This window comes from Mycolicibacter acidiphilus (assembly GCF_018455725.1).
GTDB lineage: Bacteria > Actinomycetota > Actinomycetes > Mycobacteriales > Mycobacteriaceae > Mycobacterium > Mycobacterium acidiphilum.
Map to the genome: position 1 here is coordinate 1 of NZ_JAHCLR010000008.1, position 112,827 is coordinate 112,827.

107 protein-coding genes and 5 pseudogenes (1 of these 112 only partly in view) are annotated in these 112,827 nt (G+C 70.0%); 54 read left to right on the top strand and 58 right to left on the bottom strand.

What is annotated here, in order from left to right; translation table 11 throughout:
- Positions 1-35: 35 nt before the first annotated feature.
- From KIH27_RS06465 to KIH27_RS06490, 6 genes and pseudogenes are all read right to left on the bottom strand, one after another.
- Positions 36-995: pseudogene (locus tag KIH27_RS06465) on the bottom strand (MCE family protein); the annotation flags it as partial.
- Positions 992-2,056 carry an MCE family protein gene (locus KIH27_RS06470; RefSeq protein ID WP_214092122.1) on the bottom strand — a complete coding sequence of 355 codons (1,065 nt, stop codon included), beginning with the start codon at positions 2,054-2,056 and terminating at the stop codon, positions 992-994. The gene KIH27_RS06470 and the pseudogene KIH27_RS06465, both read right to left, overlap by 4 nt.
- Positions 2,049-3,128 (bottom strand): MCE family protein, encoded by a 1,080-nt coding sequence (locus KIH27_RS06475; RefSeq protein WP_214092123.1) that lies wholly within the window; start codon positions 3,126-3,128, stop codon positions 2,049-2,051. Before KIH27_RS06475 ends, KIH27_RS06470 begins: the two co-directional genes overlap by 8 nt.
- The gene (locus KIH27_RS06480; protein WP_214092124.1) at positions 3,125-4,744 is read right to left on the bottom strand and encodes an MlaD family protein; all 1,620 of its coding nucleotides are present in this window, start codon (positions 4,742-4,744) and stop codon (positions 3,125-3,127) included. The genes KIH27_RS06475 and KIH27_RS06480 overlap by 4 nt, the downstream gene beginning before the upstream one ends.
- A gap of 1 nt (position 4,745) precedes the next feature.
- Positions 4,746-5,603 carry an ABC transporter permease gene (locus KIH27_RS06485; protein ID WP_214092125.1) on the bottom strand — a complete coding sequence of 286 codons (858 nt, stop codon included), beginning with the start codon at positions 5,601-5,603 and terminating at the stop codon, positions 4,746-4,748.
- 2 nt (positions 5,604-5,605) lie between these two features.
- On the bottom strand, positions 5,606-6,475 hold the full coding sequence (locus KIH27_RS06490) for an MlaE family ABC transporter permease (protein WP_214092126.1): 870 nt from the start codon (positions 6,473-6,475) through the stop codon (positions 5,606-5,608).
- 245 nt (positions 6,476-6,720) lie between these two features.
- Between KIH27_RS06490 and KIH27_RS06495 the strand changes: the two genes are divergently transcribed.
- A complete protein-coding gene (locus KIH27_RS06495; protein ID WP_250149705.1) occupies positions 6,721-7,314 on the top strand; it encodes a hypothetical protein in 594 nt (197 codons plus the stop codon).
- 342 nt (positions 7,315-7,656) lie between these two features.
- Positions 7,657-8,310, top strand: a complete 654-nt coding sequence (locus KIH27_RS06500) for an Rv1363c family protein (RefSeq protein WP_372451314.1) — start codon at positions 7,657-7,659, stop codon at positions 8,308-8,310.
- A 13-nt stretch (positions 8,311-8,323) separates the two neighbouring features.
- Here KIH27_RS06500 and KIH27_RS06505 read toward each other — a convergent pair whose 3' ends face one another.
- The 7 genes and pseudogenes from KIH27_RS06505 to KIH27_RS06535 all read right to left on the bottom strand — a co-directional run bounded on the left by KIH27_RS06505 (position 8,324) and on the right by KIH27_RS06535 (position 14,206).
- A complete protein-coding gene (locus KIH27_RS06505) occupies positions 8,324-9,421 on the bottom strand; it encodes a phosphodiester glycosidase family protein (protein WP_214092240.1) in 1,098 nt (365 codons plus the stop codon).
- A gap of 91 nt (positions 9,422-9,512) precedes the next feature.
- A pseudogene (locus tag KIH27_RS06510) lies at positions 9,513-9,647 on the bottom strand (type II toxin-antitoxin system ParD family antitoxin); the annotation flags it as partial.
- A gap of 145 nt (positions 9,648-9,792) precedes the next feature.
- Positions 9,793-9,906, bottom strand: coding sequence for a type II toxin-antitoxin system YafQ family toxin (locus tag KIH27_RS06515; protein ID WP_214092241.1), 114 nt, complete (start codon positions 9,904-9,906; stop codon positions 9,793-9,795).
- Positions 9,907-9,936: 30 nt separating this feature from the next.
- Positions 9,937-11,427 (bottom strand): PecA family PE domain-processing aspartic protease, encoded by a 1,491-nt coding sequence (locus KIH27_RS06520; RefSeq protein ID WP_214092128.1) that lies wholly within the window; start codon positions 11,425-11,427, stop codon positions 9,937-9,939.
- A 94-nt stretch (positions 11,428-11,521) separates the two neighbouring features.
- Entirely contained in the window at positions 11,522-12,241 is a 720-nt protein-coding gene (locus KIH27_RS06525; RefSeq protein ID WP_214092129.1) for a pirin family protein, read from the bottom strand.
- A gap of 17 nt (positions 12,242-12,258) precedes the next feature.
- Positions 12,259-13,383 carry an NDMA-dependent alcohol dehydrogenase gene (locus KIH27_RS06530; protein ID WP_214092130.1) on the bottom strand — a complete coding sequence of 375 codons (1,125 nt, stop codon included), beginning with the start codon at positions 13,381-13,383 and terminating at the stop codon, positions 12,259-12,261.
- An 82-nt stretch (positions 13,384-13,465) separates the two neighbouring features.
- A complete protein-coding gene (locus KIH27_RS06535) occupies positions 13,466-14,206 on the bottom strand; it encodes a glucose 1-dehydrogenase (protein WP_214092131.1) in 741 nt (246 codons plus the stop codon).
- 47 nt (positions 14,207-14,253) lie between these two features.
- Between KIH27_RS06535 and KIH27_RS06540 the strand changes: the two genes are divergently transcribed.
- The 3 genes from KIH27_RS06540 to KIH27_RS06550 are packed head-to-tail and all read left to right on the top strand — an operon-like array spanning position 14,254 to position 16,408.
- Positions 14,254-15,105 carry an alpha/beta hydrolase gene (locus KIH27_RS06540; RefSeq protein ID WP_214092132.1) on the top strand — a complete coding sequence of 284 codons (852 nt, stop codon included), beginning with the start codon at positions 14,254-14,256 and terminating at the stop codon, positions 15,103-15,105.
- A gap of 44 nt (positions 15,106-15,149) precedes the next feature.
- Positions 15,150-15,908, top strand: a complete 759-nt coding sequence (locus KIH27_RS06545) for a DUF2786 domain-containing protein (RefSeq protein WP_214092133.1) — start codon at positions 15,150-15,152, stop codon at positions 15,906-15,908.
- Positions 15,905-16,408, top strand: a complete 504-nt coding sequence (locus tag KIH27_RS06550) for a TIGR04338 family metallohydrolase (protein WP_214092134.1) — start codon at positions 15,905-15,907, stop codon at positions 16,406-16,408. The genes KIH27_RS06545 and KIH27_RS06550 overlap by 4 nt, the downstream gene beginning before the upstream one ends.
- A 49-nt stretch (positions 16,409-16,457) precedes the next feature.
- Here the strand turns inward: KIH27_RS06550 and mymT are convergent, their stop codons facing one another.
- Entirely contained in the window at positions 16,458-16,604 is a 147-nt protein-coding gene (gene mymT / locus KIH27_RS06555) for a copper-binding metallothionein MymT (protein ID WP_214092135.1), read from the bottom strand.
- A gap of 109 nt (positions 16,605-16,713) precedes the next feature.
- On the opposite strand from mymT, the gene KIH27_RS06560 reads away from it, so the two are divergent.
- Positions 16,714-17,370 (top strand): O-methyltransferase, encoded by a 657-nt coding sequence (locus KIH27_RS06560; protein WP_214092136.1) that lies wholly within the window; start codon positions 16,714-16,716, stop codon positions 17,368-17,370.
- An 80-nt stretch (positions 17,371-17,450) separates the two neighbouring features.
- Here the strand turns inward: KIH27_RS06560 and ilvD are convergent, their stop codons facing one another.
- Positions 17,451-19,169 (bottom strand): dihydroxy-acid dehydratase, encoded by a 1,719-nt coding sequence (ilvD, locus tag KIH27_RS06565; protein ID WP_214092137.1) that lies wholly within the window; start codon positions 19,167-19,169, stop codon positions 17,451-17,453.
- A gap of 78 nt (positions 19,170-19,247) precedes the next feature.
- On the opposite strand from ilvD, the gene KIH27_RS06570 reads away from it, so the two are divergent.
- The 4 genes from KIH27_RS06570 to KIH27_RS06585 all read left to right on the top strand — a co-directional run bounded on the left by KIH27_RS06570 (position 19,248) and on the right by KIH27_RS06585 (position 22,691).
- Positions 19,248-19,844 (top strand): DUF305 domain-containing protein, encoded by a 597-nt coding sequence (locus KIH27_RS06570; RefSeq protein WP_214092138.1) that lies wholly within the window; start codon positions 19,248-19,250, stop codon positions 19,842-19,844.
- Positions 19,841-20,140 (top strand): metal-sensitive transcriptional regulator, encoded by a 300-nt coding sequence (locus KIH27_RS06575; RefSeq protein ID WP_214092139.1) that lies wholly within the window; start codon positions 19,841-19,843, stop codon positions 20,138-20,140. Before KIH27_RS06570 ends, KIH27_RS06575 begins: the two co-directional genes overlap by 4 nt.
- Positions 20,141-20,217: 77 nt before the next feature.
- A complete protein-coding gene (locus KIH27_RS06580) occupies positions 20,218-21,495 on the top strand; it encodes an MFS transporter (RefSeq protein WP_214092140.1) in 1,278 nt (425 codons plus the stop codon).
- Between the two features lie 119 nt (positions 21,496-21,614).
- The gene (locus KIH27_RS06585; RefSeq protein ID WP_214092141.1) at positions 21,615-22,691 is read left to right on the top strand and encodes a L,D-transpeptidase; all 1,077 of its coding nucleotides are present in this window, start codon (positions 21,615-21,617) and stop codon (positions 22,689-22,691) included.
- A gap of 108 nt (positions 22,692-22,799) precedes the next feature.
- Here KIH27_RS06585 and KIH27_RS06590 read toward each other — a convergent pair whose 3' ends face one another.
- Positions 22,800-23,324, bottom strand: coding sequence for an MTB12 C-terminal domain-containing protein (locus KIH27_RS06590; RefSeq protein ID WP_214092142.1), 525 nt, complete (start codon positions 23,322-23,324; stop codon positions 22,800-22,802).
- A 190-nt stretch (positions 23,325-23,514) separates the two neighbouring features.
- Positions 23,515-25,497 (bottom strand): M13 family metallopeptidase, encoded by a 1,983-nt coding sequence (locus KIH27_RS06595; RefSeq protein ID WP_214092143.1) that lies wholly within the window; start codon positions 25,495-25,497, stop codon positions 23,515-23,517.
- 52 nt (positions 25,498-25,549) lie between these two features.
- Here KIH27_RS06595 and KIH27_RS06600 point away from each other — a divergent pair, with 52 nt between their 5' ends.
- Positions 25,550-26,299, top strand: coding sequence for an Rv1363c family protein (locus KIH27_RS06600; protein ID WP_250149706.1), 750 nt, complete (start codon positions 25,550-25,552; stop codon positions 26,297-26,299).
- Positions 26,296-27,009 carry a hypothetical protein gene (locus KIH27_RS06605; protein ID WP_214092144.1) on the top strand — a complete coding sequence of 238 codons (714 nt, stop codon included), beginning with the start codon at positions 26,296-26,298 and terminating at the stop codon, positions 27,007-27,009. The genes KIH27_RS06600 and KIH27_RS06605 overlap by 4 nt, the downstream gene beginning before the upstream one ends.
- A gap of 24 nt (positions 27,010-27,033) precedes the next feature.
- Here the strand turns inward: KIH27_RS06605 and KIH27_RS06610 are convergent, their stop codons facing one another.
- Together KIH27_RS06610 and KIH27_RS06615 are read right to left on the bottom strand one after the other, a co-directional pair.
- Entirely contained in the window at positions 27,034-27,549 is a 516-nt protein-coding gene (locus KIH27_RS06610; RefSeq protein WP_214092145.1) for a helix-turn-helix domain-containing protein, read from the bottom strand.
- Positions 27,546-30,506 carry an MMPL family transporter gene (locus KIH27_RS06615; protein ID WP_214092146.1) on the bottom strand — a complete coding sequence of 987 codons (2,961 nt, stop codon included), beginning with the start codon at positions 30,504-30,506 and terminating at the stop codon, positions 27,546-27,548. Before KIH27_RS06615 ends, KIH27_RS06610 begins: the two co-directional genes overlap by 4 nt.
- 103 nt (positions 30,507-30,609) lie before the next feature.
- Between KIH27_RS06615 and KIH27_RS06620 the strand changes: the two genes are divergently transcribed.
- Together KIH27_RS06620 and KIH27_RS06625 are read left to right on the top strand one after the other, a co-directional pair.
- Positions 30,610-30,777: a hypothetical protein gene (locus tag KIH27_RS06620; RefSeq protein ID WP_214092255.1), complete on the top strand. Its 168-nt coding sequence runs from the start codon at positions 30,610-30,612 to the stop codon at positions 30,775-30,777.
- A gap of 34 nt (positions 30,778-30,811) precedes the next feature.
- Positions 30,812-31,330, top strand: a complete 519-nt coding sequence (locus tag KIH27_RS06625) for a hemophore (protein ID WP_307856803.1) — start codon at positions 30,812-30,814, stop codon at positions 31,328-31,330.
- 29 nt (positions 31,331-31,359) lie between these two features.
- Here KIH27_RS06625 and KIH27_RS06630 read toward each other — a convergent pair.
- Positions 31,360-32,349: pseudogene (locus tag KIH27_RS06630) on the bottom strand (lysylphosphatidylglycerol synthase transmembrane domain-containing protein); the annotation flags it as partial.
- Between the two features lie 77 nt (positions 32,350-32,426).
- Here KIH27_RS06630 and KIH27_RS06635 point away from each other — a divergent pair.
- Positions 32,427-33,524 (top strand): AI-2E family transporter, encoded by a 1,098-nt coding sequence (locus tag KIH27_RS06635; RefSeq protein WP_214092148.1) that lies wholly within the window; start codon positions 32,427-32,429, stop codon positions 33,522-33,524.
- On the opposite strand, the gene mmpL3 is transcribed toward KIH27_RS06635, so the two are convergent.
- From mmpL3 to trmB, 3 genes are all read right to left on the bottom strand, one after another.
- On the bottom strand, positions 33,484-36,309 hold the full coding sequence (mmpL3, locus tag KIH27_RS06640) for a trehalose monomycolate exporter MmpL3 (RefSeq protein WP_214092149.1): 2,826 nt from the start codon (positions 36,307-36,309) through the stop codon (positions 33,484-33,486). The genes KIH27_RS06635 and mmpL3 overlap by 41 nt on opposite strands.
- 87 nt (positions 36,310-36,396) lie before the next feature.
- Positions 36,397-37,074, bottom strand: a complete 678-nt coding sequence (locus KIH27_RS06645; protein WP_214092150.1) for an NYN domain-containing protein — start codon at positions 37,072-37,074, stop codon at positions 36,397-36,399.
- Positions 37,071-37,814: a tRNA (guanosine(46)-N7)-methyltransferase TrmB gene (gene trmB, locus KIH27_RS06650; RefSeq protein WP_214092151.1), complete on the bottom strand. Its 744-nt coding sequence runs from the start codon at positions 37,812-37,814 to the stop codon at positions 37,071-37,073. The genes KIH27_RS06645 and trmB overlap by 4 nt, the downstream gene beginning before the upstream one ends.
- Positions 37,815-37,939: 125 nt before the next feature.
- Between trmB and KIH27_RS06655 the strand changes: the two genes are divergently transcribed.
- The 3 genes from KIH27_RS06655 to KIH27_RS06665 all read left to right on the top strand — a co-directional run bounded on the left by KIH27_RS06655 (position 37,940) and on the right by KIH27_RS06665 (position 42,057).
- Positions 37,940-38,662 carry a hypothetical protein gene (locus KIH27_RS06655; protein WP_214092152.1) on the top strand — a complete coding sequence of 241 codons (723 nt, stop codon included), beginning with the start codon at positions 37,940-37,942 and terminating at the stop codon, positions 38,660-38,662.
- Complete coding sequence (locus KIH27_RS06660) at positions 38,659-40,110, top strand: hypothetical protein (protein ID WP_214092153.1); 1,452 nt, start codon at positions 38,659-38,661, stop codon at positions 40,108-40,110. The genes KIH27_RS06655 and KIH27_RS06660 overlap by 4 nt, the downstream gene beginning before the upstream one ends.
- Positions 40,111-40,236: 126 nt before the next feature.
- A complete protein-coding gene (locus KIH27_RS06665) occupies positions 40,237-42,057 on the top strand; it encodes a phosphoenolpyruvate carboxykinase (GTP) (protein WP_214092154.1) in 1,821 nt (606 codons plus the stop codon).
- Between the two features lie 135 nt (positions 42,058-42,192).
- Here the strand turns inward: KIH27_RS06665 and KIH27_RS06670 are convergent, their stop codons facing one another.
- A complete protein-coding gene (locus tag KIH27_RS06670) occupies positions 42,193-43,515 on the bottom strand; it encodes an FAD-dependent oxidoreductase (RefSeq protein ID WP_214092155.1) in 1,323 nt (440 codons plus the stop codon).
- Between the two features lie 87 nt (positions 43,516-43,602).
- Between KIH27_RS06670 and KIH27_RS06675 the strand changes: the two genes are divergently transcribed.
- Positions 43,603-44,217: a TetR/AcrR family transcriptional regulator gene (locus tag KIH27_RS06675; RefSeq protein ID WP_214092156.1), complete on the top strand. Its 615-nt coding sequence runs from the start codon at positions 43,603-43,605 to the stop codon at positions 44,215-44,217.
- Between the two features lie 100 nt (positions 44,218-44,317).
- Here KIH27_RS06675 and KIH27_RS06680 read toward each other — a convergent pair whose 3' ends face one another.
- Together KIH27_RS06680 and KIH27_RS06685 are read right to left on the bottom strand one after the other, a co-directional pair.
- The gene (locus KIH27_RS06680; protein WP_214092157.1) at positions 44,318-45,889 is read right to left on the bottom strand and encodes a winged helix-turn-helix domain-containing protein; all 1,572 of its coding nucleotides are present in this window, start codon (positions 45,887-45,889) and stop codon (positions 44,318-44,320) included.
- Positions 45,890-45,955: 66 nt separating this feature from the next.
- Complete coding sequence (locus tag KIH27_RS06685) at positions 45,956-47,113, bottom strand: acyl-CoA dehydrogenase family protein (protein ID WP_214092158.1); 1,158 nt, start codon at positions 47,111-47,113, stop codon at positions 45,956-45,958.
- Positions 47,114-47,203: 90 nt separating this feature from the next.
- On the opposite strand from KIH27_RS06685, the gene KIH27_RS06690 reads away from it, so the two are divergent.
- Entirely contained in the window at positions 47,204-48,112 is a 909-nt protein-coding gene (locus KIH27_RS06690; protein WP_372451315.1) for a hotdog family protein, read from the top strand.
- Between the two features lie 6 nt (positions 48,113-48,118).
- Here the strand turns inward: KIH27_RS06690 and KIH27_RS06695 are convergent, their stop codons facing one another.
- From KIH27_RS06695 to KIH27_RS06705, 3 genes are read right to left on the bottom strand one after another with little or no spacing between them, the layout of a single operon-like run.
- Positions 48,119-49,267, bottom strand: a complete 1,149-nt coding sequence (locus KIH27_RS06695) for an acyl-CoA dehydrogenase family protein (protein WP_214092160.1) — start codon at positions 49,265-49,267, stop codon at positions 48,119-48,121.
- Positions 49,268-49,270: 3 nt separating this feature from the next.
- Positions 49,271-50,371 carry an acyl-CoA dehydrogenase family protein gene (locus KIH27_RS06700; RefSeq protein ID WP_214092161.1) on the bottom strand — a complete coding sequence of 367 codons (1,101 nt, stop codon included), beginning with the start codon at positions 50,369-50,371 and terminating at the stop codon, positions 49,271-49,273.
- Positions 50,371-51,234 carry an alpha/beta hydrolase gene (locus tag KIH27_RS06705; RefSeq protein WP_214092162.1) on the bottom strand — a complete coding sequence of 288 codons (864 nt, stop codon included), beginning with the start codon at positions 51,232-51,234 and terminating at the stop codon, positions 50,371-50,373. The genes KIH27_RS06700 and KIH27_RS06705 overlap by 1 nt, the downstream gene beginning before the upstream one ends.
- Before the next feature lie 105 nt (positions 51,235-51,339).
- On the opposite strand from KIH27_RS06705, the gene KIH27_RS06710 reads away from it, so the two are divergent.
- Both KIH27_RS06710 and KIH27_RS06715 read left to right on the top strand, forming a co-directional pair.
- Complete coding sequence (locus KIH27_RS06710) at positions 51,340-52,572, top strand: alpha/beta hydrolase (protein ID WP_214092163.1); 1,233 nt, start codon at positions 51,340-51,342, stop codon at positions 52,570-52,572.
- A gap of 43 nt (positions 52,573-52,615) precedes the next feature.
- Complete coding sequence (locus tag KIH27_RS06715) at positions 52,616-54,031, top strand: WS/DGAT/MGAT family O-acyltransferase (protein ID WP_214092164.1); 1,416 nt, start codon at positions 52,616-52,618, stop codon at positions 54,029-54,031.
- Positions 54,032-54,037: 6 nt separating this feature from the next.
- On the opposite strand, the gene KIH27_RS06720 is transcribed toward KIH27_RS06715, so the two are convergent.
- Entirely contained in the window at positions 54,038-54,256 is a 219-nt protein-coding gene (locus tag KIH27_RS06720; protein WP_214092165.1) for a hypothetical protein, read from the bottom strand.
- Between the two features lie 54 nt (positions 54,257-54,310).
- On the opposite strand from KIH27_RS06720, the gene KIH27_RS06725 reads away from it, so the two are divergent.
- Complete coding sequence (locus KIH27_RS06725; RefSeq protein ID WP_214092166.1) at positions 54,311-54,823, top strand: MTB12 C-terminal domain-containing protein; 513 nt, start codon at positions 54,311-54,313, stop codon at positions 54,821-54,823.
- Positions 54,824-54,977: 154 nt separating this feature from the next.
- Here KIH27_RS06725 and KIH27_RS06730 read toward each other — a convergent pair whose 3' ends face one another.
- Complete coding sequence (locus KIH27_RS06730; RefSeq protein WP_214092167.1) at positions 54,978-55,733, bottom strand: MBL fold metallo-hydrolase; 756 nt, start codon at positions 55,731-55,733, stop codon at positions 54,978-54,980.
- A 39-nt stretch (positions 55,734-55,772) separates the two neighbouring features.
- Positions 55,773-56,243 (bottom strand): annotated as a pseudogene (gene cynS, locus KIH27_RS06735) (cyanase).
- A gap of 144 nt (positions 56,244-56,387) precedes the next feature.
- Between cynS and cynR the strand changes: the two are divergent.
- A complete protein-coding gene (cynR, locus tag KIH27_RS06740) occupies positions 56,388-57,278 on the top strand; it encodes a transcriptional regulator CynR (RefSeq protein ID WP_214092243.1) in 891 nt (296 codons plus the stop codon).
- 10 nt (positions 57,279-57,288) lie between these two features.
- On the opposite strand, the gene fadD12 is transcribed toward cynR, so the two are convergent.
- Positions 57,289-58,884: an acyl-CoA ligase FadD12 gene (gene fadD12 / locus KIH27_RS06745; RefSeq protein ID WP_214092244.1), complete on the bottom strand. Its 1,596-nt coding sequence runs from the start codon at positions 58,882-58,884 to the stop codon at positions 57,289-57,291.
- Positions 58,885-58,927: 43 nt separating this feature from the next.
- Entirely contained in the window at positions 58,928-59,668 is a 741-nt protein-coding gene (locus tag KIH27_RS06750; protein WP_214092245.1) for a 1-acyl-sn-glycerol-3-phosphate acyltransferase, read from the bottom strand.
- Positions 59,669-59,828: 160 nt separating this feature from the next.
- Here KIH27_RS06750 and KIH27_RS06755 point away from each other — a divergent pair, with 160 nt between their 5' ends.
- The 7 genes and pseudogenes from KIH27_RS06755 (at position 59,829) to KIH27_RS06785 (ending at position 65,755) form a co-directional block, all read left to right on the top strand.
- On the top strand, positions 59,829-60,620 hold the full coding sequence (locus tag KIH27_RS06755; protein WP_214092168.1) for a crotonase/enoyl-CoA hydratase family protein: 792 nt from the start codon (positions 59,829-59,831) through the stop codon (positions 60,618-60,620).
- Positions 60,605-61,464 (top strand): annotated as a pseudogene (locus KIH27_RS06760) (arylamine N-acetyltransferase family protein). Before KIH27_RS06755 ends, KIH27_RS06760 begins: the two are co-directional and overlap by 16 nt.
- Entirely contained in the window at positions 61,461-62,084 is a 624-nt protein-coding gene (locus KIH27_RS06765) for a S1 family peptidase (RefSeq protein WP_214092169.1), read from the top strand. Before KIH27_RS06760 ends, KIH27_RS06765 begins: the two are co-directional and overlap by 4 nt.
- A 52-nt stretch (positions 62,085-62,136) precedes the next feature.
- Positions 62,137-63,966, top strand: coding sequence for an acyl-CoA dehydrogenase (locus KIH27_RS06770; RefSeq protein ID WP_214092170.1), 1,830 nt, complete (start codon positions 62,137-62,139; stop codon positions 63,964-63,966).
- 32 nt (positions 63,967-63,998) lie between these two features.
- Positions 63,999-64,628: a hypothetical protein gene (locus tag KIH27_RS06775; RefSeq protein WP_214092171.1), complete on the top strand. Its 630-nt coding sequence runs from the start codon at positions 63,999-64,001 to the stop codon at positions 64,626-64,628.
- Complete coding sequence (locus KIH27_RS06780) at positions 64,625-65,227, top strand: RES family NAD+ phosphorylase (protein WP_214092172.1); 603 nt, start codon at positions 64,625-64,627, stop codon at positions 65,225-65,227. Before KIH27_RS06775 ends, KIH27_RS06780 begins: the two co-directional genes overlap by 4 nt.
- Before the next feature lie 27 nt (positions 65,228-65,254).
- Entirely contained in the window at positions 65,255-65,755 is a 501-nt protein-coding gene (locus tag KIH27_RS06785; RefSeq protein ID WP_214092173.1) for a hypothetical protein, read from the top strand.
- Positions 65,756-65,777: 22 nt separating this feature from the next.
- On the opposite strand, the gene KIH27_RS06790 is transcribed toward KIH27_RS06785, so the two are convergent.
- The gene (locus tag KIH27_RS06790) at positions 65,778-67,247 is read right to left on the bottom strand and encodes an aldehyde dehydrogenase (protein WP_214092174.1); all 1,470 of its coding nucleotides are present in this window, start codon (positions 67,245-67,247) and stop codon (positions 65,778-65,780) included.
- A gap of 54 nt (positions 67,248-67,301) precedes the next feature.
- The gene (locus KIH27_RS06795; protein WP_214092175.1) at positions 67,302-68,069 is read right to left on the bottom strand and encodes a class I SAM-dependent methyltransferase; all 768 of its coding nucleotides are present in this window, start codon (positions 68,067-68,069) and stop codon (positions 67,302-67,304) included.
- Positions 68,070-68,120: 51 nt separating this feature from the next.
- Between KIH27_RS06795 and KIH27_RS06800 the strand changes: the two genes are divergently transcribed.
- The 3 genes from KIH27_RS06800 to KIH27_RS06810 are packed head-to-tail and all read left to right on the top strand — an operon-like array spanning position 68,121 to position 70,034.
- Complete coding sequence (locus KIH27_RS06800; protein WP_214092176.1) at positions 68,121-68,510, top strand: hypothetical protein; 390 nt, start codon at positions 68,121-68,123, stop codon at positions 68,508-68,510.
- Entirely contained in the window at positions 68,507-68,866 is a 360-nt protein-coding gene (locus KIH27_RS06805; RefSeq protein WP_214092177.1) for a DUF5615 family PIN-like protein, read from the top strand. The genes KIH27_RS06800 and KIH27_RS06805 overlap by 4 nt, the downstream gene beginning before the upstream one ends.
- 13 nt (positions 68,867-68,879) lie before the next feature.
- Positions 68,880-70,034, top strand: a complete 1,155-nt coding sequence (locus KIH27_RS06810) for a glycosyltransferase family 4 protein (RefSeq protein ID WP_214092246.1) — start codon at positions 68,880-68,882, stop codon at positions 70,032-70,034.
- Positions 70,035-70,116: 82 nt separating this feature from the next.
- Here KIH27_RS06810 and KIH27_RS06815 read toward each other — a convergent pair whose 3' ends face one another.
- The 3 genes from KIH27_RS06815 to pgfA all read right to left on the bottom strand — a co-directional run bounded on the left by KIH27_RS06815 (position 70,117) and on the right by pgfA (position 73,738).
- Complete coding sequence (locus KIH27_RS06815) at positions 70,117-70,710, bottom strand: NYN domain-containing protein (protein ID WP_214092178.1); 594 nt, start codon at positions 70,708-70,710, stop codon at positions 70,117-70,119.
- Between the two features lie 189 nt (positions 70,711-70,899).
- Entirely contained in the window at positions 70,900-72,504 is a 1,605-nt protein-coding gene (locus KIH27_RS06820; RefSeq protein ID WP_307856804.1) for an MmpA family trehalose lipid delivery protein, read from the bottom strand.
- A 1-nt stretch (position 72,505) separates the two neighbouring features.
- The gene (pgfA, locus tag KIH27_RS06825; protein ID WP_214092179.1) at positions 72,506-73,738 is read right to left on the bottom strand and encodes a cell envelope lipid trafficking protein PgfA; all 1,233 of its coding nucleotides are present in this window, start codon (positions 73,736-73,738) and stop codon (positions 72,506-72,508) included.
- A 115-nt stretch (positions 73,739-73,853) separates the two neighbouring features.
- Between pgfA and KIH27_RS06830 the strand changes: the two genes are divergently transcribed.
- Entirely contained in the window at positions 73,854-75,011 is a 1,158-nt protein-coding gene (locus tag KIH27_RS06830; RefSeq protein WP_214092248.1) for an acyltransferase family protein, read from the top strand.
- On the opposite strand, the gene KIH27_RS06835 is transcribed toward KIH27_RS06830, so the two are convergent.
- A complete protein-coding gene (locus KIH27_RS06835) occupies positions 74,945-76,054 on the bottom strand; it encodes an LLM class flavin-dependent oxidoreductase (protein ID WP_214092180.1) in 1,110 nt (369 codons plus the stop codon). The two genes, KIH27_RS06830 and KIH27_RS06835, sit on opposite strands and share 67 nt — an antisense overlap.
- A gap of 82 nt (positions 76,055-76,136) precedes the next feature.
- On the opposite strand from KIH27_RS06835, the gene KIH27_RS06840 reads away from it, so the two are divergent.
- Complete coding sequence (locus tag KIH27_RS06840; protein WP_250149709.1) at positions 76,137-76,586, top strand: MarR family winged helix-turn-helix transcriptional regulator; 450 nt, start codon at positions 76,137-76,139, stop codon at positions 76,584-76,586.
- Positions 76,583-77,584 (top strand): pirin family protein, encoded by a 1,002-nt coding sequence (locus KIH27_RS06845; RefSeq protein WP_214092182.1) that lies wholly within the window; start codon positions 76,583-76,585, stop codon positions 77,582-77,584. Before KIH27_RS06840 ends, KIH27_RS06845 begins: the two co-directional genes overlap by 4 nt.
- Here KIH27_RS06845 and KIH27_RS06850 read toward each other — a convergent pair.
- On the bottom strand, positions 77,578-78,555 hold the full coding sequence (locus KIH27_RS06850) for a phosphotriesterase family protein (protein ID WP_214092183.1): 978 nt from the start codon (positions 78,553-78,555) through the stop codon (positions 77,578-77,580). The genes KIH27_RS06845 and KIH27_RS06850 overlap by 7 nt on opposite strands.
- 68 nt (positions 78,556-78,623) lie before the next feature.
- On the opposite strand from KIH27_RS06850, the gene KIH27_RS06855 reads away from it, so the two are divergent.
- From KIH27_RS06855 to KIH27_RS06865, 3 genes are all read left to right on the top strand, one after another.
- Positions 78,624-79,544, top strand: coding sequence for an acyl-CoA thioesterase (locus KIH27_RS06855; protein ID WP_214092184.1), 921 nt, complete (start codon positions 78,624-78,626; stop codon positions 79,542-79,544).
- Between the two features lie 79 nt (positions 79,545-79,623).
- Positions 79,624-79,905, top strand: a complete 282-nt coding sequence (locus tag KIH27_RS06860) for a type II toxin-antitoxin system TacA family antitoxin (RefSeq protein ID WP_214092185.1) — start codon at positions 79,624-79,626, stop codon at positions 79,903-79,905.
- A gap of 5 nt (positions 79,906-79,910) precedes the next feature.
- Positions 79,911-80,414 (top strand): GNAT family N-acetyltransferase, encoded by a 504-nt coding sequence (locus KIH27_RS06865; RefSeq protein WP_214092186.1) that lies wholly within the window; start codon positions 79,911-79,913, stop codon positions 80,412-80,414.
- Positions 80,415-80,421: 7 nt separating this feature from the next.
- On the opposite strand, the gene KIH27_RS06870 is transcribed toward KIH27_RS06865, so the two are convergent.
- Positions 80,422-81,186, bottom strand: coding sequence for an SDR family oxidoreductase (locus tag KIH27_RS06870; RefSeq protein WP_214092187.1), 765 nt, complete (start codon positions 81,184-81,186; stop codon positions 80,422-80,424).
- Between the two features lie 42 nt (positions 81,187-81,228).
- Between KIH27_RS06870 and KIH27_RS06875 the strand changes: the two genes are divergently transcribed.
- The 3 genes from KIH27_RS06875 to KIH27_RS06885 all read left to right on the top strand — a co-directional run bounded on the left by KIH27_RS06875 (position 81,229) and on the right by KIH27_RS06885 (position 83,137).
- On the top strand, positions 81,229-81,429 hold the full coding sequence (locus KIH27_RS06875; protein ID WP_214092188.1) for a hypothetical protein: 201 nt from the start codon (positions 81,229-81,231) through the stop codon (positions 81,427-81,429).
- An 83-nt stretch (positions 81,430-81,512) separates the two neighbouring features.
- Entirely contained in the window at positions 81,513-82,196 is a 684-nt protein-coding gene (locus KIH27_RS06880) for a TetR/AcrR family transcriptional regulator (RefSeq protein ID WP_214092189.1), read from the top strand.
- Complete coding sequence (locus tag KIH27_RS06885) at positions 82,193-83,137, top strand: R2-like ligand-binding oxidase (RefSeq protein WP_214092190.1); 945 nt, start codon at positions 82,193-82,195, stop codon at positions 83,135-83,137. Before KIH27_RS06880 ends, KIH27_RS06885 begins: the two co-directional genes overlap by 4 nt.
- 101 nt (positions 83,138-83,238) lie before the next feature.
- On the opposite strand, the gene KIH27_RS06890 is transcribed toward KIH27_RS06885, so the two are convergent.
- Positions 83,239-84,633, bottom strand: coding sequence for an NADP-dependent succinic semialdehyde dehydrogenase (locus tag KIH27_RS06890; RefSeq protein WP_214092191.1), 1,395 nt, complete (start codon positions 84,631-84,633; stop codon positions 83,239-83,241).
- Between the two features lie 96 nt (positions 84,634-84,729).
- On the opposite strand from KIH27_RS06890, the gene KIH27_RS06895 reads away from it, so the two are divergent.
- Positions 84,730-85,641 (top strand): hypothetical protein, encoded by a 912-nt coding sequence (locus KIH27_RS06895; RefSeq protein ID WP_214092192.1) that lies wholly within the window; start codon positions 84,730-84,732, stop codon positions 85,639-85,641.
- Here KIH27_RS06895 and KIH27_RS06900 read toward each other — a convergent pair.
- Together KIH27_RS06900 and KIH27_RS06905 are read right to left on the bottom strand one after the other, a co-directional pair.
- Complete coding sequence (locus tag KIH27_RS06900; protein WP_214092249.1) at positions 85,604-89,833, bottom strand: alpha-(1->3)-arabinofuranosyltransferase; 4,230 nt, start codon at positions 89,831-89,833, stop codon at positions 85,604-85,606. The two genes, KIH27_RS06895 and KIH27_RS06900, sit on opposite strands and share 38 nt — an antisense overlap.
- Positions 89,834-89,888: 55 nt before the next feature.
- On the bottom strand, positions 89,889-90,062 hold the full coding sequence (locus KIH27_RS06905) for a DUF2613 domain-containing protein (protein WP_013827163.1): 174 nt from the start codon (positions 90,060-90,062) through the stop codon (positions 89,889-89,891).
- Between the two features lie 122 nt (positions 90,063-90,184).
- Here KIH27_RS06905 and KIH27_RS06910 point away from each other — a divergent pair, with 122 nt between their 5' ends.
- Together KIH27_RS06910 and KIH27_RS06915 are read left to right on the top strand one after the other, a co-directional pair.
- Positions 90,185-91,354, top strand: coding sequence for a glycoside hydrolase family 3 N-terminal domain-containing protein (locus tag KIH27_RS06910; RefSeq protein WP_214092193.1), 1,170 nt, complete (start codon positions 90,185-90,187; stop codon positions 91,352-91,354).
- A 130-nt stretch (positions 91,355-91,484) separates the two neighbouring features.
- The gene (locus KIH27_RS06915) at positions 91,485-92,087 is read left to right on the top strand and encodes a TetR/AcrR family transcriptional regulator (RefSeq protein WP_284144694.1); all 603 of its coding nucleotides are present in this window, start codon (positions 91,485-91,487) and stop codon (positions 92,085-92,087) included.
- A 16-nt stretch (positions 92,088-92,103) separates the two neighbouring features.
- Here KIH27_RS06915 and KIH27_RS06920 read toward each other — a convergent pair whose 3' ends face one another.
- The 4 genes from KIH27_RS06920 to KIH27_RS06935 are packed head-to-tail and all read right to left on the bottom strand — an operon-like array spanning position 92,104 to position 95,093.
- Positions 92,104-92,559, bottom strand: coding sequence for a type II toxin-antitoxin system VapC family toxin (locus KIH27_RS06920; protein ID WP_214092194.1), 456 nt, complete (start codon positions 92,557-92,559; stop codon positions 92,104-92,106).
- A complete protein-coding gene (locus tag KIH27_RS06925) occupies positions 92,556-92,849 on the bottom strand; it encodes a hypothetical protein (protein ID WP_214092195.1) in 294 nt (97 codons plus the stop codon). The genes KIH27_RS06920 and KIH27_RS06925 overlap by 4 nt, the downstream gene beginning before the upstream one ends.
- A 43-nt stretch (positions 92,850-92,892) precedes the next feature.
- Positions 92,893-93,735 carry a MaoC/PaaZ C-terminal domain-containing protein gene (locus tag KIH27_RS06930; protein ID WP_214092251.1) on the bottom strand — a complete coding sequence of 281 codons (843 nt, stop codon included), beginning with the start codon at positions 93,733-93,735 and terminating at the stop codon, positions 92,893-92,895.
- 2 nt (positions 93,736-93,737) lie between these two features.
- Positions 93,738-95,093, bottom strand: coding sequence for a 3-oxoacyl-ACP reductase (locus tag KIH27_RS06935; RefSeq protein WP_214092196.1), 1,356 nt, complete (start codon positions 95,091-95,093; stop codon positions 93,738-93,740).
- Between the two features lie 266 nt (positions 95,094-95,359).
- Here KIH27_RS06935 and KIH27_RS06940 point away from each other — a divergent pair, with 266 nt between their 5' ends.
- Positions 95,360-96,619, top strand: a complete 1,260-nt coding sequence (locus KIH27_RS06940; RefSeq protein WP_307856806.1) for an acetyl-CoA C-acetyltransferase — start codon at positions 95,360-95,362, stop codon at positions 96,617-96,619.
- Positions 96,620-96,687: 68 nt separating this feature from the next.
- On the opposite strand, the gene KIH27_RS06945 is transcribed toward KIH27_RS06940, so the two are convergent.
- Complete coding sequence (locus KIH27_RS06945) at positions 96,688-97,251, bottom strand: hypothetical protein (RefSeq protein WP_214092198.1); 564 nt, start codon at positions 97,249-97,251, stop codon at positions 96,688-96,690.
- 200 nt (positions 97,252-97,451) lie between these two features.
- On the opposite strand from KIH27_RS06945, the gene KIH27_RS06950 reads away from it, so the two are divergent.
- Positions 97,452-98,369 (top strand): TIGR03564 family F420-dependent LLM class oxidoreductase, encoded by a 918-nt coding sequence (locus KIH27_RS06950; RefSeq protein ID WP_214092199.1) that lies wholly within the window; start codon positions 97,452-97,454, stop codon positions 98,367-98,369.
- A 57-nt stretch (positions 98,370-98,426) separates the two neighbouring features.
- On the opposite strand, the gene KIH27_RS06955 is transcribed toward KIH27_RS06950, so the two are convergent.
- Entirely contained in the window at positions 98,427-100,262 is a 1,836-nt protein-coding gene (locus tag KIH27_RS06955; protein ID WP_214092200.1) for an acyl-CoA dehydrogenase, read from the bottom strand.
- Between the two features lie 247 nt (positions 100,263-100,509).
- Between KIH27_RS06955 and KIH27_RS06960 the strand changes: the two genes are divergently transcribed.
- The 3 genes from KIH27_RS06960 (at position 100,510) to KIH27_RS06970 (ending at position 103,046) form a co-directional block, all read left to right on the top strand.
- On the top strand, positions 100,510-100,995 hold the full coding sequence (locus KIH27_RS06960) for a flavin reductase family protein (protein WP_214092201.1): 486 nt from the start codon (positions 100,510-100,512) through the stop codon (positions 100,993-100,995).
- Between the two features lie 64 nt (positions 100,996-101,059).
- Positions 101,060-101,932, top strand: coding sequence for an inositol monophosphatase family protein (locus KIH27_RS06965; protein ID WP_214092202.1), 873 nt, complete (start codon positions 101,060-101,062; stop codon positions 101,930-101,932).
- A 250-nt stretch (positions 101,933-102,182) separates the two neighbouring features.
- Positions 102,183-103,046: an aldo/keto reductase gene (locus KIH27_RS06970; RefSeq protein ID WP_214092252.1), complete on the top strand. Its 864-nt coding sequence runs from the start codon at positions 102,183-102,185 to the stop codon at positions 103,044-103,046.
- Here the strand turns inward: KIH27_RS06970 and KIH27_RS06975 are convergent.
- The 5 genes from KIH27_RS06975 to KIH27_RS06995 all read right to left on the bottom strand — a co-directional run bounded on the left by KIH27_RS06975 (position 103,043) and on the right by KIH27_RS06995 (position 107,969).
- Complete coding sequence (locus tag KIH27_RS06975; RefSeq protein WP_214092203.1) at positions 103,043-104,050, bottom strand: aldo/keto reductase; 1,008 nt, start codon at positions 104,048-104,050, stop codon at positions 103,043-103,045. The genes KIH27_RS06970 and KIH27_RS06975 overlap by 4 nt on opposite strands.
- Before the next feature lie 35 nt (positions 104,051-104,085).
- The gene (locus KIH27_RS06980; RefSeq protein ID WP_214092204.1) at positions 104,086-104,835 is read right to left on the bottom strand and encodes a succinate dehydrogenase/fumarate reductase iron-sulfur subunit; all 750 of its coding nucleotides are present in this window, start codon (positions 104,833-104,835) and stop codon (positions 104,086-104,088) included.
- Positions 104,835-106,748, bottom strand: coding sequence for a fumarate reductase/succinate dehydrogenase flavoprotein subunit (locus KIH27_RS06985; protein ID WP_214092205.1), 1,914 nt, complete (start codon positions 106,746-106,748; stop codon positions 104,835-104,837). The genes KIH27_RS06980 and KIH27_RS06985 overlap by 1 nt, the downstream gene beginning before the upstream one ends.
- 34 nt (positions 106,749-106,782) lie before the next feature.
- Positions 106,783-107,607, bottom strand: coding sequence for a succinate dehydrogenase subunit SdhC (gene sdhC, locus KIH27_RS06990; RefSeq protein WP_214092206.1), 825 nt, complete (start codon positions 107,605-107,607; stop codon positions 106,783-106,785).
- Between the two features lie 65 nt (positions 107,608-107,672).
- Positions 107,673-107,969: an Rv0250c family protein gene (locus KIH27_RS06995; protein WP_214092207.1), complete on the bottom strand. Its 297-nt coding sequence runs from the start codon at positions 107,967-107,969 to the stop codon at positions 107,673-107,675.
- Positions 107,970-108,357: 388 nt separating this feature from the next.
- Here KIH27_RS06995 and nirB point away from each other — a divergent pair, with 388 nt between their 5' ends.
- The 3 genes from nirB to KIH27_RS07010 all read left to right on the top strand — a co-directional run bounded on the left by nirB (position 108,358) and on the right by KIH27_RS07010 (position 111,778).
- A complete protein-coding gene (nirB, locus tag KIH27_RS07000; protein ID WP_214092208.1) occupies positions 108,358-110,928 on the top strand; it encodes a nitrite reductase large subunit NirB in 2,571 nt (856 codons plus the stop codon).
- Positions 110,928-111,302: a nitrite reductase small subunit NirD gene (gene nirD, locus KIH27_RS07005; RefSeq protein WP_214092209.1), complete on the top strand. Its 375-nt coding sequence runs from the start codon at positions 110,928-110,930 to the stop codon at positions 111,300-111,302. Before nirB ends, nirD begins: the two co-directional genes overlap by 1 nt.
- Positions 111,303-111,442: 140 nt before the next feature.
- Positions 111,443-111,778: a cupin domain-containing protein gene (locus KIH27_RS07010; protein WP_214092210.1), complete on the top strand. Its 336-nt coding sequence runs from the start codon at positions 111,443-111,445 to the stop codon at positions 111,776-111,778.
- Here the strand turns inward: KIH27_RS07010 and KIH27_RS07015 are convergent.
- Positions 111,695-112,468, bottom strand: coding sequence for a sirohydrochlorin chelatase (locus tag KIH27_RS07015; protein ID WP_214092211.1), 774 nt, complete (start codon positions 112,466-112,468; stop codon positions 111,695-111,697). The two genes, KIH27_RS07010 and KIH27_RS07015, sit on opposite strands and share 84 nt — an antisense overlap.
- Positions 112,469-112,619: 151 nt before the next feature.
- Positions 112,620-112,827: the 3' end of a nitrate/nitrite transporter gene (locus KIH27_RS07020; protein ID WP_214092212.1), read on the bottom strand. Its footprint extends 1,184 nt past the window's final position; the window shows 208 of its 1,392 coding nt (coding positions 1,185-1,392); its start codon lies beyond the right edge, outside the window — the gene reads right to left on this strand; its stop codon occupies positions 112,620-112,622.

Here is a 112,827-nt window from a genome sequence, read left to right on the forward strand (position 1 = left end):
AAAAACTCACTGTCCGAATTTTGTCAGGCTCCTCAGAGCTCCGACAGCTCGCGCTGCTTGTCGACGAGGGTGGTGAAGGCGGTGTCGCCGTTCTTCACGGCCGACTTGAGGTGGTCCCGGTTGGCGTCGATCAGCGCCCCCGCCTGCGTCACCAACTCGTTGAGTTTGCGGCCGGTGCGGCCGGTGCCCAGGTCCTCATCGGCGAGCATCTTGCTGAGCTGCCGGGTGGTGTGCCCGAACTGGCGCAGCTTGTCGTCGTTGCGGGCCGCCGCGTCCATCAGCGAGCTCAGGTTGGTGATGATCGTGGTCAACTGGTTGCGGGTCGTCTCGCCGCGCTCCGCGCTGAGTTTGAGCGCCCGGGACAGTTCGCCGAGCGCGGACTTGATGGTCTCCCCGTTGCCGTCGGCGATGCCGGCGCCGGCGTTGATGACGTCGGCGACCGGCCCGTTGCCCTTGCCGTCACCGCCGAGCGACTTCGACACCTTGTCGAGCATGTCGAGCACCCGGTCGAACGCCACCGGGGTCCTGGTCCGGTTCAGCCCGATCGTGGTGTGGTTCTTGATCGTCTCGCCGCCCCGGTAGGGCGGGGTGAGCTCGATCTGGCGGGCGGTGAGGATCGAGGTGTTGATCGTGACCGCGTGCACGTCGGCGGGGATCTTCACGCCGCGGTCGACGGTGAACTCCGCCTCGACGTACTCGCCCTTCGGGGTGATCTTGGTGATCCTGCCGACCGGCATCCCCACCACCGCGACCACGTTGTCCTCGTACAGCCCTGCGGCGCTGTCGAATTGCGCGGTCAGTGTGAGCGAGCCGCCGAACGGCTGCAGGTAGTAGGCGCCGGCCGCGACCACCACCAGCGCCCCGGCGATCAGCGCGGCGACCAGCGCCCGGACCCGGCGACGGCCACGGTCGCTGCCCGAGGTGCGCAGCGTGACGGTCGGGGTGTCGTCCGGTTCCTCGACGTGCTCTTCGAGCAGGGTCGGCGGCGCGCTCATTTGCAGTCCTTGAAGTACTCGATCATGTTGAACTGCTTGGCGCGTCCGCTGATCGCGCACATCCACGAGTCGATCGCGATGCCGTTGCCCACGTAGAACTCGACGGCCGGCCCGTACCCGGTGGAGTTGGTCAGGCCGCGCAGCACCGGCGGGGCGGACTGCAGCAGGCTGCGCAGCAGATCGTCATGCTGACCCAGCATGTCGGAGAGCTCCCGCAGGTTCGCGAGCATGTCGTCGAGCATGCCGCGGTCGTTGACGACGAGGTTGTTCAGGTTGGCCACCAGGTTGGTCAGCGCCGCCAGCATCGCGTGAAAGGTGTTCTGCCGCACCACCAGTTCGCCGATGAAGTCCTGGCTCTGGTCGACCAGGTTGCCCAGGTCGGTCTGCTGGTTGCGTAGCGTGTTCGCCACCCGCTCGGTGCTGGCCAGCAGGGTGCCGAGCTGGTCGCGCCGGTCCCCGGTGATCTTCGCCAGCGTGCGCAGGTTCGTCATCGCCTGCGGGATGATCGGCGGCAGGCCGGACAGCTGCCGGCCCAGCACGGCCAGCGACTGCCCGAACTGGTCGGAGTCGACCTGGTCGAAGGTGGTGGTCGCGTCCTCCAGCAGGCTCTGTAGGTCGTAGGGCACCTGGGTGTGCGCCAGGTCGATCCGCTTCCCGGGCACCTTGCCGGGACCGTCGGGCTCCAGCTGCAGGTAGCGCGAGCCCAGGATCGTCATGACCTGGATGACCGCGCGGGTGTCGCGGCCCATCGGGATGTCGTTGCGCACGCTCAGGCCCGCCTCGACGTGGTCCCCGACGAGTTTCATGCTGGTCACGTGCCCGACCTCGATGCCGGCGACCGTGATCGGGTTGCCGGCGGCCAGCGCGGCCGCCTGGGCGAATTCCGCGGTGTAGCGGGTGTAGCCGAAGCCGATCACCTTCACGAACAGCGATGCGGCGACGACGACGGCCACCACCACCAGCGCCAGGAACCCCAGCAGGGTGGTGTTGTAGGACTCCAGCGGGCCGGAGAAGTGCCGCCGCCGCTGCTCGGCCAGCCGGGTCAACAGTGCGCTAGCCATTGGTGGTGTTCCTGCATCTCGGGGTGTGCCAGGCCAGGTTCTTCGAGGTGATCGGGGCGGCGTTGCCGGGGGTGGCGGCGTTGACGATGATCGTGGTCATGTCGTTGAGGCCCGGCCAGAACCCGGCGAGGTTGAGGTCGCAGACGTAGGCCGAGCCGTAGGAGCCCTCCCCGAACACCCGGCCCAGCCCCTTGAGCAGCAGCGGCAGGTTGGCGCCGGTGAACGCCAGCTGCGGCTCGATCTGCGCCATGTGCTTGGTGAAGCCGGGCTGCCGGTTGACCATCTCCTCCAGCGACGGGAACACCTCGTCGGCGATCGTCGACAGTTGCCGGGTCACCTGGGCCAGCGAGCCGACCGAGGACTGCAGCGCCGGGCGCCGCGAGTCGAAGTCGGCGATCGCGCGGCGGGCCTGGGTCAGTGTGTGGTCCAGCTGGTCGTTCTGGCCGGCGATGGTGCCGGTGACCTTGTTCAGGCTGGTGATCAGATCGCCGAGCACCTCGTCGCGGCCGGCCAGCGTCTGGGTCAGCGTCGAGGACTGATCCACCAGTTCCGCCATCGACGCCCGGTCGCCCTGCAGCGACTGCAGCACACCCTTGGTGAGATCGTCGGCCTGCTTCGGATTCAGCAGCGACATCAGCGGTTTGAACCCGTTGAGCAGCACACCGACGTCGAACGACGGCTCGGTGCGCTCCAGCGGGATGACGCTGCCGCGGGGCAGCCGCTCGTTGTTGCCGAGCGTGCCGAGCGACAGGCCGAGGTAGCGCTGCCCGATGATGTTCTGATAGGTCACCGACGCGACCGTGTTGCCGTACAGCGGCTGGTTGCTCTGCACGATGAACGAGACCTTCGCGAGCTTGCCGTCGAGCGCGACCTTCTCCACCCGGCCCACCCGGACCCCGGCCATCCGCACGTCGTCGCCGTCGCGCAGCCCGTACACGTCGCTGAACACCGCCGCGTACGGCGTCGTCGCCCCGGCCACGTCGCGGCGCAGCGTGGCGTAGACCAGCCAGGTCAGCACGGTGGCGACGACCATGAAGATCGAGACGCCGATCAGCGGCCCGCGCAGTTTCACTTGTGCCCCTCCGCTTTCGAGACCCCTGCCTTCGAGACCACCGTGCCGCGGGCGACCGGGCCGAGCAGCACCTGGGTCGCCACCGACGCGGGCTCATGCTGCCCAGTGATGAGGCCGAGCTGGTTGCGCTCCGCCTGACTGCCGACCGGACCCACGTTGCCGCCGTAGGCGGCGGGCGCGGTACCGCCGCCGTAGGACGCCGGTGCCACCGGTGCGGCGGGTGAGAACTCCGGCGCGTGCGGCTGCGACGGGATCGGCGGTGCCGGCGGTGGCGGGGGTCCCGGGTCGAGCGGGTCGCCGGAGGTGGGCATCCGGGGCGCCGGACCGGTCCACCACGGCAGCGGCGGGTTGTTGTCGGTCAGGTCGGGGTGCGGGTTGATCAGCGGCGGCCCGACCGCCCGCAGGTTGCCGTCCGGGCCGATCTCGGTGCCCGGCGGCGGTTCCAGGCCGGCCGGGAAGTGGTAGTTCTGCGGCAGCATGTTCTCCGGCAGCTCCGAGCGGACCTCGATCAGCGGCGCGTTGAAGCAGCTTGGGCCCTTCATCTCCCCGTACTGCGGGCAGTCCGCCCGGGTGTAGGTGTGCATCGGGGTCCAGGACAGGTTGACCCGCATGTTGTTGGTGATCAGGTCGTCGTTGTAGAGCTCTTTGAAGAACTTGTCCGACAGCGTGTTCACCCGGGTGAAGATCGGCACGAACTTGTCGTGGTTGTTGGCGAACACCCCGATCACCGGGGTCAGATCGTGGGTGATCTGGATCAGCTGGTCGATGTGGTTGTCGAGGGACTCCCGGGTGACGCCGACGGTGTGCTGGGCGCCGCCGATCAGCGACGCCAGCTGGGCGCGCTTCTCGGCGAACACCCGCATCGGCTCGACCGCCTGGTGCAGTGCGTCGACCAGGTCGGGTGCGGTGGCGGCCAGGCCCTGGGTGGCGCTGAGCAGCGCGGAGACCGTCGACGGCCCCGGCTCGGTGGCGACGATCCCGTTCAGCTGGTCCAGCAGCCGGGTCATGTGCGCACCGGCGTTGAGCAGCTTCACCCGGCGGTTGTCGGTGGCCGCGCCGACGGCGGCCAGGATGCCCAGGCTGTGGTCCTCGCGCCCGCGGCCGGTGGCGGCCAGGATGTCGCGGAGTTTGGACACCGTGGTCTGAAACAGCACCGTCGACAGGTCGCCGTCCTCGGGGATGTGGGTGCCCGGGTCGATGGCGGCGGCCGAACTCTCCACGCCGCCGGGGTCGACCAGCTGGATCGACGACACCGCGAACACGTTCGACGGCACCACCCGCGCGGTCACCGTCTTGGGGATGTCGCGGGCGAACTCCGGTTTGAGCTCGATGTGCACGTAGTTCGGCTTGCCGTAGGCGGCCGGGATCACGTCGGTGACGTCGCCGACCAGCAGTCCGTGGTAGCGCACGTCGGACTTGGCCGGCAGCCCGTCGCCGACGTTGACCAGGTCGGCGATCACCCGCACGTAGGCGTTGAGCATGCCGGTGGACTTCGCCAGCAGAGTCGCGGTGACCAGCACGATCACCGTCAGCACCACGGCCCCGGCGCCGAGCAGTTGGCGCTCCGAGGGGCCGCGGCCGTCGGTGTCGAGGGAGTTGCCGGTGCCGATACCCATGTCAGCCGCCGAACCTGGCGCCGGCGTCGACGCTCCACAGCGCCATCGTCAGCAGCATGTTGACCATGATCACGATCGTGATCGACGCCCGCATCGCGTGACCGGCGGCGACGCCGACGCCCTCCGGGCCGCCGGAGGCGTAGAAGCCGTAGTAGCACTGCACGGTCGACGCCAGCCAGACGAAGACCACGCACTTGAGGATCGAGTAGACGATGTCCTTGCCGGCCAGCATCATCGTGAAGTAGTGCAGGTACGGGCCGATCGACCCGCCGCTGATGACCCCGGTGACGACCTGGCAGGTCAGGTAGGTGATGGCCAGGCAGGCCACGTACAGCGGGATGACCGCGATCGTCGACGCCAGCAGCCGGGTGGTGACCAGGAACGGGATCGGCCGGATCGCGATCGAGTCCAGGGCGTCGATCTCCTCGGCGATCCGCATCGCGCCGAGCTGCGCGGTGAACCGGCAGCCGGCCTGCATGGCGAACGCCATCGCCGCCATGATCGGCGCCAGCTCGCGGGTGTTGACCAGGGAGGAGATGAAACCGGTGGCCGGCCCCAGGCCCAATAGGTTCAGGAAGTTATAGCCCTCGATCGCCACCAGGGCGCCGGCGGTGAAGCCCAGCACGATCGCCACCCCGGCGGTGCCGCCGCCGACCACGATCGAGCCGTTGCCCCAGGCGATGTCGGAGAGCAGCCGCAGGAACTCCTTGCGGTAGTGCCGGAACACCGTCGGCACGCCGGCGGCGGCCCGGCCGAAGAACACCAGCATGTGGCCGAGCTTGATGGTCGGCTTGGACAGCAGCCGGTAGCCGGCGACCAGCGGCCGCGCGATCGTCGGGACGTACGTTGAGACGGCCACGCCTACAGCCCCGTTCGCGGGAACAGCACGTTGTAGAGCTGGCTGATCCCGACGTTGACGATCATCAGCACCAGGATCGCCTCCACCACCGAGGCGTTCACCGAGTTGGCGACGCCGGCCGGCCCGCCCTTGGTGGACAGCCCCTTCTGGCAGGACACCACCGCGACGATCGCGCCGTAGACGATCGCCTTGAGCAGCGCGACGATCATGTCGCCGGTGGTGGCGAACGACGAGAACGACGCCACGAAGCTGCCCGGGGTGCCCTTCTGGAAGTAGACGTTGAACAGGTAGCTGGCCAGGAAGCCGACGAAGCAGGTGATCCCGGTCAGAGCCAGGCCGATCATGATCGCCGCACCGAACCGGGGCACGACCAGTCGCCGGATCACCGAGACCCCCATGACCTCCATCGCGTCGGTCTCCTCGCGCATGGTGCGCGAACCCAGGTCGGCGGTGATCGCCGAGCCGACGGCGGCGGCCATCAGCATCGCCGCCACCAGGGAGGCGGCCTGTCGGATCACCGCGAGCCCGGCGGCGGCGCCGGCCATCGAGGTGGCGCCGACCTGGTTGGCCAGCAGCGCGAACTGGATCGACAGCGTCACCCCGATCGGCAGCGCCACCAGGACCGTCGGCAGCACCGCGGTGGTCGCCATGAACGCGCTCTGCCGGACGAACTCGCCCCACTGGAACTGGCCGCTGAACAGGTCGGCGAAGAAGTACTGGATGGTGCGGACCGCGAGGATGCACTGCTCGCCGACCGTGGTCAGTGAAGCCATCGGGTGCCGTTTGACGTAGCCGACGGCCCAATCCTCTATTGCGGCAACCCCATCCAGCGGCGGTTCGCCGACCAGGTCGCGCTCGTCCTGCGCGGTCATGGTCGCCGGCTCCGGATATCCGGTCCGCATGACGACCGCAACTGCGGACGAAGGGGACGAAGCATGGCCGACATGCTAACCACCCTTCTTACTCCGCGGTAGGGTTCGCTCGATGTGAGAGGAAATTCATGTGACGATAACGGCACTGTTGATCGCGTAATGATGTCGGACACAATGTACTGACGTTGCGGGCCGGGGCAACATGACTTGAGTTATGGCTGGTGACGACGGTGGGGAGGATGCCGATGGCGGGAAAAACGGCGCGTGCGGTCGCGGTGTGGGCGGCCTGCGCGGTGAGCGTCGCGGGGTTGGGGCTGCCCGGTGCGGCTGCCGATCCGGGGCAGCCGCCACCGGCGCTGCCGGTGTTCACCCCCGTGCCCACGGACTGGTCGCCGCATTCGGATTTCTGGCCGTACAACACGTTCACCTACCAGCTGACGCCGGAGATGATCAGCGGCATGTCGGACTCCTGCCAGTGGTTCGGAGCGCAGTTCGACCCGCTGCTGGGGCAGATCAACGACGTCAACCACGCCCTGGACACAAGGCACGACGTCTATCCCGGGCTGCAGGGGCAGGTCGACGCCGTCGTCGCCAACATCGACCGGTCGACCGGCTTCCTGGGCCCGCGACTGGCGCCGCTGACGATCCGCAACAACCCGGACAACTACGGGCCGTACTCACCGATCTACGGCGGCGAACAGCTCACCGGCGTGCTGTTCCAGCTGTCCCGCATCGCCGACGGCATGCGCAAGCGGCAGCCGTCGGGGTTCACCCGCCCGCACATCGACGCCGCCGCGGGGTGGGGCGCCGCGCTGCGCAACTCCGGGGCCTGCACGTAATCCTCTGCCGCGGGCGTGCACAGATCACCGGTAAAAGTCCAGGTGGGGGTGGTGAGTTCTGCACGCTGGCGACGGGGGCGGGGGCTCTCCGGTACCGTCGGCGCGGTCGACCCGCCCCCGGGGCGACCCCGAAGGAGAAGGTGACGCGTAATGGCCCGGCGTGAGTGGATCGACAGGGATTTCTATGTCGATCTGGGCCTGACCCCCGATGCCTCCGCCGACGAGATCAAGACCGCCTACCGAGCGCTGGTGCGCGGCGGCGCGCGGTCCACCGAGGTGTTCGAGGCCTTCGGCGTGCTCTCCGATCCCGAACTGCGCCGGGAGTACGACGACGTCCGGCGGCTGTTCGACGACGACCGGCCCGAACCGGAGCCGGCTGCGACGGAGGCCCCGGAAGACGACGCCGAGGGTGTCGGCGGAACCCCCGAAACCCCCGAAACCCCCGAGGCCCCCGAACCCCCCGAAACCCCCGAGGCCGCCGAGGCCCCCGAACCCCTCGACGTGCCGGCGGTAGTCGCGCCTCCCGCGTCGCGGCGGTCGTGGCTCGCGGTGGCTGTGCTCGCGCTCGGGGTGATCGTCGCGTCGTACGAGGGTTGGCTGCTGTACGCCCAGCACGAGCGGGCGGTGGCCGCCGCGCAGGCGCTCGAAGCCGCCGAACGCTACACGCTGACGCTGACCGGGGTGAACCCCGACGACATCGACAAGAATTTCGCCGAGGTGCTCGACGGCGCCACCGGTGAGTTCAAGGAGATGTACGCCAAATCCAGTGAACAGCTTCGTCGCCTGCTGATCGAGAACAGGGCGACCGCGCACGGCACCGTCGTCGATGCCGCCGTCTCGTCTGCCACCAAGAAGCGGGTCGAGGTGCTGCTGTTCGTGGATCAGGCGGTGAGCAACAAGGCCAGCCCGGAGCCGCAGATCGACCGCAGCCGCATCGTGATGACGATGGAGAAGGTCGGCGGCCGCTGGCTGGCCGCCAAAGTCGACATGCCCTGAGTGACGGCGGCGGCTAGTTGAACCCGAGCCAGCCCGGCAGCGCACGCTCGTGCGCGTCGCACAGCACCAGGGCGTTGTCGCACGATCCGCGCGGCGTGCCAGCCCCCGCCCAGATGCCGCCGACGTCGCGGCGCAGCACGATCGCCGACGACGTCCCACCGTCGAGCAGGATCGCGGTGTCAGAACCCAAGCCGCGGAACAGATCCTGCATGTTGTCCGGGGTGTAGTTGCCGCCCTGGAAGATGTACATCTCGTCTTTCGGCCGGGAGTAGGCGAGCGCGGTGCGGGCCGCGCTCGGCCCACCGTCGTTGAGCTGGCCGCTGACACCGGGGGCGAGCAGACCCAGCCCGCTGATCGCCACGAACCGCTCGCCCCGGTTGACCAGGTCGGTGACAGTCGGCCCGGCCGCGTCATAGTCCCCGCCGTCGCGGCCGCCGTTGGGCCAGATCACCTGTGGCACACCGTGGGTCGGCAGGATCATCGTCGCCAGTGTGGACCAGTGCTCGTTGCCGCCGGAGAGGCCCTGCTTGCCCGCGTAGGGGATGGTGCCGGTCACCGCCTGGTTGGCCCGGCCCTGTCCGCGGGTGTTGTCGACGTAGACGCCCAGCGGTGAACTGCAACCGGTGGACCGCCACGAGCCGCCCTGCTGGCCGCGGATGTCGAAGAAGTTCGCGTTGATCGCCACCGTCGGCCGCCCCAGCGCCTGCCAGGCCTGCAGCGGGGTGTAGATCTCCGAGGCCTGATGCAGTCCCTCGCCGGTGCGGGCCCGCGGATTGCGCTCGCACCGGGACTGCTGCCCGGAGTGACTGTCCACCAGCAGATGTGGCTCCAGTTGCCGGGACGCCGACTTGATGACGGTCAGGTGCCCGCCGTTGGGCATCTCATACCAGTTGCCGGCCGCGTTGAGCATCGGCGTCGGGTGACCGCCGCCGAAGTTGTAGACCAGGTAGGAGCCGCGGCTGCGGGCGATCGCGGCGGCCAACTGGTCGCGTCCGTCGACCGCCCGTGCCACCGGCGGCCCGGCCGTGCACAGCAGCAGCATCGCCGCGCAGCAGGCGGCCGCGCGCCGGGCGATCGCGGCGAGTGTCGGCAATGTTCGGCCCTTCGGCATACGACTGGGAGACAACAACTTTCCACGTTAACGGCGATCAGCGCACTGTCAACGGGTGTGATCGGGTTGTGCCGGTACGGTTTTGAAGTGGTTATCCGGTGGCGGCTTCGGAGGCCCGTTTGCCGTCCAGGAACGCGTCGAAGTCGAACGGTGTCGATTCACCGCTGCGCTCACCGGTTTCAAGGGCGTCGCGTAACGCGCGCAGTGGAGTCTCGTGGGGGTCGAGCGCGAACGGGGTGTCCTTGCCCATGAAATGCACGATACCGATTATCGATATCGAGGGCAGCACCTTCCGGAGCCGAAGATTTGCGGGCGATCAGAACGTATCCCGGGCCGAGTCCCGGTCGAAGCTACGTGGTGATGTTGGGGCGCTACAGGCTTAGTTCACTGTGTGAACCCAATCTGGCGAGCGCCAACGTCCCGTCTTCGGGCTTCGTGTAGATCAGCGCCGGGTCGGGGCGGAGATGGCAGTCGCGAAACCCGATCTAATTGCCTGTGAGGCCGTGGTCACGTAGCTACAGCTTGGGCGTCACGGTGCCCGGCAACTCGTCGAAGATCGTCTGCCCGCTGCCGCTCGGGCTGTTCGCGATGTACACCGGCTGCCCCAGGAACGGCGCGTTGCCGGTGTTCGGGAAGAAGTAGAGGTCCTTCAATTGGGCGTCGGGCAGGACGAGCGGCGAACCGGTCTGCGCGTCCGGGGTGTAGGAGTACACCAGCGTCGGATCGCCGCTGCCGGTGTCGGAGTAGACCGAGTAGGCCAACCCGCCACTCGATCCGGACAGCGCGCCATCGAACACCGACGACGGCAACATCCCCACCTTGCCGCCGGAGTCGATCGCCACCACCTGGTTGAACGGCACCAGCGGGCCGTCGCCGATCTGCAGGCTCAGGTGATCGACCAGCGGCGAGCCGTCCAGCGCCACGCGCTCGGGCAGCGGGTTGGCGCCGAACTGCAGCAGGCTCTGCGGCTCGTCGATCAGCACACCCTGGTTCAGGTCGCCAGGCAGCGCCGCCACCGGGCTGACGGCCGGGCCCAGCGCGCCGGGGCCGACGCCGACGATGCCGTCGATTCCGGGCGTCATGATCGAGTTGAAGCCGTGTGGGAAGCCGAAGACCGGCACGTCGTCGACGACCGCCTGGGTGCCGGTGTCGCCGCCGAACGAGATCGTCGTCGGGACCTTCAGGTAGACGATCTGCTCATCGCCGCCGAACTTGGCGAACCCGATGCCGGTGGGGAACCCGATGTGCTGCACCCCGACATCCGACAGCGGAACCATCAGGCCGGCCGAACCGGTGTCGACCAGCATCGGCACCGCGGGACCGCCGCCGATCGAGACGTTGATGACCGGTTCGTTGTTGTGCACGGTCAGCGGCACCGCACCGTGGATCGCGGCCCCGGTGCCGTCGGCGCCGGTCACCCCGGCCGTCGCGCCGCCCCAGCCGCCGAGCCCGCCGATCGCGCCCGCCCCGCCGTTGCCGCCGGCGCCGCCGTTGCCGATGTCGGTGGCGATACCGCCGGCCCCGCCGTGGGCGTCGGCCCCGCCGGCCCCGCCCGTGCCGCCGTTGCCGATCAGCCCGATCGCGTCGCCGCCGGCCACCCCGGCCTCGGTGCTGGTCCAGCCGGCGCCGCCGTCGCCGAACAGCAGGCCGCCGTTGCCGCCGTCGGGATGCGCCTCGGTGCCCGGGGCGCCGTTGCAGATCAGGCCGCAACTGTCGTCGAAGAACTGAAACGCGACATTCGAATCGAGTGCTTTGCCGGCCGGGGTGTCGAGGAAGTTCTCGACCGCGGCGTGCAGTGGCAGCACCAGGTCCTGCTGCAGGGTCTGCGCCCAGAAATCCGACGGGTCGACGGCCGCACTGCCGGCCCAGTCGGCGGGGTTGACCAGGTCGGTGATCAGGTCATCGACGTCGGCACCCGCCACCGGGGCGGCCAGCAGCGCCAGGAACGCGCAGACCGGCGCTCCCGCCGCAGTCGTGCGTCCGATTCTCCGGCGGTGACGAGGCATCGAGAGAGACCTTTCGGTAAGCAGATCATGTGAAAAGCAGGATCAGCATGCCCGAAAATACTGTGCGTCCACTGGATGTGAGCTGACGGCGAACTCAGCCGCCGAGTCGTGACCGCATCGCCCAGATCAGCACCTCCGCCGGTGCGGTGGCCGTCACCCGCTGCCCGCCGCCCCCAGCGAACCGGACCGCGTCGCCGGTTGCCAGCGGACACGCCCCTTCCAGCTCCACCGAGCCGCTCGGCACGAACAGGTGCGCATAGGGCGCATCGGGCAGTTCGACACTGTCGCCCGGCTGCAACCGGGCGGCGTACAGGGTGGCGTTGGCGTTGCCGATGGTGATGGCGGCGTCGGGGTCGCTGCCGGACGCGACGGTCACCAACCCGCCGCCGTCGAGTGCGGCACCGACCTCCCGCTGCTGGTATCCCGGGGTGCGCCCGGGGGTGTCCGGCATGATCCACATCTGCACGAAATGCACCGGCTCATCGGCGGATTCATTGCGCTCCGAGTGTAGGATGCCGCTGCCCGCCGACATCCGCTGCGCCAGTCCGGGGACGACGACACCGGAGTTGCCGATCGAATCACGATGGCTCAGCGCGCCGGAGAGCACCCAGGTGACGATCTCGGCGTCCCGGTGCGGGTGGGTGTCGAAGCCCGAATCCGGTGCGACCACGTCGTCGTTGTTGACCAGCAGCAGCCCGTGGTGGGTGTTGTCCGGGTCGTAGTAGTCCCCGAACGAGAACGAATGCCGGGACTCAAGCCACGACGTCCGGGACACCGCGCGGTCGGCGGCGGCCCGGACGTCGAAGGTGGTCATCGCTTCAGGTTAATGGGTCACCAGTCGCTCTCGTCGAACGTGATGACGCCGCGGATGTTCTTGGCGTCGAGCATGTCCTGGTAGCCCTGATTGATGTCCTCGAGCTTGTAGGTCTGCGTGATCATCTCGTCGATCTTGAGCAGCCCGGACTTGTACAGCCCCACCAGCCGCGGCGTCTCGATGTGCGAGCTGCCGCCGCCGAAGATGTTGCCCTTCAACGTCTTCTGCAACATGGTGAACAGGAACAGGTTCAGCTTGACGTCGGCGTCGACCATGCTGCCCATCCCGGTCACCACGCAGGTGCCGGTCTTGGCGGTCAGGATCATCGCCTCTTCGAGGTATTCACCCTTCATCTCGCCGACGGCGATGATGGTCTTGTCGGCCATCAGGCCCCAGGTCTCCTCCATCACCGGCATGATCGCCTCGGCCATCGACGGGTAGACGTGCGTGGCGCCGAACTTGATCGCCTGCTCGCGCTTGAACTCCGACGGGTCGATCGCGATCACCCGGCGCGCCCCGGAGAGCACCGCGCCCTGCAGGGCGCTCATCCCGATGCCGCCGACGCCGATGATGATGACGGTCTCGCCCGGTTGCACCTCGGCGACGTTGGTGGCCGACCCGAACCCGGTCGGGACTGCGCAGCCCATGATCGCCGCCGACTCGAACGGCACGTCCTTGTCGATCTTGACGACGGAATCCTTGTGCACGGTCATGTACGGCGCGAACGTGCCGAGCAGGTTCATCGGCGACACCTCGTGGCTGCCGGCGTGGATCCAGGACCGGCCGTCGGCGATCGCCTTGCCGCCCAGCAGCACCGCGCCGCGGTCACACAGCGACCGGAAGCCCTTCATGCACGGCGGGCAGACGCCGCAGGCCGGGATGAAGGCCAGGATGACGTGGTCGCCCTCCTCGATGCCGGTCACGTTCTTGCCGACCTTGGTGACCACGCCGGCGCCCTCATGGCCGCCGAGCGCCGGCAGGCCCATCGGGGTGGCGCCGGTGGTCAGGTGATAGTCGGAATGGCACATGCCCGCGGCATGCATCCGGATCTGAACCTCGTCGGCAACCGGGTCGTCCAGTTCGATCTCGTCGACCCGCCACGGCGAGTTGACCTCCCACAGCAGTGCACCCTTGGTCTTCATGCGAGAGATATTAGTCACACCGTGAGAACGTGTTACAACTCAGCTGCCTGTGAGTTCTCTGAAGTGCGGAAACGGCGTATTACTAACCTTTGTGTGGAATCCCGGCGGTCAGGCCGCCGTCGACGACGAAATCGGCCCCGGTCGAGTACGACGACTCATCGGAGGCCAGGTAGAGCACGCAGGCGGCCACCTCGGCGGGCTTGGCGCCGCGGCCCAGCGGGATCTGCAGGAAATCGTCCGGGATCGCGATCGTCATCCGGGTCCGCACCAGCCCGGGCAGCACCGAATTCACCCGGATGTTGTGCTCGGCCAGTTCCAGTGCGGCGGCTTTCGCCAGTCCGCGCACCCCGAACTTGGAGGCCACGTAGCCGTACAGTCCGGGGCTGCCGCGCAGGCCCTCGATCGAGGCGACGTTGATGATCGACCCGCCGCCGGCGGCCTTCATCGGCGCGACCGCGGCCTGCATGCCCAGGAACGTCCCGGTCAGGTTGATGTCGATGATCTTCTGCCACTGCTCCAGGGAGAAGTTCTCCAGCGTGTTGACGTTGGCGATCCCGGCGTTGTTGACCAGCACGTCGAGCTTGCCGAACGCCTCGACGCAGGTGTCGACGGCCGCCTGCCACTGATCGGGCTGGGTGACGTCGAGGTGCACGAAGCGGGCGTTGTCGTCCCCGAGTTCGAGCGCGATTTTGGCGCCCTCCTCGTCGAGGACGTCGCCGATCACCACCCGGGCCCCCTCGGCGACCAGTGCGCGGGCGTCGGCCGCACCCATGCCCCGCGCGCCGCCGCTGATCAGTGCCACTTTGCCGTCGACTCGTCCCATGCCCGGTCACGCTACCGGGGTGCGCGGGCCCCGGTTAGGCTGCCCTGATGGCAGCCACCGACCCCGCAACCCGCACTGAACATGCCTTCGACGGGCAGCGCGGGGTGCGGATCGTCTACGACACCTGGGCGCCGGCGGCGGCGCCGCGTGCGGTGGTGGTGCTGTCCCACGGCTTCGGCGAGCACGCCGGGCGCTACCACCACGTCGCGCAGCGGTTCGGCGCCGCCGGCTTGGCGACGTACGCGCTGGACCACCGCGGGCACGGCCGGTCCGGTGGCAAACGGGTTCTGCTGCACGACCTTTCGGAGTACACCGGTGACTTTCACACGCTGGTCGGCATCGCCGCCCGGGAGCATCCAGGGCTGCCGGTGGTGGTGCTCGGCCACAGCATGGGCGGGGCGATCGTGTTCAGCTACGGCGTCGACCGGCCCGACGACTACCGGCTGATGGTGCTGTCCGGGCCTGCGGTGGACATGACCGATGCGGTCTCGCCGGTGCTGGCGTTCGTCGCGAAGGCGCTCGGCGCGATCGCCCCCGGACTGCCGGTGGAGAAACTCGACTCGAGCCTGGTCTCCCGCGATCCCGCGGTGGTCGCCGCCTACGACAGCGACCTGCTGGTGCACCACGGCCGGGTGCCGGCGGGCGTGGCCCGGGCGCTGATCCAGGTGGGGGAGACGATGCCACAGCGGGCGGCGGCGCTGTCGGCACCCCTGCTGGTGATCCACGGCGAGGACGACGGCCTGGTGCCGGCCGCCGGCAGCCGTCGGCTGGCCGAGTGCGCCGGCTCCGCCGACGTGCAGCTGACCGTCTACCCGGGCCTCTACCACGAGGTGTTCAACGAGCCCGAGCGTGAGCAGGTCCTCGCCGACGTCGTCGGGTGGATCGACGCGCACCTGTGAATGACGGTCGGCGCGGTGTCGGCCGAGTCGGTTAGCGTGCGTCCATGACCGCCGCAACAGAGGACAAGATGCTGGCGCGGATCGCCGCGCTGCTGCGCCAGGCCGAAGGCACCGACAACGCCCACGAGGCCGAGGCGTTCATGGCGGCGGCCCAGCGGCTGGCGACGGCGACCTCCATCGACCTGGCGGTGGCCCGCTCGCATTCCGCAGCGCGGACGGCGGCGACCGCCCCGGTGCAGCGCACGATCACGATCGGCGAGGCCGGCACCCGGGGGCTGCGCACCTACGTGCAGCTGTTCGTGGGGATCGCATCCGCCAACGAGGTGCGCTGCGACGTCGCGTCGAACTCGACGTTCGTCTACGCCTACGGGTTCGCCGAGGACATCGACGCCGCGCACGCGCTCTACGCCGGACTCGTCGTGCAGATGGTGCGCGCCTCCGACGCCTACATCGCCTCCGGGGAGCACCGGCCCACCCCGACGATCACCGCCCGGCTGAACTTCCAGCTGGCGTTCGGCGCCCGGGTCGGCGCCCGGCTGGCCGAGGCCCGCGACGAGACCCGCCGGGAGGCCGAGCAGGACCGCGGCCGGGCACCGGGGACCGCACTGGCGTTGCGCAACAAGGAGATCGAGCTGCACGACTACTACCGCAGCACCTCGCGGGCCCGCGGTCGCTGGCAGGCGAGCCGGGCCTCGGCGGGGTATTCGTCGGCCGCCCGGCGTGCCGGTGACCGGGCCGGCCAACGGGCCCGGCTCGGGGCCAGCCCTGAACTGCCCGGCGCCCGGACCAGACTGGAGCGGTGAGCGCGGGGCAGCGCGACACGCAGCGCGCCAGGGTCTACGCCGCGGAGGGTTTCGTGCGGACCCTGTTCGACCGTGCGGCGCAGCGCGGGTCGGGCACTGTCGACTTCTTCGGCACCCCGCTGACGCTGCCGCCGGAGGCGCGGTTCGGCTCGGTGGCGGCGGTGCAGCGCTACGTCGACGACGTGCTGGCCCTGCCCGCGGTGCGCGCGACGTGGCCGGCGGCCGGGGCGCTGGCGGTTAGGGCGCGCCGCGGTGCGACCGCCGCGCACTACGAAAACGCCGACGGGACAGCGATTGTCGCGGTTCCCGATCGGCGCAGCGGTGATTGGGCGATGCGGGAACTGGTGGTGCTGCACGAGATCGCGCACCACCTGTGCGGTGCGAACCCGCCGCACGGGCCTTCGTTCACCGCGACACTGGCCGAACTGGCCGGGATCGTGATGGGCCCGGAACTCGGCTACGTGCTGCGGGTGGTGTACGCGCACGAGGGCGTGCGCTGACCGGTCGGCACGTCGAGACCGGTGGCGCCCCCGGCCCCGACGGCGCGACTCAGCTGACGGCGACCAGGTCGGCCCCGCAGCCGCACCGGTAGGCGTCGGAAGCGCCGTCGCATCCGCATGGCACCTCGATCCGCACCCGGCAGCCGCAGTCGGCGTGGGTGCAGGTGAGCAGGGTGCCGGATTCGTTGATTCCCATGGGTCTCACTCCTTTCGGGTTCGTCACCGACCGGTTGACCGGCAACACCTTCTGTATACCCGGTAGGGGTATGGGGTATCAAGGGGGATCGTCGGATAATCTGATGACCATGACCGCAGAGACCACGCCCGCCGCCGTCGACGACTTCCTGGATCACGCCATCGGCGGCGACGATCCCGACACGGCCGCCGCCCTGACCGCCAGTGCCGACGCCGGACTGCCGGCGATCGCCGTCTCCGCGCAGCAGGGCCGGTTCCTGAATCTGCTGGCCACCGCCGTCGGCGCGAAGCGGATCCTGGAGATCGGCACGCTGGGCGGCTACAGCACGATCTGGCTGGCGCGGGCGGTCGGCGCCGACGGTTCGGTGGTGACCTGCGAATACGACCCGAAACACGCCGCGGTGGCGCAGGCCAACCTGGACCAGGCCGGGGTGGGCGCCCGGGTGCGGGTGCTGGTGGGGCCGGCGCTGAAATCGCTGCCGCTGCTGACCGGCAGCGCCCCATTCGACCTGGTGTTCATCGACGCCGACAAGGAGAACAACGCCGCCTACGTGGAGTGGGCGCTGCAGTTGACCCGGCCGGGTTCGGTGATCGTGGTGGACAACGTGATTCGCGACGGGAAGATCCTGGAACCGCACGACGACGGCACCCGCGGCACCCGGCGGTCACTGGAACTGCTCGGGGAGCACCCGAAGCTGGAGGCCGCCGCCATCCAGACCGTCGGGGTGAAGGGCTGGGACGGCTTCGCGCTCGCCCTGGTGAAATAGCCCAAGCAACCCGCGACCGTGCATAGTTCACCGGGCCCACCTGGGGAAATGCCGGTCAACTATGCACGGTCGCGCAGAGGCTACCCGCAGACCGCGCCGGTGGCCGCCGAGTGCACCAGCTTGCGGTACTTGGCCAGCACGCCGCGGGTGTAGCGCGGCGCCGGCGGGGTGAAGTCCTCGGCCCGCACCGCCAGCACGTCGGCGTCGACGAGCAGGTCGAGTTTCGCGTTGGCCACGTCGAGTCGGATCCGGTCGCCGTCGCGGATGAACGCGATCGGTCCGCCGTCCACCGCCTCCGGTGCGATGTGCCCGACGCACAGCCCCGTCGTCCCGCCGGAGAACCGGCCGTCGGTCATCAGCAGCACGTCCTTGCCGAGACCGGCGCCCTTGATCGCGCCGGTGATCGCCAGCATCTCGCGCATGCCCGGGCCGCCCTTGGGGCCCTCATAGCGGATGACGACCACGTCGCCGGCGGTGATGGTGCCGTCCTCGAGCGCGTCGAGCGCAGCCCGCTCACCGTCGAAAACCCGTGCGGTGCCCTCGAACACGTCGGTGTCGAAGCCCGCGGACTTCACCACCGCGCCCTCCGGCGCCAGTGAGCCGTGCAGGATCGTGATGCCGCCGGTCGGGTGGATCGGGTTGGTCAGCGCGTGCAGCACCTTGCCGTCGACGACCGGGGGATTGAGGTCGGCGATGTTCTCCGCCATCGTCTTTCCGGTCACCGTCATGCAGTCGCCGTGCAGCAGACCGGCCTCCAGCAGCGTCTTCATCATGACCGGCACGCCGCCGATCTTGTCGATGTCGTACATGACGTGCGCGCCGAACGGTTTCACGTCGGCCAGGTGCGGCACCTTCGCGCCGACCCGGGAGAAGTCGGCCAGGGTCAGGTCGACGTCGGCCTCGTGGGCGATCGCCAGCAGGTGCAGCACCGCGTTGGTCGATCCGCCGAACGCCATCACCACCGCGATCGCGTTCTCGAACGCCTCCTTGGTCAGGATGTCGCGGGCGGTGATGCCGCGGCGCAGCAACTCCACCGCGGCCGCGCCGCTGGCCTTGGCGTAGCCGTCGCGGCGCCGGTCGACCGCCGGCGGGGAGGCGCTGCCCGGCAGCGACATGCCCAGTGCCTCAGCCGCACTGGCCATGGTGTTGGCGGTGTACATCCCGCCGCAGGCGCCCTCGCCCGGGCAGATCGAGCGTTCGATGATCTCCACGTCCTCGCGCTTCATCAGCCCGCGTGAGCACGCCCCGACCGCCTCGAACGCGTCGATGATCGTCACCTCGCGCTCGGTGCCGTCGGTGAGGTGGGCGTAGCCGGGCATGGTGGAACCGGCGTAGAGGAAGACCGAGGACAGGTTCAGCCGGGCCGCGGCCATCAGCATGCCGGGCAGGCTCTTGTCGCAGCCGGCCAGCAGCACCGAGCCGTCCAGGCGCTCGGCGCACATCACGGTCTCGACGCTGTCGGCGATCACCTCGCGGCTCACCAGCGAGAAGTGCATGCCCTCGTGCCCCATCGAGATGCCGTCGGAGACGCTGATGGTCCCGAACTCCAGCGGGTAGCCGCCGGCCTCGTGCACACCCTCCTTGGCCGCCTTGGCCAGCCGGTCCAGCGACAGGTTGCACGGGGTGATCTCGTTCCATGACGACGCCACCCCGATCTGGGACTTGGCGAAGTCGTCGTCGCCCATGCCGACCGCACGCAGCATGCCGCGGGCGGCGGTCTTCTCCAGGCCGTCGGTGACGTCGCGGCTGCGCGGTTTGATGTCGACGGTGCCGGGGGCGTTTTCGGGCTTGGAAGTCACCGTGACAGTATGCCCGTCCCGGTTTACCGGACCAAACGAATAAAAATACCCCGAGGGGGTATGCGTTACAGTGGCGGGATGAGATCGGTCGCCGCTCGCCGCTTCGCACCCGTTCTGACCCCGGTGCTGGTCGTCGGGCTGACGCTCGGCGCCGGTGCGACCGTCAGTTCCTGCCGGTCCACCGCGGCGCCGTCGGCGAAGCACTCCAGCACGTCGACCGCGACCACGCACAGCGCCGAGGACGTCCGGTTCCTGCAGGACATGATCGAACACCACCAGCAGTCGATCCAGTTGGCGATGCTGGTGCCGTCGCACACGTCCAACACCGCGCTGGATCAGCTGGCGCAGCAGATGGTGATGACGCAGATGTCCGAGAAGCAGGCATTCCAGGCGCAGCTGCTGCAGTGGGAGCAGGAACTGCGGTCCGGCGACGACGCCCCGGTCGCCGGGGTGGCGGATCAGGCCACCGTGAACCGGCTCGACACGCTGCACGGCCCGGCGTTCGACACACTGTGGCTGCAGACCATGATCGCCAACCACCGCGGGGGGATCACGCTGACGCGCAACGAGATCGAACACGGGCAGAGCACCGACATCATCGGCGTCGCGCACACCGTCGAAGCGACCCAGCAGGCCGGCCTGGACCGGATGACCGCGATGCAGGCGGCGTCATGACCACCCCGGCCTACTCCCCGAACAAGGACAACTACGCCAAACGCCTGCGCCGCATCGAGGGCCAGGTGCGCGGGATCGCCAAGATGATCGACGAGGACAAGTACTGCATCGACGTCCTCACCCAGATCAGCGCGGTGAGCAGTGCGCTGCGGTCGGTGGCGCTGAACCTGCTCGACGAGCACCTCGGGCACTGCGTGCACGGGGCCGCCGGCGACGAGGGCGCCGGCGCCGAGGCGAACCGCGCCGCCAAGCTGGCCGAAGCCTCCGCCGCTATCGCGCGGCTGGTGCGATCCTGAGCACAGCGCCGTTACCATGTGATCCAGCAGTTCCGGGGAGCGCCCTGCGCCCACACCACTCGACGCTGCCCCACACCATGACTGCCGAAACTCGAAATACCTCGCAAGGGCCGCGGCAAACCCGGTCACCCTGGACGCCGCGGGTCGCGGTGCAGTTGACCGTGCTCGCAGCGGCCGCGTTCATCTACGTCACCGCCGAGACCGTGCCGGTGGGTGCGCTGACCGCGATCGCGCTCGGGTTGGACGTCAGCGAAGCGCTGGTCGGGACCCTGCTGGCCTGGTACGCGGTGATCGCGGCGGTGACGACGATCCCGTTGGTGCGCTGGACGGCGCGCTGGCCGCGGCGCGAGACGCTGCTGTTGACGCTGCTGTGCCTGACCGTCTCGCAGGTGATCTCGGCGGTGGCGCCGAACTTCTGGGTGCTGGCCGGCGCCCGGGTGCTCTGCGCGATCACCCACGGGCTGATGTGGTCGGTGATCGCCCCGATCGCCGCGCGGCTGGTGCCGGCCAGTCATGCCGGGCGGGCGACGACGGTGATCTACCTGGGCACCAGCCTGGCGCTGGTGCTGGGCAACCCGCTGGTCACGGCGATGAGCCTGATGTGGGGGTGGCGGGTGGCGGTGGCCGTCGTCGCGGTCGCGTCCGCGGCCGTCACCGCGGCGGCCTGGTCGGTGCTGCCCCGGCTGACGCTGAGCGCCGAACAGTTGGCCGGCGTCGGCCGCCAGGCCAAGCACCACCGCAACGGCCGGCTGCTGAGCCTGAGCGGGTTGACGCTGACCGCCGTGGCCGGCCACTTCATCTCCTACACCTTCATCCTGGTGATCATCCGCGACGTCGTCGGGGTCGACGGCCCGGACCAGGCGTGGTTCCTGGCGGCGTTCGGGATCGCCGGGCTGGTCGCGGTGCCACTGGTCGCCCGGCCGCTGGACCGCCGGCCGAAGCTGGCGGTGCTGACCTGCATGGCGCTGCTGACGGCGGCGTTCCTGCTGTTGACCGGGCTGGCGCTGAACGGCCGCCCGAGCGTCGCGACGACGGTGGCCGGCACCGTGGCGATCGTGCTGTGGGGTGCGATGTCGATGGCGGTGTCGCCGGTGCTGCAGTCGGCGGCGATGCGCAGTGCGCCCGAGGACCCCGACGGCGCGTCCGGGCTGTACGTGGCCGCGTTCCAGGTCGGCATCATGGCCGGGTCGCTGCTCGGCGGACTGCTCTACGACCGGGCCGGGGTGCCGGCGATGCTGGCCGCGTCGGCGGTGCTGATCAGCGGGGTGCTGGCCGGGATGGCGGCCACCCGCGGCGTTTTCGTTGTTTCCTCGCCGGTCGACGATCGTAACGTTCGCCACTCCGACGACGGCTGAAATCCCAGGTAGAACGGGTGTCGATCCGGGGTGCCCGGCGTTTTCCGGGTGCTGTGAAAGTTAGCTGACCTCCGTGTTATGCAACACTTGTTTGAAGAATGTGACCGGAGGTACATGCAATGTCGCCATGGAGGCGGGAAACGCCCGCTGTGGTCGGGGCCTGGTTCAGTGCGGCCGGACTGGCCGCAGCACTCACACTTGGTTGCGGGACGGCGCTGGCCGACCCGCAGCAGCCGCCGGCCGACCCGGCCGCGGTGAACACCGGCCCGGTGGACGTTCCGCCGCCCGCCGAGGTCGCACCGCCGCCGCCCGCGCCGGAGCTGCCCCCGCCTCCTCCGCCGCCGCCCCCGCCGCCGCCGGCACCGGAACCGGTGGCTGAGCCGGTACCGGTGCCACCGGCCGGTGTGCCGGGTGCCGTGACCCCGGCCAGCGCACCGGTCACGTCGGGCCCAGTCGTCGGGCAGAACCCGGAGCCGTTCACCGGCGCCGCGCCGTTCCTGCCGCCGACGTTCAACCCGGTGAACGGGTCGATGGTGGGCGTCGCCAAGCCGATCATCATCAACTTCCAGCGCCCGATCGCCGACAAGGCGATGGCCGAGCAGGCGATCCACATCTCCTCGAACCCGCCGGTGTCCGGCAAGTTCTACTGGATGACGCCCAGCCAGCTGCGGTGGCGGCCGTTCAACCTCTGGCCCGCCAACACCACGGTCAACATCGACGCGGCCGGCACCCTGTCGAGCTTCCGCACCGGGGAGTCGCTGATCGCCACCGCCGACGACAAGACGCACCAGATGACGATCACCCGGGACGGGGTGGTGGAGAAGACGTTCCCGATGTCGATGGGGATGTCCGCGGGCGGCCACGAGACGCCCAACGGCACCTACTACGTGCTGGAGAAGATGCCGACGGTGGTGATGGACTCCTCCACCTACGGAGTGCCGGTCAACTCCAGCTGGGGTTACAAGCTGACCGTGCAGGACGCCGTGCGCATCGACAACTCGGGCGGCTTCGTGCACAGCGCGCCGTGGTCGGTGAACGACCAGGGCAAGCGCAACGTCAGCCACGGCTGCATCAACCTGAGCCCGGCCAACGCGAAGTGGTTCTACGACAACTTCGGCAGCGGTGACCCGGTCGTGGTGAAGAACTCCGTCGGCACTTACACCAAGAACGACGGGTCCAACGACTGGCAGATGTAGCCGGTCCGAACCCGACGAACGACCCCCGCACGCGCTCCTTGCGTGCGGGGGTCGTTTCGTTCGGCGGGCGTCCGGGCATCCCGGCTGTACAGGGCGTAGTCGGGCGTCTCAGGGGATCACAACGGGGACGGGACGGTAGCTCGCGGCGCGGTAGAACACGTCCAGCATTGATATTGCGCTGTCGTGGGTGATCAGCCAGTGCTCGCCCTGGTCGGCCAGCACGATTGGTCTGGGGTATGTGTGCAGGTACAGCGGTATTGGTCCGGTTGCGGCAAGGGTGGCGCCGGCCAGGTTGTCGGGTGCGGGCTGGATGTCCGTCACGACGAAGTTCAGTGGCAGATAGTGCGCGGCCATCCGATTCAGATGATCGTCGACCGTCTGGGCTTCCTCCGGGGTGAACCCGGGGGTGACGATGTCGGTTTTGTTCGCGGCGGGGATGTTCGGGTCGGTCAACTCGGCCATGATGGCGACCACCCGGTCGACGGTGGGAACCGGACCGGTGCAGGCAGGTTGGCCGGGGTCGCCGCAGTCAGCCTGGGCTGGGACGGTGGCCGTGACCGGCGCTGCGGCGACAACCAGCGCGGCCATCATCACCTGCGTTGCGATGCGACGGAGCGTGGCGGTCCGGATCATCTGTGCGCCGGCCTTCCCGAACCAACTTGGTGTTGCCGATCCTAGCCTGTCATCGCCGTGTAGGTGGCTCGATCACGCCTACGTCAGCCCACGCAGCCATTGGCAGCCGGGGCCAATTCGGCAGTGCGGTTTCATACGCCCCAAGCGGCGTGTCGCGTATGACACCGCACGGTCGGCGAAAAGCGATGGGCTAGCTCCAGATGTGAACGCGCGCAGCCGGTTCCAGGTACAGCGCGTCGTCCGGCGTGACCGCGAACGCGTCGTAGAACGCGTCGATGTTGCGGATCACCCCGTTGCAGCGGAACTCCGGCGGTGAGTGCGGGTCGGTGGCCAGTCGGCGGATCGCCTCGGCGTCCCGGGACTTGGTGCGCCACACCTGCGCCCAGCCGTAGAAGACGCGCTGCACCCCGGTCAATTCGTCGATCACCGGGGCGTCGGCGCCGCCCAGCGACAGCCGGTAGGCGAGCAGTGCGATCGACAGTCCGCCCAGGTCGCCGATGTTCTCCCCGACCGTGAACGCCCCGTTCACGTGCTGGTCGCCGGTCAGGGCGCGCGGCGTGAACGCCTCGTACTGGGCGATCAGCTCCGTTGTGCGGGAACCGAACTCGGCACGGTCGTCGTCGGTCCACCAGTCGACGAGGTTGCCGTCACCGTCGTACTTGGCGCCCTGGTCGTCGAAGCCGTGACCGATCTCATGGCCGATCACCGCACCGATGCCGCCGTAGTTGGCGGCGTCGTCGGCGCCCGCGTCGAAGAACGGCGGCTGCAGGATCGCCGCGGGGAAGACGATCTCGTTCATCCCCGGGTTGTAGTAGGCATTCACCGTCTGCGGGGTCATGAACCACTCGTCGCGATCCACCGGGCCGCCCAGCTTCGCCAGCTCGTGGTCGTAGTTGACCGCGTAGCCGCGCCGGTAGTTGCCGTAGAGGTCGTCGCGCTCGACGGTCAGCGCCGAGTAGTCCCGCCACCGCACCGGGTAGCCGACCTTGGCGACGAACTTGTCCAGCTTGGCCAGCGCGCGCTCGCGGGTCACCGGGGTCATCCAGTCCAGGCCGGTGATGCTCACCCGGTAGGCCTCCCGCAGGTTCGCCACCAGCTCATCGATCCGGGCCTTGGCGTCCGGCGGGAAGTGCCGGTCGACGTACAGCCGCCCGACCGCGTCACCCATCAGGCCCTCGACCAGGGAAACCCCGCGCTTCCAGCGGTCCCGGATCTGCTCGGTGCCCGACAGTCGGCGCCCGTAGAACGCGAAGTCCTCGGCGACCAGCGCGTCGGTGAGGATCCCGGCGCGAGCGTGGATCAGCCGCCAGCGCGCCCAGTCCTGCCAGTCGGCCAGTTCCGCCTCCGCCCACAGCGCGGCGAACGCCGACAGGTAATCCGGCTGGCGCACCACCACCTCGGCGGCCGCCGCCGGCGAACTGCCCAGCGCGGTGATCCAGCCGGCCCAGTCGAAGCCGGGCGCCTGTGCGGACACCTCGGCGAACGTCCGCAGGTTGTAGGTCAGGTCCGCGTCGCGGCGCTTCACCACGTCCCAGTGCGCGGCCGCCAGCTTCGTCTCCAGCGCGACGATGCGCGCCGCAGTAGCGGCGTGCGCCGCGGAGTCGCCGTACACCAGGGCGAACATCGCCGCGATGTGCGCCGGGTAGGCGGCGAGGATCTCGGCGTGCTGCGGATCCCGGTAGTAGGACTCGTCGGGCAGCCCCAGGCCGGACTGGTTCAGGTGCACCAGGTAGCGGGCCGAGTTCTTGGAGTCGGTGTCCACGTACACGCCGACGCCGCCGCCGACCCCGGTGCGCTGCAGCGCGCCCAGCGCCGCGGCCAGCGCCGCCCGGTCACCGGCCGCGTCGATCGCGGCCGCCTCGCTCAGCAGTGGCGCCACCCCCCGCGCCTGCACGGCCGGCTCGTCGAGGAAGCCGCCGTACAGGTCGCCGATCCGCCGCTCGTCGGTGCCCGGCGCCGCACCCGACTCCGCGGCCTCGGTGATCAGGTCGCGGACCTGCGCCTCGGCCCGGTCGAACAGCGCGCGGAACGCCCCGTCGGTGGCGCGGTCGGCCGGCATCTCGTAGTCGGTGAGCCAGCGGCCGTTGACATGGCCGAACAGATCGTCCTGCGGCCGGATCGCGGCGTCGAGATGGCTGAGGTCCAGGCCGGAACGTGCGGTGGTGGCGGTCATCGCGCCCATCCTCGCACGGTGCGCCGATGTGCGGTCCTGTAGCGTTCCCGCCATGCCTGACGAGCAGCAACCCGACGCATCCGCCGAGGTGGACGAGGCGGTCACCGAAGCGGTCGAGCGGGAGCAGCCGGCCGCCGAGACGGTCCCCGCCCCGCACAAGACCGTCGCCAAGAAAGCCCCCGCGAAGAAGGCCCCCGCGAAGAAGCCGGCCGCCAAGAAACCGGCCAAGGACGCCAAGGAGTCGGCGCCGGAGGCCGCCAGCGGCCCGGTGCTGTCCGCCTACGGGGTCGGTTCCGCCGTCCTGGGTCTGGTGGCGGTCGCCGCGGTGGCGTTCGGCTACATCACCTGGTCGGCGCACCACAGCGACCTGCAGGAGCGCAGCTACCGCAGCAAGGTGCTGCAGACCGCGGCCAGCTGGACCAACGTGCTCATCAACCTCAACGCGGAGAACGTCGAGAAGGGCATGCAGCGGCTGCGCGACAAGAGCGTCGGCGACCTGAACAACGAGTTCGAGGCCGCCGTCGCCCCCTACCGGGACGTCGTGCAGCGCATCCAGTCGCGCAGCAGCGGCCGCATCGAGGCGGTCGCCATCGAGACCGTCAGCCACGACCCGGACAACCCCGACGCCGCCGCGCCAAACCCGTCGTCCACGCTCGGGCGCACCGACCCGGTGCTGGTCGTCGCGACCTCGGTCGCCGAGAACGTGGAGGGCCGGCCGCAGACCGTGCACTGGACGCTGCATCTGGACGTCACCGATGTCGACGGCAAGATGATGATTTCCAAGCTGAGGTCGATCCGATGAGCAAGGTGGGGCAGTTGACGTCGCGGAACGTGTGGCGGATGGTGGCGTTCGACGTCATCGCGCCGCTGGCGGGCATTGCCGGTCTGCTGATGGTCGGCCTGGTCCTGGACTGGCCGCTGTGGTGGGTGTCGGTCTGCTCGGTGCTGATCCTGCTGATCGTCGAGGGCGTGCTGCTGAACTTCTGGCTGCTGCGCCGCGACTCGGTGACCGTCGGCACCGACGACGAGCGCCCCGCGCTGCGGCTCGGGGTGGTCGCGGTGGCGGCGACGGCACTGGTGGCCGGCGCGGTGCTGGGGTACACGCGCTGGACGGTGCCGGACCACGACATGGAGCTGGACTCGGTCGCCGCGGTGCAGACCGCCGTGAACATGGCCGAGGCGGCGGCGACGGTGGTTCCGAACAACCCGGAGGCGTCGATCGACAAGGCCGCGGCCTTCATGGTCCCCGACCGGGTGAACTCGTTCAAGGAGACCATCGGCCGCACCGCGACCGAGATGGCCGGCCGGCAGATCGCGGTCGACGCCAAGGCGCTCAGCGCGGGCGTCGAGGCGCTCGGGCCGTTCGCGGCCCGCGTCGCGGTGGTGCTGCGCAGCACCCAGACCGTGGCCGACCAGCAGGTCAAGCAGGCCGTGGTGCCGGTGCGGATCACGCTGACCAAGCGCAACGGGCAGTGGCTGGTGCTGGAGATGGCCCCGATCCACGCCCGCTGACCCCGGGAGTCCCCGGCCGCGCGATCAGTTCGCGGTCGGGGACTGCTTGGTGTGCAGCTTCACGAAGCGGTCGGACAGCCGGCGCATCCGGATCATCAGCGACGCCGGCGGGCTGACCGTGCCGTCCAGGTACTCCTGCAGGTCGGCGTCGGGCACCCCGATGCGCGACGAGAACTCCGCCTGACTCAGACCGGAACGCTCGATCAGCAACCGCATGTGCCGGGCGACCTCGGCGCGCTCGTTGGCCTCCAGATGCGCCCGGGTGCGGGTGAGCACCTCCGACAGCGCCTTGGAGATCCCGTAGGGACCGGTGCCCTCCAGCACCTCCTCGACCTGGCGGGCGGTGCGTCCGTACGGGTCGCGTTTGAGCGCCACCACGATCTGCTGCCAGGTGGCGATGTTGCCGCTCTGCAGCGCCGACCGGATCGCCGACGTCGACCAGAACTCCACCGGCCGATCCGTGGGGCCGGGGCGACGGTCGGGCCGGCCCGGGTTCGCGCGGGGCGCGGACCCGGGGCGTCGGTTCGGGGCCAAGGTCACCTCGCCTCCTCCAACATCGCCACCGCCACCGCCAAACAGCGTTCCCGCACATGCTCCCAGTCGGCGCCGTCGTCGGACTCGTCGGCCGCGGCGGCAGGGCCGTCGGGTTCCGGGTCGGCGAGCCGGCGGACCAGTTGGCTGGCCAGCCATAGACGCTCGGCTGGTTGACCAGAGTAGTACCTGTCGATGTCGCGCAGGGCGACCGCGACCGTTACCGCGTCGAGCACGTCGACCAGCTCGGCGAACTCCACGTAGTCCCGGGGACTGTTGCGCGCCATCAGCAGGTAGCCCTTGAGCCGGAGCGTCTCGGCGCCGGTCGGGATCTGCAACCGGTCGCCGGTGGGCAACTGCACGGCCGCGGTCTCCAGCGGCCGGCAGCGGCTGAATCGCGGCCCCGCCCGCCCGGCGCCGTCGGTCGCCGACTGCGACTCCAGCGCGTCGAGCGCCACCGACAGCCGTCGGCGCCACACGGTGACCGGGTGCACCGGACGCACCGCCCGGGGCATTGCCCGGGCGGCGGGCCAGCCGCCGGCCAGTTTCCGGGTCAGCGGACGGCCCGCGGAGGTGGCCGACACGTCGCCCGCCGCGGCCGACGCGGTCGGCAGGGCCACCGTGGCGACCTCCGCCGGCCCGCAGCCGCGCAGCGCCAGCGGGTCGGCCACGCAGCGGGCGTCCGGCGCCAGATCCTTCAGCCGGGCCGCCGACTTCATCACCACCCGCAGGTCGGCGCTGGGGGTGATCAGCGCGGAGATGTCGTCCGGGATCACCACCACGTCGCCGAGGTCCACGCTGGGCAACGGCTTCTCGAAGTCCACCGACGGCAACACCCGTTCCAGCCAGCGCGGCAACCACCAGTTCCACTGGTCGAACATCGCCATCAGCGCCGGCACCAGCACCAGCCGCACCACGGTGGCGTCGACCGCGATCGCGACCGCGCAGGCGACGCCGAGCTCGGCGACCAGCGGCATCCCGGCGAACGCGAACCCGATGAACACCGCGATCATGATCAGCGCGGCGCTGGTGATCGTGCGCGCACTGGTGCTCACCCCGTAGGCGACGGCGTCCTGGGTGTCACCGGACTGCAGGAACCGCTCCCGGATCCGGGTCAGCAGGAAGATCTCGTAGTCCATCGACAGGCCGAACGTCATCGCCAGCACGATCGGCGGGATGAAGCTGTCGATCGACCCGGTCGGGGTCAGCCCGAGCCGTTCCAGCCACCCCCACTGGAAGACCAGCACCAGGCTGCCGTAGGCGGCGGCCACCGACAGCACCGTCATCACGACGCCCTTGAACGCCAGGAACACCGACTGGATCGAGAGCAGCAGCATCACGAACGCGATCAGCGCGACGAACACCAGCACCAGCGGCTCGGTCGCCGCCACCCGGTCGTCGAAGTCCTTGATCAGCGCCGTCGGCCCGCCGACGTCGACCTGCACCGCCGGGGCGCCGGCCACCCCCGGCAGGTGTGCCCGCATCCAGTCGATCGTCTCCCGGGCCGTCATGTCCTCCGGGTCGACCGAGAGCACCGCGGACAGCAGGCCGCTGTGCTTGTCGTTGCCGAACACCGGCGGGGAGACCGAGGCGATGTTCGGTGCGTGCGTCATCTCGTCGCGGATCGCCGTGAACAGTTCGGCGTGCGCCGGCGCCGACGCATCCGAGCCGGGCATGGTGACCAGCACCCGGATCGGCCCGAGCGCGCCCGGGCCGAGCGCCTGGGAGGCCGCCGCCACCCCGCCGCGGATCTCATGCGACGAGTCGAACTGGTGCAGCATGCTGTTGCCCAGGTTCAGCGACATCGCCGGCGCCGCCAGCACCAGCAGGAAGCCGGAGGCCACCACCGCCGACACCCAGGGCCGGCGCATCACCGACGCCGTCCAGCGGCTCCAGAACCGGGATTCGGTGGTCTGCGGCCGCCGTGACCAGTGCAGCAGCGCCGACCGCTTGGCGACCGACCGGCCGAACATCGCCAGCACCGCCGGGGTCAGGCTGACCGCGGTCAGCACCGCCACCGCCACCGCAAGGATCGCGCCGGTGGCCATCGAGATCAGCACCGGGGTGTTGATCAGGTAGATGCCGGTCAGCGACGCGATGACGGTCAGCCCGGACAGCACCACCGCCAGCCCGGACGTCGCCATCGCGGCGTCGACCGCCTCGGCCGGCTGCCGGCCGGCCCGCAGTTCCTCGCGGTAGCGCATCAGCACGAACAGCGAGTAGTCGATGGCCAGCGCGATGCCGAACATCGACACCGTCGACGTCACGAAGACCGACATCGCGGTGAACATCGACAGCAGGTAGACCAGGCCCATCGTGACGATCACGGTGACGATGCCCAGTGCCAGTGGGATCGCCGCGGCCGCCAGCGAACCGAACACCGCCAGCAGCACGATCAGCACGATCGGCAGATTCCACTGCTCGGCGGCGGCGATGTCGGCCTTGGTCTTGGCCGACGCCGCGGCGCCGAGCGCACCCTGCCCGATCACGTACAGCCGCACCGATCCGTTCTCGATGTGCCCGGGCTGCTCGCCCTGCACGCCCAGCGCGGTGCGCAACCTCTTGGCGACGTCGACCGCGCCGGTGTTGTTGAAGTCCAGCCGCAGCGACACCACGTAGGGCCGGTCCGGGCGCGGCGGCGGCTGGGCCGGGTTCGGCACCACCGTCACACTGGACACCCCGCCGGCGGCCTTCTCCAGCAGCGCGACGGCGTTGCGCATGTCCTGATAGGTGGCGTCCGCCCGGGGCGCGGCGACCAGCGCGAGCGGCGACGCGCCCTGCTCGGGGAAGTGGTCCTCGAGCTGATACTGCACGTGCAGCGACTGCGAGCCGTCGACCTCGAAACCGCCGCCGGTCAGGTGGCCGGACTGGGTCGCGGCGAGGTACAGCGCCGGTATCAACGCCAGTAACCAACCTGTGAAGACCACCCAGCGGAATCTGCGCAGGTTGCTGCTGAAGCGCATCATGAACTGCTGGATTTCGGTTCTCTCCGCTCTGGCCGGACCCGCGGACCGGGTGCTGCGAGCCTACCGCAGCAGCTTGGGCCAACCGCCGTCCTGAGCTGGTCCGATGCGGTTCGGCGACCGAACCGACGGCCGAACTGTGACCAGGTCGGCGTTCGGGCGGGTGGCGCGGTTCGACCCCAACTGTCAGGATGGCAGCACAGTGGTCTCGGATCTGCCGCAGGCGTCCGGAGACATCCCGGGGGAGAGCACCGCCGCCCGCAGTGCCGCGTGAGCCGGTTCGGGTGCCAAATCGTGAGGAGTTATCGGTGAAGAAGACTATCGTCACCCTGCGCCGCAGCCTGTTCGGCACGCTGACCGTCACCGCCGTGGGCGGAGTCGCCGCAGCCGTGCTCCTGGCGACACCGCAGGCGACCGCCGCCAAGGACCCGTGCGTGGCCAGCGAGATCGCCCGCACCGTCGGCAAGGCCGTCACCTCCACCGGCGACTACCTGGACGCGCACCCGGACACCAACCAGGTGCTGACCGGCGCCCTGCAGCAGCAGCCGGGGCCGCAGACCCTGGCCAACCTGAAGGCCCACTTCGACGCCAACCCCAAGGTGCAGGACGATCTGCAGAAGATCGTGGCGCCGGTGGCCGAGATCAACGACCAGTGCAAGCTGGCCGTCAGCCTGCCGCAGGTGCTCGGGCTGCTGCAGGCGGCGCAGGCGCAGGGCGGCCTGCAGGGCGGTCTCCCCGGCGGCCTGCCGGGTGGGCTCCCCGGCGGCGGACTGCCGGTCAGCGGGCCGGTCGCCCCGGCCGTCACCCAGCCGGTGGCGGTCCGCTAGCCGACGGCGGCGAACTCGGGTTCGGTCCGGCTCTCGGCGCGGAAGACGAAGAAGAACACCACCCAGCCGACGGCGGCGATCAGCAGCCAGCTGATCAACCGGTAGATCAGCATCGCGGTGATCGCGGTCGGCAGCGTCAGGCCGGCCGACACCAGGCCGGGCACCAGCACCGCCTCCACGATCAGCAGTCCGCCCGGCATCAGCGGGATGCTGGCGGCGACCCGCGCGGCGGCGTAGGCGACGGTCAGCCCGGCCACCGAGGCCCGGCCACCGGCGGCGTAGGCCGCGCAGGCCAGGCAGGCGACGTCGGCGATCCAGTTGAACAGCGACCAGCCGAACGCCACCGACAGGTCGCGCCGGCCCAGGCTGACCGACTCCAACTGGCCGAGCAGCGTCCGCCACGCCGCCAGCCCGGTGTCGGCGGGCCTGTCGCGCGCCGCGTTCACCCGGGCCAGCACCCGCACCCCGATCCCGTCGAGCAGTTCCGGGCGGGCGGCGACGGTCTGGGTGGCGAGCAGCAGCGCCAGGAAACCACCGAGCGTGAGCAGCAGCGCGAACGGGTTGTCACGCGCACCGAGCAGGACGGCGCCACCCAGCCCGAGCACCGCCAGCCCGACCGCCTGCAGCACCCCTGACATCACCAGCTGCCAGGACGCCACCACCGGTGACGCGCCCCAGCGCCGCTGCTGCCGGTACAGGAACGTCATCGACAGCACCGGACCGCCCGGCAGCGTGGTGCTCAGCGAGTTGGCGGCGTAGAACGCGGCCTCGGATCGCACCTGGTCGACGTGCACGCCCGCCGAGCCGAGCAGGGTGCGCTGAATCTGCGCGAAGCTGTGCATAGACGCCATGGCCGCGACGACCGCCAGCAGCAACCACCGGCCGTCGGCGCCGAACAGGCTCCGCCAGCCGGTGAGCAGCTGGCCGCGGGCCAGCACCAGCTCGACGGTGAGCACGATGGCGACGACGCCCAGGACTGCCCAGCGCATCCGGCGCTGCCGGGATCCGGCGTCATACACCCGCTTCACGTTAGCGGCGCGAAACCGGTTCACCCGCTGTCGATGTGCGGTTGCCGTGACATCGTTACGCTACCGGGATGTCCATCAGCGCAGATGAATCCGTGTCTCCGACGGTGCAGCGGGCCGCGGCCTGGGCCTGGCGGGTGCTGGTGCTGATCGCGGCGGTGGTCGCCGTGCTGCTGATCGTGCGGCGGCTGCAGGTGATCGTGGTCCCGGTGGCGATCGCGCTGCTGCTGTCCGCGCTGCTGATGCCATGGGTCGACCGGCTGAACCGCCACCGGGTGCCGCGCGGCCTGGCGGTGTTCCTGCTGCTGGTCAGCAGCATCGCGGTGCTCGCCACCATGCTGACGTTCGTGATCAACGCGTTCGTCGACGGTGTACCCGGGCTGGTCGAGCAGGTCACCGCGCTGGTCAACTCGTCGCAGCAGTGGCTCGTCGAGGGCCCGCTGCACCTGAGCAGCGACCAGATCAACAACATCGGCAACACCGTCGTCACGACGCTGCGCGACAACCAGGCCAAGCTGACCAGCGGTGCGCTATCGACCGCCGAGACCATCACCGAGATCGTCACCGGCGTGTTCGTCACGCTGTTCACGCTGATCTTCTTCCTGCAGGGCGGCCGCGACATCTGGGCGTTCCTGGTGAAGATGTTCCCCGCCCCGGTGCGGGAGAAGGTGCACGCCGCCGGGGTGGCCGGTTTCCGGTCGCTCACCGGTTACGTGCGGGCGACGTTCCTGGTCGCGCTCGTCGACGCGCTCGGCGTCGGCATCGGGCTGGCGATCCTGGCCGTGCCGTTGGCGCTGCCGCTGGCCTCGCTGGTGTTCCTCGGTGCGTTCATCCCGCTGGTCGGTGCGGTGCTGACCGGGCTGCTGGCCGTGCTGGTCGCGCTGATCGCCAAGGGCTGGCTCTACGCGCTGATCGTGCTGGGCCTGGTCATCGCCGTGAACCAGTTGGAGTCGCACATCCTGCAGCCGGTGGTGATGGGCCGGGCGGTCTCCATCCACCCGCTGGCCGTGGTGCTGGCCATCGCCACCGGCGCCGTCCTGGCGGGCATCGTCGGGGCGCTGCTGGCGGTGCCGACGCTCGCCTTCATCGACCGGGCGATGCGGGTGCTGCTCGCACCGGACCCGTCGGTCAGTACCGACCTTCCCGACGCAGCAGCTCCGCAGCACTGACCCCGCCGGACGCGCCGCGCCGCTGGGCGTCGGACTGGCCGTCGATCTTCTCGGTGGCGGTGTTGTCCCGGTTCTCCTGAGCCGGGAACGCGGTGGTGGCGTCGGCATCAGGACCGGGGGGACCGGCCGGCGGCGGGGCCGGACGCTCGGACTCCGGCTCCCGGCGGATGGTGGCGCCGCGTCGCTCACGCGGCCGGCCGCCGGTGTCACCGCGCAGTTCGCCCAGCCAGGACTCGATCTCGCGTTCCGGTGCCGGCTTGGCGGCCTCGATCCGCTCGGTCGCCGGCGCGGCGAACCGTGTGGTGGCCGCCTCCGGGCCGGCCGGCATGCGGGTGGTGCGGGCGCTGGACGATCGGTCGCTGACCGGCCGGGTCGGCGCCGAGTCGACGGGCTGCGGCCGACGTTCGGCGTGCGGCGCCGGGTGGGTGGGGTCGTGCGGCTGGCGTGCCGATGCACCGGCAGTCGCGCCGGCCGGCACCGGCGTCGGCGCCGGGATACCGCGGGTCACCCGCCGCTTGCGCTCGTCGGGCAGCCGGATCTCGCCGAGCCCGATCCGGTTCTGCAGCTTCTTCATCCAGCGCGGTGCCCACCAGCAGTCGTCGCCGAGCAGCTTCATCACCGCCGGCACCAGGAACATCCGGATCACGGTGGCGTCCAGCAGCAGCGCCGCCATCAGGCCGAACGCCAGGTACTTCATCATCACCAGGTCGGAGAAGACGAACGAGGCGGCGACGACGGCCAGGATCAGCGCGGCGGCGGTGATCAGCCGGCCGGTGGTGGCCGTCCCGATCCGGATCGCCTCGGTGGTGGACATCCCGGATTCGCGGGCCTCCACCATGCGGGAGACCAGGAACACCTCGTAGTCGGTGGCCAGGCCGTAGCCGACCGCGACCACCAGCGCGATGATCACCACCATCAGCGGGGTCGGGGTGAAGTTCAGCAGACCGGAGCCGTGTCCGTCGACGAACATCCAGGTCAGGATGCCCATCGTCGAGCCGAGCGTCAGCGCGCTCATCACCGCGGCCTTCAGTGGCAGCACCAGTGAGCCGAACGCCAGGAACATCAGCAGGGTGGTGGCCGTCAGCAGGATCACCAGCATCAGCGGCGCCTTGGCGACCAGGCTGTGGATGGAGTCCTGTTCCAGTGCCGGGGTTCCGCCGACCATGACGTCGAGGCCCTTGGGTGCCGGGATCTGCCGGAGCTCGGCGATCTTCTTCGCTGCGTCGTCCTTGCTGATCAGGCCGTTCTGGATCACCCGGACGGTGGGCTCCTTCGACGCCCCCGGCAGGTAGGGCCGTTCCTTCCACATGTCGGCCGGGTCGTCGTCGGGTTCGACGAAGCCACTGATCGCCATCGCCTTGCTGCGCACCTCGGCGATCTGCTGATCGGTGACGTCCTTGCCGGTGGTGGACTCGATCACCAGCGTCAGTTTCTCGGTGCGATAGCCCGGGAAGATCTTGTCGAACGCCTCCTGGGCCACCCGGGTCGAGTTGTCCGGCGGCAGGTACTTCTCGCTCATCGCGCCGAACGTCAGCTTCCCGAGCGGGATGATCAGCAGGATCATCGCGATCACGATCGGGATCGCGAACGTCAGCGGCCGCTTCATCACGAAGTTGACCAGCTTGCCCCAGAACCCGGCCTCGACCTCTTCGCGGGTCTTGGTCTTCTGGGTCTTCTCGGCGAACCAGCCGATGATCCGGTTGGAGAACTCCCAGTTGCGCAGGAACGGCACCCGGTACAGCGTCCGCACACCGAGAGCGTCGATGTTGGTGCCCAGCACGCCCAGGCAGGCGGGCAGCAGCGTGATCGACAGCAGCGCCGCCAGCCCCACCGAGGCGAAGATCGCGTACGTCAGCGCCCGCACGAAGCCCTGCGGCAGCACCAGCAGGCTGGCGCTGGAGGCGATGATCAGCACCGCCGAGAACACCACCGTGCGGCCCGCGGTCATCACCGACCGGCGTACCGCGGCCTCGGTGTCGTAGCCTTCGGCGATCTCCTCGCGGAACCGGCTCACCACGAACAGGCCGTAGTCGATCGCGATGCCCAGACCGATCAGCGAGACCACCGGCTGGGCGAAGAAGTGCACCGGGCCGAAGATCGCGACGACCCGCAGGATCCCCATCGAGCCGGCGATGCTCAGCCCGCCGACGATCACCGGCAGCGCGGCGGCGATCACGCCGCCGAAGACGAAGAACAGCACGATCGCCACCAGCGGCAGCGCGAGTATCTCCATGCGCTTCTGGTCGGTGGCGATGGTGCCGGTCAGGGCGTCGGCGATCGGCTCCATGCCGGCCAGCTTCACCGTGCCGCCGTCGAGCTTCTGCAGCGCCGGTTCGACCTTCTGGTAGTTCTTCAGGATGGTGTCGTCGTCGTCGCCCTTGAGCTGGATCGAGACGAACGCGTGCTTCTTGTCCGAGTCGGCCATGTTGTGCAGCTGCTCGGGGTTGGTGAAGTACCCCACCCAGTTGAGCACCTGATCCGGGTTGTCCTTCTTGACCGCGTCCAGGCCGTCCTTGACCTGGTCGAACCAGTGCTGGTCGTCGACGGTCTCGCCCTTGGGGGCGGTGAAGACGGCGACGATGTGGCTGGTCCGGTCCCGGCCGTACACGTCGTCACCGAGGATCGAGGCCTTCACCGATTGGCTGCCCTCGTCGTAGAACCCGCTCTGGGTGACGTGGTCGCCCAGGCTCATGCCGAACAAGCCGCCGCCGAGACAGAGCGCGACCATGACGCCGATCACGATGAATCGGTAGCGATATACCGTTCGACCCCACCAGGCGAACACCTATCCGCACCTCACTTAAGTTTCCTTAGATATCTACTGCGCGCTGCGCTCTGCGCCCTGCGGCCCGCGCCCTTACGTCTCCAGTTGTCACTCGCGTGAAGTCAGCAGCGAGCTCAGCGGTCGGAACGGCTGCAACCAAGCGCCCTGCTCCGGCAGTGAATCCAGGCTGATTCGCGGCAGCCGCTCCCGGAACACACCGGGGATGTCTTCCAGGTCGACGAAGTCTAAGGTATCCGAGGCTAGCGCCCAGCTGGCATGTTCGCGAAATCCGAGCACTTGAACCGCTATGCCGGCCCCGCAGAGCTCCTCCAGCGGCTCACGGAACGCCTGCCCGTCGGCCGACGCCACCGCCACCGCCGCCAGCCCCTCACCGGCGCGGCGCGCGATGTGCTCGAGCATGTCGGAGTCGACGTCGCTGTCGTCGTCGATCTTCGGTTTGGCGAACACCGCGAAACCGACGTTGCGCAGCGCCTCCACCCAGGGCCGGACGACGTCCGCGCTGCCCGGCGCGATGTTGGTGAAGACGGTGGCCTCGGGCTCGATCACCAGGTCGGGGTGCTGCGCGGAGATCTCGGCGGTGCGGTTCAGCAGCCACCGGCCCAGCGCGTCGAACCGGGGCCGCTCGACGCCGGTGGGCCGCCGGCCCAGGATCGCGCCCAGGCCCATGTCCAGGTTCGGGGCGTCCCACACCAGCAGCACGCGCCGCGCCTGCTCCGGGTTCGCCGTCCGGGCGGCCGGATCGGTCGGCAACTCGGTCGCGGTCATCGCCGCACCCAGACGAATTCGTTGATCGCGCTGCCGGCGTCGCGGCCCTTCGCCTCGTATTTGGTGGTGGGCCGCGCCACTGAGATCGGCAGGTCTTCGCCGTGCTCGACGCGGCGCAGCAGCGGCTCGGCATCGCCGACCTCGGCGATCTGCTCGGCGTAGTCGGCATGGTCGGTTGCGGCGTGCAGCACCCCGCCCGGCCGCAGCCGGTCGGCGATCATCGCCAGGGTGACCGGTTGCAGGAAGCGCCGCTTGTGGTGGCGTGCCTTCGGCCACGGGTCCGGGAAGAACACCCGCACCCCGGTCAGCGACGCCGGCCCGAACAGCTGGTCGAGCACGTCGTAGGCGTCACCGCGCACCAGCCGGATGTTGTCGACGCCGTCGCGCTCGATCGCGCAGAGCAGTTGCACCAGCCCGCGCTGGTACACCTCCACCGCCACCACGTCGAGGTCCGGCTCGTCCTTGGCCATCGCCAGCGTCGAGGTGCCCGAGCCGCAGCCGATCTCCAGCACCACCGGGGCGTCCCGGTGAAACCAGGCCCGGGTGTCCAGCGGTGCGAGCCGCTTGGTCGGATCGATCCGGGTGATGTCCATCCCCAGAACCGGCCAGAGCCGCTCCCAGCTGCGCTGCTGCCCGTCCGACAGCGCGGAGTGCCGATAGCGGACGCTGAAGTTGCGGGTGTGCAGCGGTCCGAGGACACCCGGATTCGACGGTGCATCGGCACCGTGCTGCGCATGCATGTCGTCCATGGTGGCCCATGAACGGCCCGACACCCACCTCGCGGTCGACATTGATACCCAACAGTTGCCTTCGGGCCTGGCGGGTGACTCGCATCGGACCGGTGCAACTGACACCATGACTCCCGATGTACGGACCTGATCGAGGCGTCCCGAGCGAGCCTTTCGTCGCCGACCTGCTCCGGCTGGCCGATGCGACGTCGGACCCGCGGCTGGCCGCGCTGGCGGCGAGGATCGCCGCCCCGGTGCGGGTGGCCGTCGGCGGGCGGCCCGGGGTGGGGCGGCGCACGGTGGCGGCCGCGTTGCAGCGCGCCGGTGTGGCGGTCGCGGACGCGGACGCGGGTGTCGCCGTTCATGTCGTCGCCGAGGTCTGCAAGCCGGAGGACGTCGCGGCGGTGGCTGCCGCCACCCGGCCGACGCTGGTGGTGCTGAACAAGGCGGACCTGCCCGGTGGGGCGGACGCCGACGAGATCGCCCGTCGCCTCGGCACGCCGGTCCAGCCGATGTCGGGCCTGGTGGGCAGTGGAGTCGGCCGCGTCGTCGAACGGCTGACGGACCTGGGCGCCGGGCTGCGGTATCGCCGGCTGACCGAGACGATGACGCGGCTGGCGGCGCTGGCCGTCGAGAACCCCCGGCTCGCGGAGCTGCTGCACGGTGATGCGGCGGTGACGGCGTGCGCGGCCGCCGCCGCGGCGGTGGTGGACGCGCCCGGCCCGGCCGGCGATCTGGCCCGGGCGCGGCACTGGGACCGCCACCGCGTCGCGCCGCTGTCCGTGCTGCACCGCAGCTGCGCCGCCGACCTCGCCCGCGGGTCGCTGCGCCGCTGGGCGCGCACCCGGGAGTCGGCATGACCGACCCGGCCGCCGAAGTCGATGCGCTGATCACCGAGCTCGCCCCGGGCGCACGGTCGCCGGCGGTGCGCCGCTGCGACGTGATCCTGGTGACCGGGCCCTGGCTGGCCGGGGTCAGCGCGATGGCGGCGACGCTGCGTGAACGGCTGCCCGAGCGACTGGTGGCCGAGGCGACCGACCTGGCACCCGGCGAGGTGCCGGTCGCGGTGGTGTTCGTGGTGTCGGCCGCCGCGACGCTGACCGAATCAGACTGCGCGCTGCTGGTCGCCGCGGCCGCCCACACCGACCCGGTGATCGGGGTGCTGTCCAAGATCGACCTGCACCCGCAATGGGAGCAGCTGCTGCAGACCGACCGGGACATCCTCGCGGACTACGCGCCGCGGTACCGCGACATCGCGTGGGTGGGGGCCGCCGCAGCGCCCGAACACGCCGAACCCCTGGTGGACGACCTGGTTGCCGAGCTGACCAAGCTGCTCGACGACGCCGGCCTGGCACGCCGGAACCGCTTGCGGGCGTGGGAATTCCAGCTGACCACGGACGTCGACCGGATCGACCGCGACGCCCGCGGCGCCGGCCGGCAGGCCCGGGTGACGCTGCTGCAGGAGCAGCGCGAGTCGGTGGTCCGGCAGCGCCGGCTGGCGAAATCCGAGCAGACCGTGGCACTGCGCAGCCGGATCTCCCAGGCGCGGGTGCAGTTGGCGCACTTCGCCCGCAAGCGCTGCAGCTCGGTGCGCGGCGAACTGGCCGAGGACGCCGCCGGCATGACCCGCCGGCGCCTGCCCGAGTTCGAGGCCTACGTGCGCGACCGGGTGGCCGAGGTCGTCGCCGAGGTGGATGAGGGCGTCACCGAGCATCTGGCCGACGTCGCCAAGGAGCTCGACCTGACCGAACAGCCGGCGCCGGAGCCGGGCACCCGGCCGGAGATCGACGTCGCCGAGCCGGAGTTGAAGTCGCGCCGGCTGGAGACCCAGCTGATGATGCTGCTGGGCGCCGGGTTCGGACTGGGGGTGGCGCTGACGCTGAGCCGGCTGTTCGCGCACCTGGCGCCGGGGCTGACCGCGGTCGGTGCGGCGGTGTGCGCCGTCGTCGGGTTGGCGGTCACGGTGTGGATGGTCGGCATCCGCGGGCTGCTCCGCGACCGTGCCGCGCTGGACCGCTGGGTCACCGAGGTGACCTCGGCGCTGCGGTCGGCGATGGAGGAGCTGGTCGCGCTGCGGGTGCTGGCCGCCGAACCGGCGCTGACGGCTGAGTTGGCCGAACGCACCGAAGCCGCCGGCGCCCAGGCCGCCGATCGGGTCGCCGTCATAGACCGTGAGCTGCACGAACACGCCGCGGCGACGGCGCGCGCCGCCGCGGTGCGGGACCGGCAGCTGCCGGCGTTACGGGAGGCGCTGCAGGCGGTGCGGTCGGAATTGGGTGAGCCGAACATCGAACGTACTGGTGAGTAACTATTCTGTGGCCGATCGCACCGGCTCCCCGTTTGGCGGCCCGCATAGGATTCGCGCTAATCTCTATCGAATAAGGAATGCATAAGGCGGGGTAGGGCCCGCGGCGAATCGTTACAGGAGAGCTCAGTGACCTCAGCGACCATTCCCGGTCTGGACACCGCACCGACGAAACACAAGGCGCTGCTCGCCTGGGTCCAGGAGGTCGCCGAGCTCACCCAGCCCGACCGGGTCGAGTGGTCAGACGGTTCGCAGGCCGAGTGGGACCGGCTGATGGGCGAGCTGGTCACCGCCGGCAGCGCGGTCAAGCTCGACGAGGCCAAGCGGCCCAACTCCTACCTGGTGCTCTCCGACCCGGCGGACGTCGCGCGCGTCGAATCCCGCACGTTCATCTGCAGCGAGACCCCCGAGGGCGCCGGCCCGACGAACAACTGGACGGACCCGATCGAGATGCGGGCGACCATGACCGAGCTGTACCGCGGCTGCATGCGCGGGCGCACCATGTACGTCATCCCGTTCTGCATGGGCCCGCTCGGCGCCGAGGACCCGAAGCTGGGCATCGAGATCACCGACTCGCCGTATGTGGTGACCTCGATGCGGATCATGACCCGGATGGGCACCGCCGCGCTGGAGAAGATCGGCGAGGACGGCACGTTCGTCAAGGGCCTGCACTCGGTCGGCGCCCCGCTTGAGCCCGGTCAGGCCGACGTGCCGTGGCCGTGCAACACCGAGAAGTTCATCACGCACTTCCCGGAGAGCCGCGAGATCTGGAGCTACGGTTCGGGTTACGGCGGCAACGCGCTGCTGGGCAAGAAGTGCTACGCGCTGCGGATCGCCTCGGCGATGGCCCATGACGAGGGCTGGCTGGCCGAGCACATGCTGATCCTCAAGCTGATCTCCCCGGAGAACAAGGCCTACTACGTGGCGGCGGCGTTCCCGTCGGCGTGTGGCAAGACCAACCTGGCGATGATCCAGCCGACCATCCCCGGCTGGCGCGCCGAGACGCTCGGTGACGACATCGCCTGGATGCGGTTCGGCAAGGACGGCCGGCTGTATGCGGTGAACCCGGAGGCCGGGTTCTTCGGCGTCGCGCCGGGCACCTCGAACAGCTCGAACCCGAACGCGATGAAGACCCTCGAGGCCGGCAACACCATCTACACCAACGTCGGGCACACCGACGACAACGACATCTGGTGGGAGGGCATCGACGGGGACGTCCCCGGCCACCTGATCGACTGGAAGGGCAACGACTGGTCGTCGGCGTCGGAAACCCCTGCCGCGCACCCGAACTCGCGGTATTGCACCCCGATGTCGCAGTGCCCGATCCTGGCCCCGGAGTGGGACGACCCGGCCGGTGTGCCGATCTCGGCGATCCTGTTCGGTGCCCGCCGCAAGACGACGGTGCCGCTGGTCAGCCAGGCCCGCGACTGGCAGCACGGCGTGTTCATCGGCGCCACGATGGGCTCCGAGCAGACCGCCGCCGCGGAAGGCACCGTCGGCGCGGTGCGCCGCGACCCGATGGCGATGCTGCCGTTCATCGGTTACAACGCCGGTGACTACATGGCGCACTGGATCGACCTGGGCAAGAACGCCGATGCGTCGAAGCTGCCGAAGGTGTTCTTCGTCAACTGGTTCCGTCGCGGTGAGGGCGGCAAGTTCCTGTGGCCGGGCTTCGGGGAGAACTCCCGGGTGCTCAAGTGGGTCATCGACCGGGTCGAGGGGGTCGGTGCCGGGCAGGAGACCGCGATCGGCACCGTGCCGCACGCCTCGGATCTGGAGTTGACCGGGTTGGACGTGGACGCCGCGGATGTGGATGCCGCGCTGGCGGTTGACGCCGACGAGTGGCGTGCTGAGTTGCCGCTGATCGAGGAGTGGTTCGACTTCATCGGCGACAAGCTGCCCACCGGCCTGCGCGACGAGTTCGACGCCCTCAAGCAGCGCCTGGGCTAACCCCTTCTCGCGCGACCGTGCGGAGTTCTCCGGCATTTCCCCAGTTCGGGGCGGACAATTCTGCACGGTCGCGCGGTGGGCATACCTTCGTGCTATGTCGGGCTGGAATGATGGGCGCGTACGCAGTGCCCGCTCTCATCGCCCCGCCTGAAGCCCTCGACGCCCGGCACTGAGCCGGCGCTGGCGCACGGTGCGGTAGATCTGGTCCTTGGCGGCGGTCCCGGCCTCGCGCAGCGTCGCGCCCGCCAGGTCCGGCCGGTCGCGCAGCGTGCGGACTGCGGCCCTGATCAGCCGTCCGGGGGTGAAAAGCAGCGCCGGGTCGAGGTCGTGGTTGATCACGCGCAGGAACTTCGCCGTGGCCACCGGGTCGGCAGCGATGTCGCGCAGCACCGCGGTGATCACCCGCGGCGAGGGGCCGGGCGCGCCCATGTCGGCCGCGAGCCAGTACATCGCGTAGGCATCACGGTCGCGCCACCGCCACCAATCGTCCAGGTGCGCGTCCAGATCGGCCCCGGCCGCCACACCGGCGCCGACGGCGTCGGCCAGCTTCGCCGACTGGCGCAGCGCATCCGAAATGCCCTGGCCGGGACTGGGATCCTTGAAATGCCCGGCATCGCCGACCAGCACCCAGCCCGGGCCGGCGCTGACCCGGAAATACCCGTGCCAATTGGTCACCACCCGGACCGGGCCGACCCGTTGGGCGCCGTCGAGCAGGCCCGCCAACTCCGGCCACCGGGCCAGTTCGTCGGTGAAGCGGATCTCCCGGTCGGGGAGGAACGATTCCCGGTGCGCCAGGTCGACCGTCACCGCGGCCATGAACAGCCCGCCGTCAGCCGGGGCGGCCAGGAAGGCGTGGTCGCCGAGCCGCCCCAGCCGGATGCGCCCGTCCCGGCCGGCGCCGCTGAAGTAGGCCCAGGCGAAGAATCGCCCCGCCGGAGTGGTCAGGTATTCGGCAGCCCCAACGGATTCCGCGACGGTCGAGTGCCGGCCATCCGCGCCGACCACCAGGCGCGCCGAGATCGGACCAGCGTCGGTCTGCACGCCGGTCACCCGGCCGGTCGCGTCACGGTCCAACCCATTGACCCGGCAGCAGGTCCGGACATCGGCCCCGGCGGCGGCAGCCGCGTCGACCAGCAGAACGTCCAGGGTTGAACGGCGCACGCACAGGCCTGGCACGGGGTAGTCCGCCGGATCAAGCCGAGCGTCGATCCGCACATCCTCGTTGACCAGGGTCACCCGGTCCAGCGGCACCGCGCCCGCTGCGAGGGCGGCGTCGAACACCCCGAGATCGGCGAGGATCTGCGCGCCGCTGGGCTGGATGACGTGCGTCGAAGGTGTGTCGCTGGGGAAGTGCGCCCGGTCCAGCAGGCACACGCCTAAACCCTTGCGCGCCAGTATGGTTGCCAGCGGTGCGCCGGCGCAGCGGGCACCGACGATGGCGACGTCGAACTGTGTCATCCCAGCCCTCCCGAGAACTTACCGTTGGCAAGTCTGCCTGATCGCAGAGAACTTATCAATGGTCAGATCGAGCGGTACAGTGCCCGTATGACCGAGTCGACGCGCCCGTACCACCACGGTGACCTGGTCCGCGCGGCGATCGACGGCGCGGTCGACGAGGTGGTCGGCGTTGGCGTCGCGGCGGTGAGCATGCGCCGCGTCGCCCGCCGTGCCGGGGTGTCACACGCCGCATTGGCGTATCAGTTCGGGGACAAGACCGGGCTGTTCACCGCCGTCGCCGCCGAGGGGTACCGGTTGTTCGCCGAGTTCGTCGGCACGGTGGCCGAGGAGGCCGGGACCGCCGGCTTCCTGGCGGGGGGGCGGGCCTACGTGCAGTTCGCGCTGGCCCACCCCGGCCACTTCGAGGTGATGTTCCGGCCCCATCTGTACCGCGCCGATGACGCGGACCTCACCGTCGCGCGCGACGCCGCATTCGCCGTCCTCTACGGCAGTGCCCGCACCAGCCTGGCCGCGCACCGGCAGGCGGATGCCAGCGACGATGACGTCCTAGGTCTCGCGATGGCGGGATGGTCGCTGTCGCACGGCTTCGCGACGTTGCTGCTCGGCGGGAACCTGCCCGATCGCATCCAGCAGGATCCCGGCGCCGCCGCCGCTCTACTCGTCAAAGGCGCCTTCATGCTCGGCGAACTCCAGCCACGTTGACCCGGGAGTTCTGCAACCCACGGCTTAGGATGTCTGCAACCCACGGCCTACGCCTAGGATGATTGCTTGTGGACACTGCGGCGGCAATCGGCCGGGCTGATCAGTCCAGGATGCGGTGGCAGAACGCCGGATCGAATCCCGACTTGTGAATGTCGTCGTCGAAGTCACCGCGCCGGAACCGGTCCAGATTGGCGCGAAAGCTCTCCACCTGGTCGCCGAACTTGATGGCGCGCATGGCGTCCTCGACACGAGCTAGGGTCCAGCCCGGTGTCGCCACGATGTTCGCCAGGTCGAAGAAGTCGCGCCCGCGGGCCACGTCGGCGATGGCGGCGCCTTTTCCGCCGACCACGTCGTCGAAGATCAGCCGCAGGCCGCCACTTGCCCGGTGCTCTGGGTCGCGGGATCGCTCGTAGTAGACCATCTGCACCACCACCGGTGACCCCGTCGCGGCGTCTACCAGCACCTGCTTGTCCATGTCCTCGTCGCGCATGGTCTGCGTATGCCAGCCTTGTTCGGCACACACCTGCAGAATGCTGTGGAGCGCGGCCTGAAATGCCGTGGCGTCCCACCGATCGTTGAAGGCGTCGATGTCTTCGGTGTCGCGGGATACCACGTCGTAGTCGATGAGTGCCGACCCTCCCGCGAGGGCGAACCCGTATTCGGCGATCGCGGCCAGGACGACGTCCTGGATGCGGATGCGGTCGTTCACGGTCGTCTCCCTGTTTCGCAGTTCCGGGTGGATCGTCTCCCAGGCGGCACGCACCCGAGCGGGCAGCGACAATCGGCTCCAGACCGCGGCTAGCGTAGGGCCGTCGATCCACCGGCGGAACTGCTCGGCGGTGGTCGCGGCGGTCAGTGCCGAGGAGTAGAACAGTTCGACGTCCCCGCGCTCGGCGAAGTCGAGTTCGCCCGGCTGCCAGTACAGATTCACCGGCGGATCGTGTCGCCCGCTGGTCGGGCCGGTCAGCATGTGCAGGCTTGCGGGGACAGTAACGTCAGGCTGATATCGCGGCCGCCATGTCGGGCGCAACCGGTAGACGCACTCCGGGGGCGATGGGGTCGGTGTCTTCGGTGACGCGGGGTCGAACCCGGTTCTCTTCGGCAGCACCTGCAGGTGGGGCTGGGTTCGGATGCCGGCCACCAGCGGGTCCGGCGGTGCGGCAGCCCACGCCGCGATGGTTCTGACCACGGGGCTGACCGCGACACCAAGGCGGCGCTGCGCCGCATCAGCACAGCGGTCGGCCGCAGTGGTGTCGATGCCGTCACCTACTACGAGCACATCGATGTCGCCGGGGAACGGTCCGGTTTCACCGGCGTGCCGGCGTGCCCAGGAACCGAAGATGATCACCGCGTCCGCGTCGAGACCGGTGAACTCCTCGGCCACCACCTGCGCGGGACCGAACGTCGTCGTCAGTAGCTCGGATAGTGCGCGGGCTGCGGGGTGTCGGCGGTCGGCCCTGATCAGCCGGGTGCGACCAACGCGGCGGCTGGACAGCAGGCCCGCTTCCTCCAGTCGCTCGACCTCGCGATGCAGGGTGGTCAGCGGGATGCCCAGGTCCCGCGCGAGTTCGGTCATGGCGACTTCGTCGGTGGGCAGGAACAGCCTGCTCAACAACGCGGCCTGGTGCGGCGATCGGAAGATCGGCAGTAGTGCCGGCGCAATACTTCGCATAACTGGAATATATCTCCCAGATATGCGAAACGTCCGCGGGTTCGATCGACAAGGGCTGCAGCCCTCTCAGATCCCGCCGCGGGCCACCAACTGTGCCGCGATCACGTTGCGCTGGATCTCGTTGGTGCCTTCGCCGACGATCATCAGCGGGGCGTCTCGGAAGTAGCGCTCCACGTCGTACTCGGTGGAGTACCCGTAGCCGCCGTGGATGCGCACCGCGTTCAGTGCGAGCTCCATCGCTGTCTCGGAGGCGAACAGTTTCGCCATCCCGGCCTCCAGGTCGGCACGCTCGCCCGAGTCGTAGCGTTCCGCGGCGTAGCGCGTGAGTTGGCGTGCCGCAGTCAGTTTCGTGGCCATGTCGGCCAGATAGTCGCCGATCGCCTGGTGCTGCCAGATCGGTTTGCCGAAGCTCTCCCGGGTCTGCGCGTAGGCCAGCGCATCCTCCAGGGCGGCGGTGGCCACCCCCAGGGCGCGGGCAGCGACCTGGATCCGTCCGGTCTCAAGCCCTTTCATCATCTGGCTGAAGCCGCGCCCCGGCTCCCCGCCCAGCACCGCGGTCGCCGGCACCCGGCAGTCGGCGAACGACAGCTCGCAGGCCTCCACACCCTTGTAGCCCAGCTTCGGCAGGTCACGCGAAACCGTCAGTCCCGCGGTCGGATTCTCCACAAGCAGCACCGAGATGCCGCGATGCCGCGGGGCGGCGGCCGGGTCGGTCTTGCACAGCAACGCGATCAGCCCGGAGCGCCGGGCGTTGGAGATCCAGGTCTTGGCCCCGTTGATCACCAGGTCGTCCCCGGCCGCAGCGGCCGTCGTCGTCATCGCCTGCAGATCGGACCCGCCGCCCGGCTCGGTCAGCGCCATCGTGGCGCGCAGTTCGCCGGAGGCCATCGCCGGGAGGTAGCGCCCCTTCTGCTCGTCGGTGCCGAACAGGCTCAGCAGCTTGGCGACGACGGTGTGCCCGCCCATCGCCCCGGCCAGGCTCATCCAGCCGCGCGCCAGTTCCTGGGTGACGGCCACGTAGCACGGCGTCGACACCGGCGACCCGCCGTAGGACTCGGGCACCGCCAGCCCGAAGACACCGAGCCGTTTCATCTGCTCGATCCAGGCTTCCGGGTAGGTGTTCGCGTGCTCGACCTCGCGCACGCCCGGCTTCACGTCCCGGTCGATGAACGCCCGCACCGTGGCCACCAGCATGGCTTCTTCATCGGAAAGTGGGAAGCTCATCGGCTCACCGTATGCCAGGATTCGTCTGTGAGCGGCGGCCCCTATTTCGACGACCTGCGTGTCGGTCAGGTCTTCGACGCCGCGCCGTCGATGACGCTGACGTCCGGGGTCGCGGCAATGCACCAGGCGATCCTCGGCGACCGGCTGCGGCTGCCACTGGACGCCCAACTCACCCGGGCGGTCACCGGGGCTACGACGCCGCTGGCCCATCCGGGTCTGGTCTGCGACATCGCGATCGGGCAGTCGACGCTGGCGACCCGGCACGTCAAGGCCAACCTGTTCTACCGGGGACTGGCGTTCTTCCGCTTCCCGGTGATCGACGACGCCCTGTTCACCCGCACCGAAGTCGTCGGCCTGAAACGGAATTCGCCGAAACCGGGCCGCCCGCCGACCGGGCTGGCCGCGCTGCGGGTGACGACGATCGACCAGGTCGACCGGCTGGTCCTCGACTTCTACCGCTGCGCGATGCTGCCATTGAGCCCAGACACCGGGGAAAGCGCAGCCGCCGACGGTCCCGCGGACGACCTCTCCGCGATCGGTGCCGGACTGACCGCGCCGGCCGACGTCACCGCCGACTGGGACGCCGACGAATACCGTCGCCGGGTGCCCGAACCGCACTTCGAGGAGATTCAGGCGGGTACCGTGCTGACCAGCACCGGCGACGTCGTCACGTCCGCCCCGGAACTGGCCCGCCTCACCCTCAACGTCGCTGCGGTGCACCATGATTCGCGGGCATCCGGGAGCCGTCTGGTCTACGGCGGGCACACCATCGGGCTGGCGCTGGCGCAGGCCACCCGGCTGCTGCCGAATCTGGTCACGGTGCTGGGCTGGCAGTCCTGCGACCACACCGGGCCGGTCGCCGAGGGCGACACCCTCTACAGCGAGTTGCACGTGGAATCCGCGCGCGACAACGTGCTCGGGCTGCGCTCGCTCGTCTACGCCGTCGGCGAACCCGACCGGCAGGTGCTGGACTGGCGGTTCACCGCACTGATGTTCTGACCCGGCTCAGTGCGGCAGGTCCCGGAACGGCGCGTCCCGGTAGGGGTCGGGTTCCTTGGGCAGGCCGAGCACCCGTTCGCCGATGATGTTGCGCTGAATCTGATCGGTGCCGCCGCCGATCGAGGTGAAGTAGGCGTTCAGTGCCCGGAACGTCACCCCGTCGCCCAGTGGGTTGTCCGGCCCGGCCAGCATCGACTCGGCGCCGATGATCTCGGTCTCCACCCGGGCCGTCTCATGCAGGATCCGGGACATCGCGATCTTGCCCAGTGCCATCAGCGTCGCGGCCTCGGCCCGGTCGGAGGTCTTGGCGCGCTGCGAATTCCACCGATTCACCGTCGTCAGCGCGTCGATCCGGGCGATCTGCTGGCGAATGTCCGCGTCGCCCAGTCGGCCGCATTCCCGGGCCAGTTCGATCAGCCGGTGCTCGCCGCCGGACCGTTCGCCGCGGCGGGCGGTGCGCGCCAGATCGCCCATCAGGCGCCGTTCGTAGCCCAGTGCGGTCTGCAGCACCGACCAGCCGTCGCCGGGCGCGCCGATCAGGTTCTCGGCCGGCACCCGCGCCTCGGTGAGGAACACCTCGTTGAACTCGGACTCTCCGGTGATCTGGTGGATCGGGCGAACCTCGACGCCGGGCTGGCGCATCGGCAGCATGAAGAAGCCGATCCCGCTGTGCTTGGGCACCTCCGGGTCGGTACGTGCCACCAGCATCCCGTAGTCGGCGGTGGTGGCGAACGACGTCCACACCTTCTGGCCGGTGATCACCCAGTCGGCACCGTCGCGGACCGCGCGGGTGCGCAGACCCGCCAGATCCGACCCGGCACCGGGCTCGCTGTACAGCAGGCACCACTTGCTCTGCCCGCGGATCGACGGCGGGATCAACCGCCGCTTCTGCTCGTCGGACCCGCGGTCATGCAGGGTGCAGGCCAACAGGTTCGCCCGGTCGTGACCGGAGCCGGGTGCGCCCGCGGATCTGAATTCCGCTGCAACCAACCTGGATTGACGGTCCGACAGGCCGCGCCCGAACCATGCCGGCTCCCAGCTCGGCACCGCCCACCCGGCGTCGACGACGGCCTGGGCGTAGCCCGCGCGGTCCTCGGTCGGCCAGTGCTCAGCCAGCCAGCCCCGTACCTCGGCGCGCAACTGCTCATCGGTCATCGCTCAAGCTCCGATCTGCTGCAGGTAACGCTCCCGATGCCAGGACGGGCTGCCCAGCAACTGGGCGTCGCTGCGCGCCCGGCGCAGGTACAGGTGCGCCGGGTGCTCCCAGGTGAACCCGATGCCGCCGTGCACCTGAATGTTGGTGGCGGCGACGAACACGTAGGCATCCGAGCAGTACGCCTGCGCCAGTGCGAGATCCGCGAGCCACCCCGGCGTCCGGTCGGCGCAGGCCGCCGCCACGTGCCGGGCTGCCGACACCGTCGACTCCGCCTCCAGCAGCATGTCCGCGCAGAGATGCTTGACGGCCTGGAAGCTGCCGATCGCGCGGCCGAACTGGTAGCGGGTCTTGGCGTAGTCGACTGCCATCTCCACGGCCCGTCGGGCGCCGCCGGCCTGCTCACCGAGCAGCGCGACCGCCGCAGCGTCGACGGCTGTGGTGAAAGCCTGGACGCCGCAGCCGGGTTCGCCGATCAGTCGGGCCTGGGCGTCGACGAAGCGCACGGCACACTGCTTGCGGGTCGCGTCGACGGTGGTCAGCGGTGTCACCCGCACGCCGGGATCGGCGGCATCCACGGCGAACACCGCCGGGCCGTCGGGGGTGCCGGCCAGCACGTAGATCACCGCCGCCGACAAGCCGTCGAGCACGAACCGCTTCTCGCCGCTGACCCGCCAACCGTCGTCGGAAACGCTCGCCACGGTGCTGATCCGCTCCGGCAGCCGAGCCGACGAGCCCTCCGCGAACGCCGCCGTCGCGATCAGCGAACCCGCCGCGATCCGCGGCAGCACCGCCGTGCTCTCGGCCGCGTCCCCAAGCGCAGCCAGCAGGGCCGGCACCAGTACCGCCGTCGCCAGGAACGGGCTGACCAGCAGCGCCCGGCCCATCTCCTCGGCCACGATGCCGACTTCGACCGGCCCGGCGCCGGCCCCGCCGTGCCGCTCGTCCACCAGCAGGCCGAGCAGCCCCATCGTCGCCAACTCCTGCCACACCGCCGGGTCGAAACCGGCGTCGGTGGCCATCAGCGCCCGTACCTGCTCCTCGGTGGACCGTTTCGCCAGCAGGTCGGCGACGGCCGACCGCAGGGCGCGCTGTTCCTCGGTCATCAGTGAGCTCCCGCCGGGGCGAGGCCGGTGCGCAGGAACGCGCACTGATCGGCGAAGAACGCCTGCGACACCGGTCGTCCGGGCGCCAACAGGTCGAAGCCGTGGAACGCACCCGACACCGTCTGCACCTGACACGGCACGCCCGCCGCTCGCAGCCGCTCCGCGTAGGTCAGATCCTCGTCGTGGAACAGGTCGAGCGTGCCGACGCCCAGCCAGGCCGGCGCCACCCCGGCCAGGTCGGTGCGCCGCGCCGGCACCGCCACCGACGGGTCGGCGCCGCCCAGGTAGGACGCCCAGCCGAACCGGTTGCTGCGCGGCCCCCACAACCGGTAGCCGGGGTGGCCGCGGAGGTCCGCGCTGCGGTCGTCGAGCATCGGGTACACCAGCAACTGCAGCGCCGGCGCCGGCCCGCCCCGGTCCCGGGCCAGCAGTGCCAGCGCGGCCGTCAGCCCGCCGCCGGCGCTGGCACCGCCGATCGCCACCCGGGCGGCGTCCACCCCGGGCTGTTCGGCCAGCCAGGTCAGTGCCGCGTAGCAGTCCTCCAGCGCCGCCGGGTAGGGGTGCTCCGGGGCCAGCCGGTAGTCGACGGCCGCGACGGTGACGCCGAGTTCCCGGCTGAACCGGCGGCACAGCCCGTCGTCCTGGGCGGCACGGCCGATCACGTACCCGCCGCCGTGGATCCACAGCAGCGCCGGCGCCGATTCGGTGACACCCGGCGGCCGGTGCAGCCGCACCCCGGCACCGGAGGCGAGCGCCACCGTCTCGACACCGGGCGTCGTGCGGCGGACCTGCAACGCGGTCAGCGCCCGAACCGCCGGCAGCGTGCGCCGGCCGATCAATCCGCGCGGTGTGAAGCGGGCCATAGTTCGCAGGTCGGGATGAAATTCGACGCTCACCACGGTCTCAGTATCGCAACCTACAAACCGGACCCGGCATGAGTCCTAAATCACACCGGGTACGCTCCGGACATGACGGCACGACCGCAGTCCCGGGATTCCGGCTGCACTCTGACCGCCCGGGCCCGCCGACTGCTGCGGGCGCGGCCCTCCGACTACCTGATGGCGTTCAGCGTCGCGTCAGCTTCGCTGCCGGTCGTCGGCAAGAGTCTGGAGCCGCTGGGCGGCATGACCGCGATGAGCGTCTGGGGTGCGCGCCACCTGCCGCAGATCGTCTCGGCGACCGCCAAGTCCTGGTTCACCCCGGGCAGCAGCGCCATCCGCGAGCGGGAACGCGACCAGACCCGCGCCGTCTCCGACGCCGCCCTGCGCGGTGTGGTGTCCGCCGCCGACCTCGACATCGACTGGCCCGAGCCCGAGCAGGCGCCGCCGGTCTGGAACGCGCTGCGTCACCGCCGGCACCTGCACCGCTCCTCGGTGCGATACGGCAGCGACCCCGCCCAGGTACTCGACGTGTGGCGGCGCAAGGATCTGCCGCTGGAACCGGCGCCGGTGCTGATCTTCGTGCCCGGCGGCGCCTGGGTGCACGGCAGCCGGACGCTGCAGGGCTACGCGCTGCTGTCGCATCTGGCCGAGCAGGGCTGGGTCTGCCTGTCGATCGACTACCGGGTCGCCCCGCACAACCGCTGGCCGAGCCACATCATCGACGTCAAGACCGCGATCGCCTGGGCGCACGCCAACGTCGACAAGTTCGGCGGGGATCGGGACTTCGTCGCGGTGGCCGGCGCGTCGGCGGGCGGTCATCTGGCCGCGCTGGCCGGGCTGACGGGGGCCGCGGGTCACGACCGGGAGTTCGCCGACCGGTTGCCGGCCGGCGCCGACACCTCCGTCGACGCGGTCGTCGGACTGTACGGCCGCTACGACTGGCAGGACCGGTCCACCCCGGAACGCGCGCAGTTCGTCGACTTCCTGGAGCGCGTCGTCGTCGGCAAGTCGATCCGCCGCAACCCCGAGACCTACCGCCAGGCGTCGCCGATCGCCCGGGTCCACCCGAAGGCGCCGCCGACCCTGGTGGTGCACGGCAGCGCGGACACCGTCATCCCGGTGGCGCAGGCCCGCGACTTCGCCGAGCGGTTGCGCGCGGTGTCGCACTCGTCGGTCGGCTACCTGGAACTGCCCGGTGCCGGGCACGGCTTCGACATGACCGACGGCGCGCGCACAGGCGCCGCGACGACGGCAATCGGGTTGTTCCTCAACCAGATTCACCGCGACCGCATCATGATCAGCAGCAAACACGTCATTTGAGGTCCGGCTCGCGATAGGGTCCCCGGGTGGGGATGAGGCAGAAGTGAAACGACTCAGCGGGTGGGACGCGATCCTGCTGTACAGCGAGACGCCGAATGTGCACATGCACACGCTGAAGATCGCGGTCATCGAGTTGGACGCCGACCGGCAGGGCTTCGACATCGACGCCTTCCGCCGGGTCATCCACAGCCGGCTCTACAAGCTCGACCCGTTCCGCTACCAGCTGGTGGACATCCCCGGAAAGTTCCACCACCCGATGTGGCGGGAGAACTGCGAAGTCGACCTGAACTACCACATCCGGCCGTGGACGGTGGCGGCCCCGGGCGGACGCCGGCAACTCGACGAGGCGATCGGCGAGATCGCGAGCACCGCACTGGACCGCAGCCGTCCGCTGTGGGAGCTGTACCTGGTCGACGGCCTGGCGAACAACCGGATCGCGGTGGTCGGAAAGATCCACCATGCGCTGGCCGACGGCGTCGCCTCGGCGAACCTGATGGCGCGCGGGATGGATCTGACCGCGGACCCGCAGGCCGGCCAGGACAGCTACCGGACCGATGCGGCGCCGACGGCGGGGGAGCTGGTCTGGTCGGCGTTCCGCGACCACCTGCGCCAGGTCGGCCGGATCCCGGCCACCGTCGGCTACACCGCACAGGGGATGCGACGGGTGCGCCGCAGCAGCCGGAAGCTCTCCCAGCTGACCCAGCCGTTCACCCCGCCGCCGACTTTCATGAATCACCGGGTCACCGCCGAGCGCCGGTTCGCCACCGCCACCCTGGCGCTGGCCGACGTCAAGGCGACCGGTAAGGCGCTGGGGGTGACGATCAACGACATGGTGCTGGCGATCTCCGCGGGCGCCCTGCGCAAGCTGTCGCTGCGCTACGACGGGCACGCCGACCATCCGCTGCTGGCATCGGTGCCGATGAGCTACGACTTCTCCCCGGACCGGATCTCCGGCAACAAGTTCTCCGGGGTGCTGGTGGCGCTGCCGGTCGACGTCGACGACGCGCTGGAGCGGGTCCGGAAGGCCAAGGAGGCGGCCAACCTCGGCAAGGAGGGGTACGAGCTGCTCGGGCCGGAACTGGTCAGCAAATGGGCCGCGTACCTGCCGCCGAAGGCCGCCGAGTCGATGTTCGAGAAGCTCGACGCCCTCGACGGGCAGAACAAGGTGCTCAACCTCAACATCTCGAATGTTCCGGGGCCGCGGGAGCGGGGCCGGGTCGGCGGTGCACTGGTCACCGAGATCTACTCGGTGGGACCGCTGACCGCCGGCAGCGGGGTGAACATCACCGTGTGGAGCTACGTCGACCAGCTCAACATCTCGGTGCTCACCGACACCGCCACCGTCGACGACCCGCATGAGATCACCACGGCCATGGTCGAGGAGTTCGTCGCGATCCGGGCGGCCGCCGGGCTGCCCGCGGAGCTGACGGACGTGCCGACGGCGATGGCGCCGGCCTAGTTCCGGTCAGTCTGTTCCGACGACGGGTTCCCAGTCGAGCGGCACGCTGATCCGCTGAGGGCTGTAGCGCTGACCGCACCGGGCGCAGGCCGGGGCGGTGAAGACGGCGATCTTGTGGGTCGCATCGCCCTCGTCGTACTCGGTGAACTTCCAGTCGACACCCTGCCGGCACCGTGCCGTGCAGCGCGATTGGAGCTTCGTCGGAAGACCCTTGTAATCGCTCATGGATCACCTTTGTACCCTGCGGGGACCAGGCGCTGCGTCGAGGGGGGTTTCGTGATGATCGGAAGCGTTCGCCGCCGGGCCGCCGGTGCGGCCGTCCTGCTTTCCGCAGTGTTCGGCCCGGTCGCCGCTCAGGCCGAGCCGGATCCGCCGCCGGCGCCCACCCCGACCGTCGATCAGGTGCTCGCCGACCTGGCCCGGATCACCGACCCGGCCGTGGGGTGGCAGGAGAAGACCGACGTCGTCGAACCCGGGTTCGCCCCGGATGAGGGTGCGAAGATCGACGACCACCTGAACCGGCTGAACGCGCACGGCTACATCCCGTTCACGTTCGTCGTCACCGACATCCAGCCGGCGCCGAACGACTACGCCGGGTCCACGGTCTCCATCCCGCACCGCCCCTGGACGCCGCCCGGTCCGATCGTGCTGGTGAAACAGGGTGAGCAGTGGAAGGTCACCCACGACACCGCGATGACGATGCTCAACGCGATCTGGGGCAACGTGAACGGCGGTGGTGGCGGCGGATCGTTCAACCCCATGCAGCCGGGCACCAGCGGGATGATGCACTAGCGCCGTAACTCGACGCGAGCGAGAAGCGCGGTGACCGCTCCGCGATGATGCCGCGGCGCCGGTGCCCGAAGTGCCCGGCACGCTGCCACGTCGAACCCGGCGCGGGCCGCCGCCCCCCGGCGACGACCCGCCCCCGTTCCGAGGACAGCAGTCCTCACGACGGCCCGGCCCGCAACGCCTGCTCGACTGCGGAGGCAACGCCCTTGCGCCACGGTTCGCCATGCCCGGGCAGCATGATCTCGGCTCCGGTGTCGGCGACCGCAGACAGGGAGGCCAATGCGGTGGCACTGTCGGCCGTCGCGGCACCGGCGATGATCTGCGGACCGACACGTCCGGCGTAGAAGTTGAGCGTGACGAGCGTGTCGCCGGAGATGACGGTGTTGCGGTCGGGCAGGTGGAAAACGCAACTCCCGGGTGTGTGTCCAGGGGTGAAGATCACCCGGGGCTGGCCGGGCACGTCCAGAACTGCGCCGTCCTCGAAGGTGGTGGTGTCGGCGATTCCCGGGACGAAGAACGCGCCCGCTGCCACGATCTTGGCCAAGTGCGGCAACGCCTTCGGGTAGCGCACCGGGTATGGAAGCCGACTGTGCTCATGCTGGTACTGGCCGGGATGCGCGGCGAGGAAGCGGTCACCGGTATGCACCCAGACCGGTACCCCCCATGTGCGGTGGGCGCGCCGGGCGAAGCCGATGTGATCGAAATGGGCGTGCGTCAGGATGATCGCCCGCACATCGCGGGGGGAACGGCCGAGCTCGGTGAGTGCCGCCAGCAGATGCCGGTACGTCGACGGCAGTCCCGCGTCGACGACGGTGATCCCGGTGCCGTCCTCGATCAGGTAGAGGTTCGTCGATGCGTGCTCCAACCGGTGTACGCCGTCGGCTGCGTTGCGCTCGAACTTGGCTTGAAACATCGTGGTATCTCCTATCCGGGGTTGCGGTCGATGTGGGGGTCAGAACGGTTTGACGGGCAGGTACTTGCCGTCGAGGGTGATGACGGCGCGCTCGCCCCCATCCGGGTCGGCGACCTTGGCGACACTGAGCTTGAAGTTGATCGCGCTGATGATGCCGTCGCCGAACTCCTCGTGGATCAAGGCCTTCAGGGTGGTGCCGTAGACCTGCACCATCTCGTAGAAGCGGTAAATGGTCGGATCGGTCGGCACACCCCCGGGGATGCTCCCGCGCACCGGAACGGTCTGCAGCAAGGCGGCCGCGTCGGCGTCGAGGCCGAGCAGTTCGGCGACCGCCTCGGCCGCCGCCGGGGGCAGTGGGTGCTGGCCGAGGATCGCGGCGGTGGTGAACGCCACCTACAGGCCGGCCGCGTCCGCGATCTGCTGCCAGGTCAGGTCCCTGGCGATTTTGGCCGCGGTCGCGGTGACGGCGAGAGACTGCCGGGCGGCGGGATCCAACTGTGCGTGCACCATGATGTATTCACTCCTTAGCTTCGGTTTAGCTGCGTGGTCGACGGTCCGGAACGTCACTATCCACACTGCGTGACCTTGGGGTATAAAGTCGAAGACTTACTCGCCATGAATACGATTGCTTTCGCCTATGGTTGTGTCATGGCCATCGAGTTGCGCCACCTGCACTACCTGCTCGCGGTAGCCGAACACGGAAACTTCACCCGTGCCGCCGAGGATCTGCACCTGTCTCAGCCGACGCTCTCCCAGCAGATCAGGCAGCTGGAACGGTTCGTCGGTCTGCCGCTGCTGGATCGCAGCGGGCGGACGGTGCGGTTGACCGACGCGGGAGAGGTGTACGCCCGGCATGGCCGCCGCATGCTGAGCGAACTCGCGGCTGCCGAACACGCCGTGCAGGACGTGACCGATCTGTCCCGCGGCCATCTGCGGTTGGCGGTGACCCCGACGTTCACGACCTATCTGGTCGGACCGCTGATCGCGGACATGCACACGCGGCATCCCGGCATATCGTTCGACCTGACCGAGACGACGCAGGACCGCATCGAAGTGCAGCTGCTCGCCGACGAGATCGACCTGGGCATCGCGTTCGCCCCGGCTCGGCTGCCCGGTCTGGACGTGACTGCGCTGTACGCCGAAACCCTCAGTCTCGTCGTCGCCGCCGGCGGTTCACCCACCGATCGGCCGATCCCGGTTCAGGACCTCGCCCGGCGTGACGTCGCCCTGCTCACCGTCGACTTCGCCACCCGCGGCCACATCGACGCCTACCTGTTGGACAACCAGGTCCGCCCCCGGACCGTGTTCGAGGCCAACTCCGCGCAAGCGGTCATCGAGATCGTCCAGCGCACCGCGCTGGGAACGATCCTGCCGGATGCGATCACCCACGACCACCACGGTCTCGACCGGATCGCGCTCGAACCCGCGCTGACCCGCACGGTCATGCTGATGCGACGGGACGGTGCCTATCACAGCAGCGCCAGCCAGGCGTTCACCGAGCTGACCACCGAGTGGGTTCGCGCGCGCGGGTATCCCGCGCCCTGACCTGTGCCGGTCAGCGGGCCGTCATCGCCTGCAACTCCCGGCGCAGCACCTTGCCGGTGTTGTTGCGCGGCAACGCATCCAGCACGGTGATGTCGCGCGGCACCTTGTAGTTGGCCAGGTTGTCGCGGACGTGGGTCTTCAACTGCTCCGGGGTGGTGTCGGCGTCGGGGTTCAGTACGACGAACGCCACCAGGCGCTGCCCGTAGGCCGCGTCGTCCACACCGAGCACGGCGGCCTCGGCGACGGCGTCGTGCGCGATCAGCACCTTCTCCGTCTCGATCGGGTAGACGTTCTCCCCGCCGGAGACGATCATCTCGTCGTCGCGGCCGACCACGAAAAGCCGTCCGGTGGCGTCGAAGTAGCCCAGGTCGCCCGACGCCATGAAGCCGTCGTGGAACGCCTTCGAGTCGCCGCCGGTGTAACCGTCGAACTGCGAGGAGTTGCGCACGAAGATCTGCCCGGTGACCCCGGCGGGCACCTCGGCGAAATCGCCGTCCAGGATGCGGATCTCGGTTCCCGGCGCCGGCTTGCCGGCGGTGTCGGGGGCGTAACGCAGGTCCGCCGGGGTGGCCAGCGCGATCATGCCGGCTTCGGTCGCGTTGTAGTTGTTGTAGATCACGTCGCCGAACCGGTCCATGAACGACGTGACGACGTCCGGGCGCATCCGCGAACCCGACGCGGTCGCGAATCGCAATGCGTGGCAGGAATATTCGTCGAGAACTGAACCCGGCAGGTCCATGATCCGGTCGAACATCACCGGCACCACGCACAGGCCGGTGGCGTCGTGGCCGTCGACCAGGGCCAGGGTGGCCGCCGGGTCGAACTTGCGGCGGGTCACCACCGTGCAGGCCATCGTCAGTGCCAGCGCCAACTGGGAGAACCCCCAGGCGTGGAACATCGGTGCCGCGATCACCACGGATTCCTCGGTGTGCCACGGGATCCGGTCGAACATCGCCTTGAGGTCGGCGACCCCGCCACCGCCGCGCCCGGAACGCCGCGCCCCCTTCGGAGTGCCGGTGGTGCCCGACGTCAGCATCACCAGTCGGCCGGCGCGCTCCGCCCGGGCGGGCCGGCGCCCGGTGTTGCCGTCGATCAGGTCGTCCAGCGTCAGCCCGGTGGCCCCGTCGTCGGTCCAGGCCACCACCCGGATGCAGTCGTCCCGCTCGACCAGCGCCAGATCGACTGCGGCACTGAACTCCTCGTCGTAGACGATCAGGTCTACGCCTTCGCGGGCCACCACCTCGGCCAGTGCCGGGCCGGCGAAGCTGGTGTTGAGCAGCAGCACGTCGGCGCCGATCCGGTTCGCCGCGGCCAGCGCCTCGATGAAGCCGCGGTGGTTGCGGCACATCAGGCCGATCGCCCGCGGGGTGCGGCCGGACAGTCGCTGCAGGCCGGAAGCCAGTGCGTCGCACCGCCGGTCGAGTTCGGCGTAGGTCAGCGTGCCCAACTCGTCGACCACCGCCGGCTGAGCCGGGCAGCGCCGGGCGGCCATCGCGATCCCGGTCGTGGTGGTGCCGCCCTCCCGGGCCGCCGCCGCGGCGATCCGCAGGTACTTGTCCGGGCGCAGCGGCGCGAGCAGCCCGACCCGGGTGAACGTCTCCAGCATGGAGCCCACCGCGACCAGGCGGTCGAGTCCGAAATCCACGGTGTCAGCCGATGATCGGGAAGCGGCGCTCGGCGGCCAGCTTGTCCAGTGCGGCCTGCATCACCGAGCGCACGTGCGCGTCGACCTCGTCGATGTCGGGGTCCTCGCCGAACTGCGCGACGATGTCGATCGGCTCGCAGACCTGCATGACGATCTTGGTGGGCAGCGGCAGGTTCAGCGGCAGCACCGCTGAGAGCCCGAACGGGAACCCGAACGAGATCGGCATGATCTTGGCGCGCATCGCCTTGTCCAGCCCCAGGAACTTGGCCAGGCCGGTGCCGCGGGACAGGTAGAACTGGCTCTCCTGCCCGCCGATCCCGACCGTCGGCACGATCGGCACGCCGGCATTGATCGCGGCCCGGACGTACCCCTTGCGGCCGTCGAAATCGATGGTGTTCTCGCTCAGCGTGGGCCGATAGGCGTCGTAGTCGCCGCCGGGGAACACCACCACCACGCCGCCGGAGCGCAGCGCCTCGTCGGCGTTCTCGTGGTTGGCCGGGATGAAACCGGTCTTGGTGAAGAAGTCCGCGGTCAGCCCGGTGAACAGGATGTCGTGGCTGAGCGTGTAGATCGGCCGGTCGTAGCCGAACTTGCCGTAGAAACCGGTCGCGAACACCGGGATGTCCATCGCGAACATGCCGCCGGAGTGATTGGACACCACCAGGGCGCCGCCGTTGGGGAAGGACTCCAGGCCGCGCACCTCGGAGCGGTGATAGCCCTTGATCAGCGGCCGCAGGAAACTCATCACCTTCTCGGTCAGGCCCGGATCCCACTTGGTGATCGGCCTGGGCACCTCATCTGACCAGTCGTTATCCGGCGTGTCCACGACATCCCCCTAAATTGGAACGTGTTCTAGTTTTACCCATGCTACCGCCCCGATGGGCCTGGTCGATACCATCGGCGGGGTGAGCGACGAATCCACCGCCAAAGCCCCCGAGAAATCGGAAGTCCTGACCGAGCAGCTCGGCCGCATCCTGATCATCACGATCAACCGCCCCGAGGCCAAGAACGCGGTCAACGCCGCGGTCAGCCACGGTCTGGCCGCCGCGATGGACCAACTCGACGAGGACCCCGGTCTGTCGGTCGGCATCCTGATCGGCGCCGGCGGAACGTTCTGCGCCGGCATGGACCTCAAGGCGTTCGCCAAGGGGGAGAACGTCGTGGTCCCCGGCCGCGGCCTCGGCTTCACCGACCGGCCGCCGCTCAAGCCGCTGATCGCCGCGGTGGAGGGCTACGCGCTGGCCGGCGGCACCGAACTGGCGCTGGCCGCGGACATGATCGTCGCCGCCAGTGACGCGGTGTTCGGCCTGCCCGAGGTCAAGCGGGGCCTGGTCGCCGCCGGCGGCGGGCTGCTGCGGCTGCCGCAGCGCATCCCGGCCGCGATCGCCATGGAACTCGCGCTGACCGGCGAGAGTCTGTCCGCGGTGCGAGCCCACGCACTGGGCATGGTGAACCTGGTCGCCGAGCACGAGACGGTGCGCAACACCGCGATCATGCTGGCCGAGAAGATCACCGCCAACGGACCGCTCGCGGTGGCCGCCACCAAGCGGATCATCACCGAGTCGCGGGCCTGGAGCCCGGCGGAGGCGTTCACCGAGCAGATGAAGATCGCCGGCCCGGTCTTCGGATCCAAGGACGCCCGGGAGGGCGCGACGGCCTTCGCCGAGAAGCGCGCCCCGAACTGGACCGCCAGCTAGCGGGTCCCGCCATCGACCTGACGGCGTACTTCGACCGCGTCGCCTACCGCGGTTCCACCGAGCCGACGTTGGCGACGCTGGCGGACCTGGTGACCGCGCACACCCGGCACATCCCGTTCGAGAACCTCGACCCGGTGCTGGGTGTGCCGGTGGTGGACCTGAGCCCGGAGGCGCTCACCGCCAAACTGGTGAACCGCCGGCGCGGCGGGTACTGCTACGAGCAGAACAACCTATGCGCTACGTGCTCACCGACCTGGGGTTCGACGTCGACCCGCTGGGCGCCCGGGTGGTGTGGATGCGTCCCGACGGTGTGGACGGCCCGCTGCACGCCGAGACCCACCTGACGCTGGCGGTGCGGATTCCTGGCGACGAGCAGCCGTACCTGGTCGACGTCGGCTTCGGCGGTCAGACGCTGACGTCGCCGATCCGACTGGTGGCGGGCGTCGAGCAGGAGACCGAGCGCGAGCCGTTCCGGATCCGTGAGCACGGAGCCTGGCTGGTGCTGGAGTCGCTGGTCGGCCGGACCTGGCGGCCGCTGTACCTGTTCGACCTGCGGCCGCGGCCGCTGATCGATATGCAGGTCGGCAGCTGGTACGTCTCGACGTACCCGGAGTCGCAGTTCGTCGTCGGGCTCAGCGCGGCGATGGTCACCGACGACGCCCGGCGCAATCTGCGCGGCCGCAACCTGACCGTGCACCACCGCGACGGCGGCACCGAACGAGTGCGTTTCGACGGTGCAGATGCCGCCGGGCAGGTGCTCACGGAGCTCACCGACGGGTTCGGCATCGACCTGGCCGGTCTCGGCGACGTCGAAGCCCGGGTGGCCGAGGTGCTGGACCGATGATCGGGCGCGCGGCGGCCGGCCTGATGGCCGCCGCGCTGGTCTTCGCCGCACCGGTTGCGGCCCGCCCGATGCCGGGCATCGAGGTGCTCGACGACAGCAGCAGCTGCACCGCCGGTTTCGCCGCCCAGGGCGCCGACGGCGCGTACTACCTGCTGACCAGCGGGCATTGCGACGGGCACGACGGTTCGGAATGGACCGACGCGTTCTCCCAGCCGCTGGGCCGGATCAGCCTCAGCGAGGACAACGGCGACGACCACGATGCGGCCGCCATCCGGCTCGACCCGGCAGCGGGCGTTCCCAACGGTGCCATCGGCGGCCGCTACCCGGTGCGAGATGTGCTGTCGGCCGGTCAGATTCACCCCGGCATGACGATCTGCAAGATCGGGGCGATGACCGGCGAAACCTGCGGTGACGTCACCGCGGTCAACGGCGGCACGGTCGAGACCCGGGTGATCAGCACACTCGGGGACAGCGGCAGTCCCGGGTTCGTCCGCAACCAGGACGGCACCGCCAGCGCGGTCGGCCTGCTGGCCAGCGGTCCCGAAGACGACGAGACCGTCACCTCCTTCGTGCTCGTCGAACCGGTGCTGACGCAGTGGGGGCTGCGCATCCTGCGCTGAACTTGCGGCGAAAGCCCGTAACCCGGCGCCGTCGGGGAGCATGCTTGAACGCATGGGTCACTACCGGAGCAACGTGCGCGACTTGGAGTTCAACCTTTTCGAGTTGCTGCAGCTCGAACAATGCCTGGCCGGCGGCGAGTTCGGCGATCTGGACGGCGATACGGTGCGGCAGATGCTCGCCGAGGCCGCGCGGCTGGCCGAAGGCCCGCTGGCGGAGTCGTTCGCGGCCGGAGACCGCCAACCGGCGGCGTTCGACCCGGCCACGCACACCGTCACCCTCGCGGAGCCGTTCAAGGAATCCCTGCGGGCGTGGCAGGCCGGCGAATGGTTCCGGATCGGGCTGTGCGAGGAGGTCGGCGGGGTGCCGGCACCGGCGATGCTGGTCTGGGGGATCAGCGAATTCGCGCTCGGCGCCAACCCCGCGGCGCAGATGTATCTGGTGGGCCCGCTGTTCGCCGACATCCTGCACAGCATCGGCAACGCTCAGCAGAAACACTGGGCGGAGCTGGCGCTGGAACGCAACTGGGGTGCCACCATGGTGCTCACCGAACCGGACGCCGGCTCCGACGTCGGCGCCGGGCGGACCAAGGCCGCCGAGCAGCCCGACGGCAGCTGGCACATCGACGGGGTCAAGCGGTTCATCACCAACGGCGACACCGACGACCTGTTCGAGAACATCATGCACATGGTGCTGGCCCGGCCGGAGGGCGCCGGGCCCGGCACCAAGGGGCTCAGCCTGTTCCTGGTGCCGAAATTCCTGCCCGACCCGGAGACCGGTGCGCCGGGGGAGCGCAACGGGGTGTACGTCACCAACGTCGAGCACAAGATGGGCCTGAACGCCTCGGCCACCTGCGAGCTGACGTTCGGGCAGCACGGGACACCGGCGAAGGGCTGGCTGGTCGGCGACGTCCACAACGGCATCGCCCAGATGTTCAAGGTCATCGAGTACGCGCGAATGCTGGTGGGCACCAAGGCGATCGCCACCCTGTCGACCGGTTACCTGAACGCGCTGGACTACGCGAAGACCCGCATCCAGGGTGCGGACCTGACCCAGATGACCGACAAGACCGCACCGCGGGTGACGATCATCCACCACCCCGACGTGCGCCGCGCCCTGCTGATGCAGAAGGTTTACACCGAGGGGCTGCGGGCGCTGTACCTGTACACCGCCGCGCACCACGACCCGACCGTCGCCGCGATCGTCTCGGGTGCCGACGCGGAGATGGCCGTCCGGGTCAACGACCTGCTGCTGCCGATCGTCAAGGGCGTCGGCTCCGAGCGTGCGTATCAGTACCTGACCGATTCGCTGCAGACGTTCGGCGGCTCCGGCTATCTCAAGGACTACCCGATCGAGCAGTACATCCGCGACGCGAAGATCGACTCGCTGTACGAGGGCACCACCGCCATCCAGGCGCAGGACTTCTTCTTCCGCAAGATCGCCCGGGACCGCGGCGCGGCGCTGGCGCACCTGGTGGAGCAGATCGAGGCGGCGCTGGGCGACGGCGCCGCGGATCTGGCCGACACCCGCAAGGCGCTGGCGCAGGCGCTCGACGAGGTGCGGGCCATGGTCACCACCATGACCGGGTATCTGCTCGGCGCCCAGCAGGACACCCGGGAGCTGTACCGGGTGGGGCTGGCCTCGGTGCCGTTCCTGCTGGCCGTCGGCGACCTGGTGATCGGGTGGCTGCTGCTGCGGCAGGCGGAGGTCGCGTCGACGGCGCTGGCCGGTGGCCCCGACGCTGACGACGAGGCCTTCTACCGCGGGAAGGTGCTGGCGGCGAAGTTCTTCGCCCGCACCGTGCTGCCCCGGCTGGGTTCGGACCGGCAGACCCTGGAGGGTATCGACCTCGACGTGATGGAGTTGGGCGAAGACGACTTCTGACGAATGTCGTAAATGCGTCGTACCATGACGACATGACTACGACAGCGCTGGTGGATCTGCTGGAGCGGGTCAACGATGCGACCGGCCGGCTCCGCCGGTCGACGACGGTGCCGGCCGAAGTCGGCGAGCTGATCGACAGCTTCGACTCGATCGCCGTGCAGGAGGTTGATCCGCACCTTGCGTCGGCGCTGTGGGAGGCCGCGTTCAGCGCGAGCAAGGCGCTGCGCCAGGAAGACGCCGATCGGCGGCGTCGTGAGGTACGGGTCGCGCTGGAGCAGTTCCGCCACGCACTGCGCGACATCGTCGACGACCGGCCCTGTGACGACGGCGCACCGATTCGCGACGTGCTCGCCCGCACCGCCGAGGTGCTGAGCGCCCCGCAGAAGACCCTGGCCGACCTGCTCGGGGTCTCGGTGCGTCAGTTGCAGCGCTGGCTCGCCGACGACGGCCCGCAGCCAGCCGCCGGCGATGCGGCCCGAATTCGGGTGGTGGCCAACCTCGTCAACCAGCTGCGCCACACGTTCACCGGTCCGGGCGTGGTGGCCTGGTTCGAGCGCAAGCATCCGGTGCTGCGCCGCCGGCCGATCGACCTGCTCGACGACCCGTTGAACTACCCGCGGCTGCTCGGGGCGGCCAATGCCGCCCGCACCATGACCGCGTGAGCTACACCGCATTTCGGCACGCCGCCTACGACTCACCGTGGTGGTCGTTCCCCAGCGGCCGGTCGGGGCGATTCCATCGCGCCGGCGTGGATATCGTCCAGTACCTGGCGCTGCACCCGCTCGGCCCGGCCGCGGAGATGCTGCGGCACAACGTCGGACCGCACGGTGACCCCGACGAGGTGGTGCTGAACCTGTGGGTCGCCGAACTGGACCTTGAACGGGTGGTGCGGATCGATTTCGCCGACGCGACCGCCCACGGCTGCACGGCGGCCGACCTTGTCGGCGATGACTACGCCCCGACGCAGGCGCTCGCCGAGCGGATGCGTGCCACCGGCGCCGACGCGATGATCGTGCCGTCGGCGGCGCTGGCCGGCACCGACAACCTGATCGTGTTCGGCATTCGGGTGCTGCATCCCTACCTGTGGGAGCCGGTGACGCCGGAGGAGGTGCGGACCGGCCATCTCAGCGACGCCGCGCGCCCCGCCGCGGAGGTGGCGGCGCACGTCCGCTGGTTCGGCGCCCCGCACCGTGCGCTGCAGCAGTGGCAGGCCGACGGCCGCTACGACCGATTCGACGACCCGGTCGCCGGCCGTTGGTGAGCGGTGCGGTGACTACGCTCGATCACCGTGGAGACCCACACCAGGAAGTACCGGCTGCCCGACCACGGCTACACCATCGTCCGGTGGGCGCATGAACTGGCGAAGGGCCGCGGCGCGGTGGCGGTGGAACCGGACGTCGAGAGGGTCCGGCGACCCGACGGTACGCTGGCGTTTGCCGACGTCGAACGGTTCAAAAACCTTGCGGACGGCCCGCTTTCGATCCTGCGCGAACTGCTGGACCTGGAGGCGTTCGCGGTCCGGTCCTGGGCGAAGACCGGGTTCGCCCGGTTCCACCGACGGGCCGCCGCTCGGCAGGCCGACCGGATCTGCCGCGAGCAGGGCAGCGAGGCGGCCGTCGACTGGGTCCTGGACAACGCCACCACCGACGAGGAGCCGTCGATCGTGGGCCTGCGAGATGCGCTGGGCGCCCGGCTGTTCACCGCCGGCGGCCGCGACGAGGCGTTCTACCGCACCGAGGTGGCCCGGTGCCTGCAGGAACGACGCCGACGGCGGCAGCTCAACGAGTGAGCCGCCGCCGCCGGAAGTCCGCTCAGGCGTCGATCGTGTAACCCATCGGCAGCAGCACGCTGCGCTGCTGGGTGAAGTGCTCCACGCCCTCCGGGCCGTTCTCCCGGCCGATGCCGGAGTTCTTGTAGCCGCCGAACGGCGAACCCGGGTCGAACGCGTACCAGTTGATCCCGTAGGTGCCGGTGTGGATGCGCTGGCTGATCTCGATGCCGTGCGGCACGTCGGAGGTCCACACACTGCCGGCCAGCCCGTACACCGAGTCGTTGGCGATCGCGACCGCGTCGTCCTCGGTGTCATAGCCGATGATCGACAGCACCGGCCCGAAGATCTCCTCCTGGGCGATCGTCATCTTGTTGTCGACGTCGGCGAAGACCGTCGGAGACACGAAGTAGCCGCAGTCCAGCCCCTCCGGCCGGCCACCGCCGCAGACCAGCCGCGCACCCTCCTCGACGCCCTTTTTGATGTAACCCTCCACCCGGGTGCGCTGCTTCTCGGAGATCAGCGGCCCGATCTGGGCGGCCGGGTCGGACGGCGGGCCGACCGGCAGCATCGACACGAAGTTGCTGACGGCCTCGACCACCTCGTCGTAGCGGGACCGCGGCGCCAGGATCCGGGTCTGGTTCACGCAGCCCTGCCCGGCGTTCATCACCCCGGAGAACACCAGCATCGGCACCGCCGACGCCAGGTCCACGTCGTCGAGCACGATCGCCGCGGACTTGCCGCCGAGCTCCAGCGTGCACGGCTTGAGCCGGTCGGCGGCCAGCTTGCCGACCTCCTTGCCGACCGCGGAACTGCCGGTGAACGTGAACAGGTCGACGTCGGGGTTGGCGGTCAGTGCCTGACCGGTCTCGATGCCGCCGGGCACCACCGACAGCACCCCGGCGGGCAGGCCGGCATCGGCGAACGCCTCGGCCAGCGCGTTGGTGGTCAGCGGGGTCTCGGCGGCCGGCTTGAGCACGATCGTGCAGCCGGCCAGCAGCGCCGGGGCGATCTTGTTGACCGCCAGGAACAGCGGCACGTTCCAGGCCACGATCGCCCCGACGACGCCGATCGGCTCGCGGGTGACGATGGTCTGCCCGAACACCCCGGTGCGGGTCTCTTTCCAGCTGACCTTGTCCGCGGCGCCGGCGTAGAAGTTCAGCGAGGCCATCGAACCGGCCCAGTGCATGGTCTCCACGGTGATGCTCGGCTGGCCGGTCTCGTCGGCGAGCAGCTTGGTGAAGTGGTCCTTGCGGGCCTCCATCAACTCGACCGCCTTGGCGATCACCGCGGCCCGCTCGGCCGGCGGGGTCGACGGCCACGGGCCGTTGTCGAACGCCGACCGCGCCGTCGCGACCGCCTCGTCGACGTCGGCCTTGGTCGCCAGCGGCACCTTGCCGACGTACTCGCCGGTGGCCGGCGAGTGCACCTCGATCACCTGGTCGGTGGCGGGGGCGACCCATGCGCCGCCGATGAAGAGCTTGTCGTATTCGGTGGGGGTGATCTGCGTCATGGTCGTCACCCTACCCAGCGGGGACAACAATTAGAACTTGTTCCAGTCAAACGGTCAGCAAGGACGCAGGACCAGCACCAGATTGCTCACCGCGAACTCCCGCAGCCCCGGCACCGAGGTCAGCCGCCAGGCCCATCGCGGGTGGTAGCGGGGGAACGCGGCGACCAGGGCCCCGGTGCTGCGCGCCCAGTTCAGCCCGGCGGCCGCCGACACCGCGAACAGCGACGAACCGTAGTTGTTCTTCGGTGGATGGCCGTGCCGGCGGGTGTAGCGCGCCGCCGCGCGGTGCCCGCCGAGGTAGTGCGTCAGGCCCATTTCGTGCCCGCCGAACGGCCCCAGCCACACCGTGTAGGACAGCACCACCAGGCCACCGGGACGGGTGACCCGCAGCATCTCGTCACCCAGCCGCCAGGGTCGCGGCACGTGCTCGGCGACGTTCGAGGACAGCGTGATGTCCACACTGGCGTCGGCGAAGGGCAGCGCCATTCCGGAGGCCCGCACGAAACTGCCGGGGGAGTGCGCGGTGACCGGGCCGGCGGCGTGCATCTCGGTCGGGTCGGGCTCCACGCCGATGTAGCGCAGACCGGCCGCGGTGAACGCGCTGGCGAAATAGCCGGGACCGCCGCCGACGTCGAGCAGGGTGCGGCCCGCCGGATCGCCGCCGCCGGCGCCGCGCCACAGGTCGGTGACCATGGCTGCGGTGTCGTCGGCCAGGGCGCCGTAGAACCGGGCCGGGTCGGTCTGCTCGTAGCGGAACTGCCCGAGCAGTCCGACCGAGCGGGTCAGGGTGGCCCGGCGTGCGAAGAGATCGGTCACGGCCACGCGGTGCAGCCTATGACCACGGGACCGTCGACAAAGTGCAACACTGCATACATGTCCCTGAACGTTTCGGTGCGCCTCGACGATCGGCTCGCGGAGCGGCTGCGGCTGCGTGCCCGCGCAGCTGGTGAGAGCCTGTCCGACCGGTTGCGACGCTATGCCGAGGAGGGGACGCGGCGCGACGAACATCCGCTGGTCACCTTCCGCGACGGACCGACCGGCCGCCGCGCCGGTCTGATCGGCGGACCCGACGTCTGGGAGGTCGCGCTGTGGATCGATGACCTCGGAGAAGTGTCGGACCCGGCGGCTGAACTGGCCGCAGACGGTGCCGTAGCGCGCGCGCAGATCGACGCCGTGCTGGCCTACCGGGCCGACTATCCGGAGGAGATCGAGGCCCGCATCGCGTTGCACCGTGCTGAGACGACCGCAGCCGACGTGCGGTGAGGCTGCTTCTCGACGAGATGTACCCGCCCGCCCTGGCTGAGGGGCTTGCCGCTGTGGGTGTCCGGGCGACCACCGCTGGGCACCTCGGCCTCGCCGGCCGGCCCGATACCGATGTGTTCGCCACCGCGGTGGCAGCTGGGTTTGCGATCCTCACCGAGAACGTCGGAGATTTCACCCGGATCGCCGCGGAGCACCTCATCGCCGGCGGCCATCACACAGGATTGCTGGTGGCGCTCTCAGCGCGGTTCTCCCGTCGGCCGTCGGGGATCGGTGCCCTGGTGACCGCCGTCGCGGCGGTCGCCGACGAGCAACTCGAGGATCGAACCGTCTACCTGAACTCGCCGACTACTCTGTAGTGCTGTGTCCGGGGTGTCGGGAGTCCGCAGCGTGCTGCTGCTGTGCTGGCGCGACACCGGGCACCCGCAGGGCGGCGGCAGCGAGACCTACCTGCAGCGCATCGGCGCCGAACTGGCCGCGGCCGGGGTCGCAGTCACCCTGCGCACCGCCCGCTACCCGGGTGCGGCGAAATCCGAGACCGTCGACGGGGTGCGGATCAGCCGCCGCGGCGGCCCCTACACCGTGTACCTGTGGGCGCTGGCCGCGATGGCCGGCGCCCGGATCGGCGTCGGCTCGCTGCGTGGGCTGCGGCCGGACGCGGTGATCGACACCCAGAACGGCCTGCCGTTCCTGGCCCGGCTGATCTACGGACGCCGGGTCGCGATGCTGGTGCACCACTGCCACCGCGAGCAGTGGCCGGTGGCCGGGCCGGTGCTCAGCCGGATCGGCTGGCTGGTCGAATCGTGGCTGTCGCCATTGCTGAACCGGCGCAACCAGTACGTCACGGTGTCGTTGCCGTCCGCGTGGGACCTGGCCGAGTTGGGGGTGGGCACCGACCGGATCGCGGTGGTCCGCAACGGTCTGGACGACGCCCCGGCGCAGACGCTGGCCGGCGAGCGGGCGGCGGCGCCGACCGTGGTCGTGCTGTCGAGGCTGGTGCCGCACAAGCAGATCGAGGACGCCCTCGACGCGGTTGCCGTGCTGCGCGCCCGGGTGCCAGGGCTGCACCTGGACGTGATCGGCGGCGGCTGGTGGCAGCAGCGGCTTGTCGACCACGCCGCCGCGCTGGGCATCGGCGACCTGGTGACGTTCCACGGCCACGTCGACGAGGCCACCAAACATCAACTGGTGCATCGGGCTTGGGTCCAGCTGCTGCCGTCGGCCAAGGAGGGCTGGGGGCTGGCCGTCATCGAAGCCGGCCAGCACGGCGTGCCGACGATCGGTTACCGGTCCGCGGGCGGGCTGACCGACTCGATCGTCGACGGGGTCACCGGCCTGCTGGTCGACGACCGCGACCACCTGGTGACGCAGCTCGAACGGCTGCTGAACGACGCGGTGCTGCGCGAGCAACTCGGCGCCAAGGCGCAGGCCCGCAGCGCGGAGTTCTCCTGGCGGCAGAGCGCCGACGCGATGCACGACGTACTCACCGCGGTGTGCGCCCGGGAGTACCGCAGCGGCGTGGTCTGAGACCGGCCGCGACAGGTCTGCTAGGCTATTCGCATACCACCCGTCCCCTCTGGGGGCGGGTTTTTTCGTGCCGGGTATGGATTCACCACGGTGGTGGTTTGGTGACGCCACCTGTGAGGTCGGCGAGTTGGCATGCGTAGAAGTCGGCGGCGTTCATCCGATACCACCAGTGGTTTCCGGCGCCGGTGGTGGCCGACGCGCGTAGGGCGCCAGCCGTGTAGCTGCGCGTCGGGTTGATCAGCCCCACCGGAATCAGTCTTCGGGCCTGCTCAATCGGGAATCTGAGGTCACTGTCGTTGCTGATCACGACGGCCGCCTCGATCGGTGGGTTGCCCGGCTGCCCGAGGAGGACGTCCAGCAGCAGGTGAGCGGCGACGTTTACGTCGGAACCCTTCTCTTCTCGACGGGCCACTGAGACGATGAACCGGGCGTTGGGGTCGTCGTGACCGTTACCGTTCTTGACCATCACCGGACCGCCAGGGTTGGTAATCACTGGCCGGTTCCGTTTGCCGGGTGTGGCCAGTGGGACGCGGGCCGTTCGGGTGACGTGGTCGGCGATCGGGCCGCCGGCGAGTTTTCGCAGATCCAGCCAGCGCCAGCCCGCGGTACTCGGGCCGCAAAGGAACTTGCCGCCGTAGTAGAGGTTGAACCCGTCGATGTAGACGCCTACCCGCATGCGACGGACGGTAGTGCCCGGAGAAGCGTCGGGCACTTCAGTACCTGCTCTTGTGCCCGCCTCTGCGCGACAACAGGTGTTAGGTGAGGCGGGGCGGGGCCGCAGTGCGGTGGCCGGGCCTGGCCGGGGCGCGGGTTGTCGCGGGGAGGCGGGCACAACAGATGCCCCTGCCCGACGCGGTCACGGTCGTCAGCGGCGCCGGGCACGCTGGAGCGATTGCAGCACCATCCCCGTCACCCCCGCCACCAGCAACCCCAACCACACCAGGTGCGCCGCCAGCGCGGCCCGTCGCCGGTCGGCCGGTGCCCCGGGGGTGTCGCCGCCGATCCGGGACAGCGTCAGATCCGCCGGCCCCTCCACCACCAGCCAGCCCACCCCGGCGTCGCGCAGAGCGGCCGGGTCGGCCGGGTCGAATCCGGGGGCCAGCAGCAGGTCCTGCACGGTGCGGGCGCGGGCGCCCTCTCCGAGCACGGTCGCACCCCCCACGTCCAGGTCGCCGGTGGACAGCACCTCGGCGCGCACCCAGCGGGGCAGCGGGTCGAGCACCGGCGTCGGCCCCGCCCAGGGAAACCGGCGCATCACACCGGCCGGCAGCACCGCCACCGGGTGCGGGTCGGCGTTGATGGTCGCGGCCACCGCCGGCCAGGCCGCCGGGTAGCGCACCGGCTCGACGCGGCCCCAGACTCCCCAGGCGAGATCCGGCAGCACCGCGATCAGTGCCGTGCAGATCCCGACGGTTATCGGGACCGTCAGCCGCCGAAACACCATCGTCGCGCCGGCGGCGGCCAGCGCGTAGCCGGGCATCGCCAGCGCCACCCACTTCTGCCCGTCACGCAGCACCCCCATGCCGGGGACGGCCTCGATCAGGCGCTGCAGTACCACTAAACCCGGCCCGGTCGCGGACACCGCGATCAGCAGCACCGCCACTGCGGCCAGCACCAGCAGCGGGCGGGCCGCCCGTCGTCGCCACACCGTCGGCAACCCGACGGCCACCACGCCGAGCAGCACCAGCGTCGCCACCACCGCGAACAGCGTCGTCCGCGAACCGGGCACCGCGTCGGCGTTCCAGATGCCGCCCAGCCCGGCCACGCTGCCCAGCGTGCCCAGGCCGGGTTCGGCCCGCGCCGCGAACGCCGGCACCCCGGTAGGGTCGGCCGGCGCGGTCACCGGGTGCAGCGCGTACGCCACCGCCCACGGCAGCGCAGCCGCCACCGCAATCGCCAGCACGACCCCCAGCCGGCGCAGTCCCGCACACGCCAGGGCCGTCACCGCGGCCAGGATCAGCCCGGTCGGCGTCAACCCGGCCACCGCGACGAAGAACACCAGCGCGAACAGCGAAGGCTCCCCGGTCCGCATCCGCAGCACCGCCGCCGCCACCCACGGCAGGCAGCCGTAACCGACCAGCAGACTCCAGTGCCCCTGCAGCAGCCGTTCGGCGACGTAGGGATTCCAGACCGCGAGCGTGGCCGCCGCCAACTGCCCGCCCACACCGGCTGTCGGCAGCACCACAACGACCAGGCGTGCCGCGCCCCACCCGGCCAGCCACACCCCGGCGAACAGCACCGCCTTGACCAGGACCCCGCCGTCGACCAGATGCGACCCCAGTGCGACCGCGAAGTCCTGCGGGACCGCCCGCGGGGCACCCTCCCCGACGCCCAGGGCGGCGTCGGTCAGATAGGACCGCGGCGTGGACACCGCGTCGCGCAGCAGCAGGTAGCCGGGCCGCAGCAGCGGCGCCAGCAGCAGCGCGGTCAGCCCCAGCGCGTACGCCGGTGCCAGCCAGCGCCGGAACACGCTACGACTGGTCGGGAGTCGGGTTCGACTCGGAGGATTCCAGGTGCGGCCGCTGCGCGGGCAGCTTCTCGGTCTCGGCCTCGGCGCCGGACGACTGCTCGGCCGGGGTGCTCTTGCGCGGGATGCCGCCGAACAGCCCCTCGTCGGCGCCGTCCGGGCGACGACGGCCCAGGGCGGATTCGGCCGGCAGGCTGAACCAGCCGACCAGGACACCGCCGACCAGGGCGATCAGGCCCGCGGCGGTGAAGGTGATCGGCAGGATCCGCGACCACAGCGCCAGCCGGTCCCGCTCGTCGCGGGCCGCGTTGACCTGCGCCTCCACGGTCTCCTCGGTGCTGGAGACGGTGTAGTCGACCAGCGCCATCTCCGGCTTGAGCGGGTCCCGGGCGTAGTAGTGGTTGGCGTGCACCTTGGACTTCACGATGGTGCCGGACACCGGGTCCACCCACATCGTCCGCTGGACGGCGTAGTACCGCGTCATCGTGACGTCTTCCTCGGGATCCTCGGTTTCGAGGTTCCACATCCGCGCCGGCGCGGTGATCTCGCCGTCCTCGTCGTGGCCGTGCAGTGACGGGTAGCGCACCGGCTCGGCGAGCGTGCCGTCGGCGTCGTAGCCGATGTTCTGGGTGAACCGGTAGGTGGTCAGCCCGTTGACGTCCTCTTCACCCTCGTAGTTCGCCTCGAACGCCCGCTGGGCGATCGCGTCGAAGTACTGGTAGGACTTCTTCTCGGTGTGGAACGGGAACCGGTAGGACAGGCCCTCGTGCGGCAGCGCGATGTTGGTCGGCGGGCTGTCGTCGTCGAAGCTCCGGGGCTTCTGCACATAACCGCCGGCGTGCGCGTCATCGGAGACGGCTTCGGCGGTGCTGCGGTCCAGGGTCACGGTGTCGACGATCGCCAGCAGCAGACCGGCGTCCTTCTGCTTGTCCGCGCGCCGCAGCGACGATCCGGCCTGCAGCGTCACCACGTCGGCATTGGCGGGGGTCTCGACGTCGATCTGCTCCTGGGCCACCAGTTGGACGTCCGGGTCGACGACGGCGTGCTCGGTCAGCAGGGACTCCGGGTCGAGTGCGGCGCCGGTGCCGGTGCTGATCAGCGTGGTGTCGATGTCGAGTGGAATCTTGGCGATCTTGCCCACGGTGTAGGTGGACAGCAGCAGCGCGGCGATCAGCAGGGCGGCACCGAGACCCATGACTGCGCATGCCGCGATACGCATCATGACTGCCCGGTTCACGTCGCCGCATCCTCCTATTGACCCCGGATAAAACCTGTTCGACCCTAACAGCAGAAATTAAAGCCGCTACTGTGTGTCCATCGGCGCTTCGGACACAAATCAGATCAACCAGCAGATGGGCGGTGCCCGCAGCTTCCTGCCGGCTGTCGAGGGAATGCGCGCCTGCGCCGCCATCGGCGTCGTCATCACCCACGTCGCGTTCCAGACCGGACACTCCACCGGCATCAGCGGCCGACTGTGGGGCCGCTTCGACATGGCGGTGGCGGTGTTCTTCGCGCTGAGCGGGTTTCTGCTGTGGCGGGGGCATGCCGCGGCCGCCCGCGGGCTGCGCGATGCGCCGCCGGCCGGGCACTACCTGCGCTCCCGCGTGGTCCGCATCATGCCCGCCTACCTGGTGTCGGTGGTGGTGATCCTGGCCCTGCTGCCCGACGCCGGCGGTACCAGCCTGACCGTGTGGCTGGCCAACCTGACCATGACCCAGATCTACGTGCCGCTGACGCTGACACCGGGGCTGACCCAGATGTGGAGCCTGGCCGTCGAGGTGAGCTTCTATATAGCCCTGCCGCTGCTCGCGCTGGGCGCGCGACGGCTACCGGTGCGCGCCCGGGTGCCGGTGATCGCCGCGGTGGCACTGCTCAGCCTGGGCTGGGGCTTCCTGCCGATCCACACCCCCTACGGGGTGAACCCGCTGAACTGGGCGCCGGCCTACGGCTGCTGGTTCGGGGCCGGGATGCTGCTGGCGGAGTGGACGTACGAACCCCTCGGCTGGGTGCACCGGTTGGCCCGGCGCCGCTGGCTGATGGCGCTGGTGACCGTGGTCGCGTTCGTGGTGGCCGCCTCCCCGCTGGCCGGCCCGGAGGGGCTGACCCCGGCGACCGTCAACCAGTTCATCGTCCGCACCGCGATGGGCGGGGTGCTGGCGTGGAGCCTGCTGGCGCCGCTGGTGCTGGACACCCCCGACACGGCGCACCGGTTCCTGGGCAGCGGCCCGATGGTGACGCTGGGCCGCTGGTCCTACGGCATCTTCATCTGGCACCTGGCCGCACTGGACATGGTGTTCCCGGTGATCGGCAAGTTCGCGTTCACCGGGGACATGGCGGTGGTGCTGGTGCTGACGATGGTGTTCACCGTCGCGATCGCGGCGGTGAGCTACGCGCTGGTGGAGCAGCCGTGCCGGGAACGGTTGCGCGGCTGGGAGACCCGGCATCACTCCCCGGCACTGACCCCGGCGCCGGTCCTCGGCGATCCGGTCGCGGCGACCAGCCCGGCGTGAGTCGGGCCGTCCGGCACGTGCGCCGGCCGGGCCGCGTCGAACTCCTTACGCAGCGTTGGGATCACCTCGCCGCCGAGTAGCTCCAGCTGCTCCAGCACCGTCTTCAGCGGCAGGCCGGCGTGGTCGACCAGGAACAGCTGGCGCTGGTAGTCGCCGACGTGCTCGCGGAACGTCAGCGTCTTGTCGATCACCTGCTGCGGGCTGCCGACGGTCAGCGGGGTCTGCTCGGTGAACTCCTCCAGCGACGGGCCGTGCCCGTAGACCGGGGCGTTGTCGAAGTACGGCCGGAACTCGTTGACGGCGTCCTGGGAGTTGCGCCGCAGGAACACCTGCCCGCCGAGCCCGACGACCGCCTGATCGGCCGAACCGTGCCCGTAGTGCTCGAACCGTTCGCGATACAGCCCGACCATCCGCTGGGAGTGCTCAGTGGGCCAGAAGATGTGGTTGGCGAAGAACCCGTCGCCGTAATAGGCGGCCAGTTCGGCGACCTCCGGGCTGCGGATCGAGCCGTGCCAGACGAACGGCGCCACCCCGTCCAGTGGTCGGGGGGTCGCGGTGAACGACTGCAGCGGCGTGCGGAACCTGCCCTGCCAGTCCACCACGTCCTCGCGCCACAGCCGGTGCAGCAGACCGTAATTCTCCACGGTCAGCGGCATGCCGTCGCGGATGTCCTTGCCGAACCACGGATACACCGGACCGGTGTTGCCGCGCCCGAGCATCAGGTCTACGCGGCCGTCGGCTAGATGCTGCAGCATCGCGAAGTCCTCGGCGATCTTCACCGGGTCGTTGGTGGTGATCAAGGTGGTGGCGGTGGACAGGATGATCTTCTCGGTGCGGCCGGCGATGTAGCCCAGCAGAGTCGTCGGCGACGACGGCACGAACGGCGGGTTGTGGTGTTCACCGGTGGCGAACACGTCCAGGCCGACCTCTTCGGCCTTTTCGGCGATGGCCGTCATCGCCTTGATCCGCTCCGCCTCGGTGGGGGCGCGGCCGGTGGTGGGGTCGACGGTGACATCGCCGACGCTGAAGACACCGAACTGCATGGTGGGCTCCTTCGGTAAGGTAATTCAAATCTTGACTACCTGAACACCGGCTGGTTGACTGGTTATTCCGGAGGTGATGACCATGCCGCTCGATCACGCTCAACTGCGCGCCTGGGCCGCCTACATCGAGGCCAGCCTGCGCCTGCAGACACTCCTCGACGAGGCGCTGCGCGCCGAAGCCGGACTCACGCTGTTCGACTACCACCTGCTGGTGGTGCTCTCCGAAGCGCCGCAGCGGCGACTGCGGATGAGCGAACTGGCCGAGCGGATGGTGTTCTCCCGCAGCCGGATGACCTATCAGGTGAACTCGATGATCAAACGCGGCCTGGTGATCCGGGAGGCCGCCCCCGACGACGGTCGCGGCTACCGGGCGGTGCTCACCGCCACCGGATGGGAGACCCTGCGGGCCGCGGCGCCCCGGCATGCGGCGGCGGTGCAGCGGCTGTTCCTCGACCAGATCGCGCCGGACGAACTGCCCTGCATCGAGCGGGTCTTCACCCGACTGCACGCCTCCCTGACGGCCGGCCCGTGAGCAACACCGAGGAGCATCCGGCCGAGCTGCTCGGCGAGTGCGGGTCCTGCCCGGTCGACGACGCGGGACACCCGGTGGTGGAGGTGCTGTCCGCCCGCGAGGTGCCCCTCGGTGGACCGCGCGCCATGGCCGTGCGCCGCACGCTGCCGCAGCGGCAGCGGTCGATGGTCGGCGCCTGGTGCTTCGCCGACCACTACGGCCCCGACGACGTCTCGGTCACCGGCGGCATGATGGTGCCTCCGCACCCGCACACCGGACTGCAGACCGTGAGCTGGCTGTTCAGCGGCGAGATCGAGCACCGCGACTCCGGCGGTGTGCACGCCGTCGTCCGGCCGGGTGAGCTGAACCTGATGACCGGCGGCCGCGGCATCTGCCACTCGGAGGTGTCCACGCCGGCGACGACGATCCTGCACGGGGCGCAGCTGTGGGTGGCGCTGCCCGATGCGGCCCGCGACGCGCCGCGCGACTTCCAGCACTACGTGCCGCCGGCGGTCGAGGTCGACGGTGCGTGGGTGCGGGTGTTCCTCGGGGCGCTGGCGGGTCAGGTGTCGCCGGTGCGGACCTTCACCCCGCTGGTGGGCGCCGAGATCACCGTCGGCCCGGGCGCCCGGGTGGAGCTTGCGGTGGTGCCGGACTTCGAGCACGGCCTGCTGGCCGACAGTGCCGAGCTGCTACTCGGAGACACCGCCCTGGCTCGCGGCGAACTCGGCTACGTCGGCACCGGGGCGTCCACCCTGGCGGTGCACAACCCGACCGGGACCGCGGGCCGAGCCCTGCTGCTGGGCGGTGCGCCGTTCGACGAGGAGATCGTGATGTGGTGGAACTTCGTCGGCCGCAGCCACGACGAGATCGTCGCGTTCCGGGCGGACTGGCAGCGTGAGACCGAGCGGTTCGGCCGGGTCGACGGATACCGGGCCGGGTCGAGCGGGATCGAACGGCTGCCGGCGCCGGTGCTGCCGCCGGTGCGAATCCGGCCGCGCGGCAACCGGTCTCAGTAGCCGCCGGAGTGCTCGAAGATCCGCCGCGGGTTGTCCACCAGCATCGTGCGCAACTGTTCGTCGGTGACACCGCGGGCCTTCAGCGCCGGGATCACGTCGCGGTGGATGTGCAGGTAGTTCCAGTTCGGCGCGGCCACCGGCAGCAGTTCCTCCGGCAGCGCGTCGAAATAGCACATCGCATCGTGCGAGAGCACCATCTTGTCGGCGTGCCCGCGCTCGCACATCGCCGCCACCGTGTTCACCCGGTCCTCGAACGGCAGGATCGTGTCGATGCCGAACCGGTCCATGCCCAGGTACGATCCGGCGGCGATCAGCTCCTCCAGGTAGCCCAGGTCGGTCGAGTCCCCGGAGTGCCCGATCACCACCCGGGACAGGTCCACCCCCTCGGATTCGAAGATCCGCTGCTGCTCCAGGCCGCGCCGCAACCCGGCATGGGTGTGGGTGGAGATCGGCACCCCGGTGCGCCGATGTGCTTGGGCGACCGCCCGCAGCACCCGCTCCACCCCGGGGGTGACGCCCGGTTCGTCGGTGGCGCACTTGAGGATCGCCGCTTTGATGCCGGTGTCGGCGATGCCCTGCTCGATGTCGCGGACGAACAGTTCGGTCATGATCTCCGGGCCGTCGAACGGGGTGCCCGGCCCGAGGTAGTGGAAGCAGAACGGCACGTCGTTGTAGGTGTAGACGCCGGTGGCCACCACGATGTTCAACTCGGTCTGTGCGGCCACCCGGGCGATCCGCGGCAGGTAGCGGCCCAGCCCGATCACGGTCAGGTCCACGATCGTGTCCACCCCGACGGCCTTGAGTTCGTTGAGCCGGCGCACCGCGTCGGCCACCCGCGCGTCCTCGTCGCCCCACGCCTCCGGGTAGTTCTGGGCGACCTCGGTGGTCATCACGAAGACGTGCTCGTGCATCAGCGTGACGCCCAGGTTCGCGGTGTCGATCGGTCCCCGGGCGGTGCTCAGCTGTGACATTGCTTGATAGTAGGGAGATGCCGCCGGTTCTCGCCGAGAATCGATGGCGATACCTGAAGGGGGAGACGATGCCGACGACCACGCTGCGGTTCCTGGCGAAGGCCACCGACATCGGTTACGGCGCGCGCATCGACGGCGGGCACGTCCTGGAATGGGTGGACAAGGCCGGTTACGCCTGCGCGTCGGAGTGGAGCGGCCGGTACTGCGTGACCGCGTTCATCGGCGACATCAAGTTCGCCCGGCCCATCACGGTGGGCGAACTCGTCGAGATCAGCGCCCGGGTGGTGCTCACCGGGCGGACCAGCATGAACATCGTGGTCACGGTGTCCTCCGGTGATCCGCGCACCGGGGAGTTGAGCCGGACCGCGCAGTGCCTGGCGGTGTTCATCGCCGTCGACGACGATGCGAAACCGGTGCCGGTGCCGGCCTTCGAACCGCAGACCGACGCCGACCGCCGCCTGCAGGAGGCCGCCCGCAAGCGCGCGGGGATGCGTGCCGACATCGACGCCGCCATCGCCGCACAGCACTACGGCGACGACACCTCCGCGCCGTGCGGTGTGCTGCGGTTCCTGGCCGCCCCCACCGACGTCAACTGGGGTGGAAAAGTTCACGGCGGCAAGGTGATGCGCTGGATCGACGAGGCTGCATACCTGTGCGCGTCGCAGTGGACGCGGGAACCGGTGGTGGCCTCGCGAATCAGCGGTATCCGCTTCTACAAGCCGGTCATGATCGGCAACATGATCGAGGTGCGGGCCCGGCTGATCCACACCTCGGCGACCCGGCTGTACATCAGCGTGCACGTCAAGTCGTCGGATGTCCGCACCGGTGCGGGATACGTTGCCGCACATGCGATGACGATCTTCGCCGCGATCGGCGACGACGGGCGGGCGGCGGCGGTACCGAAGTGGGAGCCGGTCACCGAGGAGGACCAGCGGCTGGACCGGCACGCGCTGCAACTCGCGGAGGTGCTCAGCCGTTCCTCGGCGTGAGGCTGTGAGGGTCGACCGAAGAGTGATCGACAATCGCACCGGATGTCCGCACACTTGACCGGACACAGGAGGTGGGGTCATGCCGTCGACCGCTTCTGCTCGCCTGGAGTTCCGGGTCCGGCCGGAGAGTAAAACGGCGATCGACCGCGCGGCCGCCCTCGTCGATGAGACGGTTAGCGAGTTCGCCCGCGCCGCCGCCGAGGAGAAGGCCGAGCGGGTGCTCCGTGAATACGAAGCCACCACCACCGTGCCCCCTGAGTTCTTCGACGAACTGCTCGACGCCCTGGATGCCCCGCCCGTGCCGAACGTCGCTCTTGCGTCGGCGGCCCAGCGCGCTCGCGACATGGTCATGCGCGACTGATCGGAATGCGCTACCGCTCCCAGCGTTTCGATCCTGACAAACACGATGTGAGCGAATTCGCGTGCGGTGAGCCGTCCCTGGACGCCTGGTTGCGTGAGCAGGCTGCCCAATCGGGTGCTCGGCGCACCGCGCGCACCTGGGTCTGGGTCGATCCGTCCGGCGCGGTGGTCGGTTACTACGCACTGGCGGCCCACAAGGTCGCACGCTCGGCTGTTCCCGGCAGGATCGGGCGGGGCGGGCCGGTGGAGATCCCGGCCGTCCTCGTCGCCCGGCTGGCGTTGTCGAACGCGTTGCAGGGGAAGGGATTAGGGGCAGTCCCGGTCGCTGGCGTGCTCGAGCGTATCGTCGAGGCCACCTGCACCGTCGGCGCACGACTGGTTGTGGTCGACGCCTTGCACGAGAACGCGACCCGCTTCTACCAGTCGCTGGGTTTTCGCCGGATTCCTGCCAGCCTGCTGCTCGTGCAGAAGATTGCGGATATCGAAGCCGCGATCACGCCACCGGTGTGACGGTGAGCTACCCGCCCGTTGCCGACAGCCACGCCGCCAGGGTCACGTCGTCGACGATCGCGTCGTCGGGGATCAGCCCACCGCCGGAGATTGCGCTGCCGAACAGTGGCACCTCGGTGATCAGCCGCGGGCGAATCCCGTCGAGGTCACCCTTCGCGGCGAGCATCGCCCGGACCAGTTGGGCGGTGGTGGCCACCTCCGGCCCGCGGATCGCCACGGTGCGGTCGCCTTCAGCGACCGCTTCGATCTCGCTGCAGACCAGGGCGGCGACCCGTTCGGCGGCGACGCCGGCCATCAGCATCTTCGGCAGCACCGCGAGCGGACCGAAACTGGCCCGCCGCACGATCTGCGGGACCAGTTCGAACCACTGGGTGGAGTGGATGATCGTCACCGGAACCGACGCGGCCCGGTAGACGTCTTCCTGGGCGGCCTTGCCGCGGTAGTAGCCGAACCGCTTGTTGACGCGTCGGTCGGTGGCGCCGGCGATCGAGACGCAGACGATCCGACGCACCCCGGCCCGCTCGGCGGCCCGCACGACATGGGTGGCCGTGTCGGTGAAGAACCGGACGGCCCGCTTGGCGCTCATCGTCTCGACGTTCAGGCAGTCGACGGCCACATCGACTCCGGTGAAAGCCTTTTCGAGTCCGACGCCGGTGAGCACGTCGACGCCGGCGCTGCGGCTCGCCGCAACCACCGTGTGGCCGGCGGACTCCAGGTCCCGCGTGATCATGCGGCCGATGGTTCCGGTGGCTCCGAGCACGGCGATCTTCACGAAAACGACTATAGGACGGGCGGTCTGGCAGGATCGGCCGCTGTGCTGCTGCTGTACGGCGGCGGACTGACGGCGGTGCTCGTCGTCGCCCTGAGTCAGCGTCGACGGGCGACCCTGGTCGCGCTGCCGGTGGTCCTGATCGTCACGCTGGCGGTGAACCCGGGCTGGCTGGTGACGCCCCGCACGTGGTTCACGCTGCACCGGCCGCTGCTGGACCGGGCGCTGCGCGACACAGGGCTCTGAATCTCGGAGCCGGGCAAAACCGGGCGCTGTGACCCGCATCACGCTAGAATGACCAGTGGTCATTTCAGCGAGGAGGTGGTCGGATGCCGACAGTCACCTGGGCGCGGGTCGACCCGGCGCGGCGGGCGGCGGTGCTGGCGGCCGCCGAGGCCGAATTCGGGGCGCACGGCTTCTCCGGCGGCAGCCTGAACGTGATCGCCCGGCGCGCGAAAGTCGCCAAGGGCAGCCTGTTCCAGTACTTCGCCGACAAACGCGACCTGTACGCCTACATCGCCGACGTCGCCGGTCAGCGGGTCCGCGCCCACATGGAGGGCCGGATCGTCGACCTCGACCCGACCCGGCCGTTCTTCGCGTTCCTCACCGACATCCTCGACGTCTGGGTGGCCTATTTCGCCGAGCATCCCCGGGACCGGTCCCTGCACGCCGCAGCCAGCCTCGAGGTCGACACCGATGCGCGGATCAGCGTGCGCGGCGTCATCCACCGGCACTACCTGGAGGTGCTGCGCCCCCTGGTCCGCGACGCGCAGGTCCGCGGTGACCTGCGTGCCGACGCCGACGTCGACGCGCTGCTGTCGCTGCTGCTGCTGATCCTGCCGCACCTGGCGCTGGCACCCTACCTGCGCGGCATCGACCCCATCCTGGGCCTGGACGAACCGACCCCGGAACAGCCCGCCCTGGCGGTGCGACGGCTGGTCGCCGTCCTGCAAGCGGCTTTCGGCGGCGAAACAGCCCGCCGCCGTGACGATTCCAAGGAGGTAACCGCATGACCCGCACCCACTTCGACTCCCTGACCGCCGGCGGCCTGAACTGGAACAGCCTGCCGCTCAAGCTGTTCGCCGGTGGCAACGCGAAATTCTGGGATCCCGCCGGCCTCGACTTCTCCCGCGACCGGGCTGACCTCGATGCGCTGTCCGACCGGGACCGGGAGATGGCGACCCGGCTGTGCGCCCAGTTCATCGCCGGCGAGGAGTCGGTCACCCAGGACATCCAGCCGTTCATGGCCGCGATGCGCGCCGAGGGCCGGCTCGGTGACGAGATGTACCTGACCCAGTTCGCGTTCGAGGAGGCCAAGCACACCCAGGCGTTCCGGCTGTGGCTCGACGCCGTCGGGCTCACCGAGGACCTGCACTGCTTCCTCGACGACCTGCCGTCGTACCGGGCGATCTTCTACGAGAAACTGCCGGAAGCCCTCGACGCGCTGCTGACGGACCCGTCTCCGGCGGCGCAGATCCGGGCGTCGGTGACCTATAACCACATCGTCGAGGGCATGCTGGCACTGACCGGCTACTACGCCTGGAACAAGATCTGCGTCGAGCGTCAGATCCTGCCCGGCATGCAGCAACTCGTCCGGCACATCGGCGACGACGAGCGCCGGCACATGGCCTGGGGCACGTTCACCTGCCGGCGTCACGTCGCCGCCGACGACGCCAACTGGGACGTGTTCGAGGCGAAGATGAACGAACTGCTGCCGCTGGCGCTGGGCGTCACCCAGGACGGGTTCGCCCTCTACGACGACGGCGACATCCCGTTCGGTCTGTCGGTGGACGAGTTCGTCGCCTACTCCGCCGACAAGGGCATGCGCCGGTTCGGCACGATCAGCAGCGCCCGCGGTCGCCCGGTCGGCGAGATCGACGTCGACTACACCCCGCTGCACCTGGAGGACACCTTCGCCGACGAGGACGCGCAGGTGCTGGCCGCCTCGGCGTAGTCGCCCGGCGAGTTCGAGTTCGAGTACGCCATGTTGAGTGTGCGCTGACGGCGGTGAAACGGCGTTGATCCCCGCCGTCAGCGCACACTCAACGGGATCCGCTACGCCACCCACACCGTCTTGAGGTTGCAGAACTCGCGGATGCCGGCCCCGGCCAGTTCCCGGCCGTACCCGGAGCGCTTGATCCCCCCGAACGGCAGTTCCGGGTGCGAGGTCGTCATCCCGTTGATGTAGACCTGCCCGGCCTCGATGCCGTCGACGAACCGGCTGATCTCACCCTCGTCGCGGGTCCAGGCGTTGGACCCGAGGCCGAACGGGGTGGCGTTGGCGATCTCGATGGCCTCGTCGATGTCGGCGGCGCGATACACCGCCGCCACCGGCCCGAACACCTCCTCGGTGTAGATCGCCATGTCGCGGGTGATGTCGGTGAGCACCGTCGGCGGGTAGAACCAGCCCGGCCCGTCGAGTCGTCCACCGCCGCACCGGATCACCGCACCGGCGGCGACGGCCGCATCGACCAGCTGTTCCACCTCGGCCCGGCCGGACTCGGTGGCCAGCGGCCCGATGTCGACGCCAGGATCGGTCGGATCGCCGACGGTCAGCGCCGCCATCTTCGCGGTGAACGCGGCGACGAACTCGTCGTAGACGTCGGTGTGCACGATGAAACGCTTTGCGGCAATGCAGGATTGGCCGTTGTTCTGCACCCGGGCGGTGACCGCGACGGCGGCGGCGGCGGCCACGTCCGCCGACGGCATCACGATGAACGGGTCGCTGCCGCCGAGTTCGAGCACGGTGTGCTTGATCTCGTCGCCGCAGATCGCGGCCACCGAACGCCCGGCCGGCTCACTGCCGGTCAGCGTCGCCGCGGCCACCCGCGGATCGCGCAGCACCCGTTCGACCGCGCCGGAACCGATCAGCAGGGTCTGGAAGCAGCCGTCCGGGAAGCCGCCGCGGGCCAGCACATCCGACAGGTACAGCGCGGTCTGCGGCACGTTGGAGGCGTGCTTGAGCAGGCCGACGTTGCCGGCCATCAGTGCCGCGGAGGCGAACCGCACCGCCTGCCAGAGCGGGAAGTTCCACGGCATCACCGCCAGCACCACCCCGATCGGCTGGTAGCGGGCGAACGCCCGGGACGCGCCGACGGTGGCCGCGTCCGCCGGCTGGTCGGCCAGCAGCGTCTCGGCGTGGTCGGCGTAATAACGGAAACCCTTGACGCACTTGAGTGCCTCGGCCTTCGCCGACGCCAGCGTCTTGCCCATCTCCAGCGTCATCAGTGCCGCCACCTCGTCGGCCTCGGCCTCCAGCAGGTCCGCGGTGGCGTGCATCCAGGTGGCACGCTGCGCGAACGAGGTGTGCCGGTAGTCGGCGAACCGGGCCGCCGCCGTCGCGATCGCCGCGTCGACCTCGGCGTCGGTGGCCGCGGTGAAGGTCTTGACCGTCTCTCCGGTGGCCGGGTTGATCGTGGCTATCGGTGTCTTCGGGGTCGGCGTGGGCACGCGATCCTCCTGTAGATGCTCGTCGGTCCGGTGGAATGGTCTCCAGCGTAGGCTCGCCACGAAACACTGCCAGCACGTCGACACGGGAGTCACCGGATGCGTTTCAACCCCCCGCCCAACTGGCCGCCGGTGCCACCAGGCTGGGTTCCCGACGCGGGTTGGAGCCCGGACCCGGCGTGGCCGCCGCCGCCCGACGGGTGGCAGCTGTGGGTCGACGACGGAGCCCCGCCGCTGGAATACCCGGTGTACGGGGAACCGTGGCCGGCGCCGCCGGCAAAATCGCGGAAGGCGCTGTGGATCTCACTGGCCGCGGTCGCCGTCGTGATCGCCATCGCCGTCGGCGGCGGTTTCCTGGTGTCCTACAACGCCCGGATCGCCGACCTGCACTCCCGTAAACGCGCCATCACGACCCTGACCTCGGAGATGCTGCTGGATCGGTCGGCGTTCCCGGACTCGTCGGAAGGCAAGGCCAAGTGGATCAGTGGGGTCAACAACTCCACGAGCCGTGAGCCGGAGGTGCCCGGCATCACCTTCGATCCGCCGGAGTGCGGCAGCATCTTCGGCACCAAGGGCGCCACCCAGACCGGGGCGGCGACGCTGACCCGACGACAGTCCGCCGGGGTGGGATCGCTGCGGGTGGGGTTGATGATCACCCCGGAGCGGCGGGACCTGAAGGGCTACCTGCAGAAATGCCAGTCCTACACCCAGAGCATCGAGTTGGCGGGCCACGCCCTCACCACCGAACTCCAGTTGAAGCCGCTGGACATCGCCGGGGTGCCGCCGTGGGCGGTCGGGGCCGTGATGTCGAGTTCCCCGAAACATCGCATGCTGGCGCCGGTGTCGATGACGTCGGCGACGGTCGCCGGCTACTACCGCGGTGTGCTGGTCACGGTCAGCAACAGCCTGATCCAGCGCGGCACCGGCAAGGACGACGTCGACTCCGCCACCGCCGAGGAGCTGGCGAAGCTGTTCAACGAGCAGATTCAGAAGCTGGAGGCGGCGCCGTAACCGCGCTTGCGACCACCGCCGCCACCGAGACCAGCGCCAGCACCTGCACACCCGCGGACTGGCCCAGGTAGCCGTCCACCGACCGCCATGGATGCCGGGACAGCAGGCCACCGGCGGCGATCAGCCCACCGGCGCTCAACCCGAGCCGGGCCGCGTCGTAACTGCCAGGCCGCCGCCGCAGCGCGTGGAGCGTCAGCAGGACCGCGCCGAACACGGCCACGCCCGCCGCACCGGCGAGCAGCGCACCGACCCCCAGTCCGAGGCCCACGGCCGTGCGGCGGCCCGGGCGCCACGGCTGCGCCGGGGCCGACTCGTCGCGCCGGGGCCGGCGTCCCGGCCACCAGGCCAGCACCGCCAGCAGCGGCAGCAGCGCCAGTCCGCCGGCCAGCCCGGCCCGGTACAGCCGGTTCGGCGCGAACGTCAGCGTGATCGTGCCGGCGGCGTCGGCGGGCACCACCCAGCCCTGCTGCCAGCCGTTGACGACGACCGGCGCCAGTGCGGCGCCGTCGGGGGTGTGCGCCTGCCAGCCGGGGTTGACGCTCTCCGGCACCACCAGCACCCGATCGGCCGGTGCGGCGTCCACCGTCACCTCGCGCCGGGCCGGGCCCCACGCGCCGGTGTGCGCGGGTGCGGTGCCGGCGGCGCGCGCGTCCCCGGCGGCCGCCGACGGCCCGGACAGCTGGGCGCTGTCGACGACGAACGCCGGGCCGGCGCTGATCAGCAGTTCCTGTTCCCCCGGCGGCAGCGCGATCGGTTGCCGGTCGCAGGGCTGCGCCGCAACCGGTTCGCCGTCGAGCAGTGCGCCGACGGTGGTCCTGATCGAGGTGTGCACGAACCGGCCGGCGATGGCCGCGACCGGACCGTGCGCGCAGTCGACGGTGACCGTGCGGGCCCGGTTGCGGACGGCGTCGGCGGGTGCGACGGGCCGCCCGTCGGTGCCGAGCACCGCGACCTCCGCCAGGCCCGGCGGCTTGAGCTGATCGAAGCCGAGCGCGGTGCGGTCGATCACGTCCTCCCAGTTCAGCAGGCTGATCTTGACGGTGTCGGTGCGGTGCGGCCGCAGCCGCAGGGTCTGCGGGGCGGCACCGGATCCGGTGAGCTCACGCACCTGCGGACCGGACCCGAGGTCGACGGCGACCAGGATCGGCCGGACCGGCACCGGGGACCGCCCGGCGGTGAGCCGCACACCCGCCACCTGCGCCGGCCGCGGCAGCTTCAAGGTCAGCGTCGGTGCGGAGCGGTGCGCTACGGTGCGCTGCGGGGCGGTCCACGCGGTCGCCGGGTCGCCGTCGGCGGCGGCGTACGCCGAACCCTGCACGTCGAGCAGGTCGGCGTCGCCTGCGGCGCGCAGCGCACCCGGTTCGGCGATCAGGTCGGCCAGCGCCGGTCCCTGCCGGGGGCGCACCCACACCGTCGGCGTCACCGGCATCGGCCGCGGCACGTTGAGGGTGCGGCTGAACATCACCGGCTCCTCGGGTTCGAGCATCATCGACGCCGCGCAGCGCACTGCGTCACCGGCGGTCGCGCACCCGGCCCGGCCGGGCAGGCCCGCACCCAGGTCCCAGCGCAGCACCTGCGCCCCCGGCGGCGGCGCCGGCACCAGCGCGGTGTGCCGCAGGTCGATGGGGTGCGCGTAGCCGGACGCGTCGTACTGGGTGACCGACAGGTCGGTGATGCCGAACTGCACCCCGGCCGAGCCGTCGTCGGTGCCGGTGGCGGTGATCCGCACCCATGGCGTCTCCCCATAGGGCAGCGCGGTGGTCAGCGGTTCACCGGCGTGGTCGAAACGCAGTGTGGTGGTGCCGTTGACGGTCGAGACCTGCATCCGGCGGACCTGGGCGCCGACGGCGGTGGCGCTGGGTGTGACGGTGATGGTGCCGTTGGTCAGCGGATGGTCGAAGTCCACCTGCAGCCACTGGCCGACCGCGGACTGCAGTGCGTTGGACACCCACGCGGTGCCCGAGTCGCCGTCGACCGCGGCGGCTGCGGACGTCGACGGCGCCACGTCGGGCAGCGTGGTGGCGTCGGCCGATGAACTCGACGTCGTCAGCCGGCCGCCGATCCAGCCGCCGAAGACGGTCGCGGCGCCGGGGCTGGGGTAGTCGGGCACCCGACTGCGGGTGTGCCGGGGGTCGTCGGCGGCGCGGACCGTCGAGGAGTGGTCGTCGACCCGGCCGTAGTCGGTCTCCCGGGCCAACGGGGTGTCGGTGACGGTGACGGCCGGGGTGTCCAGGCCGGCCCGGCGGGCGTCGGCGGTCAGCAGCACCGGCCCCAGCGCCGGCTCGCCGCGCAGTCGGCGGTGCTCGTCTAGCCGCAGCAGCACCTCGGGGGCACCGTCGACCCGCGGCAACCGATCGGCGTCGGCCAGGTACGGCGCACCCGGGTTGAACGCCGGGTCGCCGGTGTGCACCCGGTAGATCTCCACCGCCGGATAGCGCGGCCGCAGTCCGCTGTCGGAGACGAACCCTGGGACCGTCCCCGCCCCGACCGGGTCGCCGAACTCCGCCACCCGCTCCAGCCCCGGGAAGAAGTCGACCGTCCGGTGCACCAGCAGCGGCCGGGCCGACCGGGAGGTGTCCGGGTCCAGGTCGTTGCGCAGCACCAGGTAGGAGATGCCCTGCCGGGCCAGCGTGTCGGCCAGGCCGGGGGAGGGCTGCCCGGCGGCGAACAGTCGCTGCACCGAATCCAGTGCCCGGATCGTCTGCGGCGGGGTCAGCGGGATGGAGTCGCGCACCCCCCACGGGCCGACGTCCAGCACCTGCAGCGGCTCGTCGTGACTGGTGCCCCAGGTCTGGGTGGCGAACGGCGCCCCGGGCGCCACCAGCACCCGGCCCGGCGCCGGACTGCCGGCGTTGTGCGTGACCAGCCAGTCGGCGGTATCGCGCCAGTACTGCGGTATCGCCGCGAACGTGCCGGGTGGGGTGAGCTGGCCGGTCCAGGCCGGAGAGGTGCCGACCAGCAGCGCGGTCAGGACCACCAGGCCGACGGCGGCGGACTTGTGGTGTTCGGGGTGGGTGAACGCGCGCCGCCACACCGGTGCGGCGACGCTGCCCGGCAGCGGCACCCGGCCCAGCAGGGCCGCCAGGCCCAGTGACAGCGGTATCCGCAGCACCGAATCCAGTTTGTGCACGTTGCGCAGCGGCGCCCCGGCCCCGTCGAGCAGTAACTGCACCGGATGCGCCAGCGGCGAACCCAGCCCGCCGGAGTAGCCGATCCCCAGCAGCACCACCCCGATCAGCAGCATCGTCGTCAGCCGCCCGGCGCCGGGCACCCGGCGGCGCAGCAGGCCCGTCAGGCCCGCCAGTCCGGCCGCCGCCACCAGGCAGGTGCCCAGGATCAGTACCGGCCGGGTGACCAGCGGCGCCCCGGCGGTGGCGTCCGGCGCCACGAACGGCGTCCAGCTGTGGGTGCCGCGCAGCATCTCCACCAGCGACGTCCACTTCGTCGTCACCCCGGACGATTCGATGAAGTCCAGGAACGGCGGGCTGACCCGGCCCAGCAGCAGCAGCGCCACCAGCCACCACGTCACCGCCAGCGCCAGTGCCAGCAGCCACCACCCGGTGAACCGCCACCACCGCCGGCCCGGCCGGTGGCACAGCCACCAGATGATCGCCGGCAGGGTGCCGGCCAGGGTCGCGACCGCGTTGACGGCGCCCATCAGCGCCACCGCCACCCCGGCCTGCCCGGCCAGCATCCGCACCGAGCGGCCCGGGTTCGGACCCAGCGCCCGGATTACCGGCAGCAGCACCCAGGGCGCCAGCATCATCGGCAGCGTCTCCGACGAGATCGAGCCGATCGTGGTCAGCGCCCGGGGCGACAGCGCGAACGCCGCGGCGCCGATCAGCCGGGACGGCCCGGTGCCGATGCCAAGCGCCTCGGCGACCCGCAGCAGGCCCCAGAATCCGACCGTCAGCAGCAGTGCCCACCACAGCCGCTGGGTCACCCAGCCGGGCAGCCCGGCCAGGTCACCGGCGACGAAGAACGCACCGTGCGGAAACAGATAGCCGTACGCCTGGTTCTGCACCTGCCCGAACGGCAGCTCACTGCTCCACAGATTGGCGGCGCGGGCCAGGAACCGCAGCGGGGCCGCGGTCAGGTCGAGTTTGGTGTCCGGGGAGATCCGGCCCGGGGATTGCGCGAAGCTGCACAGCAACGCGACCGCGCCGACCAGCGCCAGCCAGCGTCGGGACAGACCCGCCGCCCGCGACACCGGCGACGGACAGTCGGAGGCTGCCTCGGTGCGCAGGTCAGCCGCGGTTGCCGTATTCCACCCGGTTCAGCACCGAGGACTGCGGGTCGCCGCCCGCGATCTGCGGCTTGGTGTCCTGCTGCACCATCAGCGTGACGCCGAAGACCGCCGCGGCCCCCAGCAGTACGCCGACGACGATGCTGATGGCTGCCGGCACCACGAACCGAGGCATGGTCAGGCTCCTTCTGCACTTCGCGACATGATCTTCAGGGCGACTACCCCCGTGACCCCGCCCGCCAAACTAGCACGCGGGGCCTGCCGGGCCGCCGGATCCGGCCGTGACAGCATGGTCCGATGCCTGGATCGACGACCCGACAATTGCGCGGGCTGCTGACGGCCGCCGTGGCGCTGCCGATGCTGGTGACGGCGTGCTCGCACCGGACCGAGCACCCCGCGGCGGCCCCGATCGAGAACACGACGGCGAGCGCCGCACCCGGCGACCCGACCTGCGCGGCACTGTCGGGGCTGTCCCTCCGGGACAAGCTGGCGCAGCTGGTGATGGTCGGGGTGCGCGACGCCGACGACGCCCGCGCGGTGGTGACCGACCACCACGTGGGCGGGATCTTCATCGGCAGCTGGACCGATCTGGCGCTGCTCACCGACGGTTCGCTGAAGCAGATCACCGAGATCCCGGCGGCGTTGCCGCTGGGGGTCAGCGTCGACGAGGAGGGCGGCCGGGTGGCCCGGCTGTCGAAGCTGATCGGGACGGCGCCGTCGGCCAAGGAACTGGCCCGCACCGAGACCGTCGAGCAGGTGCGAAAGCTGGCGGCCGAACGGGGCCGCAAGATGGCCGAACTCGGGATCACCGTCGACTTCGCGCCGGTCGTCGACGTGGTGGAGCCCGGCACCGACGACGACACCGTGATCGGTGACCGCTCGTTCGGCTCCGACCCCGCCAAGGTCACCGAGTACGCCGGCGCCTACGCGCAGGGGCTGCGCGACGCCGGGCTGCTGCCGGTGCTCAAGCACTTCCCCGGGCACGGCCACGGCTCCGGCGATTCGCACACCGCCGGCGCGGTGGTCACCCCGCCGCTGGCGCAGTTGCAGGACAGCGACCTGGTGCCGTACCGCACGCTGGTCACCCAGGCGCCGGTCGCGGTGATGATGGGCCACCTGGAGGTGCCCGGCCTGACCGAGGATCCGGCCAGCCTGAGCCCGGCCGCGGTGAATCTGCTGCGGACCGGCACCGACTATCACGGTCCGGCGTTCGACGGGCCGGTGTTCAGCGACGACCTGTCGTCGATGGCCGCGATCAGCGACCACTACGGGGTGGCCGAGGCGGTGCTGCGCAGTCTGCAGGCCGGTGTCGACATCGCCCTGTGGGTCACCACCGACGAGGTGCCCGCGGTGCTGGACCGGCTGGAGCAGGCCGTCGCCGCCGGCGACCTGCGGACGGATGCGGTCGAGGCGTCGCTGGCCCGGGTGGCGGCGGTGAAGAAGCCCGGCACGCACTGCCACGCCTGATCGCGCGGCGCCCAGGTTACTCTTGGGTAAGCTTGCTGCGCAGGGTGGCGCGCAACGGATCCCGGAGGCAATGGTGGCAGGTCGGGCAGCTGGCAGTAAGCGGTTACCCCGGGCCGTCCGCGAGCAGCAGATGCTCGACGCCGCGGTCCAGATGTTCTCGATGAACGGCTACCACGAGACGTCGATGGACTCGATCGCGGCGGCGGCGCAGATCTCCAAGCCGATGCTGTACCTCTACTACGGCTCCAAGGAAGAACTGTTCGGCGCCTGCCTGGACCGCGAACTGCGGCGTTTCTTCGAGACCGTGCGCGCCGGCATCGACTTCCAGCAGAGCCCGAAAGAGCTGCTGAGCAACACGATCCGGTCATTCCTGCGCTACATCGACGCCAACCGGGCGTCCTGGATCGTGATGTACACCCAGGCCACCAGCTCGCAGGCGTTCGCCCACACCGTGCGCGAGGGCCGCGAGCGGCTCATCGAACTGGTCGGCCGACTGCTGCGGGTCGGCACCCGCAACCCCGAACCCAGCGTCGACTTCGACCTGATGGCCGTCGCGCTGGTCGGCGCCGGTGAGGCGATCGCCAGCCGGGTCAGCACCGGCGACACCGACGTCGACGAGGCCGGTGAACTGATGATCGACCTGTTCTGGAGCGGCCTCAAGGGCGCGCCCGGCCGGCGGGACGAGATCGAGCCCTCCGACGCGTCCGACTCCTCCGACGCCGTCATCGGCTGACCGCGAGCGCACACCGTCACCGGGGGTGGCGTAGGGCAGGGGGTCGCAACCCTTCGGACGCTGCGGCCGCGGTGAGCGCGCCGTCGTAGGCCAGGAACTCGATGCCTTCGGGTACCGCGTCCACGACCGCCAGGGCGCTGGCGAGTTGGACCGCGTCGTAGGCGCGCAGGCCGTGGATGCCCACCAGCCGGGCAGCCGTGTCGATGATCGTCGGCGTGATCGCGACCACCGAGAAACGCGGCGGCTGGTCGGCATCGCCGAAGTAATCCGCTTCGAAGTCGGCGACGAGGACGGCGGTGGCGGCCGTGGGAATCTCCCCCATGCGGTGCTTGCGCCAGAGCGCCGCCGGAACCTCGACCCGGGCTAATTGACTGACGACCAGGTGCGGGAGTTCTCGCACGTCGGCATGATCGGGCTCATCGGCGTACAGCTTGACCAGCGCGGAGGAGTCGGCGAAGACGCCGATGCTCATCGATCGCGCGTGATCAGACTGGACAGCGGGGTGCCGCCGCCGGCGAGCTTGCGGGCGTCGGCGACGGCGGCACGGTCCGGGCGGACGCGCCGCGGCCCGGCGTCGGCCAGCAATCCCGCCAGTGCGAGGCGCTGGCGAAGCCGGTCGACGTCGTCGCCCTCGAGCCCGGGGTCGGTCGCGGCCCGCGCCAGCCGGCTGAGGTACTCGTTGAGGCTGCAACCATGCTGCGATGCGACCCGGCGGACCTGTTCCACCAGCTCGTCAGGCGCTCGCCACGTCACCTGAGTCATGCCTGCATGCTAGCAGTCATGCGGCGGCGAGGTGGCCGTCCCGCTACAGCGCCCGCACGCTCCCGGTCAGGTACGGATACCCCTTGGCGACGTTGCGCAGCGCCAGATCCCAACCGCCCTCGACATGCTCGACGTACAACCCCGGGCTGGCCGGCAGCAGCATCGGCTTGCCGAACCGCACCGTGTAGTCCACCGCGTCGGGCAGCGTCCCCTCGATGTTGGCCAGCACCGTTGCGGCGGAGTACATCCCGTGCGCGATCACGGTCGGGAAGCCGAACAACTTGGCACCGACGCTGCTGGTGTGGATCGGGTTGTGGTCGCCACCGGCCGAGGCGTACCGCTTGATCTGGCCCGGCGTTACCCGCAGCACCGCCTGGGGTGGCCCCAGCTTGGGCTGCTTGGCCGGCGGCGCCTTCGGCTCCCCGGAGAGGCTGGTGCGCTGCTGGTGCAGGAACGTCGTCACCTGATGCCAGGCCAGGTCATTGCCGACGTGGATGTCGGTGATGATGTCGACCAGCAGGCCCTTGCGGTGCTCGCGCAGGTTCTCGGCGTGCACGGCCACGTCGACGACGTCGGTTACCGAGATCTGCCGGTGCCGGGTGATCCGGTTCTCGATGTGCACCGAACCCATTGCGGCGAACGGGAAGTCGAAGTCGGTCACCAGCGACATCACCGTCGGGAACGTCAGCGCGAACGGGTACGTCAGCGGCACCGAGTCGCCGAAGCGCAGTCCAGTCGCCGCGGCGTACTCCGCGACGTGCGCGGCGTCGATCGGAAGATCGGCGACGCGCACGGTGCGGTTCGACAGGGTGCCGGCGCGCGGGATGAACGGCAGCGCCCCGGCCACCGCGCGCAGCATGTTCTTGGCGCCACTGGGCTGGCTCACGGTCATGCCCCCAGCATCGCCTGGCCGCAGACCCGCACGGTGTTGCCGGTGACCGCGTTCGACGCGGGGCTGGCGAAGTAGCCGATCAGCTCGGCGACGTCCTCGGGCTCCCCACCCTGGAACAGCGAGTTGAGCCGACGGCCCACCTCCCGGGTGGCCAGTGGGATCGCCGCGGTCATCGCGGTCTCGATGAAGCCGGGCGCCACCGCGTTGATCGTGATGCCCTTGGCTGCCAGCACCGGTGCCAGCGCGTCGGTCAGCCCGATCATGCCGGCCTTGGTGGCGGCGTAGTTGGTCTGGCCGCGGTTGCCGGCGATCCCGGCCATCGACGACAGGCCGATGATCCGGCCGCCCTCGCCGATGCTGCCGTTGCCCACCAGGCCCTCGGAAAGCCGCTGCGGCGCAAGCAGGTTCACTGCCAGCACCGAGTTCCACCTTGTGTCGTCCATGTTGGCCAGCAGCTTGTCGCGGGTGATGCCGGCGTTGTTGACCAGGATGTCGGCGTGGCCGTCGTGGTGGGCCTTGAGGTGCTCGGTGATCTTGTCGACGGCGTCGTCAGCGGTCACATCCAGCGTCAGCGCGGTGCCGCCGACCCGTGACGCGGTCTCGGTGAGGTGTTCGGCGGCCTGCGGCACGTCGATCGCGACGACCTTCGCGCCGTCGCGGGCGAACACCTCGGCGATGGTGGCGCCGATGCCGCGGGCGGCGCCGGTGATGATCGCGACCTTGCCCTCCAGCGGGCGGTCCCAGCTGGCCGGTGCGGTGGCGTCGTCGGCGCCGACGTAGAACACCTGCCCGTCGACGTAGGCCGAGCGGGCCGACAGGATGAACCGCATGGTCGACTCCAGCCCGGTGGCGCCGGCCTTGGCCTTCGGCGACAGGTACACCAGCTGAACGGTGGCACCGCGCTGCAGTTCCTTGCCGACCGAGCGGGTGAAGCCCTCCAGGGCGCGCTGCGCGATCCGCTCGTCGACGCTGCCGGTCTCGTCCGGGGTGGTGCCGACGACGACCAGGCGCCCGCAGGGGCCGATGTTGCGCATCAGCGGGGTGAAGAACTCGTGCAACGCGGTCAGCCCGGCCGGCGAGGTGATGCCGGTGGCGTCGAAGACCAGGCCGCCGAACTTATCGGCCCACTTCCCGCCCAGGTTGTCGCCGACGATGTCGTAGTCGTCGGCCAGCGCCGCCCGCAGCGGCTCGGCCACCCTGCCCTCGCCACCGATCAGCAGCGGGCCGGCCAGCGCCGGATCGCCGGCCTTGAAACGGCGCAGCGTCTCGGCCTGCGGAACGCCGAGCTGCTTGGCCAGGAACGAGCCGGGCGCGGAGTTGAGGATCTGGTTCAACAGGTCTGTGGGGGCCACTGGGTCGCCTTCCGTGTGGGAGCGCGCCTGGTGCAGGCGGCGGTGTCGACAACGAACTTACTCCAGAGTAAGAATACTGGGTAGTATGACCCCGACCGCGCCCGCGCAACCCGGGGCGCCCATCACACAACGGAGAGATCGTGGCACCTGAATCCGCTGCTAAGCCCGCCAAGACCGCCAAGGCCGCCCCGAAGGCCGCCCCCAAGGCGGACCCGGTAACGCCGGCCGCGACCCGGCGTCGCGTCGCGGTCCTCGGGGGCAACCGGATCCCGTTCGCCCGCTCCGACGGCGCCTACGCCAACGCGTCCAACCAGGACATGTTCACCGCGGCCCTGGACGGCCTGGTGGACCGGTTCGGCCTGGCCGGCGAGACGCTCGGCGCGGTGATCGGCGGCGCGGTGCTCAAGCACAGCCGGGACTTCAACCTGATGCGCGAGTGCGTGCTGGGCTCGGCGCTGTCGCCGCACACCCCGGCGTTCGACATGCAGCAGGCCTGCGGCACCGGCCTGCAAGCCGCGATCGCCGCCGCCGACGGGATCGCTGCCGGCCGCTACGAGGTCGCGGCGGCGGGCGGGGTGGACACCACCTCCGATGCCCCGCTGGAGGTCGGCGACCAGCTGCGCCGCACGCTGCTGGCGCTGCGCCGGTCCAAGTCCAACCTGGAGCGGCTCAAGCTGGCCGGCAAGCTGCCCGCAGCGCTCGGGGTGGAGATCCCGGCCAACAAGGAGGCCCGCACCGGGATGTCGATGGGTGATCACCAGGCGATCACCAGCAAGAAGTGGGGCATCAAGCGCACCGAACAGGACGAACTGGCCGCCGCCAGTCACCAGAAGATGGCCGCCGCCTACGACCGGGGCTTCTTCGACGACCTGGTCACCCCGTTCCTGGGCCTGTACCGCGACAACAACCTGCGGCCCGGCTCGACGGTGGAGAAGCTGGCCACCCTCAAGCCGGTGTTCGGCGTGAAGGCCGGCGACGCCACCATGACCGCCGGCAACTCCACCCCGCTCACCGACGGCGCCTCGGTGGCGCTGCTGGCCAGCGAGGAGTGGGCCGCTGCGCACAAGCTGACCCCGCTGGCATACTTCGTCGACGCCGAGACCGCCGCGGTCGACTACGTGACCGGCCACGAGGGGCTGCTGATGGCGCCGACGTACGCGGTGCCCCGGCTGCTGGCCCGCAACGGCCTGGCCCTGCAGGACTTCGACTTCTACGAGATCCACGAGGCGTTCGCCTCGACCGTGCTGTGCCACCTGGCCGCCTGGGAGTCCGAGGAGTACTGCAAGTCCCGGCTCGGCCTGGACAAGGCGCTGGGTGCCATCGACCGCTCCAAGCTCAACGTCAACGGCTCGTCGCTGGCCGCCGGACACCCGTTCGCGGCCACCGGCGGGCGGATCGTCGCGCAGGCCGCCAAGCAGTTGGCGGAGGCGAAGGCCGCTCAGAAGGGCGCCAAGAAGCCGCTGCGCGCGCTGATCTCGATCTGCGCGGCCGGCGGGCAGGGCGTCGCCGCCATTCTGGAGGCCTGACCCGCACCTGGAGGGGCCTGTCGCCGGAGGGATCCGGCGGCGGGCCTGCCGTACGGCATCAGGTCGGGTCAGAAGGACCGGCTGCCCTGTGGTGACAGGACGAACCCGGTGCTCGGGGTCTGCTCGCCGGTGTTGTTCAGGATGCAGGCCACGCTGTCGTCAGTCGGCGCTCCGCAGGTCACGGTCGCGCGCGTGCCGTCCAACGTGATCTTCGAACCGGCCGCCAGCAGGTTGTAGGAGGCGGGGTCGACGCGGTCGACCTCCACGGTGCTGCGGTGTTCGTAGCTGCGGTAGGTTTCGAATTTCTCCAGGTCTGCGTGTCCGAGGACTGCCTGTGGGGCGTCGGAGCCGTAGGCGCCCTTGGCGCTGCCGTAGTTCACGTCGCTGCCGGCGCCGGTCCCGGGCAGGTCCGCACCCCAGCAGGTGGCCTCGGGCGGGCTGCCCCAGCGGGTCATCGTCATGATGCGGCAGCGCACCCCGTTCGGTGTGACGAACTGCCAGCCACCGGCACCGTACGTGCTGTACGTGGCGAATTGATCCGGGTTCACCGGTTGCAGTGCGCCCAAATCCGGGATGGGAGCCGCGGCCGCCACACCCATGTTCAGAAGCAGTCCGCCAACGCCGAATAGCATGCTCCCCACTGCGGCCGCCGACCTCACACCGCCCAGTATGCCCAGTCTCGACGCGAGTCCTGACCTGGCTCGCCTCGAGTGGGAATCCCACGACGCGACACGCCGGGTTCACGTCGTGAATGTCCCACTCGGCCTCGGCAAAGCAACGGGCCCCCGGGGAATGGAGGCCTGACACCCCCGGCGGCGATACCGTGGACGCCATGCGGATCTCCATCATGGCGTCACTGTCCGGCAGCGGGGGCCGCTCAGCGGTCGATGCGACGGTCGAGCACCTCGCCGCCCTGCACGACGAGGGCTTCCGGCGGGTCTGGTTCAGTCAGCTGCCCAACGAACCGGACCTGCTCACGGTGCTGGCCGTCGCGCTGCGCGAAGTGGACGGCATCGAGGCCGCAACCGGGGTGCTGCCGATCCAGAACCAGCACCCGATGCTGCTGGCGCAACGCGCGCTGACGCTGAGCCTGCTCTCCGGCGGCCGCTTCGTGCTGGGGCTGGGCCTGACGCACCAGGTGGTCACCGAGGGCATGTGGGGCATCCCGTGGGACAAGCCGGTGCGCCGGCTGCGGGAGTACCTGGACGGGCTGCTGCCGCTGCTGGCCGGTGAACCGGCCGACGCGGTGGGGGAGACCGTGACCACCCGCGGGGCGCTGAACATCGGCGCGCCGGCCCCGGACGTCTACCTCGCGGCGCTCGGTCCACAGCTGCTGCGGCTGGCCGGACGCCGCACCGCCGGCACCGTCACCTGGATGACCGGCGCGCAGACCCTGGCCGAACACGTCTCGCCGACGCTGCGCGCGGCGGCAGAAGAAGCCGGCCGGCCCGCCGACGCGGTGCGGGTGGTCGCGGCGCTGCCGGTCGCCGTCACCGACGACGTCGCCGCGCTACGGGCCACGGCGGCGAAGCAGTTCGCGGTCTACGGCCAGCTGCCGTCGTACCGCGCCATGCTGGACCGGGAGGGCTACGCCGGGCCGGAGGACGCGGCGATCATCGGCAGCGAGGACGAGGTCGCGCAGCGCCTCGCCGCACTGCGCGGGGTCGACGAGTTCGTCGGCGCCGTCTTCGACCCGTCACCCGAGGGCAGTGCCCGCACCCGTGCGCTGCTGCGCCGGCTGGACTCCTGACCGGAATGCAGAACAGCCCCCGGGAGACCCGGGGGCTGTTGTGCGTCACGGTGAGGCTCAGAACGCCGCTTCGTCGAGCTCCATGATGTCGTTGTCGATGTTCTCGAGCACGACGCGGGTGCTGGTCAGCAGCGGCAGCATGTTCTTCGCGAAGAACGACGCGACCGCGACCTTGCCCTCGTAGAAGGCCTTGTCGGCGTCGCTGACGTCGCCGTCGAGCTTCTCGATCGCCACCGCGGCCTGGCGGGCCAGCAGCCAGCCGATCACCAGGTCGCCGACGCTCATCAGGAAGCGCACCGAACCGGTGCCGACCTTGTAGATGCTGGAGATGTCCTCCTGCGCGGCCATCAGGTAGCCGGTCAGCGTGGCGGCCATGCCCTGCACGTCGGCCAGCGCGGTCGCCAGCAGCTCCCGCTCGGCCTTCAGCCGGCCGTTGCCGGTCTCGTTCTTGATGAACGTCTCGATCTCACCGGCGACGTGCGCCAGCGCCTGGCCCTTGTCCCGGATGATCTTCCGGAAGAAGAAGTCCTGCGCCTGGATCGCGGTGGTGCCCTCGTAGAGGGAGTCGATCTTGGCGTCCCGGATGTACTGCTCGATCGGGTAGTCCTTCAGGAAGCCCGACCCGCCGAGCGTCTGCAGGCTCTCGGTGAGCTTGGCGTACGCCTGCTCGGAGCCGACGCCCTTGACGATCGGCAGCATCAGGTCGTTGATGCGGACAGCCAGGTCGGCCTCCACACCGTGCAGTTCCTTGGCCACCGCGGCGTCCTGGAAGGACGCGGTGTACAGGTACAGCGCCCGCAGCCCCTCGGCGTAGGCCTTCTGGGTCATCAGCGAGCGACGCACGTCCGGGTGGTGGGTGATCGTCACCCGCGGCGCGGTCTTGTCGGTCATCTGGGTCAGGTCGGCGCCCTGCACCCGCTCCTTGGCGTAGTCCAGCGCGTTCAGGTAGCCGGTGGACAGCGTGGCGATCGCCTTGGTGCCCACCATCATCCGGGCCTGCTCGATCACGTCGAACATCTGCGCGATGCCGTTGTGCACCTCGCCGACCAGCCAGCCCACCGCGGGGGTGCCGTGCTGGCCGAAGGTCAGCTCACAGGTGGCCGAGGCGTTCAGGCCCATCTTGTGCTCGACGTTGGTGACGAACACGCCGTTGCGCTCACCGAGCTCGCCGGTGGCGAAGTCGAAGTGGAACTTCGGCACGAAGAACAGGCTCAGACCCTTGGTGCCCGGCTTGCCGCCCTCGGGGCGGGCCAGCACCAGGTGGAAGATGTTCTCGAACAGGTCGTCGGAGTCCGCGGAGGTGATGAACCGCTTCACCCCGTCGATGTGCCAGGAGCCGTCGGCCTGCGGCACGGCCTTGGTGCGGCCGGCGCCCACATCCGAGCCGGCGTCCGGCTCGGTGAGCACCATGGTGGAGCCCCAGCCGCGCTCGGCGGCGATGATGGCCCACTTCTTCTGCTCTTCGGTGGCGACGTGGTAGAAGATGTTCGCGAATCCGGCGCCGCCGGCGTACATCCACACGGCCGGGTTGGCACCCAGGATGTGCTCGTGCAGTGCCCACATCACGGACTTCGGCATCGGCATGCCGCCGAGCGCCTCGTCGATGCCGACCTTGTCCCAGCCGCCCTCGATGGTGGCGCGCACCGACTTCTTGAACGACTCCGGCAGCTTCACCGTGTGGGTGTCGGGCTGGAATTCAGCGGGGTGGCGGTCGCCGTCGACGAACGAGTCGGCGATCGGGCCCTCGGCCAGGCGGACCATCTCGCCGAGCATCTCGCGGATGGTGTCGACGTCGAGCTCGCTGTACTCACCCTTGCCGAATACCCGGTCTACGCCGAATACCTCGAACAGGTTGAAGAGCTGGTCGCGGACGTTGCTCCTGTAGTGGCTCACTACTTCCTCCTTGATGGAATGCCACCTGCGGTTGGGTACTCGGGATTAAGTTACCCACCAGTAACGTGTCCTGAAATATACCCCTTGAGGACCACAGCGCAAGCGAGTGTGAGCTACATTAAGCAACCTAATTAACCAACCGGTTGGTCTCAGTCCGGCGATGTCGCAGCTCACGGGGCCCGACCCGGGCGGGTAGGGTCGATCCAGCAAATTTCCGCCACCTGAAACGAGTCCCGGTGAACGCCCTGTGAACCCCCCGAGCAAACTGTCCCCGGCCTCGCTGCGGGAGGCGTTCGGGCACTTCCCGACCGGGGTGGTGGCGGTGGCGGCCGAGGTCGACGGGGTCCGGGTCGGGCTGGCGGCCAGCACGTTCGTGCCGGTCTCGCTGGATCCGCCACTGGTGTCGTTCTGCGTGCAGAACACCTCGGCGACGTGGCCCCGACTGGCCGGCGCGCCACGACTGGGGATCAGCGTGCTCGGCGAGGCCCACGACGTGGCGGCGCGCACCCTGGCCGCCAAGACCGGTGACCGGTTCGCCGGGCTGGAGACGGTGACCAGCGCCGGCGCGGTCTTCATCAAGGGCACCGCGGTCTGGCTGGAGAGCGTGATCGAGCAACTGGTCCCCGCCGGCGATCACACGATCGTCGTGCTGCGGGTGCACGATCTGACGATCGACCCGCAGATCGCGCCGATCGTGTTCCACCGCAGCGGATTCCGCCGACTCGACGGCTAACGGGGCGGGCGGTGCGGCGTCGCCGGAGATGCGACCCGAGCCGGAAATGTGTTGCTATGGGGTGATGGTGAACCCCGGAGCCGACCCCGAACACCTGCGCGCACTGGCCGAGACGCTCGTCGTCGAGGCCGCGGAATTCGTGCGCCGCCGCCGCGCCGAGGTGTTCGGCGCCGAGGGGGCCCCGCGGTCCCCGGACGTCGCGGTGCAGACCAAGAGCAGCCCCACCGACCCGGTCACGGTGGTGGACACCGAGACCGAGCGGTTCATCCGCGACCGGCTGGCGCAGCTGCGGCCGGGCGACGCGGTGCTCGGCGAGGAGGGCGGCGGCCCCAGCGGTGCGGGGGAGCCGGGCGCCGTGACCTGGGTGATCGACCCGATCGACGGCACCGTCAACTTCATGTACGACGTGCCCGCATACGCAGTGTCGCTGGCCGCGCAGGTCGGTGGGGCGTCGGTGGCCGGCGCGGTCGCCGACGTCGTCGCCGGCCGGGTCTACTCGGCTGCGGCCGGACTGGGCGCGCAGGTCCGCCACCCGCAGGGCGTGGCGACGCTGCGCTGCACCGAGGTGACCGCGCTGTCGGTGGCGCTGCTGGGCACCGGATTCGGGTATTCGCCGAACCGGCGCGGCGCGCAGTCGGCGCTGCTGGCCCGGGTGCTGCCGAAGGTGCGCGACGTACGGCGGATCGGGTCGGCCGCGCTGGATCTGTGCATGGTCGCCGCCGGCCGCCTCGACGTCTACTACGAGCACGGCATCAAACCGTGGGACTACGCGGCGGGGGCGTTGATCGCCGCCGAGGCGGGTGCCCGGGTGCTGTTGCCGGACCCGGACCAGCCGCTCGACGCCGGCGGGGTGATCGTCGCCGCGGCGCCCGGAATCGCCGATGAATTTCTCGCATTGTTGCAGGAGAACGACGGTCTGGCGGCCATCCCGCTGTAGCCGGATTGCCCATCACGCCTTGACCTCTGTTTGATAACGACTGTATAACGGACCCTGCGGATGTGGGGTCGACGGAGCGTCGGCTGTCCCGAACCAGGAGGTAGAGCCGCGTAACACGCCAGGCTGCGGAACCTTCCGCCGAGCCTGATTTCAGCCGCTGGCAGCGGCAATCGCAACGTAACTAGAGACGGCAAAGTAACAGAATGTGTGGGTCGAAAAGTTGACTACTTCGTATGCACCAGAACTCAGCCTGGACGGTGAATATCCCGGCCAGATTCCCCAGATCACCCTCAACGACCAGGCGGCGGTGCCCGTCCTCGGGATCGGGGTGGCCAAACTCTCCGACGAGCAGACCGAGGCCTCGGTGCTGGCGGCCTTGGAAAGCGGCTGCCGCCTGATCGACACCGCCGCCTCCTACGGCAACGAGGCCGCCGTCGGCCGCGCCATCGAGGCGTCCGGCGTCCCCCGCTCGGAACTGGTCGTCAGCACCAAGCTCGGTGTCTCCCAGCAGGGCTATGCCAGCACGCTGGATGCCTGCCAGGAGAGCATCGACCGGCTCGGCCTGGACTACCTGGACATGTACCTGATGCACTGGCCGGCGCCGAAGGTCGGTAAGTACCTCGACAGCTGGCAGGCCATGATCCACGCCCGCGAAGAGGGATTGGTCCGGTCGATCGGCGTCTGCAACTTCACCGAGGAACTGCTCACCGAGATCATCGACGAGACGGCGGTGGCACCCGCACTCAACCAGGTCGAACTGCACCCGCTGTTCAACCAGGAGGAACTGCGGCAGTTCCACGCCGAACACGACATCGTCACCGAGGCGCACAGCCCGCTCGGCTTCGGCGAGCGGCACACGATCGTGCGGGTCGTCGAGAACCCGACGGTGCAGGCGCTCGCCGCGAAGTACGACCGCTCACCCGCGCAGGTGCTGATCCGGTGGAGCCTGCAACTGGGCAACGTGGTCACCCCGCGCTCGTCGAAGCTGGACCGCATCCTGGAGAACATCGACGTCTTCGACTTCAGTCTGGGCGCCGACGACATGGACGTGCTCAACGGCCTGCACGACGGCACCCGGATTCACCACCACCCGATGACGTTCGTCGGCACCTAACCGGTGTCGGACTCCCGCTCGGCGAACTCCTTCCACATCTCCGGATAGGGGCCGCCGAGCGGTGCGGCCGGTGCCAGGATCTCGTCGATCGCGGTGAGATCCGCGGCGGACAGGGTGATCTCGGTGGCGGCGGCGCTGTCCTGCAGATGGCCGAGATGCTGCACGCCCAGCAGGGCGACGTGCACCCCGGGTTGGGCCAGCACCCACGCGATCGCCAACTGACTGACGGTGACACCGCGGCCGGCCGCGACCGCCCGCAGGCTCTCGACCACGGCGAGATTGCGGGTGAACGCGTCGCCGTCGAAGAACCCGCTCTTGACGCGCCAGTCGTCGGCCGCGAATTCGCTTGCGGCGGTGACGGTCCCGGTGAGCATGCCGTGCGCCAGCGCGCCGTAGGCCAGCACCCCGATGTCGTGTGCCCGACAGTACGGCAGCAGCGTGTCGAGGGCCGCCCGGCGCAGCATGCTCAGCGGCGGTTGCACCGTCTCCACCGGCAGCACCGCGGCGAACTCCGCCACCTGTGCCGCATCGTAATTCGAGACGCCGACGTGGCGGATCTTGCCGGCGGCGACGAGTTCGGCCAGCGCGCCGGCGGTTTCGGCCGCCGGGGTCCTCGGATCCGGCCAGTGCACCTGGTACAGGTCGATGTGGTCGACGCCGAGGGCGGTGAGGCTGGCGTCGACGTCGGTGCGCAGCAACTCCGGCCGCGCGTCGCGGACCGGGCCGTCGGCGGTCTCGCGCAGCCCGCCCTTGGTGGCGATCACCACCTCGTCGCGGGCGTGGTCGAGGTCGTGGCGCAGCGCGGTGCCCAGAATCCGCTCGGCCGTGCCGAATCCGTACTCATGGGCGGTGTCGAAGAAGTTGAAACCGAGTTCGCGGGCCCGCCGGACGATTGCGACGGCGTGGTCCTCGTCGACGGCGCCCCACGCCCCGCTGAACTCCCAGGTGCCCAGCGCCAGGCGGGAGACCTCTAACCCGCTGCGGCCCAGTCGTGTGGTGTGCATGCCACTGATTTCGGCGCGTTTCGTCCCGCTCAGCGCTACTTATCGCGCCGAAATCGCCGGCCCACCCAGGCGATCGGGTCGTAACGGTTGCCGGCGACGCGCTCCTTCATCGGGATGATCGCGTTGTCGGTGATCTTGATGCCCTCCGGGCACACCTCGGTGCAGCACTTGGTGATGTTGCACAGACCCAGACCGGCGTCGTCCTGAGCGAAGTCACGCCGGTCGGCGGTGTCCAGCGGGTGCATCTCCAGTTCCGCCAGCCGGATGAACATCCGCGGCCCGGAGAAGATCTTCTTGTTCTCCTCGTGGTCGCGGATGACGTGGCAGACGTCCTGGCACAGGAAGCATTCGATGCACTTGCGGAACTCCTGCGAGCGCTCCACGTCGCGCTGCTGCATCCGGTACTCGCCCGGCTTGAGGTCCTTCGGCGGCTTGAACGCCGGCATCTGCTGAGCCTTGACGTAGTTGAACGACACGTCGGTGACCAAGTCGCGGATCACCGGGAACGCCCGCATCGGGGTGACGGTCACGGTCTGCTCCGGGTCGAACATCGACATCCGGGTCATGCACATCAGCCGCGGGAAGCCGTTGATCTCCGCCGAACACGACCCGCACTTGCCGGCCTTGCAGTTCCACCGCACCGCCAGGTCCGGGGTCTGGGTGGCCTGCAGTCGGTGGATCACGTCGAGCACCACCTCGCCCTCGTTCACCTCGACGGTGAAGTCCCGCAGTTCGCCGCCGTCGGCGTCGCCGCGCCAGACCCGAAACCGTGCGTCGTACGTCATCAGGCTCTCCGTCCCGGGTGGTCGGCCAGTTCCTCTGCGGTGTAGTACTTCTCCAGTTCGGCGATCTCGAACAGGTCCAGCAGGTCTTCCCGCATCCCCGGCTGCGCCTCCGGGGTGATCGTGATGTCGGGCACCACACGATCGTCGGCGACCCGGCAGACCAGCAGCGTCTTACGCCAGTCGGCGTCCATGCCGGGGCAGTCGTCGCGGGTGTGCCCGCCGCGACTCTCGGTGCGCTGCAGCGCGGCCTTGGCGACGCACTCGCTGACCAGCAGCATGTTGCGCAGGTCGACCGCGAGGTTCCAGCCGGGGTTGTACTCCCGGCCGCCTTCGACGGTCAGGTTCGCCAGCCGGGACTTGAAGTCCTCGATCTTGGCGAGCGCCTGCGCCAGTTCATCGGCGTTGCGGATGATGCCCACCAGGTCGTTCATCGACTGCTGCAGTTCGGCGTGCAGGTGATAGGGGTTCTCCGCGGTGACGCCGGCGGGCGGCGGGTTGAACGGGGCCAGGGCCAGCGCCGCGGCCGAGTCGATCGCCGCCGCCGACACCGCCGGCCTGCCGGTGAGCCCTCGCAGGTATTCGGCGGCGCCCAGCCCGGCGCGGCGGCCGAACACCAGCAGGTCCGACAGCGAGTTGCCGCCCAGTCGGTTGGAGCCGTGCATGCCGCCGGAGCACTCGCCGGCGGCGAACAACCCCGGCACCGACGACGCCGCGGTGTCCGGGTCGACCTCGATGCCGCCCATCACGTAGTGGCAGGTCGGGCCGACTTCCATGGCGTCCTTGGTGATGTCGACCTGGGCGAGCTGCATGAACTGGTGGTACATCGACGGCAGCCGCTTCTTGATCTCCGCCGGCGTCAGCCTCGATGCGATGTCCAGGTACACCCCGCCGTGCGGTGAACCCCGGCCGGCCTTGACCTCGGAGTTGATCGCCCGGGCCACCTCGTCGCGGGGCAGCAGGTCCGGGGTGCGGCGCGCCGAGTCGTTGTCCTTGAGCCACTGGTCGGCCTCGGCCTCGGTCTCGGCGTACTGGCCTTTGAACACCGGCGGGATGTAACCGAACATGAACCGGGTGTTCTCGGAGTTCTTCAGCACCCCGCCGTCGCCGCGGACGCCCTCGGTGACCAGAATGCCCTTCACGCTCGGCGGCCAGACCATGCCGGTCGGGTGGAACTGGACGAACTCCATGTTGATCAGGCTCGCCCCGGCCCGCAGCGCCAACGCGTGCCCGTCGCCGGTGTACTCCCAGGAGTTCGACGTCACCTTGAACGACTTGCCGATGCCGCCGGTCGCCAGCACCACCGCGGCCGACTCGAACAGCACGAATTTGCCGCTCTCCCGCCAGTAGCCGAACGCCCCGGCGATCCGGTCACCGTCCAGGATCAGCTCGGTGATCGTGCACTCGTGGAAGACCTTGATCTTCGCCTCGTAGTCGCCGAACTCGGCATGATCGTCCTGCTGCAGCGAGACGACCTTCTGCTGCATGGTGCGGATCAACTCCAGACCGGTGCGGTCGCCGACGTGCGCCAGTCGCGGGTAGGTGTGCCCGCCGAAGTTGCGCTGGTTGATCTTCCCGTCCTTGGTGCGGTCGAACAGCGCACCGTAGGTCTCCAGTTCCCAGACCCGCTCGGGGGCCTCCCGGGCGTGCAGTTCGGCCATCCGCCAGTTGTTGAGGAACTTCCCGCCGCGCATGGTGTCGCGGAAGTGCACCTGCCAGTTGTCCTTGGCGTTGACGTTGCCCATCGAGGCCGCGCAGCCGCCCTCGGCCATCACCGTGTGGGCTTTGCCGAACAGCGACTTGCAGACCACCGCCACCGAAAGGCCCTGCTGCCGGGCCTCGATGACCGCGCGCAGCCCCGCGCCGCCGGCACCGATCACGACCACGTCGTAGGAGTGCCGTTCGACTTCAACCATGAATACTCGATTACCCTTCGTCGGAAAGCGGTTGTCAGCCAACAAATCTCAGGTCGGGAATGATCCCGCTGGCGACCGCGGCGATGTAGGCGTCGGTGAACGCCAGCGTGCCCAGCGTGATCCAGGCGAACTGCATGTGCCGCCCGTTGAACCAGCTGATCTTCGACCACAGCCAGTACCGGACCGGGTGCTTGGAGAAGTGCGTGAGCCGTCCGCCGAACACGTGCCGGCAGGAGTGGCAGCCGCCGGTGTAGGCCCACAGCATCACCACGTTGCCCAGCAGGACGATGTTGCCCAGCCCGAACCCGAACCCACCCGGGCCGTCATCGGAGTGAAACGCCACGATCGCGTCGTAGGTGTTCAGGCAGGCCAGCAGGAACGCCGCATAGAAGAAGTACCGGTGGCTGTTCTGGAAGATCAGCGGGAACCGGGTCTCCCCGGTGTAGTGCGCGCGGGGCTCCGGCACCGCGCAGCCCGCCGGTGACAGCCAGAACGCGCGGTAGTAGGCCTTCCGGTAGTAGTAGCAGGTCAACCGGAAGCACAGCAGCACCGGCAATATCAACGCCCCCAGCGGAATCCAGCGCGGGAACTCCGGCAGCCACTGCCCGAGGTGGCTGGATCCGGCGACGCAGGACTTGCTGAGGCACGGCGAGTAGAACGGCGTCAGGTAGTGGTACTTGTCCACCCAGTACGCGCTGCCCCAGAACGAGCGGATGGTCGCGTAGACGATGAACGCGTCCAGCCCGAGGTTGACCCGCAGCGGGGACAGCCACCATCGGTCGCTGCGCAGGGTGCGTTGCGCGATCCGTGCGCGGGTCGACGAGAAGACGCCGGGGCCGTTCACGGCGGGTGCGCTCATCTGATCGGGTTCCCTTCGGCTCTACTCGTCGGAGGGCGCCCGTGCGACAGCAGCACCCGGTTGGGTCAGTGCCTGCCCTGGCCGCCTACGCCCTCGTCGTCGACGTCACGCCAGAACTCGGAGTCGTACTCGGTGTCGGGGACCGCGATCTTCTCCTTGGCGCGCTCGGCGGCCCAGCGCTGCAGGTCCAGCTCGCCGGCGTCGGATTCGAGCAGTTGGACGTCGGTGAGGATGCGCTCGGCGTCCATCTCGATGCGGCGCATGCCGGGGATGTCACCGAGGCGGGTCTTCAGCCCCAGCACGCAGTTGCGCAGTTCGCCGATCAGGTTGTGCAGTTCGGTGAGTTCAGAAGTGCTCGACACCGGACCTCCTCGGAGTGTTACGGATCACAGTACGTTCACCCGATGCTAGCCATATCCGGAACGAAACGTGAGACAGGTCACGTTCTTGGGGGTCGTGTTCGGTGGCCGGAAAACCCCGACACGCGGTGTGTGCGGGGGTTTTCCGGTTTTCCGGTCTTCCGGCGGCCGGGCCGGTTGCCTGGTGTCGGCGATCCGCTGTGTCGTGCGCCGCCGAGAACGCATCCCGGCGGAACCTGAGTCGGTCGCGCTGAGGTTCCGCGGCCGCCGGCGGTGAACGGTCCCACATCGTGACGGGGCCGTGAACGGTCTCACACCCCCGTGAGCACGCCGTCACGCGGACGTAACGTATGGCGATACTGCGGCAACATGGGCGACCTAACCTCGCCGTATGGCTGCAACCGAAACCCCGAGTGGCACACGCGACCTCGTCGTGGTCGGGCACGGAATGGTGGGCCACCGTTTCGTCGAGGCACTGCGCAGTCGCGGCGCCGAGAGCCCCTGGCGCGTGACCGTCCTGGCCGAGGAATCCGACCCCGCCTACGACCGGGTCGGGCTCACCTCCTACACCGACGGCTGGGACCGCAGTCGGCTGGTGCTGCCCGGCAGCGACTACGCCGACGACGAGCAGGTCCGGCTGCTGCTGAGCACCCGCGTCACCGGGATCGACCTGACCGGTAAGACCGTGTCGGCCGCCGACGGTCAGAGCTACCCCTACGACGCGCTGGTGGTCGCCACCGGGTCGCGGGCGTTCATCCCGCCGGTGCCCGGCCACGACCTGCCCGGTTGCCACGTCTACCGCACCCTGGACGACCTCGACGGCATCCGCACCGACATCCAGTGCATGCTCGAGGCCGGCCGCACCAGCGCCGGCGTGGTGATCGGCGGCGGGCTGCTGGGCCTGGAAGCCGCCAACGCGCTGCGCAACTCCGGGATCGAACCGCACATCGTGGAGATGGCGCCCCGGCTGATGCCGCAGCAGCTCGACGAGGCCGGCGGCGTGCTGCTGGGCCGGATGATCTCCGACCTGGGCATCGCCGTGCACGTCGGCGTGGGCACCGCCGCCATCGAGCAGGTCACCTACGAGCACGGGGCGCCGACCCTGCGGGTGCGCCTCTCCGACGACACCGTCATCGACGCCGGCCTGGTGATCTTCGCCGCGGGTGTCCGGCCGCGCGACGAGCTGGCCCGGGAGGCCGGCCTGGCGATCGCCGAGCGCGGCGGTGTGCTCACCGACCTGTACTGCCAGACCAGCGACCCGGACGTGTACGCGATCGGTGAGGTCGCCGCGATCGAAGGCGTCTGCTACGGCCTGGTCGGCCCGGGTTACGCCAGCGCCGAGGTCGTCGCGGACCGGTTGCTCAGTGGCACTGCGCAATTCGGCGAGGCGGACATGTCCACCAAGCTGAAGCTGCTCGGCGTCGACGTCGCCAGCTTCGGCGACGCGATGGGCGTCACCGAGAACGCGCTGTCGGTCGTCGTCAACGACCCGATCAAGCGGACCTACGCCAAACTGGTGCTCTCCGATGACGCCAAGACCCTGCTCGGCGGGATCCTGATCGGCGACGCCTCGGCCTACGGGGTGCTGCGGCCGATGGTCGGCGCTGAACTGCCCGGCGACCCGCTGGCGCTGATCAGCCCGCCGGATGTCAGCGGCGCCGGCAAGATCCAGCTCGGTATCAGCGCGCTGCCCGGCTCGGCGCAGATCTGCTCCTGCAACAACGTCAGCAAGGCCGACCTGGTCGAGGCGATCAACGACGGCTGCCACGACGTGCAGGCGCTCAAGGACCGCACCAAGGCCGGCACCTCCTGCGGTTCGTGCATCCCGCTGCTCAAGGATCTGCTGATCGCCGAGGGCGTGGAGCAGTCCAAGGCGCTGTGCGAGCACTTCGGGCAGTCGCGTGCCGAGCTGTTCACGATCGTCCAGGCCAGCGGAATCCGCACCTTCTCCGAACTGCTGGCGCGGTACGGCACCGGACACGGCTGCGACATCTGCAAGCCCACCGTCGCCTCGATCCTGGCCTCCACCGGCTCGGAGCACATCCTCGAGGGTGAGCAGGCGACCTTGCAGGACACCAACGACCGTTTCCTGGCCAACATCCAGCGCAACGGCAGCTACTCGGTGGTGCCGCGGGTGCCCGGTGGCGAGATCAAGCCCGAGCACCTGATCCTGATCGGCCAGATCGCCCAGGAGTTCGGGCTGTACACCAAGATCACCGGCGGTCAGCGCATCGACATGTTCGGCGCGCGGGTCGACCAGCTGCCGGCGATCTGGCGCAAGCTCGTCGACGCCGGCATGGAGTCCGGTCAGGCCTACGGCAAGTCGCTGCGCACGGTGAAGAGCTGCGTCGGCAGCGACTGGTGCCGCTACGGCCAGCAGGACTCGGTGAAGATGGCCATCGACCTGGAGATGCGCTACCGGGGACTGCGGGCGCCGCACAAGATCAAGATGGGTGTCTCCGGCTGTGCCCGCGAATGCGCGGAGGCGCGCGGCAAGGACGTCGGTGTGATCGCCACCGAGATCGGCTGGAACCTCTACGTCGGCGGCAACGGCGGCATGACGCCCAAGCACGCGCAGCTGCTGGCCAGCGACATCGACACCGAGACGGTGTTCCGCTACATCGACCGCTTCCTGATGTTCTACATCCGCACCGCCGACCGGTTGCAGCGCACCGCGCCGTGGCTGGAGGCGCTGGAGGGCGGCCTCGAGCATGTCCGCCAGGTCGTCGTCGAGGACTCACTGGGGCTGGCCGCCGATTTCGAGGCGGCGATGCAGCGCCACGTCGACAACTACTCCGACGAGTGGAAGGGCGTGTTGGACGACCCGGAGAAGCTGTCGCGCTTCGTGTCGTTCGTCAACGCACCGGAAGCCGAAGATTCCACCGTCGCGTTCATCGAGCGTGACGGCCGCAAAATCCCGCTGCCCATCGAGGTGCCGGGCTCAACCGCCGAGGAGGACTGATGACCACTTCCAACGACACCCAGGTGTGGACCACCGCGTGCAAGTACGAGGACCTGATTCCCGGTTTCGGTGTGGCAGTGCTCCTCGACAACGGCAAGCAGGCGGCGCTGTTCCGGCTCGATGACGGTTCGGTGCACGCGATCTGCAACATGGACCCGTTCTTCAAGGCGGCGGTGCTGGCGCGCGGCATCGTCGGTGACCGGGCCGGCCGGGACGTGGTGCAGTCACCGCTGAAGAAGCAAGCCTTCGCTCTCGACGACGGCAGCTGCCTGGACAACCCGGAGTTCTCCGTGCGGGTCTACCCGACCCGGATCACCGATGAGGGCTACGTCGAGGTCTGCCGGACCGACGCGGCACCGCTCGTCGCCGCCTGAGCCGTAGCGTCCGAACCCGCGCAGGGCGATTTCGGGGCATCCGATTGCCGCGAAATCGCCCTGCGCGCGCTGCGTTCGGCGGTAACCTCAGAACTTGTCCCGGCGCACTCGCGCCGCCACGACAGGACGGGTTCGAGTAGATGAAGAAATTCTCCCTGACAGCTCTGGCTCGTGACCAACTCGACCGGGCCGCTGTGGAATCCAGCGGGCGCAGCGCGACCACCGTCGTCGGCGGGCACGAATGCGTGCTGCGGCAGACCGTCATCGCGCTGCGGGAGGGGCAGACGCTCGACGACCACGACAACTCCGCCGACGACTCGACGCTGTACGTGCTCAGCGGCCGGGTGAAGCTGACCTCCGGCGACGACTCCTGGATCGGGCGGGCCGGTGACCTACTGGTGGTGCCCGCCGCCGTCCACGCGGTCAACGCCCTGGAGGACGCCACCCTGCTGCTCACCGTCGCCAAGAAGCCCTGACGCCACCGCAGCCATGATGCGGGCCCGGCTGAAGAGCTGGGCGATCAGCCGGATCATCCCCGGGTGGGTGCCCAGCGGTTCGCTGACCAGGTCGGCGCCGGCGTCCCGCAGTCGCTGCTGGAACAGTCCCTCCGCCAACAGGTAGGAGGCGATCACCACCCGCTGCGCGCCGCGGGCACGCAGGCCGGCGACCGCGTCGGCGATACCGGGCGTCCCGATCGCGGCGAAGGCGACCTCCACCTCGGCTCCGATGCGGCTCGAGAGCATGCGCGCGGCGCGGCGCAGGTCGGCCTGACCGGTCGGGTTGGAGGTGCCGGCCGCGGCGAGGATCACCGAATCGCCGGGGCGCCAACCGCATTCATTGAGCCGGTTGACCAGTACGGCGGTGGTCTTCGGGTCCAGGCCGAGCGCCGGCGTGACCGTGACGTCCGGGTGCGCGCTGGCCAGGACGTGCGCGGGCAGATCGGCGTTGACGTGATACCCGCGCGACAGGAACGCCGGAACCACCACCGCCGGTTCACCGCCGGCGGCCAGGTCGGCCAGGACCTCGGTCGGAGTGGGGCCGAGCACGTCGACGAACGCCACCCGCACCGGCTGGCGCAGCAGTGCGCCGACCCGATCGGCGAGCTCGCCGATCATGACGACGCCCTCGGGTTTGCGCGTCCCGTGCGCAACCATGATCAGGTCCATGTCGCCTCCGCTTCATCGATCATCAGTGCCGCGTGCCCGGATCGCGGACCGGCTGCCCGGATGGTGCAGTGCATGTATCCGGTTTACGCACACCCGATGTCGACGCTGTTAACGACCAGTTGCCGCTGCGTTGCCGCCGCTGCGGCGTCGGTCACACCGACACCGATTCGCGCTCCGGTGTCTCGGTGACGGCCGGGCTGCGGTGGCGCAGGTACATCACCCAGGTCAGTGCCGCGGCAATGGCGTAGGCGGCCAGGAAGATCCAGAACGCCGGCGTCTCGGTGTGGGTGCTGGCGTAGGACTGCCGCAGGGTCAGGTTGATCCCCACCCCGCCGAGAGCGCCGACCGCGGTGGAGAAG

Excerpts from the sequence above, each read along its gene's own strand:
- KIH27_RS06860 (WP_214092185.1), top strand. The coding sequence starts at position 79,624 with ATGCCGTCGACCGCTTCTGCTCGCCTGGAGTTCCGGGTCCGGCCGGAG.
- KIH27_RS06525 (WP_214092129.1), bottom strand. The coding sequence starts at position 12,241 with ATGACCACCTTCGACGTCCGGGCCGCCGCCGACCGCGCGGTGTCCCGG.
- KIH27_RS06545 (WP_214092133.1), top strand. The coding sequence starts at position 15,150 with ATGACCGCCGCAACAGAGGACAAGATGCTGGCGCGGATCGCCGCGCTG.
- KIH27_RS06920 (WP_214092194.1), bottom strand. The coding sequence starts at position 92,559 with ATGAGCATCGGCGTCTTCGCCGACTCCTCCGCGCTGGTCAAGCTGTAC.
- KIH27_RS06540 (WP_214092132.1), top strand. The coding sequence starts at position 14,254 with ATGGCAGCCACCGACCCCGCAACCCGCACTGAACATGCCTTCGACGGG.
- trmB (WP_214092151.1), bottom strand. The coding sequence starts at position 37,814 with ATGCATGCGCAGCACGGTGCCGATGCACCGTCGAATCCGGGTGTCCTC.
- KIH27_RS06615 (WP_214092146.1), bottom strand. The coding sequence starts at position 30,506 with ATGATGCGCTTCAGCAGCAACCTGCGCAGATTCCGCTGGGTGGTCTTC.
- KIH27_RS06830 (WP_214092248.1), top strand. The coding sequence starts at position 73,854 with ATGGGCGGTGCCCGCAGCTTCCTGCCGGCTGTCGAGGGAATGCGCGCC.
- KIH27_RS06520 (WP_214092128.1), bottom strand. The coding sequence starts at position 11,427 with ATGCCTCGTCACCGCCGGAGAATCGGACGCACGACTGCGGCGGGAGCG.
- KIH27_RS06880 (WP_214092189.1), top strand. The coding sequence starts at position 81,513 with ATGCCGACAGTCACCTGGGCGCGGGTCGACCCGGCGCGGCGGGCGGCG.
- KIH27_RS06720 (WP_214092165.1), bottom strand. The coding sequence starts at position 54,256 with ATGAGCGATTACAAGGGTCTTCCGACGAAGCTCCAATCGCGCTGCACG.
- KIH27_RS06620 (WP_214092255.1), top strand. The coding sequence starts at position 30,610 with ATGCGGTTCGGCGACCGAACCGACGGCCGAACTGTGACCAGGTCGGCG.
- KIH27_RS06910 (WP_214092193.1), top strand. The coding sequence starts at position 90,185 with ATGCCTGGATCGACGACCCGACAATTGCGCGGGCTGCTGACGGCCGCC.
- nirB (WP_214092208.1), top strand. The coding sequence starts at position 108,358 with ATGGCTGCAACCGAAACCCCGAGTGGCACACGCGACCTCGTCGTGGTC.
- KIH27_RS06560 (WP_214092136.1), top strand. The coding sequence starts at position 16,714 with ATGACCGCAGAGACCACGCCCGCCGCCGTCGACGACTTCCTGGATCAC.
- KIH27_RS06855 (WP_214092184.1), top strand. The coding sequence starts at position 78,624 with ATGCCGACGACCACGCTGCGGTTCCTGGCGAAGGCCACCGACATCGGT.
- KIH27_RS06585 (WP_214092141.1), top strand. The coding sequence starts at position 21,615 with ATGTCGCCATGGAGGCGGGAAACGCCCGCTGTGGTCGGGGCCTGGTTC.
- KIH27_RS06690 (WP_372451315.1), top strand. The coding sequence starts at position 47,204 with ATGACGCTGACGTCCGGGGTCGCGGCAATGCACCAGGCGATCCTCGGC.
- KIH27_RS06725 (WP_214092166.1), top strand. The coding sequence starts at position 54,311 with ATGATCGGAAGCGTTCGCCGCCGGGCCGCCGGTGCGGCCGTCCTGCTT.
- KIH27_RS06765 (WP_214092169.1), top strand. The coding sequence starts at position 61,461 with ATGATCGGGCGCGCGGCGGCCGGCCTGATGGCCGCCGCGCTGGTCTTC.
- KIH27_RS06700 (WP_214092161.1), bottom strand. The coding sequence starts at position 50,371 with ATGACCGAGGAACAGCGCGCCCTGCGGTCGGCCGTCGCCGACCTGCTG.
- KIH27_RS06505 (WP_214092240.1), bottom strand. The coding sequence starts at position 9,421 with ATGCCGAAGGGCCGAACATTGCCGACACTCGCCGCGATCGCCCGGCGC.
- KIH27_RS06580 (WP_214092140.1), top strand. The coding sequence starts at position 20,218 with ATGACTGCCGAAACTCGAAATACCTCGCAAGGGCCGCGGCAAACCCGG.
- sdhC (WP_214092206.1), bottom strand. The coding sequence starts at position 107,607 with ATGAGCGCACCCGCCGTGAACGGCCCCGGCGTCTTCTCGTCGACCCGC.
- KIH27_RS06950 (WP_214092199.1), top strand. The coding sequence starts at position 97,452 with ATGCGGATCTCCATCATGGCGTCACTGTCCGGCAGCGGGGGCCGCTCA.
- mymT (WP_214092135.1), bottom strand. The coding sequence starts at position 16,604 with ATGGGAATCAACGAATCCGGCACCCTGCTCACCTGCACCCACGCCGAC.
- KIH27_RS07015 (WP_214092211.1), bottom strand. The coding sequence starts at position 112,468 with ATGGACCTGATCATGGTTGCGCACGGGACGCGCAAACCCGAGGGCGTC.
- KIH27_RS06730 (WP_214092167.1), bottom strand. The coding sequence starts at position 55,733 with ATGTTTCAAGCCAAGTTCGAGCGCAACGCAGCCGACGGCGTACACCGG.
- nirD (WP_214092209.1), top strand. The coding sequence starts at position 110,928 with ATGACCACTTCCAACGACACCCAGGTGTGGACCACCGCGTGCAAGTAC.
- KIH27_RS06710 (WP_214092163.1), top strand. The coding sequence starts at position 51,340 with ATGACGGCACGACCGCAGTCCCGGGATTCCGGCTGCACTCTGACCGCC.
- KIH27_RS06980 (WP_214092204.1), bottom strand. The coding sequence starts at position 104,835 with ATGACGTACGACGCACGGTTTCGGGTCTGGCGCGGCGACGCCGACGGC.
- KIH27_RS06675 (WP_214092156.1), top strand. The coding sequence starts at position 43,603 with ATGACCGAGTCGACGCGCCCGTACCACCACGGTGACCTGGTCCGCGCG.
- KIH27_RS06595 (WP_214092143.1), bottom strand. The coding sequence starts at position 25,497 with ATGACCGCCACCACCGCACGTTCCGGCCTGGACCTCAGCCATCTCGAC.
- KIH27_RS07010 (WP_214092210.1), top strand. The coding sequence starts at position 111,443 with ATGAAGAAATTCTCCCTGACAGCTCTGGCTCGTGACCAACTCGACCGG.
- KIH27_RS06775 (WP_214092171.1), top strand. The coding sequence starts at position 63,999 with ATGACTACGACAGCGCTGGTGGATCTGCTGGAGCGGGTCAACGATGCG.
- KIH27_RS06695 (WP_214092160.1), bottom strand. The coding sequence starts at position 49,267 with ATGACCGATGAGCAGTTGCGCGCCGAGGTACGGGGCTGGCTGGCTGAG.
- KIH27_RS06945 (WP_214092198.1), bottom strand. The coding sequence starts at position 97,251 with ATGCTATTCGGCGTTGGCGGACTGCTTCTGAACATGGGTGTGGCGGCC.
- KIH27_RS06655 (WP_214092152.1), top strand. The coding sequence starts at position 37,940 with ATGTACGGACCTGATCGAGGCGTCCCGAGCGAGCCTTTCGTCGCCGAC.
- KIH27_RS06865 (WP_214092186.1), top strand. The coding sequence starts at position 79,911 with ATGCGCTACCGCTCCCAGCGTTTCGATCCTGACAAACACGATGTGAGC.
- KIH27_RS06535 (WP_214092131.1), bottom strand. The coding sequence starts at position 14,206 with ATGGGACGAGTCGACGGCAAAGTGGCACTGATCAGCGGCGGCGCGCGG.
- KIH27_RS06790 (WP_214092174.1), bottom strand. The coding sequence starts at position 67,247 with ATGACGCAGATCACCCCCACCGAATACGACAAGCTCTTCATCGGCGGC.
- KIH27_RS06895 (WP_214092192.1), top strand. The coding sequence starts at position 84,730 with ATGCGTTTCAACCCCCCGCCCAACTGGCCGCCGGTGCCACCAGGCTGG.
- KIH27_RS06590 (WP_214092142.1), bottom strand. The coding sequence starts at position 23,324 with ATGATCCGGACCGCCACGCTCCGTCGCATCGCAACGCAGGTGATGATG.
- KIH27_RS06975 (WP_214092203.1), bottom strand. The coding sequence starts at position 104,050 with ATGCACACCACACGACTGGGCCGCAGCGGGTTAGAGGTCTCCCGCCTG.
- KIH27_RS06480 (WP_214092124.1), bottom strand. The coding sequence starts at position 4,744 with ATGGGTATCGGCACCGGCAACTCCCTCGACACCGACGGCCGCGGCCCC.
- KIH27_RS06750 (WP_214092245.1), bottom strand. The coding sequence starts at position 59,668 with ATGAGTTTCCTGCGGCCGCTGATCAAGGGCTATCACCGCTCCGAGGTG.
- KIH27_RS06490 (WP_214092126.1), bottom strand. The coding sequence starts at position 6,475 with ATGACCGCGCAGGACGAGCGCGACCTGGTCGGCGAACCGCCGCTGGAT.
- KIH27_RS06605 (WP_214092144.1), top strand. The coding sequence starts at position 26,296 with ATGAGCAAGGTGGGGCAGTTGACGTCGCGGAACGTGTGGCGGATGGTG.
- KIH27_RS06905 (WP_013827163.1), bottom strand. The coding sequence starts at position 90,062 with ATGCCTCGGTTCGTGGTGCCGGCAGCCATCAGCATCGTCGTCGGCGTA.
- KIH27_RS06705 (WP_214092162.1), bottom strand. The coding sequence starts at position 51,234 with ATGGCCCGCTTCACACCGCGCGGATTGATCGGCCGGCGCACGCTGCCG.
- KIH27_RS06835 (WP_214092180.1), bottom strand. The coding sequence starts at position 76,054 with ATGCAGTTCGGTGTCTTCAGCGTCGGCGATGTCACCGTCGACCCCACC.
- KIH27_RS06925 (WP_214092195.1), bottom strand. The coding sequence starts at position 92,849 with ATGACTCAGGTGACGTGGCGAGCGCCTGACGAGCTGGTGGAACAGGTC.
- KIH27_RS06495 (WP_250149705.1), top strand. The coding sequence starts at position 6,721 with ATGGCGGGAAAAACGGCGCGTGCGGTCGCGGTGTGGGCGGCCTGCGCG.
- KIH27_RS06965 (WP_214092202.1), top strand. The coding sequence starts at position 101,060 with ATGGTGAACCCCGGAGCCGACCCCGAACACCTGCGCGCACTGGCCGAG.
- KIH27_RS06530 (WP_214092130.1), bottom strand. The coding sequence starts at position 13,383 with ATGAAGACCAAGGGTGCACTGCTGTGGGAGGTCAACTCGCCGTGGCGG.
- KIH27_RS06985 (WP_214092205.1), bottom strand. The coding sequence starts at position 106,748 with ATGGTTGAAGTCGAACGGCACTCCTACGACGTGGTCGTGATCGGTGCC.
- KIH27_RS06660 (WP_214092153.1), top strand. The coding sequence starts at position 38,659 with ATGACCGACCCGGCCGCCGAAGTCGATGCGCTGATCACCGAGCTCGCC.
- KIH27_RS06635 (WP_214092148.1), top strand. The coding sequence starts at position 32,427 with ATGTCCATCAGCGCAGATGAATCCGTGTCTCCGACGGTGCAGCGGGCC.
- KIH27_RS06915 (WP_284144694.1), top strand. The coding sequence starts at position 91,485 with ATGCTCGACGCCGCGGTCCAGATGTTCTCGATGAACGGCTACCACGAG.
- KIH27_RS06575 (WP_214092139.1), top strand. The coding sequence starts at position 19,841 with ATGACCACCCCGGCCTACTCCCCGAACAAGGACAACTACGCCAAACGC.
- KIH27_RS06645 (WP_214092150.1), bottom strand. The coding sequence starts at position 37,074 with ATGACCGCGACCGAGTTGCCGACCGATCCGGCCGCCCGGACGGCGAAC.
- KIH27_RS06670 (WP_214092155.1), bottom strand. The coding sequence starts at position 43,515 with ATGACACAGTTCGACGTCGCCATCGTCGGTGCCCGCTGCGCCGGCGCA.
- KIH27_RS06470 (WP_214092122.1), bottom strand. The coding sequence starts at position 2,056 with ATGGCTAGCGCACTGTTGACCCGGCTGGCCGAGCAGCGGCGGCGGCAC.
- KIH27_RS06570 (WP_214092138.1), top strand. The coding sequence starts at position 19,248 with ATGAGATCGGTCGCCGCTCGCCGCTTCGCACCCGTTCTGACCCCGGTG.
- KIH27_RS06840 (WP_250149709.1), top strand. The coding sequence starts at position 76,137 with ATGCCGCTCGATCACGCTCAACTGCGCGCCTGGGCCGCCTACATCGAG.
- KIH27_RS06850 (WP_214092183.1), bottom strand. The coding sequence starts at position 78,555 with ATGTCACAGCTGAGCACCGCCCGGGGACCGATCGACACCGCGAACCTG.
- KIH27_RS06770 (WP_214092170.1), top strand. The coding sequence starts at position 62,137 with ATGGGTCACTACCGGAGCAACGTGCGCGACTTGGAGTTCAACCTTTTC.
- KIH27_RS06600 (WP_250149706.1), top strand. The coding sequence starts at position 25,550 with ATGCCTGACGAGCAGCAACCCGACGCATCCGCCGAGGTGGACGAGGCG.
- KIH27_RS06800 (WP_214092176.1), top strand. The coding sequence starts at position 68,121 with ATGTCCCTGAACGTTTCGGTGCGCCTCGACGATCGGCTCGCGGAGCGG.
- KIH27_RS06885 (WP_214092190.1), top strand. The coding sequence starts at position 82,193 with ATGACCCGCACCCACTTCGACTCCCTGACCGCCGGCGGCCTGAACTGG.
- fadD12 (WP_214092244.1), bottom strand. The coding sequence starts at position 58,884 with ATGCTGGAGACGTTCACCCGGGTCGGGCTGCTCGCGCCGCTGCGCCCG.
- KIH27_RS06685 (WP_214092158.1), bottom strand. The coding sequence starts at position 47,113 with ATGAGCTTCCCACTTTCCGATGAAGAAGCCATGCTGGTGGCCACGGTG.
- KIH27_RS06815 (WP_214092178.1), bottom strand. The coding sequence starts at position 70,710 with ATGCGGGTAGGCGTCTACATCGACGGGTTCAACCTCTACTACGGCGGC.
- KIH27_RS06680 (WP_214092157.1), bottom strand. The coding sequence starts at position 45,889 with ATGCGAAGTATTGCGCCGGCACTACTGCCGATCTTCCGATCGCCGCAC.